Annotated in this window: 114 protein-coding genes, 3 tRNA genes, 1 pseudogene and 1 riboswitch (1 of these 119 only partly in view); of the genes and pseudogenes, 64 read left to right on the top strand and 54 right to left on the bottom strand. The window is 65.9% G+C overall.

Annotation, left to right across the window (positions count from 1 at the left end; all coding sequences use genetic code 11):
- The first annotated feature begins 16 nt into the window (after positions 1 to 16).
- Entirely contained in the window at positions 17 to 415 is a 399-nt protein-coding gene (locus tag ASF09_RS08910) for a hypothetical protein (protein ID WP_060525904.1), read from the top strand.
- 121 nt (positions 416 to 536) lie between these two features.
- On the opposite strand, the gene ASF09_RS20280 is transcribed toward ASF09_RS08910, so the two are convergent.
- Positions 537 to 695, bottom strand: coding sequence for a hypothetical protein (locus tag ASF09_RS20280; RefSeq protein WP_156359296.1), 159 nt, complete (start codon positions 693 to 695; stop codon positions 537 to 539).
- Between the two features lie 133 nt (positions 696 to 828).
- Here ASF09_RS20280 and ASF09_RS08905 point away from each other — a divergent pair, with 133 nt between their 5' ends.
- The 19 genes and pseudogenes from ASF09_RS08905 (at position 829) to ASF09_RS08815 (ending at position 17,651) form a co-directional block, all read left to right on the top strand.
- Entirely contained in the window at positions 829 to 1,386 is a 558-nt protein-coding gene (locus ASF09_RS08905) for a hypothetical protein (protein ID WP_060525903.1), read from the top strand.
- A gap of 206 nt (positions 1,387 to 1,592) precedes the next feature.
- Complete coding sequence (locus ASF09_RS08900) at positions 1,593 to 2,504, top strand: hypothetical protein (protein WP_060525902.1); 912 nt, start codon at positions 1,593 to 1,595, stop codon at positions 2,502 to 2,504.
- Between the two features lie 230 nt (positions 2,505 to 2,734).
- Positions 2,735 to 4,033 (top strand): DNA-packaging protein, encoded by a 1,299-nt coding sequence (locus tag ASF09_RS08895; RefSeq protein ID WP_443025004.1) that lies wholly within the window; start codon positions 2,735 to 2,737, stop codon positions 4,031 to 4,033.
- Positions 4,034 to 4,201: 168 nt separating this feature from the next.
- A complete protein-coding gene (locus ASF09_RS08890; RefSeq protein WP_060525901.1) occupies positions 4,202 to 5,335 on the top strand; it encodes a phage portal protein in 1,134 nt (377 codons plus the stop codon).
- Positions 5,335 to 5,640 carry a DUF6127 family protein gene (locus ASF09_RS08885; RefSeq protein ID WP_183129183.1) on the top strand — a complete coding sequence of 102 codons (306 nt, stop codon included), beginning with the start codon at positions 5,335 to 5,337 and terminating at the stop codon, positions 5,638 to 5,640. Before ASF09_RS08890 ends, ASF09_RS08885 begins: the two co-directional genes overlap by 1 nt.
- Entirely contained in the window at positions 5,628 to 6,092 is a 465-nt protein-coding gene (locus ASF09_RS08880; protein WP_327196563.1) for an HK97 family phage prohead protease, read from the top strand. Before ASF09_RS08885 ends, ASF09_RS08880 begins: the two co-directional genes overlap by 13 nt.
- Before the next feature lie 107 nt (positions 6,093 to 6,199).
- On the top strand, positions 6,200 to 7,201 hold the full coding sequence (locus tag ASF09_RS08875) for a phage major capsid protein (protein ID WP_060526291.1): 1,002 nt from the start codon (positions 6,200 to 6,202) through the stop codon (positions 7,199 to 7,201).
- Positions 7,202 to 7,369: 168 nt separating this feature from the next.
- Entirely contained in the window at positions 7,370 to 7,918 is a 549-nt protein-coding gene (locus ASF09_RS08870; RefSeq protein WP_060525900.1) for a head-tail connector protein, read from the top strand.
- Between the two features lie 29 nt (positions 7,919 to 7,947).
- The gene (gp17, locus tag ASF09_RS08865; protein WP_162237245.1) at positions 7,948 to 8,298 is read left to right on the top strand and encodes a tail completion protein gp17; all 351 of its coding nucleotides are present in this window, start codon (positions 7,948 to 7,950) and stop codon (positions 8,296 to 8,298) included.
- Positions 8,299 to 8,324: 26 nt separating this feature from the next.
- The gene (locus tag ASF09_RS08860) at positions 8,325 to 8,732 is read left to right on the top strand and encodes a phage tail tube protein (RefSeq protein ID WP_056060976.1); all 408 of its coding nucleotides are present in this window, start codon (positions 8,325 to 8,327) and stop codon (positions 8,730 to 8,732) included.
- Positions 8,733 to 8,900: 168 nt separating this feature from the next.
- On the top strand, positions 8,901 to 9,215 hold the full coding sequence (locus tag ASF09_RS08855) for a gene transfer agent family protein (protein ID WP_060525898.1): 315 nt from the start codon (positions 8,901 to 8,903) through the stop codon (positions 9,213 to 9,215).
- Positions 9,212 to 9,403, top strand: coding sequence for a phage tail assembly chaperone (locus ASF09_RS08850; protein WP_060525897.1), 192 nt, complete (start codon positions 9,212 to 9,214; stop codon positions 9,401 to 9,403). The genes ASF09_RS08855 and ASF09_RS08850 overlap by 4 nt, the downstream gene beginning before the upstream one ends.
- Positions 9,393 to 9,941 (top strand): tail tape measure protein, encoded by a 549-nt coding sequence (locus ASF09_RS08845; protein ID WP_082444206.1) that lies wholly within the window; start codon positions 9,393 to 9,395, stop codon positions 9,939 to 9,941. The genes ASF09_RS08850 and ASF09_RS08845 overlap by 11 nt, the downstream gene beginning before the upstream one ends.
- A 162-nt stretch (positions 9,942 to 10,103) precedes the next feature.
- A pseudogene (locus ASF09_RS08840) lies at positions 10,104 to 12,380 on the top strand (DUF2460 domain-containing protein).
- A gap of 173 nt (positions 12,381 to 12,553) precedes the next feature.
- Entirely contained in the window at positions 12,554 to 13,351 is a 798-nt protein-coding gene (locus tag ASF09_RS08835) for a DUF2163 domain-containing protein (RefSeq protein ID WP_060525895.1), read from the top strand.
- Positions 13,348 to 13,722 (top strand): hypothetical protein, encoded by a 375-nt coding sequence (locus tag ASF09_RS08830; RefSeq protein ID WP_060525894.1) that lies wholly within the window; start codon positions 13,348 to 13,350, stop codon positions 13,720 to 13,722. Before ASF09_RS08835 ends, ASF09_RS08830 begins: the two co-directional genes overlap by 4 nt.
- A gap of 1 nt (position 13,723) precedes the next feature.
- Positions 13,724 to 15,871 carry a phage tail protein gene (locus ASF09_RS08825; protein WP_060525893.1) on the top strand — a complete coding sequence of 716 codons (2,148 nt, stop codon included), beginning with the start codon at positions 13,724 to 13,726 and terminating at the stop codon, positions 15,869 to 15,871.
- Positions 15,872 to 15,896: 25 nt separating this feature from the next.
- Complete coding sequence (locus ASF09_RS08820) at positions 15,897 to 16,409, top strand: DUF2793 domain-containing protein (RefSeq protein ID WP_060525892.1); 513 nt, start codon at positions 15,897 to 15,899, stop codon at positions 16,407 to 16,409.
- Positions 16,410 to 16,529: 120 nt separating this feature from the next.
- The gene (locus tag ASF09_RS08815; RefSeq protein WP_060525891.1) at positions 16,530 to 17,651 is read left to right on the top strand and encodes an OmpA family protein; all 1,122 of its coding nucleotides are present in this window, start codon (positions 16,530 to 16,532) and stop codon (positions 17,649 to 17,651) included.
- A gap of 95 nt (positions 17,652 to 17,746) precedes the next feature.
- On the opposite strand, the gene ASF09_RS21070 is transcribed toward ASF09_RS08815, so the two are convergent.
- The gene (locus ASF09_RS21070; protein ID WP_268795621.1) at positions 17,747 to 17,881 is read right to left on the bottom strand and encodes a hypothetical protein; all 135 of its coding nucleotides are present in this window, start codon (positions 17,879 to 17,881) and stop codon (positions 17,747 to 17,749) included.
- 20 nt (positions 17,882 to 17,901) lie between these two features.
- Here ASF09_RS21070 and ASF09_RS08810 point away from each other — a divergent pair, with 20 nt between their 5' ends.
- Positions 17,902 to 18,801: a hypothetical protein gene (locus tag ASF09_RS08810; RefSeq protein ID WP_060525890.1), complete on the top strand. Its 900-nt coding sequence runs from the start codon at positions 17,902 to 17,904 to the stop codon at positions 18,799 to 18,801.
- 21 nt (positions 18,802 to 18,822) lie between these two features.
- On the opposite strand, the gene ygfZ is transcribed toward ASF09_RS08810, so the two are convergent.
- Positions 18,823 to 19,557 (bottom strand): CAF17-like 4Fe-4S cluster assembly/insertion protein YgfZ, encoded by a 735-nt coding sequence (ygfZ, locus tag ASF09_RS08805; protein WP_060525889.1) that lies wholly within the window; start codon positions 19,555 to 19,557, stop codon positions 18,823 to 18,825.
- A 104-nt stretch (positions 19,558 to 19,661) separates the two neighbouring features.
- Here ygfZ and pyrC point away from each other — a divergent pair, with 104 nt between their 5' ends.
- Positions 19,662 to 20,699 carry a dihydroorotase gene (gene pyrC, locus ASF09_RS08800; protein ID WP_060525888.1) on the top strand — a complete coding sequence of 346 codons (1,038 nt, stop codon included), beginning with the start codon at positions 19,662 to 19,664 and terminating at the stop codon, positions 20,697 to 20,699.
- 169 nt (positions 20,700 to 20,868) lie between these two features.
- Here the strand turns inward: pyrC and ASF09_RS08795 are convergent, their stop codons facing one another.
- Positions 20,869 to 21,213 carry a hypothetical protein gene (locus tag ASF09_RS08795; RefSeq protein ID WP_060525887.1) on the bottom strand — a complete coding sequence of 115 codons (345 nt, stop codon included), beginning with the start codon at positions 21,211 to 21,213 and terminating at the stop codon, positions 20,869 to 20,871.
- 244 nt (positions 21,214 to 21,457) lie between these two features.
- Complete coding sequence (locus ASF09_RS08790) at positions 21,458 to 22,252, bottom strand: DUF1134 domain-containing protein (protein WP_060525886.1); 795 nt, start codon at positions 22,250 to 22,252, stop codon at positions 21,458 to 21,460.
- Between the two features lie 270 nt (positions 22,253 to 22,522).
- Here ASF09_RS08790 and ASF09_RS08785 point away from each other — a divergent pair.
- The 3 genes from ASF09_RS08785 to ASF09_RS20275 all read left to right on the top strand — a co-directional run bounded on the left by ASF09_RS08785 (position 22,523) and on the right by ASF09_RS20275 (position 23,903).
- Positions 22,523 to 22,615, top strand: a tRNA-Ser gene (locus tag ASF09_RS08785).
- 408 nt (positions 22,616 to 23,023) lie between these two features.
- Positions 23,024 to 23,272 carry a PaaI family thioesterase gene (locus tag ASF09_RS20945; protein WP_235529763.1) on the top strand — a complete coding sequence of 83 codons (249 nt, stop codon included), beginning with the start codon at positions 23,024 to 23,026 and terminating at the stop codon, positions 23,270 to 23,272.
- A gap of 292 nt (positions 23,273 to 23,564) precedes the next feature.
- Complete coding sequence (locus ASF09_RS20275; protein ID WP_147453186.1) at positions 23,565 to 23,903, top strand: hypothetical protein; 339 nt, start codon at positions 23,565 to 23,567, stop codon at positions 23,901 to 23,903.
- Positions 23,904 to 24,071: 168 nt separating this feature from the next.
- Here ASF09_RS20275 and ASF09_RS08775 read toward each other — a convergent pair whose 3' ends face one another.
- A complete protein-coding gene (locus tag ASF09_RS08775; protein ID WP_060525885.1) occupies positions 24,072 to 25,427 on the bottom strand; it encodes a voltage-gated chloride channel family protein in 1,356 nt (451 codons plus the stop codon).
- 23 nt (positions 25,428 to 25,450) lie between these two features.
- A riboswitch (Fluoride riboswitch) is annotated at positions 25,451 to 25,527 on the bottom strand.
- 127 nt (positions 25,528 to 25,654) lie between these two features.
- On the opposite strand from ASF09_RS08775, the gene ASF09_RS08770 reads away from it, so the two are divergent.
- Complete coding sequence (locus ASF09_RS08770) at positions 25,655 to 26,065, top strand: VOC family protein (protein WP_327196562.1); 411 nt, start codon at positions 25,655 to 25,657, stop codon at positions 26,063 to 26,065.
- Here the strand turns inward: ASF09_RS08770 and ASF09_RS21220 are convergent.
- The 7 genes from ASF09_RS21220 to ASF09_RS08740 all read right to left on the bottom strand — a co-directional run bounded on the left by ASF09_RS21220 (position 25,993) and on the right by ASF09_RS08740 (position 35,413).
- Positions 25,993 to 26,217: a hypothetical protein gene (locus ASF09_RS21220; protein WP_443024978.1), complete on the bottom strand. Its 225-nt coding sequence runs from the start codon at positions 26,215 to 26,217 to the stop codon at positions 25,993 to 25,995. The two genes, ASF09_RS08770 and ASF09_RS21220, sit on opposite strands and share 73 nt — an antisense overlap.
- 51 nt (positions 26,218 to 26,268) lie before the next feature.
- Entirely contained in the window at positions 26,269 to 26,430 is a 162-nt protein-coding gene (locus ASF09_RS21215) for a hypothetical protein (protein ID WP_443024977.1), read from the bottom strand.
- Positions 26,430 to 27,914: an efflux transporter outer membrane subunit gene (locus ASF09_RS08760; protein WP_082444204.1), complete on the bottom strand. Its 1,485-nt coding sequence runs from the start codon at positions 27,912 to 27,914 to the stop codon at positions 26,430 to 26,432. Before ASF09_RS08760 ends, ASF09_RS21215 begins: the two co-directional genes overlap by 1 nt.
- Positions 27,911 to 31,027: an efflux RND transporter permease subunit gene (locus ASF09_RS08755; RefSeq protein ID WP_060525881.1), complete on the bottom strand. Its 3,117-nt coding sequence runs from the start codon at positions 31,025 to 31,027 to the stop codon at positions 27,911 to 27,913. Before ASF09_RS08755 ends, ASF09_RS08760 begins: the two co-directional genes overlap by 4 nt.
- Entirely contained in the window at positions 31,020 to 32,168 is a 1,149-nt protein-coding gene (locus tag ASF09_RS08750; RefSeq protein WP_060525880.1) for an efflux RND transporter periplasmic adaptor subunit, read from the bottom strand. The genes ASF09_RS08755 and ASF09_RS08750 overlap by 8 nt, the downstream gene beginning before the upstream one ends.
- A 226-nt stretch (positions 32,169 to 32,394) precedes the next feature.
- Positions 32,395 to 35,130: a magnesium-translocating P-type ATPase gene (gene mgtA, locus ASF09_RS08745; RefSeq protein ID WP_082444202.1), complete on the bottom strand. Its 2,736-nt coding sequence runs from the start codon at positions 35,128 to 35,130 to the stop codon at positions 32,395 to 32,397.
- A 127-nt stretch (positions 35,131 to 35,257) separates the two neighbouring features.
- Positions 35,258 to 35,413, bottom strand: coding sequence for a hypothetical protein (locus tag ASF09_RS08740; RefSeq protein ID WP_156359295.1), 156 nt, complete (start codon positions 35,411 to 35,413; stop codon positions 35,258 to 35,260).
- Positions 35,414 to 35,989: 576 nt separating this feature from the next.
- Here ASF09_RS08740 and ASF09_RS08735 point away from each other — a divergent pair.
- The 3 genes from ASF09_RS08735 to ASF09_RS08725 all read left to right on the top strand — a co-directional run bounded on the left by ASF09_RS08735 (position 35,990) and on the right by ASF09_RS08725 (position 39,342).
- Positions 35,990 to 37,042: a sensor histidine kinase gene (locus tag ASF09_RS08735; protein WP_060525878.1), complete on the top strand. Its 1,053-nt coding sequence runs from the start codon at positions 35,990 to 35,992 to the stop codon at positions 37,040 to 37,042.
- A gap of 67 nt (positions 37,043 to 37,109) precedes the next feature.
- Positions 37,110 to 37,700: a response regulator transcription factor gene (locus tag ASF09_RS08730; protein WP_235529762.1), complete on the top strand. Its 591-nt coding sequence runs from the start codon at positions 37,110 to 37,112 to the stop codon at positions 37,698 to 37,700.
- Positions 37,701 to 38,088: 388 nt separating this feature from the next.
- Positions 38,089 to 39,342 (top strand): right-handed parallel beta-helix repeat-containing protein, encoded by a 1,254-nt coding sequence (locus ASF09_RS08725; protein WP_060525877.1) that lies wholly within the window; start codon positions 38,089 to 38,091, stop codon positions 39,340 to 39,342.
- Between the two features lie 450 nt (positions 39,343 to 39,792).
- On the opposite strand, the gene ASF09_RS08720 is transcribed toward ASF09_RS08725, so the two are convergent.
- Positions 39,793 to 40,377, bottom strand: coding sequence for a TetR/AcrR family transcriptional regulator (locus ASF09_RS08720; RefSeq protein WP_060525876.1), 585 nt, complete (start codon positions 40,375 to 40,377; stop codon positions 39,793 to 39,795).
- Between the two features lie 58 nt (positions 40,378 to 40,435).
- Here ASF09_RS08720 and ASF09_RS08715 point away from each other — a divergent pair, with 58 nt between their 5' ends.
- The 4 genes from ASF09_RS08715 (at position 40,436) to ASF09_RS08700 (ending at position 43,490) form a co-directional block, all read left to right on the top strand.
- Positions 40,436 to 41,263: an SDR family NAD(P)-dependent oxidoreductase gene (locus ASF09_RS08715; RefSeq protein WP_060525875.1), complete on the top strand. Its 828-nt coding sequence runs from the start codon at positions 40,436 to 40,438 to the stop codon at positions 41,261 to 41,263.
- A gap of 35 nt (positions 41,264 to 41,298) precedes the next feature.
- Positions 41,299 to 41,520 carry a hypothetical protein gene (locus ASF09_RS08710; RefSeq protein ID WP_060525874.1) on the top strand — a complete coding sequence of 74 codons (222 nt, stop codon included), beginning with the start codon at positions 41,299 to 41,301 and terminating at the stop codon, positions 41,518 to 41,520.
- Complete coding sequence (locus ASF09_RS08705) at positions 41,517 to 42,521, top strand: NADP-dependent oxidoreductase (RefSeq protein WP_060525873.1); 1,005 nt, start codon at positions 41,517 to 41,519, stop codon at positions 42,519 to 42,521. Before ASF09_RS08710 ends, ASF09_RS08705 begins: the two co-directional genes overlap by 4 nt.
- 114 nt (positions 42,522 to 42,635) lie before the next feature.
- The gene (locus tag ASF09_RS08700; RefSeq protein ID WP_060525872.1) at positions 42,636 to 43,490 is read left to right on the top strand and encodes an alpha/beta fold hydrolase; all 855 of its coding nucleotides are present in this window, start codon (positions 42,636 to 42,638) and stop codon (positions 43,488 to 43,490) included.
- Positions 43,491 to 43,788: 298 nt separating this feature from the next.
- On the opposite strand, the gene ASF09_RS08695 is transcribed toward ASF09_RS08700, so the two are convergent.
- A complete protein-coding gene (locus tag ASF09_RS08695; RefSeq protein WP_082444200.1) occupies positions 43,789 to 46,353 on the bottom strand; it encodes a PAS domain S-box protein in 2,565 nt (854 codons plus the stop codon).
- 362 nt (positions 46,354 to 46,715) lie between these two features.
- Between ASF09_RS08695 and ASF09_RS08690 the strand changes: the two genes are divergently transcribed.
- The 5 genes from ASF09_RS08690 to ASF09_RS08670 all read left to right on the top strand — a co-directional run bounded on the left by ASF09_RS08690 (position 46,716) and on the right by ASF09_RS08670 (position 49,958).
- Positions 46,716 to 46,979: a hypothetical protein gene (locus ASF09_RS08690; protein WP_056052519.1), complete on the top strand. Its 264-nt coding sequence runs from the start codon at positions 46,716 to 46,718 to the stop codon at positions 46,977 to 46,979.
- 13 nt (positions 46,980 to 46,992) lie between these two features.
- A complete protein-coding gene (locus ASF09_RS08685) occupies positions 46,993 to 47,511 on the top strand; it encodes a methyltransferase domain-containing protein (protein WP_082444199.1) in 519 nt (172 codons plus the stop codon).
- Positions 47,508 to 47,771: a hypothetical protein gene (locus ASF09_RS08680; RefSeq protein WP_060525871.1), complete on the top strand. Its 264-nt coding sequence runs from the start codon at positions 47,508 to 47,510 to the stop codon at positions 47,769 to 47,771. The genes ASF09_RS08685 and ASF09_RS08680 overlap by 4 nt, the downstream gene beginning before the upstream one ends.
- Positions 47,772 to 47,841: 70 nt before the next feature.
- On the top strand, positions 47,842 to 49,074 hold the full coding sequence (gene lysA / locus ASF09_RS08675; RefSeq protein ID WP_060525870.1) for a diaminopimelate decarboxylase: 1,233 nt from the start codon (positions 47,842 to 47,844) through the stop codon (positions 49,072 to 49,074).
- Positions 49,075 to 49,214: 140 nt separating this feature from the next.
- A complete protein-coding gene (locus ASF09_RS08670) occupies positions 49,215 to 49,958 on the top strand; it encodes a dienelactone hydrolase family protein (RefSeq protein ID WP_060525869.1) in 744 nt (247 codons plus the stop codon).
- 148 nt (positions 49,959 to 50,106) lie between these two features.
- Here the strand turns inward: ASF09_RS08670 and ASF09_RS08665 are convergent, their stop codons facing one another.
- Positions 50,107 to 50,622: a MucR family transcriptional regulator gene (locus tag ASF09_RS08665; protein ID WP_056052510.1), complete on the bottom strand. Its 516-nt coding sequence runs from the start codon at positions 50,620 to 50,622 to the stop codon at positions 50,107 to 50,109.
- 376 nt (positions 50,623 to 50,998) lie between these two features.
- On the opposite strand from ASF09_RS08665, the gene ASF09_RS08660 reads away from it, so the two are divergent.
- The 5 genes from ASF09_RS08660 to ASF09_RS08640 all read left to right on the top strand — a co-directional run bounded on the left by ASF09_RS08660 (position 50,999) and on the right by ASF09_RS08640 (position 59,927).
- Positions 50,999 to 53,842, top strand: a complete 2,844-nt coding sequence (locus ASF09_RS08660) for a M16 family metallopeptidase (protein ID WP_060525868.1) — start codon at positions 50,999 to 51,001, stop codon at positions 53,840 to 53,842.
- 45 nt (positions 53,843 to 53,887) lie between these two features.
- Entirely contained in the window at positions 53,888 to 54,187 is a 300-nt protein-coding gene (locus tag ASF09_RS08655) for a hypothetical protein (protein WP_060525867.1), read from the top strand.
- A 90-nt stretch (positions 54,188 to 54,277) separates the two neighbouring features.
- Positions 54,278 to 56,191: a CocE/NonD family hydrolase gene (locus ASF09_RS08650; protein ID WP_235529761.1), complete on the top strand. Its 1,914-nt coding sequence runs from the start codon at positions 54,278 to 54,280 to the stop codon at positions 56,189 to 56,191.
- A 137-nt stretch (positions 56,192 to 56,328) separates the two neighbouring features.
- Positions 56,329 to 58,839 carry a DegT/DnrJ/EryC1/StrS family aminotransferase gene (locus ASF09_RS08645; RefSeq protein ID WP_060525866.1) on the top strand — a complete coding sequence of 837 codons (2,511 nt, stop codon included), beginning with the start codon at positions 56,329 to 56,331 and terminating at the stop codon, positions 58,837 to 58,839.
- Entirely contained in the window at positions 58,836 to 59,927 is a 1,092-nt protein-coding gene (locus ASF09_RS08640; RefSeq protein WP_060525865.1) for a glycosyltransferase family 2 protein, read from the top strand. The genes ASF09_RS08645 and ASF09_RS08640 overlap by 4 nt, the downstream gene beginning before the upstream one ends.
- Before the next feature lie 29 nt (positions 59,928 to 59,956).
- Here ASF09_RS08640 and ASF09_RS08635 read toward each other — a convergent pair whose 3' ends face one another.
- The gene (locus ASF09_RS08635) at positions 59,957 to 60,661 is read right to left on the bottom strand and encodes a murein L,D-transpeptidase catalytic domain family protein (protein ID WP_056052493.1); all 705 of its coding nucleotides are present in this window, start codon (positions 60,659 to 60,661) and stop codon (positions 59,957 to 59,959) included.
- Positions 60,662 to 60,861: 200 nt separating this feature from the next.
- On the opposite strand from ASF09_RS08635, the gene ASF09_RS08630 reads away from it, so the two are divergent.
- Positions 60,862 to 61,467, top strand: a complete 606-nt coding sequence (locus ASF09_RS08630) for a L,D-transpeptidase family protein (RefSeq protein WP_060525864.1) — start codon at positions 60,862 to 60,864, stop codon at positions 61,465 to 61,467.
- Positions 61,468 to 61,550: 83 nt separating this feature from the next.
- Here the strand turns inward: ASF09_RS08630 and ASF09_RS08625 are convergent, their stop codons facing one another.
- Entirely contained in the window at positions 61,551 to 62,177 is a 627-nt protein-coding gene (locus ASF09_RS08625; RefSeq protein ID WP_060526285.1) for an HAD family hydrolase, read from the bottom strand.
- Positions 62,178 to 62,181: 4 nt separating this feature from the next.
- Positions 62,182 to 62,307 carry a type B 50S ribosomal protein L36 gene (gene ykgO / locus ASF09_RS08620; RefSeq protein ID WP_003046794.1) on the bottom strand — a complete coding sequence of 42 codons (126 nt, stop codon included), beginning with the start codon at positions 62,305 to 62,307 and terminating at the stop codon, positions 62,182 to 62,184.
- A gap of 157 nt (positions 62,308 to 62,464) precedes the next feature.
- On the opposite strand from ykgO, the gene ASF09_RS08615 reads away from it, so the two are divergent.
- The 5 genes from ASF09_RS08615 to ASF09_RS08595 all read left to right on the top strand — a co-directional run bounded on the left by ASF09_RS08615 (position 62,465) and on the right by ASF09_RS08595 (position 66,796).
- Complete coding sequence (locus tag ASF09_RS08615) at positions 62,465 to 63,079, top strand: DUF4136 domain-containing protein (protein WP_060525863.1); 615 nt, start codon at positions 62,465 to 62,467, stop codon at positions 63,077 to 63,079.
- The gene (locus ASF09_RS08610; protein ID WP_060525862.1) at positions 63,076 to 64,212 is read left to right on the top strand and encodes a M14 family metallopeptidase; all 1,137 of its coding nucleotides are present in this window, start codon (positions 63,076 to 63,078) and stop codon (positions 64,210 to 64,212) included. The genes ASF09_RS08615 and ASF09_RS08610 overlap by 4 nt, the downstream gene beginning before the upstream one ends.
- A 124-nt stretch (positions 64,213 to 64,336) precedes the next feature.
- A complete protein-coding gene (gpmA, locus tag ASF09_RS08605) occupies positions 64,337 to 65,023 on the top strand; it encodes a 2,3-diphosphoglycerate-dependent phosphoglycerate mutase (protein ID WP_060525861.1) in 687 nt (228 codons plus the stop codon).
- A gap of 238 nt (positions 65,024 to 65,261) precedes the next feature.
- A complete protein-coding gene (purE, locus tag ASF09_RS08600) occupies positions 65,262 to 65,717 on the top strand; it encodes a 5-(carboxyamino)imidazole ribonucleotide mutase (RefSeq protein ID WP_060525860.1) in 456 nt (151 codons plus the stop codon).
- An 11-nt stretch (positions 65,718 to 65,728) separates the two neighbouring features.
- Positions 65,729 to 66,796 carry a 5-(carboxyamino)imidazole ribonucleotide synthase gene (locus tag ASF09_RS08595; RefSeq protein WP_060525859.1) on the top strand — a complete coding sequence of 356 codons (1,068 nt, stop codon included), beginning with the start codon at positions 65,729 to 65,731 and terminating at the stop codon, positions 66,794 to 66,796.
- 184 nt (positions 66,797 to 66,980) lie between these two features.
- On the opposite strand, the gene ASF09_RS08590 is transcribed toward ASF09_RS08595, so the two are convergent.
- The 11 genes from ASF09_RS08590 to hisG all read right to left on the bottom strand — a co-directional run bounded on the left by ASF09_RS08590 (position 66,981) and on the right by hisG (position 76,853).
- Positions 66,981 to 67,056 (bottom strand) — tRNA-Phe (locus tag ASF09_RS08590).
- Positions 67,057 to 67,109: 53 nt separating this feature from the next.
- Positions 67,110 to 67,295 (bottom strand): DNA gyrase inhibitor YacG, encoded by a 186-nt coding sequence (locus ASF09_RS08585; RefSeq protein WP_060525858.1) that lies wholly within the window; start codon positions 67,293 to 67,295, stop codon positions 67,110 to 67,112.
- Positions 67,292 to 68,251, bottom strand: coding sequence for a ribonuclease (locus ASF09_RS08580; protein WP_060525857.1), 960 nt, complete (start codon positions 68,249 to 68,251; stop codon positions 67,292 to 67,294). The genes ASF09_RS08585 and ASF09_RS08580 overlap by 4 nt, the downstream gene beginning before the upstream one ends.
- Positions 68,244 to 68,810: a Maf family protein gene (locus tag ASF09_RS08575; protein ID WP_060525856.1), complete on the bottom strand. Its 567-nt coding sequence runs from the start codon at positions 68,808 to 68,810 to the stop codon at positions 68,244 to 68,246. Before ASF09_RS08575 ends, ASF09_RS08580 begins: the two co-directional genes overlap by 8 nt.
- Before the next feature lie 45 nt (positions 68,811 to 68,855).
- Complete coding sequence (gene infA, locus ASF09_RS08570) at positions 68,856 to 69,074, bottom strand: translation initiation factor IF-1 (protein ID WP_031441079.1); 219 nt, start codon at positions 69,072 to 69,074, stop codon at positions 68,856 to 68,858.
- Between the two features lie 180 nt (positions 69,075 to 69,254).
- Positions 69,255 to 70,730, bottom strand: coding sequence for a DNA methyltransferase (locus tag ASF09_RS08565; RefSeq protein WP_060525855.1), 1,476 nt, complete (start codon positions 70,728 to 70,730; stop codon positions 69,255 to 69,257).
- A 112-nt stretch (positions 70,731 to 70,842) separates the two neighbouring features.
- On the bottom strand, positions 70,843 to 72,999 hold the full coding sequence (locus ASF09_RS08560) for a sodium-translocating pyrophosphatase (protein ID WP_060525854.1): 2,157 nt from the start codon (positions 72,997 to 72,999) through the stop codon (positions 70,843 to 70,845).
- Between the two features lie 91 nt (positions 73,000 to 73,090).
- Positions 73,091 to 73,984 (bottom strand): thiamine-phosphate kinase, encoded by an 894-nt coding sequence (gene thiL / locus ASF09_RS08555; RefSeq protein WP_060525853.1) that lies wholly within the window; start codon positions 73,982 to 73,984, stop codon positions 73,091 to 73,093.
- 113 nt (positions 73,985 to 74,097) lie between these two features.
- The gene (gene nusB, locus ASF09_RS08550; protein ID WP_056488135.1) at positions 74,098 to 74,553 is read right to left on the bottom strand and encodes a transcription antitermination factor NusB; all 456 of its coding nucleotides are present in this window, start codon (positions 74,551 to 74,553) and stop codon (positions 74,098 to 74,100) included.
- Between the two features lie 211 nt (positions 74,554 to 74,764).
- Positions 74,765 to 76,060 carry a histidinol dehydrogenase gene (hisD, locus tag ASF09_RS08545; protein WP_060525852.1) on the bottom strand — a complete coding sequence of 432 codons (1,296 nt, stop codon included), beginning with the start codon at positions 76,058 to 76,060 and terminating at the stop codon, positions 74,765 to 74,767.
- A 124-nt stretch (positions 76,061 to 76,184) separates the two neighbouring features.
- Complete coding sequence (hisG, locus tag ASF09_RS08540) at positions 76,185 to 76,853, bottom strand: ATP phosphoribosyltransferase (protein WP_235529760.1); 669 nt, start codon at positions 76,851 to 76,853, stop codon at positions 76,185 to 76,187.
- Between the two features lie 46 nt (positions 76,854 to 76,899).
- Between hisG and ASF09_RS08535 the strand changes: the two genes are divergently transcribed.
- A complete protein-coding gene (locus tag ASF09_RS08535; protein ID WP_060525851.1) occupies positions 76,900 to 78,000 on the top strand; it encodes a DUF2332 domain-containing protein in 1,101 nt (366 codons plus the stop codon).
- Between the two features lie 139 nt (positions 78,001 to 78,139).
- On the opposite strand, the gene ASF09_RS08530 is transcribed toward ASF09_RS08535, so the two are convergent.
- The 6 genes from ASF09_RS08530 to ASF09_RS08505 all read right to left on the bottom strand — a co-directional run bounded on the left by ASF09_RS08530 (position 78,140) and on the right by ASF09_RS08505 (position 82,431).
- Entirely contained in the window at positions 78,140 to 78,619 is a 480-nt protein-coding gene (locus ASF09_RS08530) for an RcnB family protein (RefSeq protein ID WP_060525850.1), read from the bottom strand.
- Between the two features lie 296 nt (positions 78,620 to 78,915).
- Positions 78,916 to 79,794, bottom strand: a complete 879-nt coding sequence (locus ASF09_RS08525) for an alpha/beta fold hydrolase (protein ID WP_443024976.1) — start codon at positions 79,792 to 79,794, stop codon at positions 78,916 to 78,918.
- Between the two features lie 140 nt (positions 79,795 to 79,934).
- Positions 79,935 to 80,834 carry a pirin family protein gene (locus tag ASF09_RS08520; RefSeq protein WP_060525849.1) on the bottom strand — a complete coding sequence of 300 codons (900 nt, stop codon included), beginning with the start codon at positions 80,832 to 80,834 and terminating at the stop codon, positions 79,935 to 79,937.
- Positions 80,835 to 80,838: 4 nt separating this feature from the next.
- On the bottom strand, positions 80,839 to 81,288 hold the full coding sequence (locus tag ASF09_RS08515) for an NUDIX hydrolase (RefSeq protein ID WP_082444247.1): 450 nt from the start codon (positions 81,286 to 81,288) through the stop codon (positions 80,839 to 80,841).
- 148 nt (positions 81,289 to 81,436) lie between these two features.
- The gene (locus ASF09_RS08510; RefSeq protein WP_060525847.1) at positions 81,437 to 82,144 is read right to left on the bottom strand and encodes a glutathione S-transferase; all 708 of its coding nucleotides are present in this window, start codon (positions 82,142 to 82,144) and stop codon (positions 81,437 to 81,439) included.
- Positions 82,144 to 82,431: a BolA family protein gene (locus ASF09_RS08505; RefSeq protein ID WP_060525846.1), complete on the bottom strand. Its 288-nt coding sequence runs from the start codon at positions 82,429 to 82,431 to the stop codon at positions 82,144 to 82,146. The genes ASF09_RS08510 and ASF09_RS08505 overlap by 1 nt, the downstream gene beginning before the upstream one ends.
- A 123-nt stretch (positions 82,432 to 82,554) precedes the next feature.
- Here ASF09_RS08505 and ASF09_RS08500 point away from each other — a divergent pair, with 123 nt between their 5' ends.
- Positions 82,555 to 83,079, top strand: a complete 525-nt coding sequence (locus tag ASF09_RS08500; RefSeq protein ID WP_082444197.1) for a J domain-containing protein — start codon at positions 82,555 to 82,557, stop codon at positions 83,077 to 83,079.
- Between the two features lie 60 nt (positions 83,080 to 83,139).
- Here ASF09_RS08500 and ASF09_RS08495 read toward each other — a convergent pair whose 3' ends face one another.
- The 3 genes from ASF09_RS08495 to ASF09_RS08485 form a co-directional block, all read right to left on the bottom strand.
- Positions 83,140 to 83,589, bottom strand: coding sequence for an SRPBCC family protein (locus ASF09_RS08495; RefSeq protein ID WP_060525844.1), 450 nt, complete (start codon positions 83,587 to 83,589; stop codon positions 83,140 to 83,142).
- Positions 83,586 to 83,879: a hypothetical protein gene (locus ASF09_RS19760; protein WP_235529759.1), complete on the bottom strand. Its 294-nt coding sequence runs from the start codon at positions 83,877 to 83,879 to the stop codon at positions 83,586 to 83,588. Before ASF09_RS19760 ends, ASF09_RS08495 begins: the two co-directional genes overlap by 4 nt.
- A gap of 152 nt (positions 83,880 to 84,031) precedes the next feature.
- Positions 84,032 to 84,460: a VOC family protein gene (locus ASF09_RS08485; RefSeq protein WP_060525842.1), complete on the bottom strand. Its 429-nt coding sequence runs from the start codon at positions 84,458 to 84,460 to the stop codon at positions 84,032 to 84,034.
- 74 nt (positions 84,461 to 84,534) lie between these two features.
- Here ASF09_RS08485 and ASF09_RS08480 point away from each other — a divergent pair, with 74 nt between their 5' ends.
- From ASF09_RS08480 to ASF09_RS08445, 8 genes are all read left to right on the top strand, one after another.
- Positions 84,535 to 85,224 carry a winged helix-turn-helix transcriptional regulator gene (locus ASF09_RS08480; RefSeq protein WP_060525841.1) on the top strand — a complete coding sequence of 230 codons (690 nt, stop codon included), beginning with the start codon at positions 84,535 to 84,537 and terminating at the stop codon, positions 85,222 to 85,224.
- A 43-nt stretch (positions 85,225 to 85,267) separates the two neighbouring features.
- A complete protein-coding gene (gene cobS, locus ASF09_RS08475) occupies positions 85,268 to 86,272 on the top strand; it encodes a cobaltochelatase subunit CobS (RefSeq protein WP_056052421.1) in 1,005 nt (334 codons plus the stop codon).
- A 4-nt stretch (positions 86,273 to 86,276) separates the two neighbouring features.
- Positions 86,277 to 88,100 carry a cobaltochelatase subunit CobT gene (gene cobT, locus ASF09_RS08470; RefSeq protein ID WP_060525840.1) on the top strand — a complete coding sequence of 608 codons (1,824 nt, stop codon included), beginning with the start codon at positions 86,277 to 86,279 and terminating at the stop codon, positions 88,098 to 88,100.
- Positions 88,101 to 88,116: 16 nt separating this feature from the next.
- Positions 88,117 to 88,359: a ribbon-helix-helix domain-containing protein gene (locus tag ASF09_RS08465; protein WP_060525839.1), complete on the top strand. Its 243-nt coding sequence runs from the start codon at positions 88,117 to 88,119 to the stop codon at positions 88,357 to 88,359.
- Positions 88,360 to 88,460: 101 nt separating this feature from the next.
- Positions 88,461 to 90,920 carry a TonB-dependent receptor gene (locus ASF09_RS08460; protein WP_060525838.1) on the top strand — a complete coding sequence of 820 codons (2,460 nt, stop codon included), beginning with the start codon at positions 88,461 to 88,463 and terminating at the stop codon, positions 90,918 to 90,920.
- A 7-nt stretch (positions 90,921 to 90,927) separates the two neighbouring features.
- Entirely contained in the window at positions 90,928 to 91,674 is a 747-nt protein-coding gene (locus tag ASF09_RS08455) for a tetratricopeptide repeat protein (RefSeq protein ID WP_060525837.1), read from the top strand.
- Positions 91,668 to 92,351: a Fe2+-dependent dioxygenase gene (locus ASF09_RS08450; protein ID WP_060525836.1), complete on the top strand. Its 684-nt coding sequence runs from the start codon at positions 91,668 to 91,670 to the stop codon at positions 92,349 to 92,351. The genes ASF09_RS08455 and ASF09_RS08450 overlap by 7 nt, the downstream gene beginning before the upstream one ends.
- Positions 92,352 to 92,505: 154 nt before the next feature.
- Entirely contained in the window at positions 92,506 to 93,612 is a 1,107-nt protein-coding gene (locus ASF09_RS08445) for a PepSY-associated TM helix domain-containing protein (RefSeq protein WP_060525835.1), read from the top strand.
- A gap of 157 nt (positions 93,613 to 93,769) precedes the next feature.
- Here ASF09_RS08445 and ASF09_RS08440 read toward each other — a convergent pair whose 3' ends face one another.
- Positions 93,770 to 98,386 carry an NAD-glutamate dehydrogenase gene (locus tag ASF09_RS08440; RefSeq protein WP_060525834.1) on the bottom strand — a complete coding sequence of 1,539 codons (4,617 nt, stop codon included), beginning with the start codon at positions 98,384 to 98,386 and terminating at the stop codon, positions 93,770 to 93,772.
- 76 nt (positions 98,387 to 98,462) lie between these two features.
- On the bottom strand, positions 98,463 to 99,581 hold the full coding sequence (locus ASF09_RS08435; protein ID WP_156359294.1) for a PAS domain-containing protein: 1,119 nt from the start codon (positions 99,579 to 99,581) through the stop codon (positions 98,463 to 98,465).
- Between the two features lie 212 nt (positions 99,582 to 99,793).
- Here ASF09_RS08435 and ASF09_RS08430 point away from each other — a divergent pair.
- A tRNA-Thr gene (locus tag ASF09_RS08430) sits at positions 99,794 to 99,869 on the top strand.
- A 21-nt stretch (positions 99,870 to 99,890) separates the two neighbouring features.
- Here ASF09_RS08430 and ASF09_RS08425 read toward each other — a convergent pair.
- The 8 genes from ASF09_RS08425 to ASF09_RS19750 form a co-directional block, all read right to left on the bottom strand.
- The gene (locus ASF09_RS08425) at positions 99,891 to 101,228 is read right to left on the bottom strand and encodes a tyrosine-type recombinase/integrase (protein ID WP_060525832.1); all 1,338 of its coding nucleotides are present in this window, start codon (positions 101,226 to 101,228) and stop codon (positions 99,891 to 99,893) included.
- Positions 101,229 to 101,388: 160 nt separating this feature from the next.
- Complete coding sequence (locus ASF09_RS08420) at positions 101,389 to 101,889, bottom strand: hypothetical protein (protein WP_156359293.1); 501 nt, start codon at positions 101,887 to 101,889, stop codon at positions 101,389 to 101,391.
- A 275-nt stretch (positions 101,890 to 102,164) separates the two neighbouring features.
- Positions 102,165 to 102,353 (bottom strand): hypothetical protein, encoded by a 189-nt coding sequence (locus tag ASF09_RS08415; RefSeq protein ID WP_060525830.1) that lies wholly within the window; start codon positions 102,351 to 102,353, stop codon positions 102,165 to 102,167.
- Positions 102,353 to 102,508 (bottom strand): hypothetical protein, encoded by a 156-nt coding sequence (locus ASF09_RS20265; protein WP_156359292.1) that lies wholly within the window; start codon positions 102,506 to 102,508, stop codon positions 102,353 to 102,355. Before ASF09_RS20265 ends, ASF09_RS08415 begins: the two co-directional genes overlap by 1 nt.
- A complete protein-coding gene (locus ASF09_RS08410) occupies positions 102,505 to 102,936 on the bottom strand; it encodes a hypothetical protein (RefSeq protein ID WP_060525829.1) in 432 nt (143 codons plus the stop codon). Before ASF09_RS08410 ends, ASF09_RS20265 begins: the two co-directional genes overlap by 4 nt.
- Positions 102,937 to 103,035: 99 nt before the next feature.
- Positions 103,036 to 103,356: an ogr/Delta-like zinc finger family protein gene (locus ASF09_RS08405; protein ID WP_060525828.1), complete on the bottom strand. Its 321-nt coding sequence runs from the start codon at positions 103,354 to 103,356 to the stop codon at positions 103,036 to 103,038.
- Positions 103,353 to 103,808, bottom strand: coding sequence for a hypothetical protein (locus ASF09_RS08400; protein ID WP_060525827.1), 456 nt, complete (start codon positions 103,806 to 103,808; stop codon positions 103,353 to 103,355). Before ASF09_RS08400 ends, ASF09_RS08405 begins: the two co-directional genes overlap by 4 nt.
- A gap of 35 nt (positions 103,809 to 103,843) precedes the next feature.
- Positions 103,844 to 104,167 (bottom strand): transcriptional regulator, encoded by a 324-nt coding sequence (locus tag ASF09_RS19750; protein WP_082444195.1) that lies wholly within the window; start codon positions 104,165 to 104,167, stop codon positions 103,844 to 103,846.
- 83 nt (positions 104,168 to 104,250) lie between these two features.
- Between ASF09_RS19750 and ASF09_RS20260 the strand changes: the two genes are divergently transcribed.
- The 4 genes from ASF09_RS20260 to ASF09_RS08380 all read left to right on the top strand — a co-directional run bounded on the left by ASF09_RS20260 (position 104,251) and on the right by ASF09_RS08380 (position 108,030).
- Positions 104,251 to 104,907, top strand: a complete 657-nt coding sequence (locus ASF09_RS20260; RefSeq protein WP_268795620.1) for an XRE family transcriptional regulator — start codon at positions 104,251 to 104,253, stop codon at positions 104,905 to 104,907.
- Between the two features lie 220 nt (positions 104,908 to 105,127).
- Positions 105,128 to 105,658: a hypothetical protein gene (locus tag ASF09_RS08390; RefSeq protein ID WP_060525826.1), complete on the top strand. Its 531-nt coding sequence runs from the start codon at positions 105,128 to 105,130 to the stop codon at positions 105,656 to 105,658.
- A gap of 39 nt (positions 105,659 to 105,697) precedes the next feature.
- Positions 105,698 to 107,071: an ATP-binding protein gene (locus ASF09_RS08385; RefSeq protein ID WP_200912552.1), complete on the top strand. Its 1,374-nt coding sequence runs from the start codon at positions 105,698 to 105,700 to the stop codon at positions 107,069 to 107,071.
- Positions 107,071 to 108,030 (top strand): O-methyltransferase, encoded by a 960-nt coding sequence (locus ASF09_RS08380; RefSeq protein ID WP_060525825.1) that lies wholly within the window; start codon positions 107,071 to 107,073, stop codon positions 108,028 to 108,030. Before ASF09_RS08385 ends, ASF09_RS08380 begins: the two co-directional genes overlap by 1 nt.
- Here the strand turns inward: ASF09_RS08380 and ASF09_RS19745 are convergent.
- The 5 genes from ASF09_RS19745 to ASF09_RS08360 form a co-directional block, all read right to left on the bottom strand.
- Positions 108,024 to 108,413, bottom strand: a complete 390-nt coding sequence (locus tag ASF09_RS19745) for a very short patch repair endonuclease (protein ID WP_235529797.1) — start codon at positions 108,411 to 108,413, stop codon at positions 108,024 to 108,026. The two genes, ASF09_RS08380 and ASF09_RS19745, sit on opposite strands and share 7 nt — an antisense overlap.
- Before the next feature lie 28 nt (positions 108,414 to 108,441).
- Positions 108,442 to 109,701 carry a DNA cytosine methyltransferase gene (locus ASF09_RS08375; protein ID WP_082444194.1) on the bottom strand — a complete coding sequence of 420 codons (1,260 nt, stop codon included), beginning with the start codon at positions 109,699 to 109,701 and terminating at the stop codon, positions 108,442 to 108,444.
- A gap of 113 nt (positions 109,702 to 109,814) precedes the next feature.
- The gene (locus ASF09_RS08370; protein ID WP_060525824.1) at positions 109,815 to 110,846 is read right to left on the bottom strand and encodes a contractile injection system protein, VgrG/Pvc8 family; all 1,032 of its coding nucleotides are present in this window, start codon (positions 110,844 to 110,846) and stop codon (positions 109,815 to 109,817) included.
- Positions 110,843 to 111,235: a phage tail protein gene (locus ASF09_RS08365; protein ID WP_060525823.1), complete on the bottom strand. Its 393-nt coding sequence runs from the start codon at positions 111,233 to 111,235 to the stop codon at positions 110,843 to 110,845. Before ASF09_RS08365 ends, ASF09_RS08370 begins: the two co-directional genes overlap by 4 nt.
- Before the next feature lie 5 nt (positions 111,236 to 111,240).
- A protein-coding gene (locus ASF09_RS08360; protein WP_060525822.1) for a phage tail tape measure protein crosses the window boundary here: on the bottom strand, positions 111,241 to 111,509 show its end. Its footprint extends 2,146 nt past the window's final position; only the last 269 of its 2,415 coding nucleotides appear in the window; its start codon lies beyond the right edge, outside the window; the stop codon is at positions 111,241 to 111,243.

Genomic DNA, 111,509 nt, shown 5'->3' with positions numbered 1-111,509 from the left:
CACGGTGGTGATTGCGATGCTGATGGCGCTGGCTGCGCATGGCGGCTGCACGGTGGGAACCGAGGACATGCCGCCGCTCTGTCCGACTGGTCTGCCCGCGGTTCGGCGTATCGTGATCGAACGCGTCGGCCATCGTGCGTATCGGGAAGACGGGGAACGCGTCGCCTGCGCGACTTTCAAGCCAACGGCGACGCAGGTGAAACGGTTCTTTGCCACTGCCAAGACGGTCGATCAGGGCGCGGCGGATGCCACCCTGGACAGATCGCCGTGCCAAGCCTCCGGTACGATCACGTTCGTCGATGGGAGTAAGGGGCGTTGGACAATCGAGCAGCTGCGCGTCGGTATGCTGACGCGCGGGCGGACGCGCACTCTGCTATTTTGCAAGGCATGTCGCACGCGTCCGTTTATATGGTGACGGGCACGCTGCGCCGTTGCGCGTCGCCGTCATGCCAAACGGGCCCGAGCACAGACGGCAGCAGCGCGACCGCACGATCGAGCCCCTCTGCCGTCTCGGGAACGGCGTGCTGAAAGTATCGCTATAGGCCATAGCGATACTGCAAGTGCATTGGAAACAAACGAAATATATTCGGGTCGATGGAGCCGCCGTATTTGCCCTCATGCGCGGTGACGCGGCGGTTTTCAGCATTGTTCGGATAGTGTTCGACGGTGTCGGATGTCGTCGTGTCTTTTCTCATCTCCGCTCCCTCCCACCCATGACGCAATAGCTTGCTAATGAACTCGCTTTTATACGGGCGGCCCGCGCAGGGCGCGCAGGGAACAGTATAAGGGGAACGCGATATGCGGCCGAACAATAGTAAGTGGTTTGTTTTGACCGGGATTGCCGCCGTCTTCGGCGCGGTGTTCGGGATGACCGGGGCTCGATCCTTGTCGGGCGGCGCTGCGATGATCGTCTTCGTCGTGTTTTTCGTCGGCGTAGTGGCGTTCCTGGTCTGGTCGCTGTCCGCGAACAAGGTCGGCAAGAAGGCCGCGCCGCAGGTGTTGGCGGATGCGCGTGCGATGAAACCCGCCGCGGGAACCGCGCGGATCTATGTCGTGCGACGCGGCTATATGGGCGGCATGGTCGGCATGAGGGTGGACATTCGCGGGGTCGCATCGGGGCAGATCCGGATGAACCAGTTCGTCATGGCCGAGGTGTCGCCCGGCACCTACACGGTCGAGACGGCGATGGCGCGCAACGGAGTCAAACCGTCGAACGCCGAGACCATACTGACCGTCGCGAGCGGCGATGTCGTCGTGATCCTGGCGATGCTGCAGGTGAAATCGCTGCACTCGACCACCACGCAGGAACGGATCCTCGGCGCGGAAGCGCAACGCGCGGTCGCCAAGACCAAGATGATCGAATGGACGAGCCGGACTGGCGGCTAGTTCGCGCGAGATGCCGCACCGTTGACGAACCAAATGGGATAAAGAGCTTGACATCGTCACGCTCGCTTGGTACATAACAGGAACGCTGAAGAATTGCGGGTCGGGTTGTAGGGCTCGGCGGAGGAAGGCCGGGACGGGCGGGGTGGGAGCCTCGATCGTCGCCGGCCTTTTCGCGTTCTGGCGGTCGTTTCGGAAAGGGAGAACCGATGGCGCATACGCAGTCCGTCGCGCTGGCGGAAACACAGGATCCTGCGCCGGCCGATATCGTCGCAGGGCACATCCGGATCGGCGGACACTCGGTCGAAACCGCGGTCGCCGAAACCGCCGTTCCTGAAACCGCCGTTGCTGAAATCGGTGGGGCTGACATCGCGGTCGCTGACACCACGATCGCCGAAACCACGATTGCTGAAACCATGGCCATTGGGAGCCAGCCCGTTGGCGCCGAGATGACAGGCGCGAAGGACAGGGCGACGATCTCGACGGGGACGACGGAGACGGGGACGACGCGGGCGCGGCAGATCAGAGGGGGCAAGAACCGCCTCGTGCAAATCCGCAAACCGCGCGCGAACGAATGGAGCGCGGCGATGCAGATGCGGTTCCTGGGGGCGTTGGCGATGACCGGTAACGTGACGACATCGGTCGCGGCGGTCGGCATGTCGGTCGGCGGTGCGTATAACCGGCGCGCGCGCGATCCGGCGTTCGCTGCGGGATGGCAGGCTGCGCTGGTGCGGGGGTACGAACGCCTGGAAGAACTGTTGCTGGCGACCGCGCTGGAATCGGTCGGCGGCGGCACCGTCGGGGGGGCCGTCGGGGAGACCGTTGCCGGTGGAACGACAGCGGACGACGAGAGCGGGGATGTTGGTGGGGGTGTTGGTGATGGGGGCGGGGCGGCGACGGGGCCGCTTGGACGGGGGCAGGCGGTGCCCGGCGCCGGTCTGATCAAGCTTTCGAGCGTGACCGCTATCCAGTTCGCCCTGTCGATGTTGAACCAGCATCGCGCGGACCAGGCGCGCGGTCGCAGGAAGAACCAGACCCATCGGGCGACATCGATCGACACCGACGCCGCGCTGGGCAAGCTCCTGGATTCGCTGGCACGACGCATGGCGAAAGACTCGTGACGGGGAAGCGGTGCGCGGGTCCCGACGACGCGGACGGTCCGGTCGCCGGGACGGACCCTCGCGAGGGCGGCACCGCGAACGCCGAGCCGGTGTCACGCAAGCGCAAGGGCGTGCCGCGTCCCTGGGTGGAGGCGGCGCGGGTCGCGGAGGCGGTGTCGGCCGCGGGGCCTGCCGCGGGGCCTGCCGCGGTACCCGACCCGGCACCTGACTTGGAGCCGGATCGCGATCTGGTGGCGGAGCTCGCGCGGTTGCCGATCGTCCACCGCGCGGAGATCGTGCGCAAGCTGACGCTGGGCCAGCGCAACGAGTTGCGCGATCGGTGGCGACACTGGGCGCATGCGGGGCAATATCCGCCGGAGGGCGACTGGCGGATCTGGCTGATCCGGGCGGGGCGGGGCTTTGGCAAGACGCGGGCGGGGGCGGAATGGGTGTGGCAGATCGCACGCGCGGACCCCGACGCGCGGATCGCGCTGGTCGGGGCGACGCTCGACGACGTGCGACGGGTGATGATCGAGGGCGAAAGCGGACTGATCGCGGTGGCGCACGACGACGAGGAACCGGCGTGGCGCGGTGCGGTGGGCGAGCTGCACTTTGCGAACGGCGCGAAGGCCTATGCCTATTCGGCGGAAGCACCGGAATCGCTGCGCGGGCCCGAGCATGGCTGGGCGTGGTGCGACGAGCTGGCGAAATGGCGGCACGGCGATGCGACCTGGGACAATCTGATGATGGGATTGCGGCTGGGCGAGACGCCGCGCGCGCTGGTGACGACGACGCCGCGGCCGATCGCGCTGATGCGACGGTTGATGGCGCTGCCCGACCTGGTCGAGACGCACGGGCGGACGCGCGACAATCCGCATCTGCCGGCGAGCTTCGTCGCGGCGGTGACGGCGACCTATGCGGGGACGCGGTTGGGGCGGCAGGAGCTGGATGGCGAGCTGATCGAGGATGTCGCGGGGGCCTTGTGGACGCGGGAACTGGTGGAGTCTCGGCGGGTGGCTTTTGCGCCTGAAGTGAGGCGGGTCGTCGTTGGGGTGGATCCTCCCGCTGGCAGTGTGTCGGGGGGGCCGGGGGATGCCTGCGGGATCGTGGCGGTTGCGCTGGGGGGCGATGGGTTCGGGTATGTGCTGGAGGACGCCAGCGTTTCCGGTGCCAGTCCTGAGGGGTGGGCTCGGGCTGTGGCCGAGTGTGCCGCGCGGCATGGCGCGGACCGGGTGATCGCGGAGGCCAACCAGGGGGGGAAGATGGTGGGGAGCGTCCTTGCCGGGGCTGATCGGGCGATGCCGGTGAAGCTGGTGCATGCTTCGCTGGGGAAGGTGGCGCGGGCCGAGCCGGTGGCGGCTTTGTATGAGTGTGGGCGGGCTTGGCATGTGGGGGCGTTTCCGGACCTGGAGGACGAGCTTTGCGGGCTGATCGCGGGCGGGGGCTATGAGGGGCCGGGGCGGTCGCCGGATCGGGCTGATGCGCTGGTTTGGGCGATGACCGAGGTGATGCTGGGGCCGCGGGCGCGGGTTTCTGTGCGGGTGCTTTAGGTTTGCCCTCTTCCTTTCGGGGAGAGGGAAGGAGGAGCTCTTGCGACGGGAGGGTAAGGGGTGGTTGGGATTTTGGTCCCGAGCCTCACTCCCCTCTCCCTCCCACGCGCAAGGGCGCGCGGGCCCCTCCCTCTCCCCGTAGGGGCGAGGGAATTTCAGGAGAACATCATGAAATTGTTCGGGTGGAAATCCGGGCGCGATGAGTCGCGGCCGGTGTTGTCTCGGTCTGCGGCGGCCGGATTCGGGGGCGCGATCGGGGGCTCTGCGTTTGGCGAGTGGCCGCGGAGTTACGAGGCGCAGGTGCGCGAGGCGTATCTCGATAATCCGATCGCGCAGCGGGCGGTGAAGCTGGTGGTGGAGGGGCTGGGGAGTGCGCCGATCGTTGCGTCGGATCCGGCGTTGCTCGCGCTGGCGACGGTGCGGTCGGGGGGGCAGACGCTGATCGAGACGGTGGCGGCGCACCTGATGCTGCACGGCAATGCGTATGTGCAGGTGCTGCGCGATGTCGAGGGCGGGGCAGCCGAGCTTTATGCGCTGCGACCCGAGCGGGTGACGGTGGAGCCGGATGCCAGTGGGTGGCCGGCTGCTTACCGGTACCGGGTGGGGGAGCGGGTTTCGCGGTTGCAGGCGGATCCGGTGCGGCCGGAGGTGATCCACCTGAAGAGCTTCAATCCGGTGGATGATCATTATGGGCTGGGGTGCCTGGGGGCGGCTTCGGGGGCGGTGGCGATCCACAATGCGGCGGCGCGGTGGAACAAGGCTTTGCTGGATAACGCGGCGCGGCCTTCGGGGGCGTTGATGTACGATCCGAAGGACGGCGCGGTGCTGTCGACCGAGCAGTTCGAGCGGTTGCGGGGCGAACTGGAGGCGTCGTTCTCGGGGGCGGGGAATGCGGGGCGGCCGATGCTGCTGGAGGGGGGGCTCAGGTGGCAGGCGTTGAGCTTGTCGCCGGCGGATATGGATTTCGTGGGCACGAAGGCGGCGGCGGCGCGGGAGATCGCGCTGGCGTTCGGGGTGCCGCCGATGCTGCTCGGGCTGCCGGGGGACAACTCGTACGCGAATTACCGGGAGGCGAACCGCGCGCTGTGGCGGCTGGCGATTTTGCCGCTGGCGACCGCGGTGCTGGGCGGGATCGCGCAGGGGCTGGCCGGGTGGTTCGAGGGGGCGGCGATCTCGGTCGATCTCGACCGGGTGCCGGCGCTGGCGGAGGATCGTGAGCGGCTGTGGGGGATGGTTTCTGCGGCTTCGTTTCTTAGCGATGCTGAGAAGCGGGCGTTGCTCGAGATTCAGGAGGTGGCGTGATGGATGGGGCGGTTTTGGCGCAGTTGATGCGGCAGGGGGCTGAACGCGGTGTCGACCTGGTGACGCTGCGGGCGATCGTGGAGGAGGCGGGGGAATTGGGGGCGGCTCGGGCGCTGGCGCGGGTGGCTTTGAGTGATGAGCGGGCTCGGGAGGACGTGGCGGAGTTGCGCGAGCTGCTGGCGGCTTGGCGGGATGCGAAGCGGTCGGTGTGGAAGGCGGTGGTGGGGTGGATCGCCAGGCTGGCGATGGCGCTGATGCTGGCGGGGCTGGCGGTTAAGCTGGGGTTTGCCGCGTGGTTGAAGTGATCCCTCGATACGCCGTCTCGACAGGCTCGACAGCTACTCGGGACGAACGGGGCGGGGTGGTGGCATTCGCTGGGTATGCGGCGGTGTTCGATGTTGTCGATCGGGCTGGGGACGTGATGCGGCGGGGGGCTTTTTCCGGGGCTGGGGTGGTGCCTTTGTTGTGGCAGCATCGTGGGGGGGCGGTTGGGTCCTTGTCCGTCGTTGCGGAGGATGCGCGGGGGTTGCGGGTCGAGGGGGTGGTTGAGGATCTGGAGCTGGCTCGGTTGGTGCGGGCTGGGGCGGTGGCTGGGTTGTCGGTTGGGTATCGGGCGACTTCGGTGCGACAGGGGGTGCGGCGGGAGTTGCTGGCGGTCGAACTGGTGGAGGTTAGTCTGGTGGCGGTGCCTATGCAGGCTTTGGCTCGGGTTGAGGTGCTCCGTCATCCTGACGAAAGTCAGGACCCAGAGCCGTGAGCGACGGTGTTCGGTACCCTGGGTCCTGACTTTCGTCAGGATGACGGGAGAAATTTCGTGAGGCGTCCTGCGGGGCGCCTTTTTTCGTTTCATGTGAGGAGATGGACATGAGTGTTGTTGACCGGCCGGTTTTGGCGGGGGCTTCCCCCTTGGCGCAGAATGCGGCGTTTGCGGGGTTCGTTCGGACCGGCGCTACGCTGGAGATGAAGGCGTTTACCGGGGTGACCGGCGACGCGGGCGGGTTTGCGGTGCCGCGGGAGATCGATGCTCAGATCGATACGTTGCTGAAGGCGGTGTCGCCGATCCGGGCGATCGCCAATGTCGTGAAGGTGGGGTCGGCGGGGTATCGCAAGCTCGTTACCACGGGTGGTACGCCGTCCGGTTGGGCGGCGGAGAATGCGGCTCGGCCGGAGACCGCTTCGCCGGTGTTCGTCGAGATCGCGCCGCCTACGGGGGAGCTGTATGCCAATCCTTCGGCAAGCCAGGCGATGCTCGATGACGCCGCGTTCGATGTCGAGGAGTGGCTGGCGGGCGAGATCGCTATGGAGTTTGCGAAGGCCGAGGGGGCGGCTTTCGTGTCTGGCTCGGGCGTGTCGCGGCCTAAGGGGTTTTTGACTTCGGCTACTGCTGCGACCGCGGATGGCGTGCGGGCTTTCGGGACTTTGCAGTATCTGGCGAGCGGGACCGCGGGGGACTTTTCGGCGAACCCGCAGGAGCGGTTGATCGATCTGGTTCAGTCGTTGCGCGGGCCTTATCGACAGGGGGCCAGCTTTGTCATGAATGCGGCGACCTTGGCGCGGATACGGAAGTTCAAGACCACCGATGGCGCGTTCGTCTGGGCGCCTTCGCTGGCGGCTGGGGTGCCGGCTACGCTGCTGGGGTATCCGGTGGTGGAGGCCGAGGACATGCCGGATATCGCGGCAAATGCGCTGGCGATCGCGTTCGGGAATTTCCGCGCGGGGTACATCATTGCGGAGCGGACGGAGACGGGGATCCTGCGCGATCCGTATTCGAACAAGCCGTTCGTGAACTTCTACGCGACCAAGCGGGTCGGTGGGTGTGTGACGAACTCCGAGGCTATCAAGTTGCTGAAGTTCTCGGTGGCTTGAGCTGTCCCTCTCCCCGTCGGGGAGAGGGAAGGAGGAGCACTTGCGACGGGAGGGTGAGGGGGAGTTGGGATTCACGTCCCGAGCCTCACTCCCCTCTCCCTCCCACGCGCAAGGGCGCGCGGGTCCCTCCCTCTCCCCGGAGGGGCGAGGGAAAACAGGAGAAGTCTGATGACGGGGTCGGCGATTTCTGCCGGGGTGATCGCTGAGGTGGTCGTCGCGGCTAGGGCTTTGTTGCGGGTGGAGACGGGGGAGGACTTGGTGCTCGCGCGGTTGGCGTCGACGGCGCTGCTGCTGGGGGAGGCTTTTCTGGGGGCGGCGGTGATCGTGCGGCCGTTCGAGGATGTGGTGACCAGTGCGGCGGGGTGGCGGCGGTTGGTGGTTGCGCCGGTTACCGTGATTGCCGGGCTGACCGGGCTGCCTGGCGAGGGGGCGCCGTTCGTGTTGGCGGTCGGGGCCTATGCGGTCGATATCGATGCGGATGGGGTCGGGTGGGTTCGGGTTCTTGCCGCTGGGTCGGCTGGGCGGGTGGCTGTGGCGTATTCGGCGGGGCTGGCCTTGAGTTTCGAGGCGGTACCGGCGCCGATCGCGCAGGGGGTGGCGATGCTGGTCGCGCATCTGTTCGATCACCGGGAGAGCGACGTCGCGCCGCCGGCGGCGGTGGCGGCTTTGTGGCGGCCTTACCGGCGGATGCGGCTTGGTTTGGCGGTGCATTCGTGAGTGGGCGGGTGGTCTTGCAGGCGGCGATCGTGGCTCGGTTGAACGCGGTGCTGGACGTGAGCGTGTTCGATGCACCGCCGGTGCGTGGGGGGCTGCCGTATGCGGTGGTCGACGAGCCGGTGTTGTCGGACTGGAGCACGAAGACCTGGGTCGGGCGCGAGGGGCGCATTCTTTTGACGCTGTTCGATGGGGGGGAGCGGCCGGTTCGGGCGCGCGCTCTGCTGGCAGCGGCGGAGGAGGGGTTGGAGGCGCTTCCGCCCGATCTGGGCGAGGGGTGGCGGGTGGTTCGGTTGGCGCTGGTTCGGTCTCGGGTGCTGCGGGTCGGGGATCGGTGGCGGGGGACGTCGGAGTTTCTGGTGCGGATGTACCGCGAGAGCTGAGTGGCACGGTTTTGGGGGAGACGGACATGGCGGTGGAGAAGGGGAGTGCGTTCCTGCTGAAGGTGGGGAACGGGGCGGTGCCGGTGGTCTATGCGACCGTGGCGGGGCTGCGGACGACGCAGATGTCGGTGAATGGGGAGGCTATCGTTGTTACCACGAAGGACTCTGGCGGGTGGCGGCAGTTGTTGTCTGGGGCTGGGGTTCGGAGTGTGTCCGTTTCGGGGGCTGGGGTTTTTACGGGATCGGTGGCGGAGTTGCGGGTGAAGGCTAGCGCGCTGACTGGGGTGCTCGATGATTATCGGCTGGCGTTCGAGGGGGGGGACACGATGACGGGTAAGTTCTTGGTTTCTCGGTTGGATTACGCCGGGGATTTCAATGGGGAGCGGTCTTATACGCTTAGCCTGGAGAGTTCTGGAGCTGTTGTTGTGGGTTAATCTCCCTCGCCCCTTTGGGGAGAGGGAAGGAGGAGCCGCTTGGCGACGGGAGGGTGAGGGGTTTTGGGATTTAGGTCCTTAGCCTCACGCCCCTCTCCCTCCCACGCGCAAGAGCGCGCGGGCCCCTCCCTCTCCCCGGAGGGGCGAGGGGATTTTTGGAGAATTCTCATGGGTGATTTGGCGAATCCGGTTCGGGGGGAGGGGTCTCTTCGGGTTGGGGGAGAGGTGCTTGTGCTTCGCCCTAGCTTTGCGGCGCTGGTCGCGGCCGAGGGGGAGTTGGGGCCTTTGTTTGCGCTGGTGGAGCGCGCGGCGGAGGGGAAGCTTGGGATCGGGGAGATGGTGGGGCTGTTCTGGCATTGTCTGCGCGAGTGTCCCGAGGGGGTTACGCGCGAGCGGTTGGGGGAGGCTGTCGTCGAGGCGGGGCTGGCGGCGGTGACGCCGGTATTGCGGGTGTTGTTGCGGCAGATCCTGGCGGGGAAGTGACGTTTTCCGACAATGCGGCGCGGTTGGCTGGCTTTGCTGGCGCGGTGCTCGGGTGGGCGCCGGAGGTGTTCTGGCGGGCTACGCCAGCGGAATTGGCGGGCGTGGTGGGGGCTTTGGTGGGCGATGTGACGGCGCCGCCCGATGCTTCGACGATCGCGCGGTTGAGGGAGGCTTTTCCTGATGGATGATCTTGATGCGGCGCTGGTGAGCGTGCGGGCGGATACGACCGGGTTCTCGCGTGATGTGGAGGCGATGCGGGGGGAGTTGGAGGGTGTTCTCGGCGCTGGGGCGGAGCGGGCTTCGCTGCGGGTCGAGGCGGGGCTGTTGCGCGCGGTGCGGTCGGGGAAGCTGGGGTTCGAGGAGCTTAAGGGGGTGGCTCTGTCGGCGCTGGATGCGATTGCTTCGGCGGCTTTGAAGGCTGGGGTGCAGTCGGTTCTTAGCGGGGGCGGGTTGAGTGGGGCGCTTGCGGGGCTGGTTGGTGGGTTGCCTGGGCGGGCGACTGGCGGGCCTGTGTCTCCGGGGCGGGCTTATGTCGTGGGGGAGCGGGGGGCGGAGGTTTTCGTGCCTACTTCCAGCGGTCGGGTTGAGGCTGGCGTGCCGGGGGGCGTGCGCGAGGTGAGGGTGGCTATCACCGTGAATGCTGCCGGGGGGAGTGCGCCTGGGGTTTTGGCGCAGTCGAGCCGGCAGGTGGCGCGCGCGGTGAAGGCGGCTTTGGCTAGCGAATAATCCCTCTCCCCGCCGGGGAGAGGGAAGGAGGAGCCGTAGGCGACGGGAGGGTGAGGGGCTTTGGGATTGGCGTCCCGTGCCTCACGCCCCTCTCCCTCCCACGCGCAAGGGCGCGCGGGCCCCTCCCTCTCCCCGTAGGGGCGAGGGAAAGAGGAGGAATTTATGGCGCATTGGCTTTGCTCCGGGCGGACTGTGCAGGTCGAGGGGCTTGTGTCTCGGTTCGATCCTCGGTTCTGGACGGTGGATTTTCCTCGGCCGATGATGGCTTCCGTTGTGACCACCGGTCCCGCTTCGCTGCGAGTGGATGCGGTGTTTTATAAAGCGGACGATCTCGCAGGGGTGATCTGGGAGGCGGTGGACCGCTTCGATCATCCTTTGCTGAAGTATGAGACTTCGCGGGATTTTCGGGACTGTCGACTGCGGTTTCGGTGGCGGTCTTTCGGGGTGATGGCGTTGGATGCCATCAATGGGCCCACTCTCACGATCGAGGGGCGGGATGCTGCTGGGGCGGCTCGGTCCTAATATGTGCGGTTGTGGAATTATGCGGTGGGGACGCCGGAGGATGCGGTCGTTTCGCTCGATTTCGGGGCGATGGTGGGCGGGTATGAGCTGCCTGAGGATAGCGATCCGGTGTGGGCTGGGGATATCGACCGGATGTTCGTGTCGGTGGTGCCGCCGGACTATACCGAGGTCGATGTTCCGCTGGCCGGGACGCGTGAGGGGTGGGTCGAGTGGACCGATCTCGTCTGCGAGGGGCCGGGGTCGGTGCTGGCGATCGGCGATGCCGTCGTGCCCGAGCACGGGGTTCGGATCGCGGGCGGATATGACGACAGTTATAACCTGACGCCGGCGCGGTTGCTGCGGAATGCGCTGCATCTCGGGTATCGGGGGAGCATCACGCATTATGTCGGGATGAGCCATTATTTCCGGCTCGAGGAGGCAGGCGGCGGGTTTTACGTTTCGGCGACGGGGGGCGTTTTGAACGCGGCTTGTGCAGCGTGGCATCGGGATTTTGCCGGGCGCGCGGGGGCGCTTGGGTTCGATGTCATCTGGTCGCTGAGTTACGAGCTGTTCGATGCGCATTGCTGGAACGACTGGAAGCAGCGGGCTGCCGATGGCGCGCCCGCGCTGACCGGGTGGGAGCCGCCGTCGACGCTGCTGTCGCCGGCGCATGCTGGGGCGATGGGGTATCTTCAGGCGGTCGCTCGGGCTTTTCTGGGTATCGCGGTTGCGGCGGGGTTGGCGCCGAAGTTCCAGGTCGGCGAGCCGTGGTGGTGGGTGATGCCCGATGGGCGGCCTTGCCTGTACGACGCGAGCGCGGTGGCGGCGTTTGCGCCCGTCGCGATGGGGAGCATCCTGGGGCCCAAGACGCCGGCGCGGATCACGACGCTGGATGCGGCCGGGGTGTGTCTGGCGGCGTCTACCGCTGCGCTTGTCGCGGCGGTGCGGGCGGAGGCGCCGGGGTGCGTGACGCATCTGCTGACGTATCTGCCGACCGTGCTGGATGCGGCGGCGCCGGAGGCGAAGCGCGCGAACATGCCGGTGGGATGGGCGAGTCCGGCGTTCGATGTGTTGCAGCTCGAGGATTACGACTGGGTGACGGCGGGGGATTCGGCATCGTCCGCGGAGGGTGTGGCGGTGGCGTTCGCGCGGCTCGGCTATCCGGTCGAGAGGCAGCATTATCTGTCGGGGTTCGTGTTGCGGCCGGACCAGGCGGTGCAGTGGGGGCTGATCGAGGCGGCGGCTGGGGTCGCGCGGGCTCGCGGGGTGGCAGAGACGTTCCTCTGGGCGCTGCCGCAGGTGATGCGGGACGGGTTCGTGCATTTCGATACTGCTGGGGAGGACGAGCCTGTGGATGCGTTCGATGACGTGCTGTTCCCGTTGGAGTTGGGGCGTGAGGCGGAGGTCGCGCCGGGATTCTCGACCGCGATCCTGACGAGTGCGGGCGGGCGGGAGGCGCGCAATGCGAGCTGGGCGGAGGCGCGGACCGCGTACGATGTCGGGCCGGGGCTGCGGAGCGAGGCGGATATCGGTGTGCTGCTCGCGTTCTTTCGTGCGCGGATGGGGGCGGCGCGCGCGTTTCGGTTGCGCGATCCGTTCGACTTCGCAGCGGGCGGCCAGGCGATCGGGACCGGCGACGGCGTCGCGCGGCGGTTCGCGCTGGTGAAATGGTACGAGCGCGCGGCGCGGCGGATCACGCGGCCGGTGGCGGGCAGCGTTTCGGTGAGCGTCGACGGGGTCGGGACGAACGCGTTCGCGGTCGAGGCTGGCGGGTGGGTGGTGCTGGATGTGGCGCCTGCCGTGGGTGTGGCGGTGACTGCCGGGTTCGTCTTCGATGTGCCGGTGCGGTTTGCCGAGGATCGGTTGAGTGTGGCGCGGGCGACGTTCCTGGCGGGAGTCGCCGCGAGCGTGCCGTTGGTCGAGGTGCGCGAGGCCTAATGTCCCTCTCCCGGTCGGGGAGAGGGAAGGAGGAGCCGCTTGGCGACGGGAGGGTGAGGGGCGGTTGGGATTCCGGTTCCGAGCCTCATGCCCCTCTCCCTCCCACGCGCAAGGGCGCGCGGGCCCCTCCCTCTCCCCGGAGGGGCGAGGGTTCTCTTTGGAAGGAGACTTTCATGTTTCTGGATGCGGAGCTGGCGACGATCGCGGTGTGCTGGCGGATCGAGCGGCGGGATGGGGTGGCGATCGGGTTGACCGCGCATGATCGCGATCTGGTGGTCGACGGGCTGGTGCACCGCGCCGCGCCGGGGATGACACCGTCGGCGATCGAGCGCTCCGCGGGGCTGGAGGCGGACACGATGGATGTCGCGGGGGCGCTGAGGAGTGCGGCGATCGACGAGCGCGATCTGCTCGCCGGGCGCTGGGACGGCGCGCGCGTCGCGCTGTTCGCGGTCGACTGGACCGATCCGCGGGCGCGCGCCGATCTGGGGAGCGGGTTGATCGGTGCGGTCGAGCTGGGCGAAACCGGCTTTACCGCGGAACTGCGGGGGAGCAGCGCGGCGCTGGATCGGCCGGTGGTCGAGGAGACGTCGCCCGAATGTCGCGCGGAGCTGGGCGATCGGCGCTGTCGGGTGGCAATGGCGGGGCGGCGAAGGTTCGCGCGCGTGGTGGCGTGCGTCGGGCCGGTGGTGACGCTCGATCTTGCGACGGCCGGGCTCGGCGGCGGGCTGGTGCGCTGGTTCGGTGGCGCGAACGGTGGGCTGGAGAGCGCGATCGCGGCGGCCGACGGCGCGGCGGTGACGCTCCGGGCGGTACCGACTTTCGTGGTCGAGGCGGGCGCGCTAGTCGAAGTGGTCGAGGGGTGCGACAAGAGTCTCGCCACCTGTGCCGCGCGGTTCGGCAACGCGGCGAATTTTCGCGGCGAACCGCATCTGCCGGGGATCGACCTGCTCACGCGGTATCCGGGCGCGTGAGCGTCGTTGCTGAGGCAGCGCTGCGCGCGGTGGGGACGCGGTTCCGGTTGCATGGGCGGGGGGCGGACGGGCTCGATTGCGTCGGGCTGGTGGCGCTGGCGTTGCAGGCGGGGGGCCTCCGGGGGGCGGTGCCGACCGGCTATGCGCTGCGCGGCGGCCACGTGGCGATGCTCGACCGGATGCTGGTGCGGATCGTCGGCGCGGCGGAAAGCGGCGACGTGCTGCTGATGGCGGTCGGGCCGGGGCAGTTTCATCTGGGGATCAGGACGGCGGGCGGATTCGTGCATGCGGACGCGGGGTTGCGGCGCGTGGTGGAGCGGCCGGGAATGCCGCCCTGGCCGTTGATCGGTGTCTGGCGGATGGGGGAATGACATGGCGACCTTGATCCTGACGGCGGTGGGTACCGCGGTGGGCGGACCGATCGGCGGCGCGATCGGCGCGCTGATCGGGCAATCGGTCGATCACGCGCTGTTCGCGCCCAAGCGGCGCGAGGGGCCGCGGCTGGTCGAGCTGGCGGTGCAGACGTCGTCGTACGGGAACCAGATCCCGAAACTGTTCGGGACGCTGCGCGTGGCGGGGACGGTGATCTGGGCGACCGACCTGATCGAGAGCCGGTCGACGTCGCGGGGCGGCAAGGGGCAGCCGAGCACCTCGACCTATTCCTATGCGGCGTCGTTCGCGGTGCTGCTGTCGGCGCGTGCGATCCTGGGGGTGGGGCGGATCTGGGCGGAGGGGAAATTGCTGCGCGGGGCGGGCGGCGATTTCAAGACCGCGACGGGGTTCCGGCTGCATCTCGGCGGCGAGGACCAGGCGGTCGATCCGCTGATCGCGTCGGCGGAAGGGGGCGCGACACCGGCATATAGAGGCGCGGCGTATGCGGTGTTCGAGATGTTGCAGCTGGCGGATTTCGGCAATCGGATCCCGTCGCTGACGTTCGAGGTGATCGCGGATCAGGGCGCGGTGCTGGTGTCGACGATCGCAAGGTCGCTGGCGCCCGAGGTGTCGGGGGCTGCGGCGTTGTCGGTCGGTGGGTTCGCGGCGTCGGGCGGGAGCGTCCGCGCCGTGCTCGACTTGCTCGGGCAGGCGACCGGCGCGTGGTTCGCGCCGGTCGGCGACGGGCTGGCGATGCGCGATGCGGCGGCTGCCGTCGTGCGTGTCGCGGACGAAGGTTTCGCGGTCGGCGACAAGGGCGCGCGGCGGACGCGTGCGGTCGCCGCGATCGAGACGGTGCCGCGGACCGTGACGCTCGGCTATTATGATGCGGCGCGCGATTACCAGACGGGCGTGCAGCGCGCGCGGCGGCCGGGCGCCGGCGTGCGCGACGAGCGGGTCGAGGTGCCGGCGGTGCTCGACGCGGGTGCGGCCAAGACGGTGGCGGAGGCGATTCTGGCGCGGGCCGAGGCGGGGCGCGTGCGGCGGACGGTGACGAGCGGGTTCGCGGCGATGGCGATCGCGCCGGGTGCCTGCGTGACGATCGCGGGCGAGGCGGGCGTCTGGCGGGTGACCGACACCGCGATCGAAGGAATGGTAACCACGCTCGGCCTCGTGCCGGTGACGATCGCGTCGATCCCGGCGACCGCGACCAGCGGCCGGGTGGTCGGCGCGGTCGATGCGGTGGTCGGCGCGACGATCCTCCACGCGTTCGAGATACCGGGGCTCGACGATGCGCCGTTGTCGATGCCGCGGATGACCGTGGTCGCGGCGGGCGCAGGCGCGGGGTGGCGGCAGGCGGCGTTGCTCTACAGCATCGACGACGGGATCAGCTGGACGGCGGCGGGCGCGAGCGCGGCGCCCGGCGTGATCGGTGTGGTCGAGGCGGTGGTGCCGGGCGGGCCGGCGACGATGATCGACCGGCGCGGCGCGTTCGACGTGCGGCTCGCGCATCCTGCCATGATGCTGGCGGATGCCGATGCGGACGCGCTCGACCGGGGCAGCAATCTCGCGCTGCTCGGCGACGAGCTGGTGCAGTTCGGGCGGGCCGAGCCGCTCGGCGGGGGACGATGGCGGCTGCGGACGCTGTTGCGGGGGCGGCGGGGCACCGAGGCGGCGAGTCCGCAAGTCGCGGGCGATCGGTTCGTGCTGTTGGAGACGGATGCCGCGCGGACGATCGACCTGCCGCTGTCGGTGCTCGGCCGCGAAGTGCGGGTGATGGCGTCGGGCGTCGGCGACATGAGCCCGGTCGAGATGCGCTGCGTGCTCCGCGGCGCCTCGGTCGTGCCGCCGTCGCCGGTCCACGTCACCTTCACGCGTGACGGCGACGGCGGCGCGACGGTGCGCTGGGTTCGTCGCAGCCGCGCCGGGTGGCGCTGGATCGATGGGGTGGATGCGCCGCTCGCCGAGGAAAGCGAAGCGTACCGGGTGACGATCGCCGCGGGCGGCGTGACGCGCACCGTCGACACGACCGCGCCGCTCGTCACGCTGACCGACACCGATCTGGCCGGTGGCGCGGTCTCGCTGGCGATATCCCAGCGCGGAATCTTCGGCGAATCGCTGACGGCGCACCTGACGATACCGGCCTGAATTCGAACGACAGGGGGAGTGGACCATGAGCGACACGACATCGCGGCTTTCGCTGCCGCTGCTGCAACCGGGGCAGGCGCAGAAAGAATCGACACACAACGAGGCATTGGCGATCCTCGATATCGCGGTGCAGGCGAGTGTCCTTGCGGTCGGTGCGACGGTGCCGCCGGCCGACCCGGAACAGGGGGCGGCATGGATCCTCGGCGCGGCGCCGACCGGCGACTGGGCCGGACACGCGTTCGCGCTCGCAGCCTGGACGGCCGGCGGCTGGCGATTCGTCGTGCCGCGCGAGGGAATGATGGTGTGGCATGGCGGCGACCGACACATCGTGCGGTTCAGTGCGGGAACCTGGGTAAGCGGCGTGATGTCGGGCACCAACGTGACGATCGGCGGGCAGATCGTGGTCGGCGCACGGCGTCCGGCGATCGCGAATCCGCCTGCGCTGCTCGCCGGCGCCACGCTCGCGGATAGCGACGCGAGAAGCGCAATCGTGGCCATCCTGGACGCATTGCGCGGGCACGGGATGATATCTGCCTGAAACACGGCGAAAACTGTGTCGTTCCTGCCACAGTGGGAACTTTTGTTCGCTTGCGTGGAAACAAGGCCGAGGATAGGGAGTTTGCGATGTCCGTGTGACACTCATGAAAGGGGATTTAGTATGCGGAAGCTTGCCGTCGTTCTGGCACTCGCCTCCACCGCACTCGCCACTCCCGCCCTCGCCCGCGACAAGTCGTGGTACGTTGGCGCTGAAGGCGGTGCGATGATCGTTGAAGACATCAACTATGACATCGGTGCTCTCAAGAGCGCTGGGTCGGTTGATCATAACTATGGCTATGACGTCGATGGCGTCATGGGCTACGATTTCGGTGGTTTCCGTCTGGAAACCGAAGTCGGCTATCGTCGTGCAACCGTTGACGGCTACACGTCGTCCACGACCACGCCGACCTTCACGCAGGCTGGCGTTCGCGGCAATGCCGCAGCTGGCAGCTACGATGGTGCCGGTGGTTCGTCGTCGGCGCTCAGCTTCATGCTGAACGGCCTTCTGGACTTCGGTCCGGACGACGGCATCCAGGGCTTCGTCGGCGGCGGTGTCGGTGTTGCTCGCGTCAAGGCGAAGTACGGCCTCACCAGCGGTGGCGACTTCCTGAACGACTCGGACACCGTGTTCGCGTATCAGGGTCTTGCCGGTATCCGTGCACCGCTCAGCAACCACGTCGACGCAACGTTGAAGTATCGCTTCTTCAATGCCGAGAACGTCAAGCTGGTCGACGTGTCGAACCGCGTGTTCGACGGTCGTTACCGCTCGCACAGCATCCTCGGTGGCCTGACGTACAACTTCGGTTCGCCTGCCGAGCCAGCACCGCCGCCGCCAGCACCGGCACCTGAGCCGGTTGCGCCGCCAGCGCCGCCGCCGCCAGCAGAGGTCGTCTGCTCGCCTGGTCCGTTCATCGTGTTCTTCGAATGGGACAAGTCGGACATCACGCCAGAGGCAGCATCGATCCTCGACAACGCCGTCACGCAGTACCAGTCGTGCGGCAATGCCCAGGTCATGATCGCGGGCTTCACCGACAAGTCGGGTGCAGCATCGTACAACGTCGGTCTCTCGCAGCGTCGTGCAGACGCCGCCAAGGCGTACCTTTCGTCGCATGCCATCCCAGAGGGTGTCATCTCGACGGAAGCGTTCGGCGAGACCCGTCCGCGCGTCGAGACCGCCGATGGCGTTCGCGAAGTGCAGAACCGTCGCGTGGAAGTCACCTACGGTCCGGGTTCGGGCCAGTAAGACTTTCGCCAGTCGACCCTCGGGTCGGCTACGGAACGAAGATCGGGGAGGTCGGCGCAAGCCGGCCTCCCTTTTCTTTTGCGCGCCGGAGGTGTTCAGCATTTCAGGGGTTGGACCAGGCTGATCGAGATGGCTTTGATCGAGATGGCTTTGATCGAGATGGCTTTGATCGAGAGTGGCTTGATCGAGATTGGCGTGGCCTTGCCTGTCGCCGATGCAGCGTCCAGCATAGCGCTTTGCCGCGGGGGACATGACATTGGTCATCGCGCATATCCTGACGATCGGTGCCGCCATTCTCCAGGGGGCGACCGCTCCTCGCGAACCCGGCGTGCCCCAGCAAAACGGGTCGGCATCGGCCGGTTCGGTAACATCGCTGCCCACGCCGAGCAGCCCAACGCCCAGCGGCCCCACTCCGCGCGGGCCGTCCGACGCTCAGCGTATCGCGCAGGCGGCAAGGCTCGGATCGCTGCTCTATACGTTCGATCGGGCGGCGTGGGTCAGTTCGGATGCGTTGACCGCCGCGATCCCGAAAAGCGAACTGCGCGGTCCCGGCGGGTATGTCGTCGAGCAGCCCGACCCGCGGACGTTGCACGTGACCTATTATCGCGGGGCAGGCGTTGCGGCGCAGGCGTTCTTCGTGGCGGACGTGCGCGGCGGGAAGGTCGTGTCGCAGGAGGTCCTCGTGCGACCGGCCGCGCTGACATCCGCGCAGGCTCTTTTGGTGCGCGCCCGCGAGGTGGCGACACAGGCGGCCGTCGCGCGCGGGTACAAGCCCTGCACGCCGTTGTCGTTCAACAGCGTCGTGCTCCCGCCGCAAAAGGACGGGTTGATCGCGGTCTACCTGCTGTCGGCACAGAAGGAGGCGACGACGTTTCCGATGGGCGGCCACTACCGCGTGCTCGTCGATCGCGATGGCAGAGTGGTGGCATCACGCCCCTACACGCTCGGCTGCCTCGCGATGACCGCGCCGAAGCTGCCGCCGGGCGCGACGCCGGTCGGGTTCGTGGTCAATCATCTGCTCGATCCCGTCCCGACCGAGATCCATGTGTTCGCCTCGTACAGCCTGCATATGCCGGTGTTCGTCGCGACGCCGGACAAGCGCGTGTGGCGGGTCAAGGGCAGCGAGATCACGCCGTCGTCGGCGAAGTGACCGCGCGCCGTTGGTCGGTCTTCAGTCCGATGCGGTTTCCGCCAGCGCCGCGGCCAGCCACTCCGGGACGATCGCGTCGCCGAGCGCGTCGATGCGGCGGTGCTCGACCATCAGGCCGAGCTCCGGATAGGCGGCGCGGGTGCGCGGTCCGGTTTCGGTGAGCGGTGCGACGACGAGCCGGCGGTTGACCTTGGCGCGGTGATGCATTCGCGCGGTGTTCTCCTGCCCGACGTAACACCCCTTGGTGAAACTGACGCCGTTCAGTTCGCGGGCGTTGCATTCGAGCCACAAGGTCTCGCCTGCGCCAAGCTCGCCGACGCCCTCGGCGACGCCCAGCGACAGGCGATGCGCGTGCCAATCGCGCGTCGGCTCTGACGCCGGGGCGAGCCAGCGCCGGCCGAGGGCGGCGAGACGCGGGTCGGGGATGCCCTCTCCCGCTGACGACCAATGCACCTTGCGGTCATCGGGCTGGATCGTGATCGCGCGACGCAGTCGGTACATCGACAGGCGTTTCGCGAGCGCCTCGGCCTGTGCTGCCTCGGCATCGATCAGCACCGCATCGCCGTCTGCCCAGAGGATGAAGTCGAACAGCGCCTTGCCCTGCGGCGAGAGCAGCGCGGCCCAGGCGGGGGTGTCGGGCGTGAGCGCCGCGGTATCGGCGGTGACGAGGCCTTGCAGGAAGCCGCGCACGTCGTCGCCGGCGACGCGGATCACGCTGCGGTCGGCGAGCATCGTTGCGGAAGATTGCTGGTCCATAGCCACCACCTAGTGCGCGGACGGCGATTTCCAAGCTGGATCGCACCGCGGGATATCACCACAGGGATATGGCGCCGACGCGCCCGCGCCGATAGGAGGAGCGCATGACCGAGCGCCTCACGATCCGCCGCCCCGACGACTGGCACGTCCACCTGCGCGATGGCGCGATGCTGGACGCGGTCGCGCACCACACCGCGCGGCAGTTCGCGCGCGCGATCATCATGCCGAACCTTACTCCGCCGGTGACGACGATCGACGCCGCGAAGGCGTATCGCGAGCGGATCATGGCGGCGCTTGGCGGAGACGTCGGTTTCACCCCGCTGATGACGTGTTACCTGACCGACGGTACCGATCCGGCGGAGATCGAGCGCGGCTATGCGGAGGGCGTGTTCGCGGCGTGCAAGCTGTACCCCGCGCATGCGACGACCAACTCGGCGCACGGCGTCACCGATATCCGCGCGCTGACCGGGGTGCTGGAGACGTTGCAGCGAATCGGCATGCCGCTGCTGATCCACGGCGAGGTGACCGACAAGTCGATCGACATCTTCGACCGCGAGGCGGTGTTCGTCGAGCGCGTGCTGACGCCGCTGACGCGCGACTATCCCGCGCTTAAGATCGTGCTCGAGCATATCACCACCGCCGAGGCCGCGGCCTTCGTCACCGAGGCGGCGCACCCGATCGCCGCGACGATCACGCCGCAGCATCTGCTGATCAACCGCAACGCGCTGTTCGACGGCGGGCTCAGGCCGCATGCCTATTGCCTGCCGGTGCTGAAGCGCGAGACGCACCGCCTCGCGGTCCGCAAGGCGGCGGTATCGGGATCGCCGCGGTTTTTCCTCGGCACCGACAGCGCGCCGCATGTCGTCGGCGCGAAGGAATCGGGCTGCGGGTGCGCGGGAATCTTCAACGCGCCGTTCGCGCTCGAGGCATATCTGCGCGTGTTCGAGGAAGAGGGTGCGATCGACAAGTTCGAAGCGTTCGCGTCCGAGCATGGCGCGCGGTTCTACGGGCTGCCGCTGAACGACGGCACGGTGACGCTGGTGCGCGATGCGGTCGAGGTGCCGGCGTCGATCGGCGAGGGCGCGACCGCGGTGGTGCCGTTCCTCGCGGGGACGACGGTCGGGTGGCGATTCGAGGTGTGATTCCCAGCCCTTAGCAGCATGCGCGTCCCGCTGGTCCCGTCCTTCCACCTGTCATTCCAGTGACAGCCGGGATATTCTGGGTGACGGACACGACGCGCCCTGAGGGCTTCGACATTCGCTCGGTGGCACTAAGCGAACCGTCGCCGCGATACCCGTCCCACTGTTTGTGCTAGAGCGGTGAAGCTTTCAGTCGGTCCAGCCATAACCGCGCTTCCTTCTGCTCGCCGACCGCGCTGGCGCTGACCGGGCCGCGCGCCGCGAAGAAGTCGTGGTGGAGCGCGAACGGCTCGAGCAGCAGGCGGTCGCGCATTGCGTCGATGTCCGCACCCATGTCGGTGAGCGCGTCGATCGTCGGCGCGATCGCGGCGCGGACGCGGCGGTCGGCGCTGCGGTCGAACAGCCCGAGCGATCCCGACGCGGTCTTCTCCAGCGCGGCGATCAGGGTGTCGCGGTACTCGGTTTCGAGATCCTCGCGCTGGGCGTCGAGACGGGCGAGGCGGTCGGGTTTTGCCATTGGCCTGGGGTAGCGCGTGGGGAGGGGGCGTCAACTCGTCGCCTGGATTTGCCGGGCGTGGGAATGTTGGCGGGCGGTGTGAGCGGCTTGGGCGTGTCGCGTGTGGCGCGCGTCATGGGCAAAGCCCATGCCGTCGGACGGGCTATGCCCGCCGGCCGGGCTTGGCGGAGTCAGCCGGGCGTGGCCGGCTGCCCGCCTGCGCCTTGCCGGAGTCAGCCGTACGTGGCCGGCTGCCCGCCTTCGCTTAAAACGGTAGCCACCGGCTCTTGTGCGTGATGTTCATGTAGCCGACGTTGACGCCCGCGCGCCAGCCGACGCCGAGGCGGATCGGGATCAGGACGACGTTGCCGCGCCGCAGATAGGTCGCGGCGAACCCTCCGACCAGGTACAGACGGCCCTCGACCGCAGGGAAGCGCTTGTAGAGTTCCTCGGTGTCGTAGAGGTTGTAGACCAGCACGAAGACCTTGTTCGCATCGCCGCCGACGTCAAAGCCGACCGACGGCCCGGTCCAGTAGACCGGCTGCTGGCCCTCGACCTTGTGGCTCATGATCCCCGAGCCGTAGCGCACGCCGAGGATGAACGCGCCCGACGCCTCGCGCCCGGCGATGTACGCATTGGGCTGGCCCTGGTCCTTGAGGATCTTCTCGAGGATGCCGCCGAGCCCGGCCGCGCCCTTGCCGAACACGCCTTCACCCGCCGCCAGCAGGTCATCGCGCTGATAGGTGTCGGCGGCCTGCGTCGTCGCTTCCGCGCGGGCGGTCGGCGAGGCCGGGTCCGCCGTTGGAGGCGACGCCGAATTCTGCGGCGGGGGCGAGGAGGGCGTGGGGTCGGACTGGACCTGCGTATCGATATCGGCGGGCCGCGACGGCTGCGTGGTCGTCTGCGCGCGCGACGGCGCGGTATAGGCGCGCGGCGCGAGGTCGCCATCGATCGCCTGATTGGGATCGATCGTGCGCACCTGCGCGGCGGCACCGCCAGTGCCTCCACACATCGCAGCGGCGAAGGCACCCAAGCCGAGCCAGAAGTCACGCATGATCATTGTCCCCAAACCGGCGTCCGCAAACGGGGCACCAAACGATCGACCTTGAAACCATCGACCCCGACATGGTCGATCCGATCGGACCGGTCGACCCGGTCCTTTCGCTCGGCCAGCGTAACCAACCTCGGCCTTGCCGCGCAATGAACGAACCGCCTGGCCGTGTCGAATTTGGGCGAATTCGCGATGAATGACACGAAGAGAGCGAATGACGCGAAGACAGCCGTTGCCCCCCGCGACGACCCTCGCTATAGCCCCGCATCTGCTGCAGCCGGAGACGTGGGTGAGTGGCTGAAACCAGCGGTTTGCTAAACCGCCGTACCGGGTTTACTGGTACCGAGGGTTCGAATCCCTCCGTCTCCGCCATTTTAATGTCCCACAGCATATCACACCATCTCGGAAGCCTAGGATTTATCTCGCTTTTCATAGCGCGGTAGTCTCACGCGGTCCCATAGTTTCCCAGCCAAGCGCATGCTTGTTGGGGTATTTTGGGGGTACGCTGAAGACGTTCTGAGGGTATCAAGTGCTGACCGAATTATGCTGCCGTCAGGCCAAGGCGGCAAACAAGAGCTACAAGTTGTCCGATGCCCGGGGGCTTCGCATGTTCGTGACGACCGCCGGCTTCCGTTCTTGGCGCGGTCCGGCCGACTTATATTAATACGGGTGATCCAGATGATCCACGCGTCAGGATGACTGAGATTACTCCCGGAAGCGTCCGCGTATGAACATCTTGATCGATCACGCCAACTTGATGGCCATGACCAGCTTGCAGCTTTGACGGCAGCCAAGGTTCACCTGCCGATCCACGAGGCGCTGGATATCGTTCTGGTCGAACTCGAGCGTGGCCGTGTGGTGTTCGAGGGTTCGCCGTCGCGCAAGGTCTACAACCCGATCGGATCGGTGCATGGCGGCTATGCGGCGACATTGCTCGACAGCGCCTGCGGCGCCGCGGTCCATTCCAGCCTGCTGGCGGGTCAGGGGTTTACGACATTGGAACTCAAGGTGTCGTATCATCGGCCTTGAGCGAGGCGAGCGGACCAGTGCGTGCCGAGGGCAAGATGATTTCCTTAGGGCGCCGCGCTGCTTTTTCCGAAGCTAGACTGCTGGATGCACAGGGTCGACTATGTGCGTCCGCGACATCGACCCTCCTGATTTCCCGATGACACCTCCCGCTGCGTGAACCAATCGAGCGTGGGCCAGTTGTGCCCGCATTCGACTTTAGCCGGCCTGCCTCATTCGAAAGCAGCCGTTCACGTTCGGGCCATCGTTCGATGACAATGATCGGCAACCAGTCATTCGAGGCGTTGGAAACAGCATGACCATCAAGCCTATCGCGGTCGTCTTCGCCGCAGCTCTGGCACTTTCAATTGCGGCCCCTGCAATGGCCGTGGGCGATCTTCCAGGTAAGCTCAGTCAACGACAGGCGGCAGCGATATACAAAAAAATCCGCCCCCTGCTCGCGGCTGAGGGTGCGACCTGTCCGGCCGGTCAAACGGTGGAGACAGGTATCGTGACAGGCGGTTCAAGCCCTTCCGGTGGTTCTCAGACAACAACGATCATGTTCAATCGTGGCGGGAAGGTCGTTATCAGCCGCACGTGGGATTCAAACGTCGGCAAAAAGCTGACGATATCAACGAAGATTGATTGTTCATGAGCATGGAGCCGAGCAGGCGGCGTTGATGTCCCCATCCCGCGATTCGCTGGATAACCCCTCCGCCACAACCACGCTTTTCTGCGGCTTTCGGCTCGGGCCGCACCCCTATTTCGCGATGCTGGACGGTGAAACGATTGGGCATGGACAGACCTTCGATCGGTGCGGGGATCAAGAGCGCGGGCGACGCGCGGCACGATGCGCCCGCACTTCGCGCAGGGTGGCATTCGGGGTAAGGCCGGTCGCCGTCACCTTCGGCACGGCGACGCGCTGCGACAGGTAGATGCCGTTGTGACCCGAGCAGAAGTAGGCGACGAAGCAGGCCACTGCGATCGGCACCGCATAGGCAGCGCCGAACAGCTCGATCCCCATGAAGGTGCAGGCGAGCGGTGTATTGGCGGCCCCAGCGAACAGCGCGACGAACCCGATCGCTGCGAACACGCCGGTCGGCACGCCGAACATAGGGGCAAGCGCATTGCCGAGCGCCGCGCCGATGAAGAACAGCGGAGTGACCTCGCCGCCCTTGAAGCCGGCACTGAGCGTGATGACGGTGAACAGCAGTTTGAGCGCCCAACTCCACGGATGCGTCTCAGGGCCGAAGAAGCTGGCGAGGGTGAGGCCGTCAGGTGTCGGCGACAGCGTGCCGAGACCGAGATAGTCGCGCGTGCCGAACAGGTGGACGAGCGCGATGACCGCGATCCCGCCAAGGACCGGGCGCAGCGGGCCATAGGGAACGATCCGCTTAAGCCACCCACCCAGCGCATGATTGGCTTCCGCGAAGACGAGACCGACCAACCCGAACGCCACCCCGGCGATGCCGGCTTTGGCGACGAGCAGTGCATCGACCGGCACCAGCGTGGCGATCCGGTACACCCCGTGATGAATGCCCCATGCGAGGCACATCCAGTCACCGACCAGCGCCGCGACGAGGCACGGCACCAGCGCGCGATATTCGACGCGTCCGATTGCCAGCACCTCCAGCGCGAACACTGCGCCCGCGATCGGCGTGCCGAACACCGCGCCGAACCCGGCCGCGATTCCGCCCATCAGCAGGATGCGGGTGCCGTCCGCATCGAGCTTGAGCGCCCGATCAACGCCGCTGGCGAGACTGCCGCCCAACTGGACGGCGGTGCCTTCCCGTCCGGCCGAACCGCCGAACAGATGCGTCACTACCGTGCCAAGGAAGATGAGTGGTGCCATCCGCAACGGCACCCCGCCGCCCGGTTCGTGGATTTGCTCGACGATGAGGTTGTTGCCGCCCTCCACCGAACGACCGGTCAGATGGTACAGCAGCCCTACCACGAAGCCGCCTACCGGCAGCAGGTAGAGCAGCCAGGGCGATGCGAACCGCAGGCGTGTAACCGCGTCGAGGCTCCATAGAAATGCCGCACAGAGCGTGCCAACGAGTGCGGCCATCGGCACCAGAATAAGCGCCCAGCGCATCACCGACACGGCATGGTCGTGACGATCGCGGACAAACGCCGCCACATTCAGGTCGTTATAGAGATTACGAAACGTCGCGTGCACGATTCCTCCTTGCTGCCTTGCGGCGCTTGGTAGGAATCATCGGCCCTTGCGAGGGCGGTTCGGCCGAATAGCCTGGCGGAAATCCATCGCCGTTGCGGCGCCTATGTCGTCTGAGGGCAAACTCGTCAACGGCCGGTTTCGGTCAAGTTGCCGTTTGACCATGCGGGGTGGGAGCGGGCGTTGGCGCGACGTCGATATTGGCGCAGGTTCACTGGATGCCCCAGCGCTTGAACCTGACCGCCCTCCTCGTCGACGAATACGAGACCGCTCTCGCCTTCTTCGTCGGAAAGCTTGGCTTCGAGTTGCGTGAAGATACCGCGCTGACAGATGACAAGCGATGGGTGGTGGTCGCACCGTATGGCGCGGCGAGCGGACTGCTACTAGCGAAGGCTGTCGGCGACCGGCAACGTAGGGCAATCGGCGATCAAAGCGGCGGGCGCGTGTTCCTGTTTCTCGAAACAGAAGACTTCACCCGTGACTACTTCGCCTACACGGAACAGGGTATCCGCTTCGTCGAGGCGCCTCGCCATGAGCCATACGGCACCGTGGCCTTCTTCGAAGACCTCTACGGCAACCGATGGGATCTGATCGAACCTTTCACCCGGCAAGCGATGATCCCTGCGCACCTACCCAGATGAGCGACAATGACGTCCAGTTCGGTAACATGCGCGCTGGTCGGCAAGAGGATCGCACCGCGTTCGACGGAGGCTTCGCCCCCGGCCATCGTCTCGATCTCGCGCATCGGATAGTGTTGCAACTCGCGCTCGTCGTAGAGAATGTCGCGTGCCATCGCGACCTGCTCGACGGGACACACGACGTGTACGCGGTACAGCGCTTCGGTCTAGCCCTGTCCCGCCGTCCGGAGGCCGAGATCGACGAAGGCTGCCGGCCCTAAGGCGACCAGGACGTTGATACGAAGTTCCGCGGTTCGCGTGCCCAGTACGAAGGCCGTCGCGAGAGATGCGAAGGTGACCGTCAGGGCGGGGACATCCAAATCGACCATCACGGGTTCCGTGGGACGACTGATTCACCAGCAGCGGGATGTTGCCAATCGCCCCCCATCGCCTGAAACAGCGCTACGGTATTGCTCAGCCGCCCGGTCTGCGCCTGGATGACGCCGAGCCGGGCCTGGAGATACGTCGCCTGCGCCTGGATCAGGTAGGTGTTGTCGACGTCGCCGAGTGCCGCCCGGCTCTTTGCGATCGTCAGGCTGCCGGCTGCGGAGGTTTCGGCACGCGTCTGCGCCGCCAGAAGATCGCCGTTCGCGCGGATCGCCTCGAGCGTGTCGGCCACGTTCTGGAACGCCGTCAGCACCGCGCTCCTGTATTGCGCGGCAGCCTGATCGCGCAAAGCACGCGCCGCCCGAGCACGTCTCGCCAGCGTGCCGCCATCGAAGATCGGCTGGAGCAGCCCCGCCGTCAGGTTATAGAAGAAACCGCCGGGTCCGGTCAGCGCGGAGAATGTTTCGCCGACCAGGCCGGAATCCGCGCTGAGGGTGAGGCTGGGCAGGCGGGCGGCGATCGCGACGCCGTATTGTGCGTTGAGCGCGCGTATATTTGCCTCGGCGAGCCCGATATCGGGGCGCTGCTCCAGCAACTGCGCGGGCAGGCTTACCGGCAACTCGGTTGGCAAGGCGAACGACGCCAGCGTGAAGATGGCCTCTGGCTGATCCCGGGGTGGACGCCCAAGCAGCACGGCAAGCGCATTGCGCTGCTGTGCGAGTTGCCGACGCAGATCGGGCAACAACGCCTCGGTCTGTGCCAGTGCCGCATCCTGGGCGACGACGTCGCCGCGCGGAATGGATCCGAGTTCGAACTGGCGCTGGATCAGCGCGCGCAGACGGCGTTGCTGGTCCGCCAGATCGAGCGTTACCGCCAGCTGTCCGCGTAATTGCGCCTCCTGAAGCGCCGCGTTCACGACGTTGGCGGCAAGCGTGAGATAGGTCGCCTCCACCGTGAAGCGTTGGGCATCGCGCTGCGCCGCAGCGGATTCGATCGTCCGTCGGACGCCCCCGAACAGGTCGGGGGTGTAACCGACGCTCAACTGCCCGGTGTAGACATTGAAGATCGACGCGCCGGAGCTTTGCGGCGACGCGATCTCGGATGCCACGCGCTGGCGGTTCGCGGTCGCGCCCGCCGTCACGGTCGGCAACAGCGCACCGCGTTCGGCGCGATAGGTCTCCCGCGCCGCTCGCAAGGCCGCTTGGGCCGCCTCGACGTCCGGGTTGGCCGCGAAGGCCTGCGCGACGAGCCGATCGAGGTCCGGCGAACCAAATGCGGTCCACCATTTTGCCTGTGGGCGCGCGCCGATCAGAAAGCGTTGCGCGTCGCCGATCGGGATCGCCGTGGCGGTCGTCTGAACGGGGAGCGGGGCAGACGTATAGCGGTCCGTCCGCGGCAGTTCGGGCCGCACGTAGCGCGGACCGACGGCACAGCCCGAGAGAGTGGCCAGCAGCATGACGGGCAGGGGGAGGGATCGGAGTGTCATAGCGAAGGCTCCAGCACGGGATCGGCGGAAGGACGTGGCGCAGCGGAGGCCTTCGCCTCGACGCGCCGCTCGATCAGGAAGTAGAGCGCCGGGATCAGGAACAGCGTCAGGAAGGTCGTCAGGACGAGCCCTCCGACCACGACCGTACCGATCCCGCGCTGCACGTCGCTGCCGACGCCGGTGGCGAGCGCAGCCGGCAGCATCCCGACGGTTGCCACGGTCGCGGTGGTCAGCACGGGGCGAAGCCGCTCGGCCGCGCCCTCGATCACCGCGTCGATCAGTGCCAACCCGCGGCTTCGCGCCGCGTTCAGGTTCGACACCATAATGATCCCGTTCTGCACCGCGACGCCGAACAGCGCGATGAACCCTACCGCCGATGCGACATTCAGCGTCACCCCTGTCAGATGCAGCGCGATCAGTCCTCCCAATGCCGCGAGCGGTACGAGGCCCAGCACCAGCAGCGCGTAGCGGAACACGCCGAACAGCGAATAGAGCAGGATCAGCATCAGCGCCGCGACGATGCCGAAGATGATGCGCAACCGCGCCTCGGCCCGCCGCTGGTTCTCGAACTGGCCACCGAAGGTCAGCTCGAACCTGCTGTGATCGTATTTTACCTGCGAGGCGATCTTGGACTGGGCCTCGGCAAGGAAGCTGGTCAGGTCACGGTCGCGATAGTCCAGCTTCACGGTGAGATGGCGGCGCGTCAGTTCGCGCGTGATCGTGCTTTCGCCCGCCTGATAGCCGATCGTGGCGACCGAGGAGAGCGGGACATGCGCCCCGCTGGTCGTGGTCAGGACGAGGTCGCCCAGATGCTCCACCGTATCCCGCGCGGCAGCCGGAAAGCGCACCGCCAGGTCGTACACCCGCTCGCCGACGAAGATCTGCGAGAAGCCCTGTCCACCGACCGCGGTCGCCAGCAGGTCGTTCACGTCGGCGATGCTGATGCCGTAGCGGGCCAGGGCGCTGCGATCGACCTTGACGACGACCTGGGGCAGGGGCGGCTCCTGATCGATCGCCACGCCGTAGGAGCCGCGCACCGACTGCAGCACGCTGACGATGTCCTGCGCGATCCGCCGACCTTCCTTCAGGTCCTCGCCGAAGACCTTGACCACGAGTGCGCTGTGCGCACCGGAGATCTTGTCGTTGACGCCATCGATCATCGGTTGGCTGAAACCGATCTGATAGCCGGGCAACCGCGATAGCCGCGCGTTCATCCGTCGAACGAGTTCGTCCTTGCTCTCATGGTCGGGCCAGGTGTCGTACGGTTTCAGGCCGACGCTCGACTCGATATGCGACGGCGTGAAGGGATCCGTGCCGTCGTCGTTACGCCCGGTCTGCGTGACCATGTACGACACTTCGGGGAAGCTCAACACCTCGGCACGCAGGTCGCCCGCCATCCGTTTTGCGGTATCCAGGGAAATCCCCGCGGGCATCGAGACCTGGAGCCAGAGCGACCCTTCGTCGAGTTCGGGCAGATATTCCCGACCGACCGTCGCGCCGAGCCCGACCACCGCAACCGCGGCGACCAACACGGTCGCAACCGCGATCCGCGGGCGCGCGATGAGCGCGGCGAGCGACCGGCGATAGCCCGTCTCGGCGCGCATGAGGACCGGGTTGTGGACGATCCGCCGGGGCTTGCGCAGCATCATATAGGCCAGCGCCGGCACCAGGGTCAGCGACAGGACGAGCGCGCCGAGCAGCGAATAGCCGACCGCATAGGCCATTGGCGAGAACAGCTTGGCCTCGACGCGCTGGAACGCGAACAGCGGGAGATACGCGGCGATGATGATGAGCGTCGCGAAGAAGATCGGCCGCGCGACGGATACTGCGGCCTGGCGGACGTCCTGTTCGCTCAGCACCGCGTCGGGGTCCGCCTCGCGACGGCGCAGGATCGCTTCGGTCATCACGATCGCGCCGTCCACGAGGATACCGAAATCGATCGCGCCGAGTGACAGCAGGTTCGCAGACACGCCGGTCAGGTACATCAGTGCGAACGCGACGAGCATGGCGAACGGTATCACCACCGCGACGATCAGCGCGGCGCGTGCACTTCCGAGGAACAGGATCAGCACGAAGACGACGAGGCCGATTCCCAGGAAGACGGTGTGCGAGACCTTGTGGATCGTCGCGTCGATCAGGTTGCTGCGATCGATATAGGGCACGATCCGCACGTCCTGCGCCTTCAGCGCGGCATTGAGCCGATCGACCTTGGCGTGGAGCGCATCCAGCACCGGCCCGGCATTGGCGCCCTTCAGCAGAAGCGCGATTCCTTCGATCGAGTCGTTGTTGTAGTCCTTGCCGAGGATGCCGTGACGTTCCTGGTTGCCGAGTTTCAGAGTGCCGAGATCCGCGACACGGACGGGCGTACCGTCCTTCGTCTTGACGGTGATCGCGCCGATATCGTCGAGCGTCCGGAGCCGGCCGATACCGCGCACGACATAGCCGAGCTCTCCGCGGTTCACGACGCTGCCGCCCGCGTTCGCGTTGTTGGCACCGATCGCATCGGTGACGTCCTTCAAGGCGATCCCGTAGCGCGACAGCGCAGCTGGATCGATCTCGAGCTGATACTGCGTGGTGATACCGCCGAAATTGTTGACGTTGGCGATGCCATCGATGCCGCGTAGCGCGGGGATGACCGTCCAGCGCTGGATCTCGGACAGCTCGCGCAGCGACTTCGTGTCGCTCTCGAGCGTGTAGCGATAGACCTCGCCGATCGGCGACGTGAAATCATCGAGTCCGGCCTCGACGCCCTCGGGCAGATCGGCCGCGGCGATCCGCTCCTGCAGCCGCTGACGCGCCCAATAGCCTTCGACGCCGTCCTTGAAGACCACCGTGATGAGCGTCAGGCCGAAGGCGGTGCGGGAGCGCATCATCGCGAGGCCGGGCGTGCCGTTCAACGCGCGCTCCAGCGGCACGGTGACCTGCTGCTCCATCTCCTCCGCGGCGAGCCCGGGAGATTGGGCGATCACCTGTGAACTGGTATCGGCGATGTCGGGATAGGCCTCGACCGCGAGCTGGGACCAGGAATAATAGCCGAAGATCGCGATCAGGATCGCCAGCAGCGCCATGATGAAACGCTTCGCGAGCGCGAAGCCGACGAGCCGATCAATCATTGATCAGCACTCCGCCGCGTACGATCACGCGCTCGCCGGCCTTCAGGCCCCTCGATATCGTCGTCCGCGCGCCGAGACTGTACCCAGCCTCGACCGTACGGGGCACGAAGGTCCAGGGTGCGACTTCGACATAGACCTGACTGCCCTCGTCCTTCAGGAACAGCGCGCCGGTCGGAACGGAGACCGCCGGTACCGCTGCTGCCTGGAACGAGACGGTCGCGAACATGCCGGGCTTCAATCGACGACCGCCGTCGGGGAATGCGAGGCGCACTTTCATGCGCCGTGTCTCGGGATCCAGAACATCGCTGACCGAGGCGACTCGGCTCTGTACCGGCGCGTCGGGATATGCGGCAAAGCGCACGCTCGCCGGCTGGCCGACATGAACCGATGCGAGATCCTTCTCGGGGACTTCGACCGTGACGAAGACACGGTTGAGATCGGTGATCGTCATCAGCGACTGGGTCGCGTCGTTCCACACCGCCCCGCGTGCTGCTGCAAGATCGGTGACGCTGCCGCTGCTCGGCGCGACGATGGTCAGGACCTGCGCACCGCCTCGCTGGCGCAGCGGCGCGCCGACGATCCGCAGCTTCGCGGTGGCGCTCCGCAGATCGGCCTGCGCGGTGGCATAGTCGTTCTCGGCCTGAAGCACGTCCTTTTGCGCTCCACCACCGGCATCGAACAACGCGCTTGCTCGCGCCTTGCTGCGGGTCGCGAGCGCCATTGCGGCGGTCGCACGCGCCTCGTCCGCATAGGCCTGCGCCAGATCGGAGGACACCATGGTTGCAAGCGGTTGTCCCGCCCGGACATGGTCGCCGAGCCCGACGCGCAGCGACACGATCCGGCCCGTCAGTGCAGGCGCGACCTTCGACTGAAGCGCAGGATCCGCCTCGACTGACGCCGGCAGGTCGAGCGTGCGGCCTTCGGTCGAAGTGCCTACCGCGGCGACTGCGATCCGCGTGCGAAGCGGCGATCCCGCCGGCACGAAAATCCGGTCGCCCTTGCGTTCGACGATCGGCGCCTGGCGGGCAGGCTCGTGCGACTGCGCGCCGCCACACGCCGACACGGTCAGGATCAGGCAGCCGAGGAGCATCGAGCGCAACGCCAGCGCGCCCGCCGGGAGCTGGGAAACGAAAACAGACATCTGAACAACTCCGGAGAGGCGTGGTGCTATCGGCGGCATGGCGCGCGCGATGCGGATCGGGTGAGGAGCTGGCGGGCGACCAGAAGTCGGCGCGTTCGCTCGTCAGCGGAGGACTGCGGCTCGCGCAGGGCGGCGATTGCCCGGGCGACGGTCGCGGCGTTCGAAAAGCGGCGACCGATGGCGCAAAGTCGGCGCGCGATACCGGTAATGGGCTGCACACGCCGGGTCACAACCATGCCTCGAACCGGGCGATGTACCAGCGCTTCACCCCTTGCGTGAGCACGAGGTAGCCGAGCAACGTGGCGGCCAGAATCGGGAAGTAGCGAAGCGGCAGCGGTACCAGTCCCACTGCGGCGCCGAGCGGAGTGAACGGGATCGCGATCCCGACCGCCATGATCGCACCGGTCAGCAGCAGAACCGGCAGCGCGGCCGTGCTCTGGATGAAGGGAATCTTCCGCGTGCGGATCAGGTGGACGACCAGCGTCTGGGACAGCAGCCCCTCGATGAACCAGCCGGACTGGAACAGCGCCTGTTCGCCGATCGTGTTGGCCGAGAAGACCTTCCACATCACGAAGAACGTCGCGATATCGAAGATCGAACTGATCGGTCCGATGCAGACCATGAACCGCGCGATGTCGCCAGCAAACCATTTGCGCGGCCGCGCGAGATAGTCGGCGTCCATCCGATCCCACGGAATCGAAAGCTGCGACACGTCGTAGCAGAGATTCTGGATCAGCAGCTGGATCGGGAGCATCGGCAGGAACGGCAGGAAGGCGCTTGCGACCAGAACCGAGAACACGTTCCCGAAATTGGAGGATGCGGTCATCTTGATGTACTTGATGATGTTGCCGAACGTCTGACGGCCCATCATCACGCCGTCGCCGAGCACCGTCAGGCTCTTTTCGAGGAGGATGATGTCCGCCGATTCCTTGGCGATGTCGGCGCCGGTATCGACCGAGACTCCCACATCCGCATCACGCAGCGCGGCTGCATCGTTGATACCGTCGCCCAGGAAGCCGACCGTGTGCCCCTTGGCTTGGATCGCCCGCACGATCCGCGCCTTCTGGAGCGGCGAGATCTTGGCGAAGACCATAGTGGCGTCGACCACCGCCCTGAGCTGGTCGTCGCTCATCGCCTCTACCTCATGGCCGAGGACCGGCGTTCCGGCATCGAGCCCGACATCGCCGCAGACCTTGCGCGCGACGGTCGCGTTGTCACCGGTCAGGATCTTGATCGCGACGCCGTGATCGCGCAGCGCGGCGATGGCAGGTCCGGCGCTGTCCTTGGGTGGATCAAGGAAGGCGAGCATCCCCTGAAGCGTCAGGCCGCTTTCATCCGCAACCCGGTACAGGCCGTGTCCTTGTTCGAACGTACGCGTCGCGACCAGCACGACACGCATGCCCTCGACGTTGAGCGCATCGGCGCGGGCGCGTAACTCGCGGCGATGGTCGGTGGAGAGCGGCGTGACGATCTGCCCGATGCGCATCGTCGTGCAGATGGCGAGCATCTCCTCGACCGCCCCCTTGCAGACCATGAGATGCGCGCCGGCCTGATCCTCGACCACCACGGACAGCCGTCGCCGTACGAAATCGAAGGGGATCTCGTCGATCTTGGAATGCTTTGCGATGATCGCCACGGCATCGCCGTGTGCATCGCCATGCTCGACGACCGCGGCGTCCAGCAAGTTCTTGAGGCCGCTCTGGAAATGGCTGTTGAGAAACGCGTAGGTGAATACGCTCTCGTCCCGCTGACCGTCGAGCGACAGATGATATTCGAGGATGACGCGGTCCTGCGTCAGCGTGCCGGTCTTGTCGGTGCACAGAACATCCATCGCCCCGAGATTCTGGATGGCGTTCAGCCGCTTCACGACGACCTTGCGCTTAGCGAGCGCTACCGCACCCTTGGCCAGGTTCGCCGTGACGATCAGCGGCAGCATCTCGGGCGTCAGGCCGACCGCGACCGAGATCGCGAACAACAGAGCCTGAAGCCAGTCGCCCTTCGCCACCCCGTTGATGACGAACACGATGGGCACCATGACCAGCATGAGCCGGATGAGCAGCCAGCTGACGCTGTTGACGCCGCGATCGAAGGCGGTCGGCGGGCGCTTGCCCACGACCGCGCGGGCCAGCGACCCGAAATAGCTGCGCGTGCCGGTCGCGACGACGATCGCGGTCGCCTGTCCACTGACCACGTTGGTGCCCATGAAGCAGCGGTTCGCCGCATCGAGCGCCGATCGCGTGTCATGCCTGGCGTCTGAACCCGAGACTTGCTCCGTGGCCGCGTCGAGCACGTCGTGTTTCTCGACCGGCAGCGACTCCCCTGTCAGGATCGCCTGGCTGACGAAAAGGTCGCGCGACCTGACGAGCCGCAGGTCTGCGGGCACCATGTCCCCCGCCGAAAGATGGACTATGTCGCCCACGACCAGATCGCGCATCGGGATCTCGCGTTGTCGTGGCGCTGACGTGGGATGATCGCGACGCGCGACCGTTGCGGTCGTGCTGACCATCGCCTTCAGTGCCTCGGCCGCACGGCTCGAGCGGAACTCCTGCCAGAAACGCAGCGTCACGCTCAGGCCGACCATCACCGACACGACAATCACAGGCTTCAGATCGGTGCGGTCCGATAGATAGGAGATCGTCGCGAGCGCGAAGAGCACCCAGATGAACGGATTGTTGAAGGCCGTGGCGAGCTGCACGAGCCAATGGGGTGGCCGGTCGTGCGCGACTTCGTTGGGGCCTTCGCTCCGCAGCCGTGTCCGAGCAGCCGCATTGGTCAGCCCGTCCGTGCCGCTGCCAAGAGCGGCGAAGCACTGCGCGATCGTCTGATCGTCATCGGACGTCGACGCATCGTTGTCGGAGTTCGGACGATGCCCGACGCCCGCGCCTATCCTGAGCGCCGACGCATTTCGACCTTTAGGCCAGGCAGCGCCGAGTGCGCGGGGAAGGAACGCGAAGGTCTTCATGATATCACCTGTCGGGTGCGTCGCGAGAGGGGCGCGCCGAGCGGGGGCATGCCGTGTTCGGAACGGAGCTGATGGCGGAGCGCATGCGGGACCGGCTACCTTCGGTCTTGGCAGGCGCTAACGGTGATCACTGCCATTTGCCGCCCCAGAAGCGCCAGGCGTTGAACCCGGCGCGCGACAACCCGCCCGAGATGCGCCGACGTTGAAGCCGCGGGGGGATTACCACCGACACGCGGCAGTGGTTCGAGGCGCACGTGGCGCCAAGAATATTCAAGACGGCCATGACGACCTCCTTCGTTCCGGACATGATTGATCGGGTCCGGAACGAAGCGTTTCAGGACGGTGTCACCGTTCCCGGAAGCCTCTTCCGTACCCGATGCCGGTCGATGTGATCAGAGGAGCACCAGCCCGCCTGTCTCCCTCGCCGGCAATGGGAGTAGATCGTGGTTCGATACGTCACCTGTTGCGGCGTTAATCCAACAAATCATGGTCATCCTAAATCAGGAAGAGCAGGATGTGCTTTGTAAGTTTTGCCGCTATGCTCTGAAAGCGGTGTTTGCAAGCATATAATCGTCAGATTTGTTATTGGTACCTGTAACGATATAGAAAGCATATACTATGGTATATCCTATATATAGCTAAGTATACGAGCGAAGTATCGGCGTATACTTGTAAAGATAGGATTTGGGAGGAGGGGGCCGATGTGGCAATTGCGTTCCATGGAGAACGGTAATCATCAGGGGCGGCGATCCGACATTCGTGAATCGGTTTCCGTGATTGCTCGCGAAAACGAACGGGTGGTGGGTCTCGGTGGAACCGCCCACGCCCGTCCGGTCGCGACCGCCGGGGGACCGTCGTGATGCAGCCGCATCGCACCGGACCGCGGGCCTGGCCGAAAGCCGTCATCGCCGCGACGATCCTGACCGTCTTCGTAAGCGATACGGTGACCGATCTCGAGATCGCGGCAGCGGTCTTCTACGTCGTCCCGATCCTGATGTCGGTCCGACTGCTGAACCGTCGAGATGTGATCCTGCTGGCGGCGACGTGCGTCGCGCTGACGATCTTGAGTTCGGTGCTCACCGCGTCGGGCTCGCGTGAAGCGGGGTTGATCAACCTGGCGATCAGTACGGCTGCGATAATCGTCACGACCTACCTCGGCCTGCGGATGATCGCCTCCGAGGCGGCTTATCATGAAGCGCGCGCCCAACTCCTTCGTCTGTCCAGGATCAGCAACCTGGGCGAACTGGTCACGTCGATCGCCCACGAGGTCAACCAGCCCCTCGCGGCCGTCACGGCCAGTGCCGGCGCGTGTCGCCGCTGGCTCGATGCCGATCCGCCGAACATCGCCAAAGCGCATGAGTCCGCGGGGCGTGTAGTCGATGCCGCGAATCTGGCCAGCGAGGTAATAGCGCGCGTCCGTCGCCTGTCCCGCCGCCACGCGCCATTACGTGAGCCGATCGCGATCAATGCCGTGATCACGGAGTGCGCGGCGTTGGCGCAGGGCGAGGTGGAACGGAGCGGGACGACTTTGATACTGGATCTGAAGTCGAACCTGCCGGTCATCGTTGGGGACCGGGTGCAGATCCAGCAGGTCGTCAGCAACCTCCTGCTCAACGCGCTGGAGGCCTTGGAGACGGTCGATCCGGCAACGAGAACGATCAAGGTTTCGTCGAGACTGCAGGCGGACGGCATGATTGTGATCGCCTGCGCCGACAATGGAAGCGGACTTGGCAAAGAGGCCAGGGAGCGCCTGTGGGAGCCGTTCTGGACAAGCAAGGAAGGTGGCACCGGTCTCGGTCTTACCATCAGCCAGACGATCGTGGAGGACCACAACGGGCAACTCGACTATCTTGACACGCCGGGTGGCGGCACGACGTTCAGAGTGTTGTTACCCGGTTCGAATGGAGAGTGACCTGACTTCCGCTCCGCCTGGCCTAGATGATGTCGAGCCCACCGTAGTCCGCCCGCTGGTTCGGATCGTGGACGACCATGCGCCGATCCGGGCGGCCGTCGACGACTTGCTGACGTCGGTGGGATTCGAATCCGTGTCCTATGCGTCGGCGCGTGATTTCCTGCGCGACGATCCGGTAGAGCGCCCTGGTTGTCTGATCCTCGATGTGCGGATGCCCGAACTCGGCGGGTTCGATCTGCAGACCGAGCTCGGACGGCGCGGCATCAGGCTGCCGATCATATTCGTGACGGGGCACGGCGATATCCGTATGTCCGTTCGTGCCTTGAAGGCGGGAGCCGTCGATTTCCTCGCGAAGCCGTTCGATGATCAGATGCTGATCGATGCTGTGAACGCAGCGATTTTAGAAGATATCGAACACCGTCGCACACGCAATCGTGTCGCGGCTGTGCTCGCGCGCGCGGATCTCCTCGCTCCCGGAGAACGTCTGGTCATGGATATGGTCGTGCAAGGCCATACGAACCGGGAGATTTCTACGGCCCTGAATGTCGCGGAAATTACGGTTAAGGTCCGGCGCGCTACGGTCATGCGAAAGATGCAAGCTGAGACATTGCCTGACCTCGTACGAATGTCTGACGAGCTCCGAGAGGCAGCCATTTGACGATCTGCCGCGTTCAACTCGTATCGCCTGATCCCCATCGCGCCGCGCCGCGCCGCGCCGCACAAGGTGCATCATGAGCCAGACGTCATTCGCTTTGGAACTCTTGAATGTCGAACCGTCCTAGTTGGGCTTCGAGAACGCTCGCGTTTTCCAAGCTCGATCCCTGCCTAGACGGCACTGGCCGCGTCGATCGCCAATCGATTTCGTGATCGCCAATGCCTTCTCGCCCGCCATTCGAGTGGTCGGAATGTCCCGGTGGGAGAGGGCGCAGACCTACAGGCTCCGTGACGGGCTTGTCATTTGCCGACGCTTCGACATGACCTTAGCCTCGAAAGGGAAAGTTTTAAGGCTGCAACGGGTCGGCAGCGACCGCTGAAGGGACTGTGACGTGATCAGAATTTTGCCGGCTATTCTGCTCGTCGCTTCCTTCCCTGCGCACGCGGCGGTCTTCTATGTTGCCCCCGATGGCAACGACCGGGCCTCCGGGGTTTCGCCGGGAACACCGTGGCAAACCGTCCAGCGCGCACAGCAAAGTGCGCAGGCCGGCGATACGGTCTACTTTCGTGGAGGACGCTATGTGCTCACGTCAGGCGTCAACCGCTGCGCCACGCGCACGGACACCGTGAATGCCGTGATACTCGACAAAAGCGGCGGCGAAGGAAAGCCGATCCGCTACTGGGCCTATCCCGGCGAGACACCCGTGTTCGATTTCTCTGCGATGAAGGACGACTGCCGCGTCAAGGGGTTCGACGTCACCGGCAGCTGGCTTCATCTGAAGGGGTTGGAGGTCACTGGCGTCCCGCAGCAACCGGACAATCACCTGAACCACGAGTCATGGGGCGTCTGGAACAGCGGCAGCCACAATATCTACGAACGGCTCAACCTCCACCATAATATGGGACCAGGACTTTTCATTCAGGATGGGGGCTATAACCTGGTGCTGAACACCGACTCGCACCACAATTATGACCCCTACACCTCCAACGGTGCCGGGCAGAGCGCCGACGGCTTCGGCGCCCATATCAAGGCCGGCCACCCGGGCAACGTCTTCCGTGGTGACCGCGCATGGGCCAATTCGGACGACGGCTTCGACCTGATCAACGCCTTTTCACCGGTGACGATCGAGCAGTGCTGGGCGTGGCAGCAAGGCTATCTGCCCGGCACGCGCAGTCCTCTAGCGGCAGGCAACGGCAACGGTATCAAGGCGGGCGGTTATGGCGGGCGATATACCCGGAATGCCGTCAAGCACATCGTCCGCTTCTCGGTCGCCTTCGACAACAAGGCGGCGGGATTCTACGCCAATCACCACCCGCTGGCGTTGGACTTCATCAACAACACCGCCTTCTCCAACGGTGTCCAATACGACATGCTGGGTATATCGGCCGACGGCTCTCCCATTGCGCTCGGCAATCTGCGTAACAACATTGCCTATGGCACTGTCCTGACCTCGCATACTGCCGGGCTGAAGATGCCGCACAACTCCTGGACCTTGCCGACTCGCGTGACGCGCGCAGATTTCCAGGATGTTTCGGACCGTCATTGGGACGCGCCACGGCAGGCCGATGGCAGCCTCCCTGTACTCCATAGCTTCCACCTGCGCGCCGAAAGCCCGCTGAAGGGTTTAGGCGCGTTCAACGACTAATAGCCGGCCGCGCCTGCGAGTATCGTACGCACTCGAAGCGTGGCGGCATCGTAAAGGGCTTGGCCATTCGTTCCACGATGCAACGGCGCCCGTTTGCTCCAAATAGTTCGGCAGAAACGTGTTTCCACCAGTTTGCCGCGGACCCGTGTCCGTCTCGGAAGCCTCCGCCTCGTTAAGCGCTACATTCAAAATGGCGGGCGAAATCGCTGTGCAGGCAACAAGCTGCCGACGGATAAAGGGTTGGAGATCGTACCAGTTTTCTCTTCTACTCGGCTGGGGATCGTATCCAACGAGCGGGCCCCGACTAAGGCAGAGTGTCCGACCGTCTGCGCTTTTGGCCTCCCCGCGAGCAGGCGGGGCCATAGTCACCGAGAGGCGGATTGCGGTTGGTCGCCAGCAATGCCGCCAACTGGTCATGGCCATCGAAATCCGCATGATCGTTCGACACATTCACGTGCGCGCATCCTGTTCGTGATCGGCATGGACGGCGGGCTGCGTCGCTGCGATCCACGCCCGGGTTTCGCGCAACACCTCATCCGACAACGCGGTGTCGTCGACCGCGCGTGACAGCACGACGGCGCCGACCATCGCCGCCCACCGGCCGATCGCGGCCTGGCGGCGTTTGGCATCGCCGTCGCCAGGCAGACCGCGTGCGAAGCGGTCGATGTGCGCGTTCAGCCCGTGCGTCATGGCCGCACGCGCCTCAGGCGTCTGGTGGCGCATCAAGCCGGCGAGACTGGCCATCGGGCATCCCTGGTCGGGGTTCTCCCGGTGCAACGGCGACAGATAGGCGTCGGTCCACGCATCGATATCGGCCATGCCGGCGCTCTCGCCCGCCAGTGTATCCGCGATCGTCGCGGCGATCAGGTCGTCCTTCGAAGCGAAGTGACCGTAGAAGCCGCCATGAGTCTGCCCAGCCGCCTTCATGACATCGGCAACCGTCACCGCCGCAAAGCCGCGATCGCGGAACAGCCGGCTGGCCTCCTGCAGGATGCGGCAACGGTTCTCGACCATCTGCTCGCGACTGATCTTCATCGAAATAATCTCCGGCTCTCTGTTGACGTTTCATGATGGCTATCACATTTAGCTATTCATGACGCCTGTCATTAATATAGCGATCCGTTTCGAAAAGGGCAATCCGATGACCAAGCCAGCCATTCTCATTACCGGCGCCTCCACCGGCATCGGGGCGACCTATGCCGATCGTTTCGCCCGCCGCGGCCATGACCTCGTTCTGGTCGCGCGCGATGCCGCCCGCCTCGATGCCCTGGCCGCGAAGTTGAGCGGCGAGACCGGTGTCGCGGTGGACGTGCTGCCAGCCGACCTGACGAACCTCGAGCAGATGGCCGTCGTGGAGGCGCGGCTGCGCGACGACGACCGCATCGGCATCCTCATCAACAATGCCGGCGCGGGGCTGGGGGGCAGTTTCGTCGATCAGCCGACCGAGGCCGTCGATCGCCTGATCGCGCTGAACACCACTTCTGTCGCGCGGCTCGCGAGCGCAGTGGCACCGCGGCTTGCCGCACGCGGCGATGGCGCGATCATCAATATCGGTTCGGCGGTAGGGCTGGCACCAGAATATGGCATGACCGTCTACGGCGCGACCAAGGCGTTCGTGCTGTTCCTGTCGCAGGGGCTGGCGCTCGAACTGGGGCCGAAGGGCGTCTACGTCCAGGCGGTGCTTCCAGCGGCGACGCGCACCGAGCTTTGGGGCCGCGCCGGTGCCGACGAGGCATCGCTGCCGCCGATGATGGAGGTAGGCGAAATGGTCGACGCGGCGCTCGCCGGCTACGATGCGCGTGAAGCCGTGACGATCCCGCCGCTGCACGATGGCGATCTGTGGGATGCGTTCCAGACTGCGCGACGGGCGATGTTACCGGGCTTCGGGGAGATCCATCCCGCACCGCGCTACGCCGCCTGATCGCCTCGCACGCCCCCACACGAAAGATCCGCACCATGTCGGAATCTAGCCTCTTCTCGTCCTATGATCCGGCATGCGTCAGGCTCGCCAATCGCTTCGTCCAGGCGCCGCAGATCCGCAATCGCGCCGGTGCCAGTCTGGTGTCGACCGACCTAGCGCCTCTTGCGCAGATCGATCCGCTGACGCTCTACGGCCTCGGCGCCAAAGGCTTTACCGATCATCCCGCCGCGGCGGCCACCCGGGAGTGCGCAGCATGAAGGCATATCAGCTCGAACGGTACGGCAAGGGGCAACGGCTGATCCTGGTCGAACGGCCCGATCCGGTACCCGCATCCGACGAGGTGCTGGTCGAGATCCACGCCACCGCGATCAACCAGCTCGACGGCAAGATCCGCGACGGCGCGTTCAAGCCGATCCTGCCCTACAAGCCGCCCATCGTCCTCGGGCATGATCTCGCCGGCATCGTCACGGCGGTCGGGGCGGGCGTGCATCGCTTCAAGGTCGGCGATGTGGTCTATGCCCGTCCGCGCGACGGGCAGATCGGCACCTTTGCCGAGCGCATCGCGATCAACGAAGCGGATCTGGCCACCAAGCCCGCCGGCCTCTCCATGGCGGAGGCGGCGTCCATACCGCTCGTCGGCTTGACCGCATGGCAGGTGCTGATCGAGCGTGCGGGCCTGAAACGCGGCCAGAAGATCCTGATCCACGCGGGCTCGGGTGGCGTCGGCACGATCGCGATCCAGCTCGCCAAGCATCTCGGCGCGACCGTCGCGACGACCGCGAGCGCCGCCAATGCCGATCTGGTTAGGCGCCTCGGCGCGGATATCGTCATCGACTACAAGACGCAGGACTTTTCCGAGCTGCTGTCCGGCTACGACGTCGTCCTCAACAGCCTGGACGCGAAGACGCTCGAAAAGTCGCTCAAAGTGTTGAAACCGGGCGGCAAGCTGATCTCGATATCGGGACCGCCGGACCCGGCATTCGCCAAGGCGCAGGGATTGAACCCGGTCATACGGCTTGTCCTGCGCCTGATGAGTGCGGGGATCCGGCGCAAGGCGAAGCGCCAGGACGTCGCCTATTCGTTCCTGTTCATGCACGCCGATGGCGAGCAGTTGGGCAAGCTTGGCGCGCTGATCGATCAGGGGGCGATCCAGGCCGTCGTCGATCGCACGGTCCCGTTCGAAAACCTCAACGACGCGGTGAACTATGTCGATTCCGGCCGCGCCAAGGGCAAGGTCGTCGTGACGGTGCGCCCGTGACGGCCCGCTCGTGACGGCCCGCTCGTGACGGCCCGCCCGTGACGGCCCGCCCGTGACGGGACGTCGATCCGCACCCAGCCCATGCTCCCGACTAGAAAAACCAAGGACTCCACGATGACCAAGACGCAATCGGCCCGGGGGGCGTGGGCCAGCGTCGCCACGCGAGCGGTTGTGGCCGCGGGCACCCGCTTTGCCTATCGGCAGCTTGGCGGGGGACGCGGGGTTCCCCTCGTGCTGCTCAACCATTGGGGCGCCAACCTCGACAATTTCGATCCTTCGATCGTCGAGGCGCTGGCCGCCGGCCGGCCGGTATTCGCGTTCGATTACCGCGGTGTCGGCGCGTCGGGCGGCGAGGCACCGCTCACGGTCTCGGCCATGGCGGACGACATGCTCGCGGCGATCGACGCGCTCGGGCTCGATACGATCGACCTCATGGGTTTTTCACTGGGCGGCTTCGTCGCGCAGGATATGGTGCTGAAGCGCCCGGCGCGTGCCCGCCGGCTGATCCTCACCGGCACCGGACCGGCGGGTGGCACCGGCATCGATAAGGTCGGCTCGGTATCCTGGCCGCTGATCGTCAAGGGCATGCTGACGTTCCGCGATCCGAAGATGTTCCTGTTCTTCACCGCGAGCAAGCCCAGCCGTCGCGCGGCGCAGGCGTTCCTCGCGCGTCTGAAAGCCCGCAAGGCCGACCGCGATGCCGCCGTCACGCCGAAAGTCTTCCTGCGCCAGCTAAAGGCGATCACGGCCTGGGGAGCGCAGTCCGCGCAGGATCTGGGCGTCATCCGCCACCCGGTACTCGTCGCCAATGGAGACCACGACATCATGGTCCCCAGCGAGAATTCGCGGGATCTCGCGCGCCGCATCCCGGGTGCCGAACTCGTCCTTTACCCCGACGCCGGGCACGGCGGGATCTTCCAGTATCACGAACTGTTCGCCGATCGGGCGATCGCGTTCCTCGACACTTAAGCTTTCTTCGCGACGATCGCGGAGGGCGGAAGCTGCGCAGCCGACCTCCCCGATTCACCATCTTTTTTCGTTTGCAACAGTGTGCAGCTACATCGCCGAAAGCGATGAGGAATTACGAAGGATGAATACGATGCGATCGCGGAAATATAAGAAAGTGAGGGGTTTTAATCCATCCGGAAACAGTAAAGTCAGTGACAAACCAGATTGCTATTAGTTAACTGTAGCCCGCGCCGTATGGCGGTGAATTCTTCCCGCGCCAGTATACGAGCGTCACATTTCAGTCCCACCCCCGCGGCGATCAGTCGGTCCCGATCATGCTGCGGATTCGTTTTTCGAAGTCGGCGATGCTGAACGGTTTGGTGAGGACCTCCATGCCCTCGACCAGGTGGCCCGCGCCGACGGCGGCGTTGGCGGCATAGCCGGTGACGAAGAGGATCTTGAGGTCGGGCCGGACCGCGCGCCCCGCATCGGCGACCTGGCGACCGTTCAATCCGCCCGGCAGGCCCACGTCGGTGACCAGCAGGTCGATCCGTTCATCGGAGCGAAGCAGCTTTACCCCCGCGGGGCCGGTCGGGGCTTGCAGGACGCGGTAACCGGCTTCGGACAGGACCTCGGTGACCAGATCCCGGATCGCAGTTTCGTCCTCGACGACGAGAACCGTTTCACCCGGCAATGCCCGGATGACGCCGCTCTCGTCGGGCGCTCGGTCGGCGATCGCCGCCTCGCCATCGTGGCGGGGGAGATAGAGACACATGATCGTGCCGCGCCCGACCTCCGAGCAGATCCGCACCTGGCCGCCCGACTGGCGGACGAAGCCATAGATCATCGAGAGGCCGAGACCGGTACCTTCGCCGATCGGCTTGGTCGTGAAGAACGGCTCGAAGACGCGTTCGATGGTCTCCGGCGTCATCCCGGTGCCGGTGTCGGTGACGTACAGCGCGACATAGTCGCCTTCGTGGAGCTCCTGATCCGCCGCCGCCTTTGCGTCGAGCCACGTGTTCTGCGTCGCGATCGTCAACCGCCCGCCATGCGGCATCGCGTCGCGCGCATTGATGCACAGGTTGAGAAGCGCGTTCTCCAGCTGCGGCGCATCAACCAGAACCGGCCAGAGACCGGTGGTCGAGACGATCTTCACCTCGATCTCGGGGCCCAGCGTGCGATCGATGATTTCCGCCATCCCGGCGATCAGGCGATCGGCATCGGTCGGCGTCGGTGCCAGCGTCTGCCGGCGCGAAAAGGCGAGCAGCCGCTGCGTCAGCGCCGCGGCTCGGCTCGCACCGGTCTGCGCCATCGCGACGTAGCGATCGAGCTTGTCGTATTGGCCCTTCGCGACGCGTAGCGCGAGCAGTTCCAACCCCCCGGTCACCGCCGTCAGCAGGTTGTTGAAGTCGTGCGCCAAGCCGCCGGTCAACTGGCCGACCGCCTCCATCTTCTGGCTCTGACGCAGCGCTTCCTCGGCGCGCATCAGATCGGCCGTGCGCTCGGATACGCGCTGTTCCAACGTCTCGTTCAAGCGGCGCAGTTCGTTCAGCGCACGGTCTCGTTCCGCGGCGACCTTGCGGCGTTCCTCGACGTCGATGAGGACCCCGGGGAAGCTGGTCGGCGTGCCGTCCGCATCGTGGTCGACGCGACCATTCGCCTCCAGCCAGTGATATTCGCCGTTTGCGCGCCGCGTCCGATATTGATGCGCGTACCCGCCGCCGCGGGCGATCGCGTCGCTGATCGCCTCGGCCAGACCGGCCTGATCGTCGGGGTGAACGGTGGCGACGATCTGCGCGAGGCTCAGGCCCTCGCGGCCCATCGCCGGGTCCAGGCCGAACGCGCGCGCGAAGGGTTCGTCGACGGTGAAGCGGTCGCTCGGCAGATCCCAGACCCAAGTCCCGATGATCGCGCCCGCCGCGAGCGCAAGCTGAACCCGCTGCGCATCGACCAGCGCCGCCGCCTCGCTGTCCCGCAACGCCTGTTCCGCGCGCCGTCGTTCGGTTTCGTCGCGGGCGATCTTGATGAAGCCGCGCGGCTTTCCCTGTGCGTCGTAGGGCAGGGGATGGACCGATCCCGTGAGGAACACGCGCGATCCGTCGCGCCGGACGTGCCAGCGTTCGTCATGCGCCGAATTCTGGCGAGCGGCGCTGCCCAGGGCGGGGAGCTTCGGGCCGCTGACGTCGTCCTCGTTCGCCAGGATGATGGCGGACGGCTGGCCGATCGCCTCGTCGGCCGACCAGCCGAGCACGACCTCGGCGCCTGCAGACCAGGTGGTGATGATGCCGACCGGGTCGGTGGTGAAGATCACATGATCCTTGGCCCCTTCGATCACCAGACGAAGCCGCTCTTCGCTCTGTCTCAGCGCCGCGTCGGCAAGGACGCGCTCGGTGGTCTCGTTGGTGAACACGAACAGGCCCGCGATCGCACCTCGCGCGTCCAGGATGCGCGAGTAGGAGAAACTGAACCAGGTGTCGGCACGCCCGCGATCGGTATCCAGCTTCCACGGGAGATCGACGAACCGCTGGCTCCGCCCCGCGAACGCTTCGTCGATGATCGGCTTGGCCTGCTCCCAGGCATCGGGCCAGACGGTTTTGAACGGCGATCCCATGGCCCAGTCGAGACGCGGCCCCAGCAGCGGAAAATAGGCGTCGTTGAAGAAGAAGATCAGGTCGTCCTCGCCCCACGCCAGGATCATCGATTCCGGCGAGTTGAGGATCGTGCTGAGATTGGACTTCAGAATGTCCGGCCAGCCTTCCGGCGGTCCGAGCGGATGACTCGTCCAGTCGCGACCGAGGATCAGGCGGGCCGCCTCGCCGCCCCCGGCGAGAAACGCCAGTTGGGGCGGTAAGGTATTGGCAGCAGGGCTTACTTCGGCATTCATCGCCGCAATCCGTAGCGATCGTCCAGCCGTTTGGAAATCGGCATTACGGCATTCGACGACACCGCTGATTATCAGGTCGACGGTCGTTTCGGACGAACGCCACGCGTTCGGGGCGGGGGAGCTAGGGGGATGGCGGACTCTCGCCGTCAAGCGCTCCGCCAGCCGGCGATGGTGCGCGACGAACGCCGCGAACACCCGATCGCGCGCGTGATGCGGCGAGGACAACCGAAACCGCGACCGACCGAGCGGACACTATGCCTGCACTATGCGATCGGCGCGGATCGATCTCGAATCCCTATGCCGGGCCTCGTAGATGTTGGGGGCGGGCACGACGCTCGCGTCACGAAAGGCAGCAGGGCGACATGTCGTCTGAACCCATATCGGAGCCCGATCCAACCGGGCTCGTCATCTTCGTCGGGCAGGATCGCGCCGGACACTGGCTCGTCCAGGACAGCAGGCGAACGCTCGAAGGCCGCTTCATCTCCTACGCCGCGGCGATGCACTATGCGCAGGCCGAGCGGGATATCTACCATGCGAGCGTCGAGGTCGCCGCGATGCCGCTCACGCCACTAGTGTCGTTCGCCCCGGTCGGTCGCGACGAGCGCGCGCTGCCCCGTGCGGCATGACGGCGAGAGAGCGATGAACGTTCATGCTCTGCCGGTCCGGTCGCGCACCGCGATCACGACGGTGAAGGGGGCCGCGGCCTCGCACCCCGCGGTGAAGACGACGCACCACGATCCACGCTGGCCGCAGGTCGCCGCCGCATTGTCGGCATTGCGCGCCGCCGGGCGGCATGCGGTCCGTATCGTCGATGCCGAGTGCGGCGCCGGCACGCTGCTGCTGTCCGCGGCGCATCATGCGCGGATGCTCGGCTTTACCGCGATCGAGGCGCGCGGGATTGATCGATCGGCCAGCGCGATCGGTCGCGCGCGGGCTGCCGCGAACCGCGCCGCGGACGCTGCGATCGGCGCGTCTTTCGAGGTGGCGGACATCGTGACCGCGTTGCAGGCCGAGCACGACCTGCCCGCGGACATCGTCCTGTGCCACGGCGGTGCCGCGCACGATCGCCGGCCTCAGGCGGTTGCCGCGCTGCGGGGCGCTGGGCGGGTCGTCATCGACGATCGGGCGGCGTCCTGCGCGCGGAGTGTCGCGGCATGACCAGGCGCGATATCCTCTGGCGGGCGATCGGCGTCGTGCTGACCGTCGGCGCCTGCAGCGTGGCGGCAGTGGCGAACGGTGCGGCGCTGGCGATGCTGGTGTTTCCGATCGCACTGCTCGGACTGACGCTGGCGATCAACGGCAAGCGCGTCGTCGTCGCCCTCCGCGCCGAACGGCATGGCCATTGTCATACCGCCGAAGCGATCCACGCCGTCCGGCTGCGTCGCACGCGCCGGCGGCGCGAACCGCCGCGTGCTTGACCGCGGCGATCCGCCGCATTCCTGACGACGGCGCTGCGCCGTATTCCTGACCGCCGAACTGCGAGACATCATGGGCTATTTCGAACCACGGGACGGCGTGCTGTGCGCCGAGGACGTACCGCTGCCGGCGATCGCCGAGGCGGTCGGCACGCCCGTCCACATCTATTCCGCCGCCGCACTGCGTGATGCCGCAGACCGGTTCAGAACGGCACTGTCGATCCTCCCCCGCGTGCGCGTCGCGTTTGCCGTCAAGGCGAACCCGAACGGCGCGGTGCTGCAATTGCTGTCCGGGTGCGGCTTCGGCGCCGACATCGTCTCGGGCGGCGAGATGCGGCGGGCGCTCGACGCGGGGATCGCGGCGGCGGACATCGTCTTTTCGGGCGTCGGCAAGACCGACCGCGAGCTTGCCGACGCGCTCGCAGTCGGCGTCGGCCAGTTCAACCTCGAGCTGGAGGAGGAGGGCCAGGTGCTCGGGGCGTTGGCTTTTGCGCGGGGGATGCGGGCGACAGCGGTGCTCCGGGTCAATCCCGATGTCGACGGCGGCACGCATGCCAAGATCTCGACGGGGCGGCGCGGGAACAAGTTCGGGGTCGCGATCGCCGATGTGCCCGCGATCTACGACCGGCTGTCGCGCATCGACGGTCTCGACCTGGTCGGGGTCGCGCTCCACATCGGCAGCCAGCTTCGCGATCTCGCGCCGCTCGAGGTCGCGTACGCCCGCATCGGTGCGCTGGTGACGGACCTGCGCGCACGGGGGCACGCGATCGACCGCGTCGATCTCGGCGGTGGTCTCGGCATCCCCTACCGCGCCGACGACATCGTCCCGACGCTCGACGACTATGCGACCATGGTGGCACGCGTCACGCGCGACTGGGACGTCGAGCTGACGTTCGAGCCGGGCCGGGTCGTCGCCGGGCTCGCCGGCGTGCTCATGACGCGGGTGATCTGGGTGAAGCCGGGCGCGGACGAGCCCTTCGTCATCGTCGACGCGGCGATGAACGACCTCGCGCGACCGGCGCTGTACGATGCCTTCCACCGGTTCGAGGCGGTCGTCCCCGATGGCGCGCGGATGGTCGCGACCATCGCCGGCCCGGTCTGCGAAAGCGGCGACGTGTTCGCGGTAGCCCGCGACATCGATCGCGTCGGTCGCGGCGATCTCGCCGTGCTGCACGGCACCGGCGCCTATGGTGCGGCGATGGCGTCGACCTATAATTGTCGCGCGCTGAGCCCCCAGGTGCTGGTCGACGGCGATCGCTACGAGATCGTCGCCGATCGGTATCTGCCCGACGAGTTTGCGGCCTAGCGGATCATGGCGAGCATCGGCGGCTGTATTGCCGGTTCGAACGGTATCGGGCTACGGACGCGGCGCATCCGACCGGTATTCGGGTGCGCGGTCGGATCGCGACCAGGGCGTTTGCCCGGCACCGATATGAGGAAGAACGGATGATCCTGCACGGCGATGAGATCCAGGATGTCGCGATGCCCGGCGGCGGTTCGATGCGGATGCACCTGTTCTGGCCCGCGGGCGATCGACGCTTTCCCGGCATTCTTCTGTATTCCGAGATCTATCAGGTCACCGCGCCGATCCGCCGGCTGGCGGCGATGATCGCCGGCAACGGCTATGTCGTGGCGGTGCCCGAGGTCTATCACGAGTATGAGCCGGCGGGCACGGTGTTGCGCTACGATCCGGCGGGCACCGACCGCGGCAATGCGCTGAAGATCGCCAAGCCGGTTGCCGCGTTCGACGCCGATGCGGCGGCGGGCGTCGCCGCGCTGCTGGCCAATCCGGCGTGCAACGGCAGGATCGGCACGTTCGGGGTCTGCCTCGGCGGGCATCTCGCCTATCGCGCCGCGCTCGATCCGCGCGTGTCGGCGGCGGCGTGCTTCTATCCGACCGACATCCATTCGGGCACGCTGGGCGCGGGGCGCTCGGATGACAGCCTGATGCGCATGGCCGAGTTGAAGGCGCAGACAATGTTCGTGTGGGGGCGGCAGGATCCGCATGTGCCCTTTGCCGGTCGCGAACGGATCCGCGCGCGGCTCGAAGAGGTCGGTGCGACCTATGCGTGGCATGAGTTGAACGCACAACACGCATTTCTGCGGGACGAAGGACCGCGCTACGATCCCGCGCTGTTCCTTCAGGCGATGATGCTGACGCTGGACTTCTACCGCGGCGCCCTGGCGTGATGCGGTGACCTGGCGATAGCGGCCTGTCGACAGAGCAGGCCGCTATCGGACCAAACGAGTGCGGCGTTTAAAATATCGACCCGCGTGGCCGCGCGGCCATCGCCGCCGGCCGACAGACGGGGGAAGACGAGCTTCCCCCGACCGTGCTTCAGCCCTCGTTACCGAGCGTCTTCTTGGCGGCATCGAGTGCTGCCTTGCCGGTCTTGCGAACCGTCGTTGCGGCCGAACCGGCAGCCTTCTCGACGGTCGAACCCGCCTTGCGGCCGAGACCGATCGACTTCGCCATCGCGCGACGCGCTTCCGAATAGGTCGCGGCGACCATCGGATAATCGGGCTTCAGGTTGAAGCGCTCGCGATACTGTTCCGGCGTCAGGCCGTTGGTCGAAAGGTGACGACGCAGCGTCTTGTACTTCTTGCCGTCGAGCATCGAGATGATGTGGTCGGGCGAGGCAAGCGACTTGCGCGCCGATACTGCGGGCTCTGCGGTCGAAACCGGCGCGGCCTCAGGCTCTGCATCACCCGCATCGACGAGCTTGGCGACAGCGGCATGCATCGCAAGCAGAAAAGCTGGAACGTCGTCTGCCGCGGTCCGCGTGTTCGGGTTCGCGAGCCATGCCGCGGTCAGTTCGGCGGCGAGTTCGACGGTATTGAGTGTATCGGTCACGAGATATCCTTGAAGTGATAATGGCCCCTGTGCGGCGCGCCTACAATGTTCATCTATAAATTGGCAATCCTTACAATGCGCAAATGTTGGATAAAGTTTCGATCAGCATGATCGAGTGCTAATCGTCCTGATTTCGGACGGTCGGCCGAAGAATGGCTCGGATCATCGAAAAGCGGTGCCGACCGTAAGATGAAAAATCTATCATGCGGTCTTTAAGTCGAACGGCGTCATACCGGAGGCCGTAGATTCTGTTATGCAGAATGCGGCGATCCCGTCGCGGCGAATTTCGACGTATCGCCGGCCTGTCATTTCTGTTGCTCAAACCCGCGGGGCACTTATGGTGAGGTGACAATTAAGGCGAGGATCACTGACGCATATGGTTTCGAAAAAGACGGTTCTTGCCGGTGTCGCCGCAACAGCGCTTCTGTCGGCCGCGCCAGGTTGGGCACAAGCTCCCGCAGCCCGTGATCTTCCAGATGCAAAGCCGGCGCCGGTCGCCGATCTCGTCAAGTCGGTCGATATCCCTTACCAGCAGTTCACGCTGAAGAACGGCCTGCGCGTCGTCGTCCATACCGACCGCAAGGCGCCGGTGGTGGCAGTCTCAGTCTGGTACAATGTTGGATCGAAGTTCGAGCCCAAGGGCAAGACCGGCTTCGCGCATCTGTTCGAGCATCTGATGTTCAACGGCTCCGAGAACGCGCCCGGCGACTTCTTCGAACCGCTGAAACAGGTCGGCGCTACCGACTTCAACGGCACCACCTATTACGATCGCACCAACTACTTCGAGACGGTGCCGACCGCGGCGCTCGACCGAGCGCTGTTCCTCGAATCCGACCGCATGGGCTATCTGACCGGCGCGATCACGCAGGGCGTGCTCGACGAGCAGCGCGGCGTCGTCCAGAACGAGAAGCGCCAAGGCGACAACCAGCCCTACGGCCTGACCCAGTACAAGACCACCGAGGGGCTGTTCCCCGCGGATCACCCGTACGGCCACACCACGATCGGTTCGATGGCGGATCTCGATGCGGCGTCGCTGCAGACGGTGAAGGACTGGTTCAAGGATCATTACGGCCCGAACAACGCGGTGCTGGTGCTGGCCGGCGACGTCGATGCCGCCACCGCCAAGCGCCTCGCCGAGAAGTATTTCGGCGGCATCCCGAAGGGTCCCCAGAGCATCGTCCCGCCTGCACCGATCCCGACCTTGCCAGCCCCTGTCAGCGAGACGATCAAGGACCGGGTCGCGGCGGTGATGATCAGCCGCAACTGGGTGGTGCCCGGCCTGAACGACAAGGACGGCACCGCGCTGGAGGTTGCGGCGGGCGTGCTCGGTGGCCTCGCCAGCAGCCGGTTCGATACTGCGCTGGTCAAGAAGGAGAAGCTGGTCACGCGGATTTCGGCGAGCAACAGCAGCTTCAGCCAGCTCGGCATGTTCGAGATCGAGGCGATCGTCCGGCAGGGCGTCGACCCTGCGCTGGTGTCGAAGCGGATCGACGAGATCCTCGCGGATTTCTTGAAGAACGGTCCGACCGCGGACGAGGTCAGCCGCGTCGCGACGACGACCGCGGCCCGGACGATGGAAGGGTTGGAGTCAGTCGGCGGATTTGGCGGCAAGGCGGTGACGCTGGCCGAGGGCGCGCTGTATTCGAACGATCCCGGCTATTACAAGAAACAGCTGTTGCAGCTGGCGGCCGAGACGCCGGCCAGCGTAAAGGCTGCGGCGTCGAAGTGGCTGTCGCGCCCCGCCTATTCGCTGACCGTCGTGCCGGGGCCGCGCGATGCCTATGCCAACGCGGTCGTGCCGCCCAAGGCCAACGTCGTCCCTGCACCCGAGGCGCCGCCGAAGGGGACGCGGGGGCCGTTGCCGGGCGTCGGCACGGTCGCCGGCCTGAGCTTCCCGACCGTCGAGCGGACCCGGCTCGCGAACGGTATCGAGGTCGTCTACGCGCAGCGCACCGCGGTGCCGGTGACGCAGGCGGTGTTGAGCTTCGATGCGGGCACCGCGGCGGACGTCGCGGGCAAGCTCGGCACGCAGCAACTGACGCTGGCGATGATGGACGAGGGCACGGCGACGCGCGATTCGGTCGCGCTGGCCGAGGCCAAGGAGCGGCTGGGGGCAGATATTGGTTCGGGCGCGTCGAGCGATCGGACCTTCCTGTCGTTGCAGGTGCCGAGCGCGAACCTCGCGCCGGCGATCGACCTGTTCGCGGACATCGCGCGGAATCCGGCCTTCGCCGATGCCGAGGTCGCGCGCGTCAAGAACCAGCAGCTCGCGCAGATCGCGCAGGAGCTGACCAGCCCGGGCGGGATCTATGCCCGCGTCATGCCGCCGCTGATCCAGGGGCCGACGTCGCCCTATGCCAAGGCGATCGGCAGCGGCGATCCGAAGGCGGTCGCGGCGCTGACCCGATCGGACCTGATCGCGTTCCAGCACGCATGGCTGCGGCCCGACAAGGCGAAGATCTTCGTCGTCAGCGATCGTCCGCTCGCCGAGGTGAAGGCGGCGCTCGACGGTTGGTTCGGCACGTGGAGGCCGACCGGCGCAGCTGGCGCCAAGGTCTTTCCGGCGACGGTCACGCCGTCGGGGCCGAAGATCGTGCTGGTCGATCGGCCGGACAGCCCGCAATCGGCGATCTTCGCCGGTATCCCGACCGGCCTCAAGGGCACGCAGGACCTGTTGCCGATCGTGACCGCCAACGATGCGCTCGGCGGTAGCTTCCTCGGTCGCGTCAACATGGATCTGCGCGAGAGCAAGCATTGGTCCTACGGTGTGTCGGGGCGGTTCCAGCAGGTCGAACACGCCGCGCCCTACATCCTGTCGGCACCGGTGCAGGCGGACCAGACCGGCCCGTCGATCGCCGCGCTGCGCAGCGATATCGGCGCGTTCCTCGGCAAGGAGCCGATGACGCAGGCCGAGTTCGATCGTGCGATCAACGGTGCGATCCGTTCGCTGTCGGGCAATTTCGAGACGTCCGACGCGGTGTTGAGCGCGATGCAGCAGAACGACCTGCTCAAGCGGCCCGACGATTACTACGCGACGATCACGCAGCGCTATCAGGGACTTAACCTGCCGCAACTCAACACCGCGATCCAGCAGTCGCTAAATCCGAAGAAGACGATCTGGGTCGTGGTCGGCGATGCGAAGACGGTGCGCCCGCAGCTTGACAGCATCGGCTTGCCGGTCGAGGTCATCTCCGCGGCGTCGGTTGCCGGCGCCAATTAATTGCAGAGCCCAGGCGTGCTGGGTGGTGCTTCAGGAGAGAGTGCAATGGCAAACGTCGATGGCAGCTGGGATTGCGTGGTCAAATCGCCGCTGGGCGACCAGAAGATGACGCTGACCGTCAACAGCGCCGGCAGCACTTTCACCGGTGCGGTGTCGGGTGCGATGGGTGGCATGGACGTGACGGGTGACGTCGATGGCGACACGATCACCTGGAAGCAGAGCATGACCGTGCCGATGCCGATGACGCTCGACTGCAAGGCGACCGTCGAGGACGACGTCCTCAAGGGCAGCGTCGCCGCCGGCGCGTTCGGCAGCTTCCCGCTGACCGGTACGCGGACGGCCTGATCGTTTAGAATATTACGAGAGGAGGCTCGTCTTTCCATAACGGGGAGGCGGGCCTTTTTCTTTTTCGGTCCGGGAGGGAAGGAAGAAGACATGATATCGATGCCCCGTCTGCTTACCGCGTGTGCGCTGGCTGCGCTCGCCACCGCTACGACCGCCCCCGCGACCGCGCAGAATTACGACGAACGCCCTGCCAAGATGGCGCCGCGCGACGTCGGCTACGACTATGTGCGCAAGGTCGTCGAGATTCCGATGCGCGACGGGGTCAAGCTGCACACCGTCATCATCGTGCCCAAGGGCGCAAAGGACGCGGGCATCCTGATGACGCGGACGCCCTATGACGCGGACGCGCAGACCAAGGTCGACAGCGGCACCTATGCGGGCATCCTCGAGCATGGCGACGGGGCGGGCGACGTAATCGCCGCGGCGCGCTACATCCGCGTGATCCAGGACGTCCGCGGCATGCACGGATCGCAGGGCATCTACATGATGAACCCCGCGCGCGCCGGTACGCCGCAGAACCCGACCAAGACTGACGATTCGACCGACACCTACGACACGATCGACTGGCTGGTGAAGCACGTCCCCGAATCGAACGGACGCGTCGGGATCAGCGGGATCAGCTATGACGGCTTCCTGCCGCTGATGGCGCTGATCAATCCGCATCCGGCGCTGAAGGTCTCGGTGCCGATGAACCCGATGGTCGATGGCTGGCGCGGCGACGACTGGTTCCACAACGGCGCGTTCCGCGAGGGTATGATGCCGTACGTCCTCGGCCAGGAAGCGACCAAGGATGCCGGCACGCCCTGGATCACCGACACCGCCGACGATTACGACTATTACCTCAAGGGTGGCTCGGCGGGGGCGATCGGCAAGGCGCAGGGGCTCGAACAGCTCGGCTTCTGGCGCAAGATCACGCAGCATCCGGCGTATGATTCGTTCTGGTCGAGCCAGGCGATGGACACCGTGCTCGCCGGCCAGCCGCTCAAGGTGCCGACGCTGATCGTCGGCGGCCTGTGGGATCAGGAGGATATCTACGGCGCGCCTGCGGTCTACCGCGCGCTGGAGCCCAAGGACACCGCCAACGACATGGTCTATCTGTCGATGGGCCCGTGGTATCACGGCCAGGAGGTGCGCGACGGCAGCGCGCTGGGTGCGATTAAATGGGATGCCGACACCGCCAAATGGTGGCGCTGGCACGTCCTCGCGCCGTTTCTCGCGCATTATCTGAAGAGCGATCAGCCGGCGATGGACGTCGCGCCGGTGACGATGTTCCAATCGGGACGCAACGAGTGGCAGCGGCTCGACAAATGGCCGACCGCGCAAACCGCGGGCACGCCGCTCTACCTCAAGCCCGGCGGTGCGCTCGGTTTCCAGGCTGCGGGCGGCGCGGCGGCGACGGCGGACTATATCTCCGACCCGGCAACACCCGTCAGCTACCGCGTGCGCCCGACAGTTCCGACCTATGCGACCGGATCGACGTGGAAACAGTGGCTGGTCGACGACCAGCGTGCCGTCTCGGGCCGTCCGGACGTGCTGACCTTCACCACCGACGCGTTGACCACGCCGACGACGATCGCGGGCGTGCCCGAAGTGAACCTGACGGCGGCGACCAGCGGCACCGACAGCGACTGGGTGGTGAAGCTGATCGACGTGTATCCCGACGTGACTCCGGGCGACAAGGCGATGGCGGGGTATCAATTGTCGGTGGCGATGGACATTTTCCGCGGGCGGTATCGCGAGGATCTCGCGGTGGCCAAGCCGATCGCCGCCAACGTGCCGCTCAAATACAAATTCGCGCTGCCGACCACCAACCATGTGTTCCTGCCGGGGCACAAGATCATGGTGCAGGTCCAGTCGAGCTGGTTCCCGCTCTATGATCGCAACCCGCAGACGTTCGTCCCGAACATCTTCTTCGCGCAACCAAAGGATTACGTGAAGGCAACGCAGAAGATCACCGTCGCGGGTGCCGACGAAAGCTATATCAGCCTGCCGCTGGTGCGCTGAAACTGCTGCACCACCCCGGACGCGATCCGGGGTGGTGTAAGGAAAGAACTGTGTTGCCTCTCTTGGCGTTTGCTCGCGTAACTGGTTCTTAGGAGCCGATGGGTCATAGACCTGTCGCACAACAGACCGGACCGCCGATGAAACGCCTCCCCCTGATCGCGCCGAATCCGCCGCGGCTGAGTGACCATCTCGATGCGCTGCGCCGCGTCGAGGCGTCGGGCGTGTTCAGCAACAACGGTCCGGAGGTGCGCGCGTTCGAGGCTGGCGTGACCGACACGCTGTTCGGCGGCCACGGCGCGTGCCTTGCGGTCGGCAACGCGACACTGGGGCTCATGCTCGCGATCCGCCACGCGTCGGGGATGCGGACGGGCGGGCTGAACCCCAAGCAGGGTACGCTGGCGCTGATGCCGGCGCTCACCTTCGCCGCGACCGCACAGGCAGCAGCATGGGCGGGGCTGACGCCGCTGATCTGCGATATCGATCCCGACGATTGGGGTGCGTGCGCGATCGAGGAGGAGCGGTTGCTCCAGCGACACGGCGAGCGGATCGGCGTGATGGTGCCCTATGCGACGTTCGGCAACGCGATCGACCTCGACCGCTACGTCCATTTCCAGCGGCGCTACGGCGTCGGGGTGGTGATCGATGCGGCATCGTCGCTGGGGACGCTCGACGAGGCCGGGCTCGGCTTCGGTGCGCGCGCGCCGTTCGCGGTCGTGCATTCGATGCACGCGACCAAGACATTCGCGGTGGGCGAGGGCGGGCTGATCCATAGCGGCGACGTCGACCTGATCGCGACGTTGCGGTCGATGGGGAATTTCGGGTTCGAGGGCAGCCGCAGCGCGACGCTGCCGGGGATCAACGCCAAGCTGCCCGAGATCACCGCGATCATCGCGCAGGCCAAGCTCGCCGAGATCGACGCGATCGCCGACCACCGTGCGGTGCTTGACGAAACCTACCGCGCGACGCTGCCCGATTTCCAGTTCCAGGCGGTGACGGGCCGGCGTCGTTCGATGCAGTTCATGCCGGTGCTGCTTCCCGAGCATATCGCGCATCACCGCGACGCGATCGTCGAGGCGATCGAGGCGGACGGGGTCGGCTGCGGCCGCTATTTCAGCCCGCATCTCGGCGAGCAGCCCTGGTTCCAGGCGACCGCGATGATCGAGCCGACCCCGGTCGCGGACAGGATCGCCGGGCGGATGCTGTCGCTGCCGATCACCGACGCGATGTCGGTTGCAGACGCGCGACGCGCCGGCGAAGCGCTTGCGAACGCCTGCGCTGCGATCGTCCGACCGCGCGACCGGCGTGTCTCAGTGCGCGGCGCTGCCGGCGCGATCGCCTCGGTGATCGTGATCGGTGGCGGCCCCGCGGGGACGGCGATGCTGACCTCTGCAACCAAGCGCGGGCTGCTCCCCGATCTCGCGGCCTCCGGGCTGATGGTGATCGAGCGCGGCAATGCGATCGGCGGCGGGCGGCTCGGGCGCTATGCGATCACGTCGGATTCGACCGCGCAGACGTTCCTGACCGCGGTGCGCGACAATGTGCATCCCGAACTCGCGCGGCTGGTCGATCATCCCGCCGGCCGCGCGGTCGCGGCGCACGAGGGCGCGCTCGGCGTGCCGCTGACCGAGGTCGGGCCGCTGTTGCGCGCGACCGGCGACCGGCTCACCGATATCGTCCGCGGGCACGGCGGCACGGTTCTGACCGGGCACGAGGCGCTGGGCGCGAAACGGGTCGGCGATGGCCTGTGGAGCGTCGAGCTTCGCCGGCTGGCCGACGGCCATGTCTTCGAACAGCTCGCGCGCAATGTCGTCGTCGCGACCGGCGGTCATCAGCCGCTCGAACGGCTCGCTTCGCAGAGCGTGGCCGGCGCGCCGTTGATCGAACTCGCGGCCGGGCGGCTGCTCCAGTCCGACGACGTCCTGACGATCGGCGGGTTCGAGAAGGTCGCCGACCTGCTGACCGGACGGCGCAATCCGAAGATCGCGGTGATCGGCGGCTCGACCAGCGCGCTGACGACGATCGCGCTGCTGCTGAAAAGCCAGCCCGCGCTGCCGTTCGGCGCGGGCGCGATCACGCTGCTCAACCGCCGGCCGCTGCGCCCCTTCTATCATTCGGTCGAGGCGGCGCATGCCGAGGGGTTCACCGATTTCGGGGCGGAGGATATCTGCCCGGTGTCGGGGTTCGTCTATCGGCTGGCGGGGTTCCGGCTCGAAGCGCGCGATCTGGTCCTGCGGATGCTGGAGATTGATGGTCGCAAACCCGATCCGCGCGTCGCACTGCACCGGATCACGGGCGACGACGACGCGGCGGCGCGCGCGCATATCGAAGATGCGGACCTGGTGATCGCGGCGCTCGGCTATCGCCCCATCGGCATGCCGATCGTCGGACAGGACGGCGCGGCGATCGCGTTGGCGGCGGACGACGGCAAGCCGATGGTCGATCGCCATTGCCGGATCGTCGATGCGGAGGGCGCGCCAATCGCCGGGCTCTACGGGCTCGGGCTGGCCGCAGGGTTCGTGCCGTGGGGCCCGCTCGGCGGCGAATCGAGCTTCTCGGGGCAGGCGAACGGGCTCTGGCTCTGGCAGAACGATGTCGGACTGATGATCGTCGAGCAGGTCCTGCCGTCCAGGGCCCGGGCGGCGGCGTGACTGCGGCCGATGCCGCTCCGCTGGTGAGCGTGGTCGTGGCGGCCTATAACGGCGCCGCGCTGATCGAGGAGACGCTGGCCAGCGTCACGGCGCAGACCCTGACCGATTTCGAGCTGATCGTGGTCGACGATTGTTCGACCGACGATACGCGCGCGGTGGTGAGCGCTTGGCCCGATCCGCGCGTGCGGCTGGTGACGATGGCGAAGAACGGTGGCCCGGTAAGGACGCGCAATCGCGGTTTCGCCGAGGCCCGCGGACGCTACATCGCCGCGCTCGACCATGACGACATCTGCCGCCCCGATCGCTTCGCGCGGCAGGTCGCCTATTTCGAGGCGCATCCCGACACCGTGCTGCTGGGAACGTCCGCCGAGATCCTGTGCGAGGGGAAGGTCACGCCGTCGCGCTATGCACCGACGACGACGCCGGCATTGGTCGCGTGGCTGACCTGTATCGAGAACCCGCTGGTCTGGTCGTCGACGATGATGCGGACCGATGTCGCGCGCCGGCTCGATCCGATCACCCGACCCGACCTGCTGTTTGCCGAGGATTTCGACCTGTATCAGCGGATCGGCCATTTTGGCGCGATCGCCCGGCTCGATGCGCCGCTGGTGCTGTACCGGGTCCATCCGGGCGGCGTATCGAAGCGGTTCGAGGATACCATGGAGGCGTCGGCGGTCCGCGCGCTGACCGAGCGCTATGCCCGGTTGTTCGACGATCGTGCCGAGACGATCGCGCGGCTGATGGTGTCGCACAATATGGCCAAGCGACCGGTGGCGGATCGCGCGACCCTCGCGATCCTGGGCAGCGCGCTGAGCGTGATCCAGGCCGACTTCCTGGCGACGCATCGGTGCGATTCGCACGACATCAGCCTGATCCGCTGGGAAACCGCGCGGCGGTGGGGCGATATCGGTCGGGTGGGGCTGCGCGCGGGGACGATCCGGCTGGCCGATGTGCTCGCCGTGCGGCCCGACCATCTCGGCCTCGGCTATGCCAGCCTGGAGGCGTTGCTGTGGTCGGGGCTGATCGGCGGCGCGCGTCGTGCGCGCCATCGGATGGAGCAGAGCCGGATGGTCCAGACCGCCGTCTAGACGCCCGGTATCAGACCAGGCGCCCGGTATCAGACCTTGGCGGCGTAGATCATCCGGCCGGCACCGAGGCGTGCGAACACCTGGTCGAGGTCACGTTCGCCGACCGCGAAACAGCCCTGGCTGCGACCGAGCATGCCGTGCGTCTCGATCATATCCTTGTTCGCATACCAGGCCGAGTGCACGACGATCGCACGATCGAGCGCGTTGTCGTTGGTCGGATCAAGACCGATCAGGCGCTGCGAGCGGCCATGCTTGCCGACGTAATAGTCGTCGGTCACGAACGCGCCCTCGGACGAGGCGTTCGAGCCGAAGCGGTTCGAGAAGCGCTCGAGATAGCCGGTATGCGCCGGATCGGAACCGCTGCCGTGCGCGACCAGCAACGACGTGCTGCGCCCGCTGGCCAGATCGATGAAATGGAACCGCGGCTTGCCCGACGGCGCCGCGAAATCGGCGATCGCGATGCGGTCGTGATGCTGGATGCGGCTGCCGTGACGGCTCAGCGACGCCATCGCCTGCCGCAGCAGATCGGGCCGCACCACCTTCGGCGAGGTCAGCGCGACCGTGGTGCGCGGCAGCGGTGGCTGCATCATCGGTTTCAGATCGCGCGCGGTGAGCGGGCGTCCGAGACGTGTCGTCGCGGAGACGGCACCCGGCACCGCCAGAGCCCCCGCCAATACCAGACCATTCTTCAGAAGCGCGCGTCGCTCGCGCACAGGACCTTGCTCGTCGTGCATCGATTTTCCCGAAATTGCCCCGTTTCTTGGACCATCGTATAGCCGATTTTCAGTGAATATTCTGCAACCATTTCCACTGGTTGTGGGTCCGTTCCCTCTGACTACCCCGGCTTGGGGTCGGTTCGTCGACTCCCTCGTCTCGCGGCACGATTCGAAGAATCGCGCGTTGAGCGGGATATCGGGATTCGAGAACGGGTGTGATGATGATCGGGATGATGCGGCCAGTGACGGCAATCGGGCTGGCCTTCGCGCTGTTCGCGGGCGCAAGTCCGGCGCTGGCGGCGTCGGCCGGCGCACTCGCCGCGATGCCGATCGAGCAGGCCGCGACCGAACTGTCGCCGAACCAGTTCGTCTGGAAGGACAACGGCGCGAGCGGGCCCGTCAGCATCGTCATCAGCCTGCTGGAGCAGCGCGCGTTCGTTTATCGCGGATCGTCGATGATCGCGGCGACGACCATCTCCAGCGGCAAGGACGGCAAGGATACCCCGCTCGGGACTTATCCCATCCTGCAGAAGAACGCGGTCCATAAATCGAGCCTGTACGACGATGCGTCGATGCCGTTCATGCAGCGGCTGACCTGGGACGGCATCGCGATCCATGCGGGCCGCAACCCGGGCTTCCCCGCGTCGCACGGCTGCATCCGCGTGCCGCTCGGCTTTGCGAAACAGCTGTTCGGGGTGACGACGCTGGGGACGACCGTGACGGTGACGGACGATTTCGAGGGCGGCGCAATGCCGGACGCGCCCGTCGTGGATCAGGAGACGGCGGTGGCCAACCTGCGCCAGTCGGTCTCGCTAGAGCAGTAAGCTGCGCTACCCCGTCATCCTGACGAAAGTCAGGATCCAGAGTAACGGACGCTGGCACTAATGGCTCTGGATCCTGACTTTCGTCAGGATGACGGGTGCTGGGCGATCGGGAGCCCAAGCTCGACCAGTCGCGCGCGGAAATCCGCTGCGTTCGTAAACAGCACCGATTCGATCCCCAGCGCCTGCGCGCCCGCCACGTTCGCCGCATTGTCGTCGACGAACACAGCCTCCTCCGCCGCCAGCCCGAATCGGTCGAGCGACAGCCGATAGATCGCCGCATCCGGCTTCACCATCTTCTCCTCGCCCGACACGACGACATCGCGGAACCGGTCGAACAGCTGCGCTTCACGCGTGCGGAAGGGTGGCCAGAACTCGTGGCTGAAGTTCGTGATCGCGAACAGCGGTACGCCGGCTGCGTCCAGCTCCTCGACGATCTCCTGCATGCCGGCGATTCGCGCGCCGATGCTCTCGTTGAATCGCGGCCCCCAAGCAGCGATCAGGTCGGCATGCTGCGGATACAGCGCGGCCAGCTCCGCCGAGGTGTCGGCGAAGTCGCGGCCAGCATCGTGCTGGAAGTGCCAGTCGATCGTCACGACGTCGCGCAGGAACGCGTCGAGCGCCCGATCGTCGTCGATCAGGCGCTCGTACAGGATCCTCGGATCCCAGTCGTAAAGAACGCGACCGACGTCGAAAATGACGGCGGTCTTCAGGGGTTTAGCCCTGGCGTGCCTTGAAGCGACGGTTGGTCTTGTTGATGACGTAGGTACGGCCACGACGACGGATCACGCGGTTATCGCGGTGACGATCCTTGAGCGACTTCAGGGAATTGCGGATCTTCATGATCGATTCGCTTCTTTTCAATTCTAGGTGTGCGGAAAGACGGGATCGCCTAATGGCGGGGTGTGTCCAAGTCAAGCAACGGACACACTCCTACCATCCGGGAACCCACTCGGCTGGTCGGAGCGTTACTATAGCGCAACATTCTAAGGAAGTCCCGATGGCGGTTCGTTCGATCCTGGTCCTGGCGCTGGCAAGCGCATCCCTCACCGCGTGTGCGACCGGCCCGTCGCTGCCGCCGACCGAGGTTTTGCGCTATCACCTCGGCGAGCCGATCGACCGCGGGACGATCGCGGTCCAGCCGCTCACCGGCGGCGGACCCGCCAGCCTCGAGTTCAAGACCTACGCGGCTGCCGTACAGGGCGAACTGCTGAAGGCCGGCTATAGTGTGCCGGCACCGGGCGCGAAGCCGTTGCTGGTCGCGACCGTGGGCTTCACCCGCACCACGCAGGCGGGGCCGCCCAAGCCCGCGCCGTTCAGCATCGGTCTCGGCGGCGGAGGCTTCAGCGGCGGTCGTGGCGGTGGCGGTGTCGGGCTCGGCGGCGGTGTCGGCTTCCCGATCGGTGGCGGTGGGCGTACTGCGATCCTGGTCTCCGAACTGTCGGTGACGATCAAGCGCAGCGCCGACCAGTCGCCCGTCTGGGAAGGCCGCGCGCAGACCTTCGCCGATGCCCGCAAGGCCGATGCAACGACCGATATCCAGGCCGGGAAGCTCGCTCGCGCCTTGTTCATGGGGTTCCCCGGTGAGTCCGGTCGCACTATTCAGGTGAAATGACCGTACAGACCATGAGCCCCGTCACCGTCAACGCAGCCTTCGATGGCGGCAACATTCGTGTTGTCGCCATCGAGGGAGACCGAATCGACCTGGAGATCGTCACCGATTTCCAATCGGACTTCTTCCAGTGGTTCTATTTCCGCGTGGCGGGGGCGGCCGGCCGCACGCTGACCTACCGCATCCTCAACGCGGGCAAGTCGGCCTATCCGTTCGGCTGGCCGGGCTACAAGACGCGCGCCAGCACCGATCGGCAGGCGTGGCGGATGATCGAGACAAGCTATGACAATGGCGTGCTCGAATTTGACTTCACCTCCGATACCGATCTCGTCTGGTTCGCCTATTTCGCGCCGTACACGATGGAAATGCACGAGGCGCTGGTGGCGCGCACGGCGTTGCTGCCGAGCGTCGCGCACCGCGAGCTCGGCCAGTCGCTCGACGGTCAGGCGATCGATTGCTTTACGATCGGCTCGGGGCCGAAGCAGGTCTGGATCTACGGCCGCCAGCATCCCGGCGAATCGATGACCGAATGGTGGATGGAAGGCGCGCTGGAGCGGCTGACCGATTCGGCCGACCCGATCACGTCGGACCTGCTGGCGAAGGCGACTTTCAACGTCGTCCCCAACATGAACCCGGACGGGACGCGCCGGGGCCATCTGCGCACCAATGCCGTGGGCGTGAACCTCAACCGCGAATGGCACACGCCGACGCCGGAGAAGAGCCCCGAAGTCCTGTGCGTGCGCAACGCGATGGACCTGACCGGCGTCGACGTCGCGATGGACATCCACGGCGACGAGGCAATCCCCGCGAACTTCATCGCCGGTTTCGAGGGCATCCCGTCCTGGACGGACGCGCATGGCGAGAAATTCTACGACTATGGCCGGCGGCTCGCGGCGCACACCCCCGATTTCCAGACCGAGAAGGGCTATCCCAAGTCCGCGCCGGGCTCGGCGAACCTGTCGATGTCGACCAACCAGCTCGCCGAGCGCTTCGGTGCGGTGTCGATGACGTTGGAGATGCCGTTCAAGGATCACGACGCCAATGCCGATCCCGAGTTCGGCTGGTCGCCCGAGCGGTCGAAACAGCTCGCGCATGCGATGCTCGAGACGCTCGCCGGCATGATCGACGAAATCTGACCTGATAACAACGACTTGGCACGGTTTTGCGGCCTGGGTTCAAAGAGCCGCGGATCGTGCCTGGGTGTAACCTTATCCTAACCTTTGAACCCTTCCGTTCAGTCCCGCCATCCCAGGAGCCCGAATGCCGACCCTAGTCCTGATCCGCCACGGCCAGTCCACCTGGAACCTCGAGAACCGCTTCACCGGCTGGTGGGACGTCGACATGACCGCCAAGGGCGAGGCCGAGGCCAAGGCCGCAGGCGAGCTGATGGCCGCCAAGGGCCTCGACTTCGACCAGACCTTCGTCAGCCTCCAGACGCGGGCGATCAAGACGCTCAACATCGCGCTGGAGGCGATGGGTCGTCTCTGGCTCCCGGTCGAGAAGGACTGGCGCCTCAACGAGCGCCACTACGGTGGCCTAACCGGCCTCGACAAGGCCGAGACCGCGGCCAAGCACGGCGATGCACAGGTCCATATCTGGCGCCGCAGCTTCGACGTCCCGCCGCCCGTGCTCGACGACGGCAGCGAGTTCGACCTGTCCAAGGACCGGCGTTACGACGGCATCGCGATCCCCAAGACCGAGAGCCTCAAGGACACCATCGCCCGCGTCCTCCCCTATTGGGACGAGCGGATCGCCCCCGCGCTCAAGGACGGCCAGCGCATCCTGATCTCCGCCCACGGCAACTCGCTCCGCGCGCTGGTCAAGCACCTCTCCAACATTCCCGACGACGAGATCACGGGGCTGGAGATCCCGACCGGCCAGCCGATCGTCTACGAACTCGACGCCGACCTGAACGCGACGGACCGCTACTACCTCAGCGAGCGCTGACACCGCCCCGGAAGCGACACCACCCCGGCGAAGGCCGGGGCCCAATTGTAAAGGTGGCAGTAACGGAGCGCAGCCACCGGTTAGCTCCGTTTCCCAATTGGACCCCGGCCTCCGCCGGGGTGGTGCAATTTCGCGCGGCCCACCTCCCCCCACCAACAACATTGCCCAATCCCCCCCACGTCGCTAGGCACGGCGCTCCTTGAATCAGGGGGCGATCGTGGCTCTAGTCGGCATCATCATGGGCAGCACCTCCGATTGGGAGACGATGCGCCACGCCGCCGAGACGCTCGACGCGCTCGACGTCGCCTACGAGACCAAGGTCGTCTCCGCGCATCGCACCCCGCAACGCCTCTACGACTATGCGACCACCGCCGCCGACCGCGGCCTCAAGGTCGTGATCGCCGGTGCAGGCGGCGCGGCACATCTCCCCGGCATGGCCGCGTCGATGACGCATCTCCCGGTGCTCGGCGTCCCCGTCGAATCGAAGGCGCTGAAGGGCATGGATAGCCTGCTCTCGATCGTTCAGATGCCTGGCGGCATCCCGGTCGGCACGCTCGCGATCGGCAAGCCCGGTGCGATCAATGCCGGCCTTCTGGCGGCCGCGATCCTCGCGACGTCCGACGACGCGCTCGCCGAGCGCTTGAAGGCATGGCGCGCGGCACAGACCGACTCCGTCGCCACCGACCCCGCCTGAAAGATGCTGACATGACGCCGCTCCCCCCCGGATCGACCATCGGCATCCTCGGTGGAGGCCAGCTCGGCCGCATGCTCGCCACCGCCGCAGCGCAGCTCGGCTATCACACGCACGTCCTCGCGCCCGACCAGGAGAGCGTCGCCGCGCAGTCCGCCTCGACCATGACGCGCGCCGACTATCATAATCGCATCGTGCTCGCCGACTTCGCCGACGCCTGCGACGTGATCACGTACGAGTTCGAGAATATCGCAGTCGAGCCCGTGGAATGGCTCGCAGACCGCGTCCCCGTCCACCCGAGCCCCCGCGCGCTCCGCGTCGCACAGGAGCGGATCGGCGAAAAACGCTTCGTGGAGAGCGTCGGCGGACGTCCGGCATCCTGGGCGGCAGTCGACAGTCTCGAAAGCCTGCAGGCGGGTCTGAAAGCGATCGGCACGCCCGCCATCCTCAAGACCGCCCGCTTCGGTTATGACGGCAAGGGCCAGGTCAAGATCGACACGCCCGACGGCGCGCAAGTCGCCTGGGACACGATCGGCGGGCCCGCAGTGCTCGAAGCCTTCGTACCCTTCGAGCACGAGTTCTCGATCCTGATCGCCCGCGGTCTCGACGGCAGCGTCGCGCGCTACGATCCACCACTCAACGTCCACCGCGACGCGATCCTCCGCCACTCCACTGTCCCCGCACCCGCCGCCGTGCTGGCCCAGGCCTACGAGGCCGCCGCGCTGGCCGAACGGATCGCCGCCGAACTCGACTATGTCGGCGTACTGGCGTGCGAGTTCTTCGTTGGCGCCGATGGTCCTGTGTTCAACGAGATGGCGCCCCGCGTGCACAATTCGGGGCACTGGACGATCGAAGGCGCCGAATGCTCGCAGTTCGAAAACCACATCCGAGCGATCTGTGGCCTGCCACTGGGCGCGACGACGCTGACGGGGCGCGAAGCGACGATGGAGAACCTGATCGGCGACGACGCGGATCGTTGGGTGGAGTTGCTCGCCGAGCCCAGCGCGCACCTGCACTTGTATGGCAAGGGTACCGCACGGCCGGGGCGGAAGATGGGTCACGTCACCCGGATCCGCCGCTAAAGGCTCGCCATCAGGGGGATACCCCCCCAATTCCGTTAGAGACTCCCTCCGTTCGCCCTGAGCGAAGTCGAAGGGTGTGCCCCAAGCGAAGGTGCTTCGACTTCGCTCAGCACCAACGGGTTTTGGGAAGCATTGTGCGTTCCTCAGAGAGTAGGACGGCAGTGCTGATCACAAGGTGAGAAAATGGTGCCCGGAGACGGGGTCGAACCGCCGACACTGCGATTTTCAGTCGCATGCTCTACCAACTGAGCTATCCGGGCACGTCCGGTCTGGGACCGGAGAAGCGTCCGATCTTGCGATCGGAAGGGCGCGTTTAGTCGGGGTCTTCGGCGCTGTCCAGCCCCGTTTGCGCAATTGATCGGCCGGGAATGCGATAGCCTTCGCCGAGCCACTGCAGCAGGTCGCGGTCGCGGTGGCGGCTCGAGCAGAACGGCTTGTATTCGGCAACCGCGGGCTGGTCGCAGATCGGGCATTTGACGGTGGGGGCGGTGGGCGTCATCGGGCACTCTCCAGTTCGTGGACGACGCCCGTACGGCGCGTGAGTTCCGCGAGCCAATCCGGGCGCGTCATCAGACGTGCATGGACGGCTGCAGGCAGGGTGTGGCGGCGCGAGGCGGTCGGCGGCGTACGTTCGAGCGCGCGGAGCGCCGCGCGGATCGCTGCACCGACCGGATCGGCGCGGAGGATCTCGGGGATCGACGCGCGTGGACGCGGCCGGACGATCTGGAGGAAACCAAACCCGTTCATGGCGGTGCGCTCGAACGGTTGCGGCAGCGATTCGTCGATCGCGGCGGCGACGGCGTTGCGCTGCGCCTTGCCGGCGATCGTCGGGAAATCGATCCCGATCGAGCCGCCGATACCGTGTCGGCGGATCGCCCGCCCCACGGCATGCGCGGCGGCGACTGCAAGAGTATCCAGCGGCGGTGCGCCGTCGACGTCAAACAGCGTCATCGCCGGCGTCGGCGAAAGGCGGAGCGCGCCGAGCGGGAACACGATCTCGCCGCTAACAGCCTCGTCGAGGAGTTCGGACCAGCCCACCGCCTCCAGCACATCGGGTTCGTGGGCGCGCGGGCTGCGGACGGGCAGTCCGGTCGCCATGAGGCGCTCGTACAGTGTCGGGGCGGGGCAGGGCGGCAGGTCGCTGGGGACGGCCTTGGCGAGCTTCGCACGGCCCGCTTCGGGGAGGGCTTCGCGGACGATCTCGACGGTGAGGCTGGCGCCCTGCGTGATGCCGGGGGGGAGGTGGTTGATCAGCGCCTCGCGGCCGTCAAGCATGACGCGACCGCGGCGGCCCGGCAGCAGCTCGACGAGCCGCGCACGGGCGACGAGGCCGACCTTCAATGCCTCGGTGTCGAGTTCGATCGCAGCTTCGATAATCTCGTCGTTGTCCACCAAAGCGCCGCGCACTTCGCCGATACCGGCCTCGTAGAGCCATGCAGGCCCTGTATCACGCAAGCGCGACGCCTGCGGTCTTCAACAGCGCGCGCGTTTCGAACAGGGGCAGGCCGACGACGCCCGAATGGCTGCCCGACAGGAAACGGACGAACGCCTCGGCGCGGCCCTGGATCGCGTAGCCGCCGGCCTTGCCGAGGCCTTCGCCGCACGCGAGATAATCGTCGATCTCGGCGGGGGAGAGCGGCTTGAACGCGACGATCGTGTCGGCGATCCGCGTCCGCACCTTGCCGGTCGCGTCGATCACGCAGACCGCGGACAGGCAATGGTGGCGTCGGCCCGACAGCTTGCCGAGCAGGTCGCGCTGGATTTCGAGCGTGTCGGCGGGGGGCAGGATGCGGCTGCCGAGCGCAATCGTCGTGTCGCCGGCGAGGACGATCTCGCCCTCCGCACGTGCGACAGCGCTGGCCTTCTCGACTGCGAGGCGAAGAGCATAGGCACGGGGCGGTTCGGCCTTGCGCGGGCTTTCGTCGATGTCGGGGGATTCCACGCGCGACGGCACGACGCCGAGCCGCGCGAGCAGGTCGCGGCGGCGGGGCGAGGAAGAGGCCAGGACCAGCATTGGTGCCTCGTTATAGAAGCGGCAGGCGCCTAGGCGCCCACGGGCTTATTTGAAGCGGTAGGTGATGCGACCCTTGGTCAGATCGTACGGGGTGAGTTCGCACAGCACCTCGTCGCCGACCAGCACGCGGATGCGGTTCTTGCGCATCTTGCCGGCGGTGTGACCGAGAATCTCGTGGTCGTTTTCGAGCTGAACCCGGAACATCGCATTGGGGAGGAGTTCCACCACGCGGCCGCGCATCTCGAGCAGTTCTTCCTTGGCCAAATATAATCTCTGAATTGGGGGAATTTCGGGACGAGCGCCCTTACCGCAGGTTCGCGAAAAAGGAAAGCACGGCCGAAGGCGGATACGGGCGTGATGCCCGAACCCGCTTGCTTGATCCCTATATCGGCCATCGAGCGTCGTTGAACAAGAGCACCGGTCGAGGACGACGGACGCGGAATGTCACAGCAGGCTCGGCTGAAACGCGTTGGCCTCGCGTGCTGCGCGCCGGAACGCGGCGCGGTCGACGTTGGGGATGCGCGGGCGCTTGCCCTGGAACAGATCGGCGAGCGTCAGGATCTGGAGTTTGGGAAACGTCTCGTCGACGCCGGCACGGTAGATGCCGACCGCGGCGGCACGGCGCTCCATCTCGCGCGTTGGCTTGGCGTTCATGATGAGGATGCCGATCGGTGCCTTCTCGCGCGCGATCGTCGCGGCGAGCGTCTCGACCATCGCGGTGTCCGGATTGAGCCCACCCTTGACCGATACGATCGCGCGGTGCGTCACCATCTTGCCCGATGCCGGGTCGTGATCGTTGAAATAGATCAGTCCGTCGATGCCACCGTCCGCACCCTTTTTCCTGCCGCCGAACGGCAGCGCATCGACCATCGACACCGCCCACCACTGGAACTGGTATTTGTCGCGTAGCGCGAGATTGCAGGCGGAGGCGAGGTCCTTCGGTGTGCCTTCGACGGTGAAGGTGACGGCGGGAAACGCATCCTTCATCCGCTTCTCGATCAGCGAGATGGCAAGATGCGTGACGTCGATGCCGATCCATTGCCGCTTGAGCTTTTCCGCGGCATGCACCGCGGTGCCGCAGCCGCAGAACGGATCGAGCACGACGTCGCCTTCGTTCGACGAGGCAGCGATGATCCGCTCCAGTAGGGCTACCGGCTTCTGCGTCGGGTAGCCGAGCCGTTCCTTCGAGACGGGGGCGATGATCGGTATTTCCCAGACGTCGTTCATGGCGACACCCAGCGATGTGCCCGATTCCCGGGTCGGGTTGCGCATGCCCTCGGCCGTGAACGTGACCTTCTGCATCGATCCCTTCCACCGTTTCAGCGAACTTGCCGACGGCGGCACGGTGAGCGTGTTGAACAGATTGCCGCTTTCGCTCTTGGTGTAGAACAGCAGGCAATCGTGCATCCGCTGGAACCGGTGCGAGACCGATGGCCAACGGCGATAGCTCCAGACGATCTCGTTCTGGAAATGCCGCTTGCCGAAGATCGCGTCTAGCAGCAGCTTCAGGTAATGACTCGCGGTCGGATCGCAGTGGAGATACAGGCTGCCGGTCGGCTTCAAGACGCGGTGCAGTTCGAGCAGGCGGACCGCCATCATCGCCAGATACGCCATCATGTCGTTGTCGCCGAGAAACCCGCGCATCGCGTTCAACAGGTCGAACGCCTTGGTATTGCCGCTGCGGGCAACCTGGTCGAAGGCGTCCTCCGCGGTCTCGTTCCAATGCCAGGTATCCTCGAACGCCTCGATCTGCGCGTTGGAGGATTTGCCGTCGGGCTCCTTGAACAGGATGCCGTAGTTCGCGTTCGAATTGAACGGTGGGTCGAGATAGATCAGGTCGACGCTTTCGTCGGCGATCTCCTTGCGCAGGACGGCGAGGTTGTCGCCATAGAATAGGTGGTTTTCAGGGCGGTTCCGCATCGGCCGAGGATGAGGGGGTAAAGCCACGCTCGTCCAAGCGAGACGCATCCAACGGCGCGGGAAAGGCTCCATTTCGGAGGCTTCCCTGCACTGGCGCGCGGGCGTCCGTTCTTTACCCCACCCCGCCGCCGGCCAGAGCTGCAAGCAGCAGCAGCGCGACGATGTTGGTGATCTTGATCATCGGGTTGACCGCGGGGCCTGCGGTGTCCTTGTACGGGTCGCCCACGGTGTCGCCGGTGATCGCGGCCTTGTGCGCTTCGGACCCCTTGCCGCCGTGGTGGCCGTCCTCGATGTATTTCTTGGCGTTGTCCCAGGCGCCGCCGCCGCTTGTCATCGAGATCGCGACGAACAGCCCGGAGACGATCACGCCCAGCAGCATCGCGCCGAGCGAGGCGAAGCCCGCAGCCTGGCCTGCGACCGTGGTGATGATGAAATACACCGCGAGGGGGCTCAGGACGGGGAGAAGCGAGGGGATGATCATCTCGCGGATCGCCGCCTTGGTAACGAGGTCGACCGTCCGTGCGTAGTCGGGCCGGCTGGTGCCGAGCATGATGCCGGGGTTGTTGCGAAACTGCTCGCGGACTTCCTCGACGACGGCGCCGGCTGCGCGACCGACGGCGGTCATGCCGAACGCGCCGAACAGATACGGGAGCAGCGCGCCGAGCAGCAGACCGACGATGACGTACGGGTTGCTGAGGCTGAAATCGACCGTGACGTCGGGGAAGTAGGTCGCGAGGTCGGTCGTGTACGCCCCGAACAGGACGAGCGCGGCGAGGCCGGCCGAGCCGATCGCATAGCCCTTGGTGACTGCCTTCGTGGTGTTGCCGACCGCGTCGAGCGCATCGGTCCGTTGGCGGACGTCATCGGGGAGGCCGGCCATCTCGGCGATTCCGCCTGCGTTGTCGGTGACGGGTCCGTAGGCGTCGAGCGCAACCACCATGCCGGCTTGGGCGAGCATGGCGGTCGCCGCGAAGGCGATGCCGATGATCCCGGCGAGCTGATACGCGACGATCACCGCGACGACGATCACCAGCGTCGGCAGCGCGGTCGATTCGAGACTGATCGCGAGGCCCTGGATGACGTTGGTGCCGTGGCCGGTCTCCGATGCCTTGGCGATCGACTGGACCGGGCGGTGGTTGGTGCCGGTATAATATTCGGTGATCCACACGATCAGCCCGGTGACGACGAGCCCGATCATCATCGACCAGAACAGGTCCATGCCGGTGAAGCTCTGCGTCAGCGAAGGTGCGGCCTGCGTGGTGAGATCGTCGCTGGCGGGATCGAGGAAGCCCGCGCCGCCGATGACGCGGTGGAGGTCGCCGAGCACGTACTGCGTGGCAAGGTAGATCGCCGGGATCGACAGGATCGTCGAGGTGAAGAAGCCCTTGTAGAGCGCGCCCATGATGCTGCCGCCGCCGAGCCGGACCATGTATGTGCCGATGATCGAGGTGACGATGCACACCCCGCCGACGAGCAGCGGGAGAGTCATCAGCCGCATCAGCTCGGCGCCGCTCGCCTGGATCAGCAGCGCGATCGAGATCATCGTGACGCCCAAGGTGACGACGTAGGTCTCGAACAGATCGGCGGCCATGCCGGCGCAGTCGCCGACGTTGTCGCCGACATTGTCCGCGATCACCGCGGGATTGCGGGGGTCGTCCTCGGGAATGCCGGCCTCGACCTTGCCGACCAGATCCGCGCCGACGTCCGCCGCCTTGGTGAAGATGCCGCCGCCCAATCGCGCGAAGATCGAGATCAGCGAGGCGCCGAACGCGAGTGCTGTGAGCGCTTCGACGATGATCCGGTCGTTGGGCGCATGGCCCGCGGGTCCGGTGAGGTACCAGAAGAACGCGCTGATCGCGAGCAGGCCGAGACCCGCCACGAGCATGCCGGTCACGGCGCCCGATCGGAACGCCAGCGTCAGGCCGGCCTGCAGCGACGTCCGCGCGGCCTCGGCGGTGCGGACGTTGGCGCGGACCGAGATGTTCATGCCGACATAGCCCGCGACGCCCGAGAGCACCGCGCCGATGACGAAGCCGACCGTCGAGATACGCCCGAGCGTAAACAGCAGGATCGCCGCGACGATGACGCCGACGATCGCGATCGTGGTGTATTGGCGGCCGAGATAGGCCTTGGCGCCTTCCTGAATGGCGGCGGCGATGTCTTGCATCTTTGCGTTGCCGGGGGAGGCGGCGAGCACCTGTCGACTGGTGACGAAACCATATAGGACGGCGATGACGCCGCAGATCATGGCCAAATAGACGGTCGTCATACGGCACTATCCCTCTTGTCAGGTCCTCTCCGGTCTCGACTTTGCCGAGTCCCGATACAGGGAACCTATCAGTGCGGGGGTATTGCGCAAGTTATCCTCGGGGGCGGTGCTCGTAGCCTAGACTTGGCGGGAGCGGGACGGGTTTGCCGGAGTCGTGAAGGGTAAGCCCCGAGCCGGCTGAGAACGCGCCGATCAGAGTGGCGTCGGTGGCGAAATCTTGCGGTGCAGCAAAAAGGAGTTGGTAGTCGTCGCCGGCGGTCGCGGCGGCGAGGCTGTCGCCGGAGAAGGCGCGGTAGGCGGCCGACAAGGGTATGCGCGAGAGGTCGACGCTGACGGCGAGGTCGCTGGCTAACGCCATGCGGGATGCGTCTATGAGTAGGCCGTCGGATACGTCCATCATCGCATGGACCTGCGGGGCAAGTATGCGACCCTCGGCGAGCCGTGGCTGCGGGCGCCGGTATGCGGCGAGGAGTTCGGCTGGGCCTTGCGCGCCGAGTGCGATGGCTAGCCCCGCGCCCGCGTCGCCGATCGTGCCGGTGACGTAGAGCGCGTCGCCTTCGCGTGCGCCGCTACGGGCGGGCGCGGCGGCATTGCTGCCGAACGCGGTGACGGTCAGGACTCGCGCCGCGTTCCGGGGAAGGGTCACGGTGTCGCCGCCGATGATCTTCGTGTCGAACGCCGTCAGGACCTCGGCGAGCCCTTCGAGAAACGCGCGGTCCCACGCGTCGTCGCTGAGCGGATAGTTGAGGAGGACCCCCTCGGGTCTGGCCCCCTTTGCCGCAAGATCGGAAAGGTTGGTCGCGACGAGCTTCCAGGCGACGTCCTGTGCGGGGTCGGTCGGGAGGAAGTGGATGCCTTCGACCAGCGTGTCGGTCGTGACGACGAGCGGGCCTGCGTCGAGCAGCGCGGTATCGTCGTTGAGGCCACGCGCCGCCGGGTGCAGCGGAAGCCGGCGGAGAGCGGCAATAAACTCGGCTTCATTCACTCTCTGCTCCCTCTCCCCTCCGGGGAGAGGGCTGGGGTGAGGGGCCGTTCCAGGCGCCGCACTGCTTGGCAGCCCCTCACCCCGACCCTCTCCCAGGGGGGAGAGGGAGTTCGTCAGGCCCGCACTTCCTTGGCGATACCGTCGAGCAGCCCGTTCACGAAGCCGGACTCGCGCTTGTCGTAGAACGCATGCGCGACGTCTACATATTCGCTGATCACCGCGGCGACCGGCACGTCCTTGCGCGCCAGCAGCTCGTACGTGCCAACGCGGATGATCGCCTTCATCGGCTTGTCGAGCCGCGCGAGCGTCCAGCCCTTGGCCAGCTTGCCCTCGATCAGCACGTCGATCTCGCCGGCGCGCGCGTTGGCGCCGGTCACCAGGTCGTCGAAGAAGTCGACATCGGCCTCGGCATATTCGACGTCTTCGATCGTCGCGCCGAGCCGGTGCTGGTGGAATTCGTTGAGCAGGACGGGCATCGCGGTGCCCTCCATCTCGTGCTGGTAAGTCGCCTGAACGGCGGCGAGGCGAGCGGCGGCACGCGCCTTGGTGCGGGGGGCGGTTCGAGTCATAAGCGGTTGCCTGTAGGCGCGGGGGGCGTGTGTGTCAGCCCTTTGCGTTTCGCGCGCTGGGTCGAAGAAGAATGGTTCGCGCAGAGGCGCAGAGGCGCAGAGGTGTCGACCTAGCCGCACAGCGGCCCTTCAATCACCCGCCAATGAGTAGATCGAAGCGGCTACGCCGCACGCAGCATCTCTGCGCCTCTGCGCCTCTGCGCGAACAAAATCAGCTGTTGAGGCGAAGCCGCAACGCCACTGATTTTGCGTGCGCCGGTAGGCCCTCGGCGCTGGCCAGAGCGACGGTCGCGGGCCCAAGTTCGCGCAATGCCGCTTCGTCGAGCGCGAGGAAGCTGGTGCGCTTCATGAAGTCGAGCACGGACAGCCCCGACGCAAACCGCGCACGGCGGCCGGTGGGGAGGACGTGGTTCGGCCCGGCGACGTAATCGCCGATCGCCTCTGGCGTGTAGCGGCCGAGGAAGACCGAGCCAGCATGGCGGATGCGGTCGAAGAAGCCTTGTGGGTCGGGGATCGCCAGCTGGAGATGCTCGGCGGCGAGGCGATCAACCAGCGGGATCGCGTCCGCCAGCGTATCGACGACGACGATAGCGCCGTTGGTATTCCAAGCGACGCGCGCGACGGCTTCGGTGGCGAGGTCGCGCAACTGGCGGTCGACCGCGTCCGCCACTTTGTCAGCGAACGCGGCATCGTCGGTGAACAGGATCGACTGCGTGGTGACGTCGTGCTCGGCCTGGCTGAGCAGGTCGGCTGCAGTCCATTCGGGGTCGTTGAGCGCGTCCGCGACGACGACGATTTCCGAGGGGCCCGCGACCATGTCGATGCCGACGACGCCGTAGACCTGGCGCTTGGCCTCGGCGACCCAGGCGTTGCCGGGGCCGGTGATGACGTCGACCGGTTCGATGCGGCCTGCACCGTAGGCGAGCGCCGCGACCGCTTGTGCGCCACCGACGCGCCACACTTCGTCGACGCCCGCGAGATGTGCGGCGGCGAGGACCAGCGGGTTGATCTGGCCATCCGGTGTCGGCGTGACCATCGCGAGACGGCCGACGCCCGCGACCTTGGCGGGGATCGCGTTCATCAGCAGCGACGAGGGGTAGGCGGCGCGTCCACCGGGGACGTAGATCCCGGCGGCATCGACAGGCAGCCATCGCGCGCCGAGCCTCACGCCTGCCGAGTCGACCGAGTCGCTGTCGAGCGGCCGCTGTTTCTCGTGATACGCGCGGATGCGAGTCGCGGCGAGTTCGAGCGCGGTGCGTAGGTCCGGATCGAGTGCCTCGAACGCGGCCTTGCAGTCGGCGGCGTCGATTTGCCAGCCCGTGGCTTCGAGGTCGTGGCGATCGTGCTTCTGCGTGAGGTCGCGGAGTGCGGTCTCACCGTCGCGGCGGACTGCGGCGATGATTGTGGCAACGTCCTGCGTGACGCCCGCGTCGGATTCGCGGCGATCCTCGACGAGCGCAGTGAAGCGAGTCGCGAAGTCCGCGTCCGAGGTGGAGAGGCGGATCACATTCCCCTCCCGCTTGCGGGGGGGGTCAGGGGAGGGGATGACATAGCCTCGCACGCTACGATCGGGGCGGGCATGCCCTCCACCGACCCCTCCCGCAGGCGGGAGGGGAGCAGAAGGTTGGCGCTCATGCTGCGATTTCCTGTGCTTCGACCGCGCGGCGGAATGCTTCGACCAATGGGACGACCCGTGCGCGGGTCTTCATCGCGGCGCGGTTGACGACTAGGCGGCTGGTGACTTCCATGATCGTCTCGACCTCGACAAGGCCGTTCTCCAGCAGCGTGCGGCCGGACGATACGAGGTCGACGATGCGCGGCGCGAGGCCGAGCGTCGGCGCCAGTTCCATTGCACCGTTGAGCTTCACGCACTCCGCCTGCACGCCCCGCGAGGCGAAATGCGCGGCGGTCACATGCGGGTATTTGGTCGCGACGCGGACGTGGCTCCAGCCGCGCGGATCGTCCTGCGCGGCCATCTCGGCGGGCTCGGCGACCGACAACCGGCAATGCCCGATGCCCAGGTCGACCGGTGCGTAAAGCTCCGAATAGCCGAACTCGGCGATCACGTCCGACCCGACGATGCCCAACTGCGCAGCACCGTGCGCAACGAAGGTGGCGACGTCGAACGCGCGCACGCGGATCAGCGAGATCGTCGGATCGTTGGTCGCGAACCGGAGCGCGCGGCTGTTCTCATCCGAGAAGGAAGCTTCGGGATGCACCCCGGCGCGCGCGAGCAGCGGCAGGGCCTCGGCGAGGATGCGTCCCTTGGGGACGGCGATGATGATCTGGGAGTCAGGCACGCGCTGGGCTTTACGGGGGGGGCTTGGCGGGTGCAACAACCTGCACATGGCAAATGAACTGACTAACCGTGCGGCGTTCGACATCCAGGCGGGCTATTGCGCCGCGATGGACGCGCCGATTACCGCGCGGGTCTGCACTGCGCTGGCGACCGCAGTGGATCGTGAAAGCGAGACGGGGCGGCGGGTGCTCGACTGGATGGGCGAGCCTGTCGCGGATGCGCTGGCGTTGCGGCTGGTCGGCGGATTGCATGCGCTGCACCGCGCGGGCGTCGATCCGGTGCTTTCTGCCGTGTTCGCCGGGGCGGAGACCGACCCGGTACGCGTGGCGGCCGCTTTGCAGGCGGCGCTGGTCGCGCAGGATGCGGCGTTGCTGCCGTGGCTCGATGGGCCGCCACAGACCAACGAGGCGGCGCGGTCCGCGGGGATGATGACCGGGATCCTCCTTTTGGCCGAGCGATACGGTCCGCAGTTCGAGGTGCTGGAAATCGGATCGAGTGCCGGGTTGAATCTGCTGATCGATCGCTATCGGTTCGATCTCGGCGGCGTGAATGTTGGGCCGGATACATCGCCGGTGACGATCCGTCCCGAATGGCGGGGGCCGCCGCCGCCGAACGCGCCCGTCGAGATCGGGTCGACCCGCGGCGTCGATATCCACCCGGTGGACGTCGCCGATCCGGCCGCAGCAGCGCGGCTCGAGGCGTATGTCTGGGTCGATGCGGTCGAGCGACAGGCGCGGCTCGCGGCGGCGATCGCGATGGTGCGGGACGGCGGCGTCGATCTGGTCGAAGGCGATGCGGCCGACTGGGTTGAGGCACGATTGGCCGAGCCGCAGCCCGAGGGCGTCACGCGCGTGCTGATGCATTCGGTGGTGTGGCAGTATCTGCCGGCGACCTCCCGCGAGCGGATCCGGGTCGCAATGGATGCGGCGGGTGCGTGCGCGACGGTGGAACGACCGCTTGGCTGGGTGATGATGGAGCCGAATCGCGACCTGCACCGGCATGAGGTGCGCGTCCGCGGCTGGCCGGGGGAGCGGGCGATGGAACTGGTCGCGCTGACGCATGCGCATGGCGCCTGGGTCGAGGGTCTCTCCGCCCCGTACGAGACGCGCGACTACGTCATGCGGCGTGGCGCGTACGAGAAGGATTGAGGTCCCCAGTCACGCCGGACCCTTCGACAAGCTCAGGAGAGCCTCGTTCCGGCATCCACCGTTCCGCGCATCGATTGCTTCGAGTTTGCGGACCGGTGGACCCCGGAACAAGTCCGGGGTGACGGAGGGGACGTCCGGCTCAGTAGAAGAAGCCGTTGTTGACCTGAACCACTTGTCCCGAGCGCGTGTCGACCAAGACGACGTCGCGGCCGTAGCGGACCCAGCGCTGATAGCCGTAGGCCGGGCGCGACAGGCGATAGGTCTGATAGTCGTTGATCCAGTAGTTGCGACCGTAATATTCCGGCGCGAACCGGTAGCCGACGTTGACCGGGCGATAGCGATAGCCGCGCGGGCCGGCATAGGCCGGACGGCGGTAGAGGTCGCCGTGCGTGCGGCGATAGTCGCGCCAGTCCTCGCGCGCCTCGCGGCGGTCTTCGCGCAGTTCCTGGCGGGCTTCGCGGACATCGTGACGGTCGCCGTAGCGGCGCGCGCGCTGGAGGTCGCGCTGGCTTTCGCGGACCTCGCGCTGGTCGCGGCGGACTTCGCCGTAGCTCTGCGCGGTGGCGACGGTTGGGACGAGGGTGGCGGCGGCGACGGCCGCGAGGATCATCTTGCGCATGATTGCTCTCCTGTGTTCGACGCCGAATCGACGGCATGGACAGCGTTTTGCGCCCGTCGCGCTGAACGATCGCCGAATGCGGTCGTCAGGATTCAGACAGGTGGCGCATGTCCGATCCTGTGTTTCCTGCCCTATTAACCGTCAAACCACCCCGGCGAAGGCCGGGGTCCAATTGGAGAGGTTGCAGTAACGTAGCGCCGTTCCAAATTTCGGTCGTTACCCGATTGGGCCCCGGCCTTCGCCGGGGTGGTTTCAACGTAGGCCAGCGGTACGTACAATGCTGACTGGTGGTCGTGTCAGATTCCCCAGCGGCGCATCGCGGCGATCACTGCGTCGGGCTTTTGCCAGGGCACGAAATGGCCTGCGTCGATCTTCTCGATCGTGAGGGCCGGCACGTACTCAGTAAGATCGAGCTGGCTCGGCAGCAACGCGCTGTCCTGCATTCCCCAGATCACCAGCACCGGCATCGCGGTCGGCGGGAACGGTGCGTCGAGAAAGGCCGGGCGGAGCGGAGTCTCGTCCATCGCGGGAACGACGATCGCGCTCGCGCGGTACCAGTTGAGCATGCCGGTGATCGCGCCGGGCTGGCCCCATTCGTCGAGATAGGCGGCCTTGTCCTCGGCCATCGCGGCGAGATCGGCATGTTTCGAGAAACTGGTGTCGAAGAAGGTTTCGAGGCCGATCGCGGCGATGTGCATTTCGAGATCGGGGTTGCGGAAGGCGCGGATATACTGGCTGGCCGCGCGCTGGTCGAGGTCGTCGAACATGGTGCGCTGGAAGACGAGCGGGTGGGGGGCGTTGATGATGACGAGCTTCGCGATGCGCTCGGGGTGGCGCAGCGCGGCCATCCAGGACACCGCGCCGCCCCAGTCGTGGCCGATCAGCGTGAAGCGGTCGATCTTGAGATGGTCGGCGAGCGCGATCAGGTCGGCGACGATCTTGTCGGGGGTGTAGCTGTCGACGCCCTCCGGCTTGGACGAGCGTGCGAAGCCGCGCTGGTCGGGGGCGATCACGTAATGGTCGCGGGCAAGATCCGGGGCGATGTCGCGCCAGGTGCGGTGCGATTCGGGGAAGCCGTGGAGGAGGATGACGGGCGGGTTCGCGGGGGCGCCGCTGATCGCGACGTCGAGTTCGATTCCGGTGGATAACGCGATGCGTTGCAGGTCCGACATCATTCCCCTCCCGCTGGCGGGAGGGGTTAGGGGAGGGCCTACCCGTCGCGCTGCCCTTGGATCATGCCCTCCCCCGGCCCCTCCCGCAAGCGGGAGGGGAGATTACGTCTTCTGCTCCCCTCCCGCTTGCGGGAGGGGAGGAGTCACGGATAGCTGACCGTCTTCGGGATCGCAGGGATTTCGATCCATTCCTTCTCGTCGCCGGGCACTTTCGGGAAGTTGCCCGCATTCCAGTCGCGCTTTGCCTGTTCGATGCGGTCGCGACTGGAACTCACGAAGTTCCACCAGACGTGGCGCGGCGTCGTGAACGCATCGCCACCGCAGAGCATCGCCCGGCCGCCGTGTGCGGACCGTAGCGTCGCCGAGATGCCGGGGCGGAGCACGTACAGCACCTGCGGCTCCAGCTTCACGCCCTCCAGCGTCGCCTCGCCCATCGCAAGATAGATCGCGCGCTCTTCCGCCGCGGCATCGATCGGCACGCTGGCGCCCGGATCGAGTGCGATGTCGGCGTAGATCGTCCCCGAATAGGTCGTGGTCGGCGCGGTCTGGCCCCACAGGCTCCCCATGATGATCCGCGAGCGTGCGCCGTGCGCCTCGATCGTCGGCAGCTGCGCCTTGGTGACGTGCTCGAACGCCGGGTCGATCTCCTCGACCGCCTCGGGCATCGCCAGCCAGGTCTGGATACCCGACAGGTTCGGCCCCTCGGCCCGCTCGTCGCCCGGTGAGCGTTCGGAATGGACGATGCCGTGACCCGCGGTCATCAGGTTGACCGCGCCGGGCTCGATCCGCGCCTGCGTGCCGAGCGAATCGCGATGGTCGATCGCGCCGTCGAACAGGTACGTAACCGTCGACAGGTTAATGTGCGGGTGCGGGCGCACGTCGATGCCTTGGCCCACCTCGAGATGCGCCGGGCCCATCTGGTCGAAGAACAGGAACGGGCCGACCATAGTCCGCGCCTTGTTCGGCAGCGTGCGGTGGACCTTGAAGCCGCCGAGATCGTGCGTTGACGGCAGGATGGTTTGGAGGACGAAATCATCGAGCATGGCGTTATCCCTTGGCAGGTTCCGTGGCGTCGAGGAGTTCGACCAGGTCTGCTGGATAGAGCGTTTCGTGGAAGCCCGCGATGTCGTTTCGGGAAAACCAGCGGTGACCGACGAGCAGTTGCTTCTCCTGTTCGGTGAGATTGCCGGCTTTCACGTCGCAGTTGTCGACATCGATCCGGAAATAGCGTTCGTCCGCGGTGACCTCTGTGCCTTCGAAGGTGCGGAAGTCGACGACGCGGCGCGCGACTTCGGGGCCGCAGTCGATGTCGAGGCCGACCTCCTCCCAGAGTTCGCGGCGAGCGGCGGCGGCGTAGCTCTCGCCCGGATCGACTGCGCCGCCCGGCGTGCACCAGAGTGCCGGGCGGTCGGCGGGGGTGAAGCGGAACATCAGCACGCGGTCCTGGCCGTCGACCAGCAGTATCCTGGCGGCCGGGCGCGGGGTCCTCACAACCAGCACCTTTCCGGCGAAGGCCGGGGTCCAGTTGGAAAGGTCGATATGGCGATGGGCTGCCCATCGTTACGCCGCTCTCCCAACTGGACCCCGGCCTTCGCCGGGGAGGTGTTGGCCGGCGAAGTGCCGATCGTGAGAAGGTTTCCAAGACTCATTCGGCATCAAGCTCGGGATAGGCGCGGAAAATGCCGTCGGTGTTGAAAGCGAGGCGGCGGTCGCTTTTCAGATAGGCCTTGATCCCCGGGAGTTCGGCGACCTGATCGTGGATGCGGACCAGGTTCGGATAGTCGGGTTCCAGCGTCTTCATCCGCTGCGGGAACATATACCGCAGCCCCTCGATCACTTGGAACAGCGACGTATCGGCATAGCTCCATTTGTGATCGATCAGCCAGTCGCCGGTATTCGCCTGCGCCGCATCCTCGAAATGACCGAGGAACTTCGGCAGGCGCTCCTCGCGGAACTGCTTTGCTGCCCGCGCGGCCTCGGGTTTCTGGTCGTCGTAATAGTCCATCATCGCGACCGGATGATGGACGTTGTGGACCTCCGCGACGAGGTCAGCGATCGTCAGCTGGAGTTGGTTGAGCCACAGCCGGTCCGCCATGTTCGACGGCGCGAGGCCGTGCCGCTCGCCGAGATACATCAAGATGTTGGCGACCTGCGCGATCACCAGGCCGTCGAGCTCCAGATAGGGCGGCGCGAACGGTGTGCGGCCGGTGCGGTCGTTCAGATCGGCGAGCAAACCTTCTTCGCCGACCTTCCGCGCGCAGTCCTCATACGCGATCTCCGCACCTTCCAGTGCGAGCCGGACAAACTCGCCGCGCCCCTGCAGCGACGGCCAGTACCAGAGCTTGTAGGACATCAGCTTTCCCCGGGTGCGCGGGCCTTGATGGCGAGCGCGTGAATCTTCGTGCTCAACAGTTCGGCGAGCGCCTGGTTCACGAGCCGCTGGCGCGCGACGCGATTAAGGCCTTCGAACTTCGGGGTTTCCACCTCCACCCGGAAATGCGTCTCGCCGGTGCCGTCGTCGCCCATGTGGCCGGCATGGAGTCCGCTTTCGTTGACGACGGTCAGCTGTGTGGGCGTGAGCGCCGCGGTGAGGCGGGCGGTGATCTGGTCCTGTACGGAGCCGGTGGCGAGGTCTGTCATCGAACCTATATAGCCCGTTTCGGAAAGCGCGGGGAGCCAGTGAGCGAAGACGGTCAGAACAATCGCAAGGAGCGCCCCAGTCCACGGTTTCACGGCCGCGTGGAAGGGACGGGTCGCGTCTGCATGTGGCGCGATTGCGAGGAGCCAGGCGAATTTCGCGCGCCACCGCTGGAGGGGCCGAGCGACGGCGGGCCGCCACAGTTCCGCTGGTTCTGCCTTGAGCATGTCCGCGCGTTCAACTCCGGCTATAACTTCTTCGACGGGATGACCGCGGACGAGATCCATTATGCGCAGCGACCGATGGCGGGCTGGGAACGCGAGACGCGGGCGTTCGCGCATGGGGGCGGCGACACCCCGCCGAAATGGGCGGACTTCGCCGATCCGATCGACGCGATCGGTGCGCGGTTCGGCGAGCGGATGGCGGCGGCGCGCAAGGACGGTCGCGTGCTGTCCGATGGCGAGCGGCGCTCGTTGCGCGTATTGGGGCTCGGCACGGACACTGACCGTACGGCGCTGCGCAAACGCTACGGCGAACTCGTCCGGCGCTATCACCCCGATCGAAACGGCGGTGACCGCGCGCATGAGTCGGAGTTGCAGAAGGTGATCGCCGCGTATCAGCACCTGAAGGGCGCCGCAGCGTTCGCATGATACGCCGGCACCTCGTTCGCCGTCCGCATAGGCTGCCCGCCGGGCGATGATGCTACTTCCTTATATTCGCCGGACAACCTCTTCGAGTTGATCGGCTGCCGCGTTCCAGCCCGTTTCGAAGCCCATCGCCGCATGGCTGTCGCGCGCGTCGGCGGTCCAGTGGCGGGCGGTGGCGGAGTAGCGGGTCTTGCCGTCTTCCTCGAAGAACTCGTCGACGCGCGTCATGAACGGGGTTTGGGGCACCCAGCCCGCTGTGAACGCGTCGGTGGAGACGATGCGGCAGCACGGCGTCACGTCGAGATACACGCCTTCGAGCGCGTTTTCCTCGGCGTTCGGCCCGCGGAGGATCAGCGCGCAACGGCCGCCGGCGCGGAGGTCGAGTTCGACGATCTCGGTCGTCCAGGGGCGCGGGCAGAACCAGTCGGCGAGATGTTCGGTCCAGGCACGCCACACCGTCTCGACGGGGGCGTCGATCAGGCGGGTGATCGACAGGTCGTACGCGTCGGTCATTCAGTCTCTCCCTGTGCCGCCAGCCATGCGGCGAACGCCGGCGGCGGTGCGCCGGTGAACCCGACCATCTGATCGGCGAGTGCCCTTGCGAAGGCCGGACGCGCTTCGACTCGCGCGACATACTCGGTCAGTGTCGGATGCGCGTCGAGCAACGGCGTGCCGCCGAGCATGCGCAATACCGCCACCATCATCAGGTCGCCCGCCTGGTACGTGGGCACCCTGCCCGAAGGGTTGACGATCGCGGTGCGGCGGCTGTTTTTGCTCGCCCTGCCGGAGATACAGCGCGTCATAGGTCTGGCCGACCTCCTCGAGCCCCCAGCGGACGCGCAGGTCCCGCACCTGGCCCTTCGCGAAATCGGGAACCCAGTCATAGGCCGTGATGATCGGTCGCATCGTTTCCCTTTCCGGATGTCACGAGGTCGGCGCAGTCTCCCCGGCTGGATCAGGCGGGCTGGGTCTCGCCCATCGCGTGCGCCGCCGCGGCCATGTCCATGAAGAACGGTCCCCAGCCATGCCCGTCGAGGTCCTCGAAGGCGCGACTGTACATGAAGCCCATGTCCTCGGGATCGTGCAACTCACGCCCCCCCTCCGCCAGAGCGGCTTCCGTGATCGCGTCGACGTCGGCCGGGCTGTCGAACGACAGCGCCAGCAGCACGCCACTGGTCGTCTTCGCATCGATGATCTGCTTGGCCGTGAAGGTCGCATAAAAGGCGCGATCGAGCAGCATCACCATGATCGTGTCCGACCACGCCATCGCCGATCCCCGATCGTTCGAGAACATCGCGTCCCGTTCGAACCCGATCGCCGCGTAGAACGCCGTCGCGGCCACCACGTCGGCGACCGGCAGATTCACGAAGATGGCTTTGCTCATGGCTGCTCTCCTGATTCGACTCGGTTTCACACCGTATTTGCATTGCATGCTCGCAATGGTTACCTAAAACAACTATGAAGTTAGAAAATATAACCGAAGACTCGTCGAAGCGGTGGTATGACGATGCATGCGGCACGGCGATGGCGCTCGAACTGGTGGGAGAGCGCTGGTCGTTGCTGGTCGTGCGCGAACTGATGTTCGGCCCGCGGCGGTTCGGCGAATTGAAGGCCGATCTCGGCGGGATCAGTGCGAACGTCCTGACGCAGCGGCTGGAGGGGCTAGCGCGTGCCGGCATCCTGATCCGGCGCATGTTGCCGTCGCCCGCCAGCGTACAGGTCTACGAACTGACGCGCTGGGGGTATGAGAGCGAGACCGCGATTCGCGAACTCGGTCGATGGGCGGCGCGGTCGCCTGCGCATGATCCCAGCCTGCCGCTGAGCGCAGCCTCGCTGATGCTGTCGTTCCGGACGATGTTCTCGCGGCAGCGCGCCGATGGCTGGACCGCGGTCGTCGGTTTTCGGCTGGGCGGCGATGGGTTCGTCGGCAGAATTGATGGCGACTCGATCCATGTCGTGCGCACCGACCCCTCGGTCGCGGACGTCACGTTCGATGGCGATCCGATGACGATCGCATCGCTCGTCTATGGCGCAAGGCCCTTTCGCGACGCCGAAGCCGCGGGCACATTGCAGATCACCGGGAACCGTGCGCTTGCCGAGCGGTTCGTCACACTCTTCCCGCTTCCGGACAAGGTCGCGGTTGAGTAACGCCCCTCGCTTGTCCTAGAGCGGTGGGGAACACGAGGCCAACATGACCGATATCCCGAATACCCAGCCCGACAGCCGCGAGACCACGATCCTCGACGCACCCGACCGCATGGTAAAGGTGCGCGAGATGTTCGGGATCGATTCCGACATGGAAGTGCCGGCCTTCTCCGAAGCCGATGAGCGCGTTCCCGATCTCGATCCGGCGTACGTCTTCGATGCCGACACTACGCTCGCCGTCCTTGCCGGCTTCGCGCATAACCGTCGCGTGATGGTCCAGGGCTATCACGGCACCGGCAAGTCGACGCATATCGAGCAGGTCGCGGCGCGCCTCAAATGGCCGTGCATCCGCATCAACCTCGACGCGCATATCAGCCGTATCGACCTGATCGGCCGCGACGCGATCGTGCTGAAGGACGGCCAGCAGATCACCGAATTCCGCGAAGGCCTGCTCCCTTGGGCGCTGCAGACCCCGACCGCGCTTGTGTTCGACGAGTACGACGCCGGCCGCCCGGACGTGATGTTCGTGATCCAGCGCGTGCTGGAGACCGAGGGCAAGCTGACGCTGCTCGACCAGAACCGCGTGATCCGCCCGAACCCGTGGTTCCGTCTGTTCGCTACCGCCAACACGGTCGGCCTCGGCGATACGAGCGGGCTGTATCATGGCACGCAGCAGATCAACCAGGGTCAGATGGACCGCTGGAACATCGTCGTCACGCTCAACTACCTTCCGGCCAAGGTCGAAGCGCAGATCGTGCTCGCCAAGTCCGGCGAATACGACAAGCCCGAGGGCAAGAAGACCGTCGAGAACATGGTCCGGGTCGCCGACATGACGCGCAAGGGCTTCGTCAACGGCGACATCTCGACCGTGATGAGCCCGCGTACGGTGATCACCTGGGCGCAGAACGCGCTGATCTTTGGCGACGTCGGCTTCGCGTTCCGGTTGAGCTTCCTCAACAAGTGCGACGAGGCGGAGCGGCCGCTGGTCGCCGAATATTACCAGCGCGTGTTCGGCAAGGATCTTCCCGAGAGCGTGGTGGGCAAGGCCTAGACCTTTGGCCAACGAAACCCCTCTCGATCGCTTCAAAGCGGTTCTAGCCGGTACCGCGCGTGCGATCTCGGAGGAGCCGGAGGTCGAACTCGCCTTTACTGCCGATGCACCTACGCAAAGCGGCAAGCACATCAAGGTGCCGATGCCCGCGCGTGCCCTGCCGCTCGAGCAGGTCGCCGAGGCGCGGGGGTTTGCCGACGGCTTTGCGCTGCGGTTGAAGCATCACGACATCGCGCTGCATAGTCGCGCGGCGCCGATTGAGGCGGTGGCGCGCGCGGTCTTCGATTCGGTGGAGAACGCGCGTGTCGAGGCGCTCGGCGGGCGTGGCTATCTGGGTATTTCCGACAATCTAAACAGCGCGCTCGACGTACGTCTTCGCGCCGATCCGATCACGCGCGCGCGCAATCGCGACGAGGTACCCTTGTCGACCGCGCTCGGCCTGATGGTGCGCGAGCGGCTGACCGGGCAGGAATCACCCGCTATCGCCGCGCCGGGGCTCGCGCTGGTTCGCGAGTGGATCGAGAGCAAGACCGATCTCGACGCGCTGGCCTATGCGCTCGACGACCAGAAGGCGTTTCAGGGGCTTGCGCGGAAGATGCTGCAGGAGCTGGAACTGGTCGAGGGCGATCAGGTCCCCGAGGAGAGCGACGAGGGCGGCTCCGAGGACGAGGGCACCGACGAGCAGCAGCAGGACGAGGGCGACGAAGGCGACGATCAGGGCGAGGACGGCCAGGGCGAAGTCGAGGCGCGCGGCGAACAGTCCGAGCAGCAGAACGAGGAAAGCGACGGCCAGGAGCAGAGCGACGAGTCGATGGACGACATCGACGGCGAGCCGGGCGACGACGGCGAGGAAGGCATGCAGCCGGTCCGCCCGAACCGTCCCTTCGCGGACATGGGCGGCGCGTTCGACTACAAGCCGTGGACGACGCAGTTCGACGAGGTGATCGCCGCCACCGAGCTGTGCGACGCCGACGAACTCGCCCGCCTGCGCGGCTATCTCGACCAGCAGCTCGTGCATCTGCAGTCGACCGTGTCGAAGCTCGCGAACCGGCTCCAGCGCCGTTTGATGGCGCAGCAGTCGCGGTCGTGGGATTTCGACCAGGAGGAGGGCATCCTCGACGCGGCGCGCCTCGCACGCGTGATCGTCAACCCGACGCTGTCGCTCAGCTACAAGGCCGAACGCGAGACCGATTTCCGCGACACCGTGGTGACGTTGTTGATCGACAACTCCGGCTCGATGCGCGGTCGCCCGATCTCGATCGCGGCTATCAGCGCGGACATTCTCGCCCGCACGCTGGAGCGGTGCGGGGTGAAGACCGAGATCCTCGGCTTCACCACGCGCGCCTGGAAGGGCGGGCAGTCGCGCGAAACCTGGCTGGCCGCAGGACGTCCGCCGCAGCCGGGCCGGCTCAACGACATCCGCCACATCGTCTACAAGCGCGCCGACGAGCCGTGGCGCCGCGCGCGCAACTCGCTGGGCCTGATGATGCGCGAGGGGTTGCTGAAGGAGAATATCGACGGCGAGGCGCTGATGTGGGCGCATGCGCGTCTGGTCGCGCGGCCCGAGGAACGCCGTATCCTGATGGTGATCAGCGACGGCGCGCCGGTCGACGATTCGACGCTCAGCGTGAACTCCGGCTCGTATCTCGAACGGCACCTCCGCCAAGTGATTGGCTGGATCGAGAGCAAGTCGCCGGTCGAGCTGGTCGCGATCGGCATCGGCCACGACGTCACCCGCTATTACGCGCGCGCCGTGACGATCATGGACGTCGAGCAGCTTGGCGGGACGATCATCGAACAGCTGGCTTCGCTGTTCGATACCGAGTGATCCTCAGGCGGGCGGCGTGATCGCTGCGCCAGCCGGCGGATTCCATGGCCCCGTCAAGCGCTCGATCACGATCGCCGGCCATCAGACCTCGATCAGCCTCGAGCCCGTCTTCTGGCAGGCGCTCGAGGCCACAGCCGGTCGTCTCGGTTTGCCGTTGTCCGCGCTCGTCGCCGAAATCGACGCGATCCGCATCGTCGCGGACGATCCACCGAACCTAGCTAGCGCGTTAAGAACATGGCTGTTTGACGATATAAGTTGAGAACAACTCGCATTAGCGTTGACAGTGCGAACGACTCTCAATAGCGAGCCCTGCAAGAGCAAAGGGGTTTGTCTATGTCGCTACCATCGCCGCGTGCATCCATGCCGCGTTCGTCCACCGTGCCAGCGTTTCTCGCTCTGTCGTGCGTCGGCGCGTTCGCCACCGCGCCGGCCTATGCCGCGGATGCCGACAAGCCCGCGGCACCGCTGACCGATGCGCAGCAACGCGATGAAATCCTCGTCAACGGTCAGCGCGAGCGCGACTCCGGCCCCAAGCAGGTCGCGCCACTGGTCGACACGCCGCGCTCGGTGATCGTCCTGCCGAAGGAAGTGATCGAACAGACCGGATCGAACAGCCTCGCCGATGCGCTGCGGACCGTTCCCGGCATCACCTTCGGCGCGGCCGAGGGTGGCAACCCGATCGGCGACCGCCCCTTCATCCGCGGCTTCGACAGCCAGGGCAGCATCTATGTCGACGGCGTCCGAGATCTCGCCGCACAGACGCGCGAAGTGTTCGCGGTCGACTCGGTGCAGATCGTCCGCGGCTCGGATTCGACGCTCGGCGGACGTGGCTCGGCCGGCGGCACGATCAACATCCTGTCGCGCCTGCCGCAGCTCGAGAACTTTGGATCGCTCAGCGGCAGCTACGGCGAGGCGGACTACAAGCGCATCACCGGCGACGTGAACCTCAAGATTTCCGACACCGCCGCGTTCCGCATCGAAGGCATGTGGCACGATCAGGATGTCGCCGGGCGCGATGCGATCTGGTCGAAGCGCTGGGGTATCGCACCGTCGTTCGCGGTCGGGCTCGGCACCCCGACCCGGCTGACCGCCAGCTTCTATCACATGGAGAGCAGCGAACTGCCCGACAGCGGCATCCCGTATCTCTACACGATCGCCAACCACCCCGGCACAGGCAACATCTCGACCCAGCCTGCGCTCGGTACCGTGATGACCGCCGGCGGCCAGACCGGCTACGTCTCGCGCAAGAACTTCTACGGCTTGGCCAATCGCGATTTCCGCGATGCCAACACCAACCAAGCGACGATCCGCGTCGAGCATGATTTCGGCGGCATCACCCTGCGCAACACCGCGCGCTACACGCACAGCGACCAGAGCTATATCTTCACGCTGCCCGACGACAGCCAGGGCAATGTCTACGGTACCACCGCGACCAACACCGGCGCGAACGTGACCAATGGCGGCTATGTCTGGACCCGCGGCAACACGCGGTACGGCTATAGCGAGAGCATCGTCGACCAGACCGACCTGTACGGCAAGTTCAATACAGGGAGCATCGAGCACAGCTTCTCGCTGGGCACCGAGATCTCGTGGGAGAAGACGCGGCGCGGCGCGTTCGTGTCGGCGAACGGATCGACGATCTCGCCACGTTGCAATACCGCGACGATCGCGCGGTCCTATTGCGTGAGCCTGTTCAACCCGAACCCGAACGCACCGTGGGTCAACTACACGAGCGACACGTCGACCACGCCGACGCCGGTCGTGAAGGGCGCGACCTCGACCGAGACGCAGAACGACGCAAACACGAAGGCAGTCTATGCGTTCGATTCGATCACGCTGATGCCGGCGCTGATCCTGAACCTCGGCGCACGCTACGATCGGTTCCAATCGACCGTCATCCTTCCGGGTGCCCAGCAGACGCGGATCAAGCGCGTCGACAACCTGTTCAACTGGCAGGCGGGCCTCGTGTTCAAGCCGACGCCGGAGACCAGCCTGTACGCAAGCTACGCGACCGCCGCGACGCCGCCCAACAGCCTGCTCGGCGAAGGCCGCGAGGACAATTCGATCACGGCAGCAACGCTCAATTTGCTGAAGCCGCAAAAGACGAAGTCGTATGAGGTCGGCGCCAAGGCCAGCCTGTTCGGTGAAAAGCTCCAGCTCGGGGCGGCTGTGTTCCAGACCGACATCGCCAATGCCCGCGTGCTCGACGACAACAACACCGCGTCGTTCATCGGCGAGACGCGGATCCGTGGCGTCGAGTTCAACGTCAGCGGGACGATCCTGCCCGGCTGGACCGTGTTCGGCGGGTTCACGCATCTCGATCCGAAGATCATCGACGGTGGCTCGACGATCCTGACCGCGCCGGCGATCACGCGCACCGCGAACGGCGTCACCACCGTCATCCAGCCGGCCCGGACGATCGGCGTCGTGTCGGTCAACACCGGCAAGCAGGTCCCGCAGACCGCGAAGAACAGCTTCACCGCGACGACGAACGTCACCGTGACCAAGCGGCTCCAGATCGGCGGTACGGCTCTGTACATGGACGAGCAGATCGGCGGCTATGCGGACAATCGCACCGCGACGCAGACTGCCGCGGGCGTCGTGTTGGTCAACCCGGCGACCAAGGTCCTGACGCGCAGCACCCCCGACTACTGGCGCTTCGATGCACGCGCGAGCTACAAGCTGACCGACAATGTCGACCTCAGCGTCAACGCGCAGAATTTGACGAACAAGACCTATTTCTCGCAGACCTATGCCAGCCACTACGCCACGCTCGCGGCCGGCCGCACGATCTTCGGCACGGTGAACCTGCGGTTCTGAGGATGATATGACGGCGATCGATACCCTCACGCCCGACGCCATCGCCGCGCGCCTCTCCGGAAGTCCGGAGGAGCGTGCGGCGTTCGTGCGCGAGGCGGCAGACGCGGGCGTGGCGGAGGCTCAGGCGGTGTACGGCCAGATGCTGCTGGACGGCACCGGCGTCGTGGCCGATCCGGTAGCGGCGCTTGGGTGGTTTACCAAGGCGGCGGCGCAGCATCACGTGATGGCGCTCAACATGGTCGGGCGCTGCTACGATCTCGGCTGGGGCACGGCCGTCGACAAGGCGCGCGCGTCGCAATGCTACCGGATCGCCGCCGAGCGCGGGCTCGATTGGGCGATGTATAATTACGCGACGCTGCTCGCGCTGGGGGAGGGTGTCGGCGAAGACAAGCCGGCGGCATTGGCCTTGCTGGAGACGGTCGCGGCGATGGATTCGGGGCTCGCCAGTGCGAAGGCGATCAACTTCGTCGGCAGTTTTGCGGAAGACGGCTGGGCGTGCGAGCGCGATCTGGTGCGGGCCGCTGAATGCTATGCACGGGCAGCGGAGGGCGGCGATTTCCGCGGATGCTTCAATCACGCGCGGATGCTGGGCGCGGCGGGGGATGTCGACGCGGCGCTGGTCTGGTTGAAACGAGCCGGCGCGCGGGGCAACGCGGCGTTTCTGGGCAAGGCCGTAGCATGGCTGGCGGCTAGCGATATTCCCGCGTTCCGCACTGCTGGCGTGGCCGCATTGCGTGAAGGTGCGGCATGCTGATCGCCGTTCCCGATGTGCTCGATCCGGCGGAAGTGGCGCGGGTTCGGCGCATTATCGATGCCGCCGAATGGATCGACGGCAACGCGACGTCTGGTCAGCAATCGGCGCTCGCCAAGCGCAACGAGCAACTGCCGGAGGATTCCGCTGCCGCGCGCGAGGCTGGCGGTATCATCCTCGATGCGCTCGGACGGTCGGCGTTGTTCGTCGCCGCTGCGCTGCCGCTGAAAGTTTTTCCGCCGCTGTTCAACCGCTACGCCGGCGGCCAGGATTTCGGACTGCACGTCGACACTGCGATCCGGATCAAGCGCGGCTCCGACTTCCGCATTCGCAGCGACCTGTCGGCGACGCTCTTTCTCGCCGACCCCGAGAGCTACGATGGCGGCGAACTCGTGATCGAGGATCAGTTCGGCCCGCAATCGGTCAAGCTGCCGGCGGGGCACATGGTGGTGTACCCCGCCTCCAGCCTCCACCGCGTCGCGCCGGTCACGCGCGGCGTGCGGGTGGCATCGTTCTTCTGGTTGCAGTCGATGGTTCGCGACGACGGCGCGCGGCGGATCCTGTTCGATCTCGACCAAGGCGTGCAGGCGGTCGCGGCCGCGCAGGGGCAGGGCGATCCGGCGACGGTGCGGCTGACGGGGGTGTATCATAATCTGCTGCGCCGCTGGGCGGATGTCTGAGCACGGTCCGTCATCCTGACGAAAGTCAGGACCCAGGATCACGGGCCTTACGCTGCTTGGCTCTGGGTCCTGACTTTCGTCAGGATGACGGGGAGGGGAAGGATGGACTTGCGTACGCCTGCCATGCCACGCTCCACGAACGGGGGAATATTCGATGAGTAAATTGGCGATGCGACGGGCCTGGTTTCAGGTCCATAAGTGGATCGGGCTGATCCTCGCGATCCTGATCATCCCGCTCTCGCTGAGCGGCGCGGCGCTGGTGTGGCATGATGCGCTCGACCGGATCGTCGATCCGAGCCGTTATGCGGTGTCGGGAACGACGGTCCTCGGCCCGGACGCCTATGTTGCGGCAGCGGCGACCCGGCTGACTCACGGCGAGCGGATCGCGCAGCTGACGATGCCCGACGATGGCGGGCCGGTCGTCATTGCCGCCGCCGCCGGGACCGCGCCCAAGCGACCGGGACCGCCGCAGCGGACGATGGTCTATCTCGATCCGCCGACCGCGCGCGTGCTGGAGGTGTCGCCGTCGAACGGTGGGCTCGTGCGGTTTCTCCACGTGCTGCATGGCAGCCTGCAACTGCCCGGCGTAGGGCGCTCGATTGTCGGCTGGATCGGCGTGGCGATGATGGTGTCGTGCTTCACCGGGCTCTGGCTGTGGTGGCCGACGGTCGGCAAATGGTCGCGCGGGCTGCGGTTCCGGCGACATCGTAATGTCGATACCAACCTGCATCATCTGTTCGGGTTCTGGATCGCGCTGCCGCTGTTCGTGCTGTCGCTGACCGGCGCGTGGATCTCGTTCCCGCAATTCTTCGGCAAGATCACCGGGGAGGCGTCGCGGCCGAGAGGCGGGCCCGATCGCGGCGCGATGATGCGCGCGAAACCGCTGGCCAAGCCGGCGCAACCGCTTGCCGTGGCGATCGGCAAGGCGCGCGCGCTGGCGGGTGGCGCGCCGCTCCGCAGTGTCGCATGGCCGACCGATCTCAGCGCCGACTGGACCGTGACGTTCGCGCGCGGGACGACGCCGGTCGGGGTGAAGATCGCCGATGACACCGGCGGCGCGACCGCTGCCCCCGCGCGGCCGCAGGGCGGGGTGGCGCGATGGATGCGGCGGATCCACGACGGCACTGACATGGGTGCTCTGTGGCAGGTGATCATCTTTATCGGCGGAATTTTGCCGGCGGTGCTGGCGGTGACCGGCGTGATCATGTGGTGGCGTGCACGGGGGTGGAAGGCGGAACTCGCGGCCAAGCGGGCGGCGTAAGCTTTCCCTCGCCCATTCGAGGAGAGGGAAGGAGGAGCCTCTTGGCGACGGGAGGGTGAGGGGTTTGGGACTAGCGTCCCGAGCCTCTTGCCCCTCACCCTCCCACGCGCAAGAGCACGCGGGCCGCTCCCTCTCCCCGCAGGGGAGAGGGCTTAAGTTAGCGTCCCAACAGCACCCGCGCCTGACCGGCGATCTGCGCGAGCATCGCCGCGTTCGGCACGGCCGCGTGGCGAGCGCGGTCGATCACCGCCTTGAACTGCGCCACACGTGTTGCGTTCGCGGTTAGCCATTGGTCTACCGCACCCTGCGGATCCTGCGCGCCGCGGCGTGCGAGGAACTCCAGCCGTAGCTGCTGGAAATCGCGCGCTAACCCCGCGATCAGCAGGCGCTCCCACGGATCGGTCGGGCTGATCCGCGCGGCGTTTGCCTGCGCCCAGTCGAGCCCGAGTGCCTGACCCAGATGCGTGAACGCGCGCGTGAGGACCGCTTCGTCGAGCGTCATCCGCTCGCCGAGATCGGCCAGCCCGACCGCACCGTCCATCTCGAACAGGCGGACGACCTTGCGCACCAGATCGCCTGGCGCACCGACCGCTTCGAGCTGTGCCGCGATGCGGCTGCTCTGCGCGCTCGCCTCTTCGAGCAGCAACGCCGCGGTCTGGCTGTCGAGCTGCGTAATCCCCTTCGCCAGCCGCGCGAGGACGTCGCCCGGCACGGCGCCCGGTGCAGACACGCGCAACAGGTCGGCGATCTGCGAGCGGGTCGCGACGGCCACCTCGTCGAACAACGCGATCCGTGCCGCCTCGGGCATCACCGCGGTCTCGATCTCCGCCCACAATGCCGGCAGGTCGAACAGGCGCTCGGCGACGACGAACATCGCCGCGATATCGCCCATCGCCGCGCCTTCCTCTTCGGCCAGCTCGAACGGGTAGAGTATGCCAAGGCGGTTGACGATCCGGTTGGCGAGCTTGGTCGCGACGATCTCGGGTCGCAGCCGGTGTTCGTCGATCGCCGGCGCAAAGCGCGCGCGCATAGCCGCGGGGAAGGCAGCATGCAAATCCGGCTTCAAAGCGTCGTCCTTGGCGATATCGCCATGCTCGATCGCATCCTGCAACCCGAGCTTGGCGGTCGCCAGCAGCACCGCCAGCTCAGGCCGTGTAAGCCCCAGACCATCCTGGCCGCGTCGCAGCAGAATGTCGTTCGACGCCAGCCCCTCGACCGCACGATCGAGCCGCCCGGTGCCCTCGAAGATCTCGATCACCCGGACATAGCTCGGCATCGCGACCGCACCGTCCGCCTCGGCGATCGACAGCGCGAGCGTCTGGAGGCGGTTGTCCTCCAGCACCAGATGCGCGACGTCGTCGGTCATGCTGGCGAGCAGCGTGTTGCGGTCCTCATAGTCGAGCCGGCCCTCGATCATCTCGCGGTTGAGCGCGATCTTGATGTTGACCTCGTTATCCGAGCAGTCGACGCCCGCCGAATTGTCGATGAAGTCGGTATTGATCCGCCCGCCGCGTGCGGAAAACGCGATACGCGCCGCCTGCGTGACGCCCAGGTTCGCGCCTTCGCCGATCGCGATCACGCGCAGATCCTCGGCGTTGACGCGCAACCGGTCGTTGGCCGGATCGCCCACGGCGACATTCGCCTCGGACGCCGCCTTCACATAGGTGCCGATGCCGCCGAACCAGAGCAAGTCGGCTGGCGCCTTGAGGATCGCCGAGATCAGCGCGCCCGGCTCCATTTCGCTTGCCGTCACGCCGAGCGCAGCCTGCACCTGTGGCGACAGCTTGATGACCTTGGCGGTGCGCGCGAACACGCCGCCGCCCTTCGAGATCAGGCTCGCGTCGTAGTCCGCCCAGCTCGACCGCGGCAGCGCGAACATCCGGTTGCGCTCGTCCCAGCTGGTCGCGGGATCGGGATCGGGATCGAGGAAGATGTGACGGTGATCGAACGCCGCGATGACCTTCAACGTCTTCGACAGCAGCATGCCGTTGCCGAACACGTCGCCCGACATGTCGCCGCAGCCGACCACGGTGATGCTCTCGCTCTGCACGTCGAGCCCGCGCTCGGCGAAGTGCCGCTGGACGCTCAGCCAAGCGCCCTTGGCGGTAATCCCCATCGCCTTGTGATCGTAGCCGACCGAGCCACCGGAGGCGAACGCGTCGCCGAGCCAATAGCCGCGTTCGAGCGCCAGCGCGTTGGCCACGTCGCTGAACGTCGCGGTGCCCTTGTCGGCGGCGACGACGAAATACGGGTCCTCGCCGTCGAGGATCGTCACGCCGTCCGGGTGCACGACCTTGCCCTCGACGATGTTGTCGGTGATCGACAGCAGCGTGCGGATGAAGATCCGATAGCTCTCGGTGCCCTCTGCCAGCCACGCGTCGCGGTTAGACGGGGCGGGGAGTTGCTTGGGATAAAAGCCGCCCTTCGCGCCGGTCGGCACGATCACCGCGTTCTTGACGCGCTGCGCCTTCATCAATCCGAGGATCTCGGTGCGGAAATCGTCGCGACGGTCGGACCAGCGCAGGCCACCACGTGCGACCGGGCCGGCACGGAGGTGGATGCCTTCGACGCGAGGCGAGTAGACCCACACTTCGCGCCACGGCACGGGGGCGGGGAGGCCGGGGATCAGATGGCTGTCGAGCTTGAACGCGAGCGCCTCGGATGCGGCCGACGTGAACGCGTTGGTCCGCAGAGTCGCCGCGATCAGGTTGCGATACGCGCGCAGGATGCGGTCGTCGTCGATCGCCGTGACCGCGTCTAGCCCGGCTTCGATCGCCTGATCCGCCTCGATCGCGTTACCCGGGTGCTCCGGATGGTGGACCGCAGTGAACCGCGCGATCAGAGCCGCCGCAACTTTCGGCGCACGCCGCAACGCGTCGACGACGGTGGTCAGGCCATACGGAAGCCCCGCCTGGCGCAGATAGCGGAACCACGCACGGAACAGCACGATCGCCTCGGGACGCATACCGAGTTCGACGATCAGCCGGTTGAACGCATCGTTCTCGGCCGCGCCTTCCAGCACCGCCGCGATCGCGCCTTCGAGTACCGGCGCGTCGCTCTGCTGCGCGGCGTCGTTCGCTTCCAGCACGAAGTCATGCACGAACGGCACGCTGTCGTCGCGCAACCGCGTCGGCAGCTCGCCGATCACGCGGAAGCCGAAATTCTCCAGCACCGGCACCGCGTCGGACAACGGCAACGCGCCGCCGAGCTTGTAGATCTTCAACTGCGGATCGGCGCCGGCTTCACCCGGTACGAGACGCACGCCACGCGCATCCGCATCGCCGAGCGCGGCGATGCGCTGGATATCCTCGGCGGCCTCGGCGGGCGTGCTGAGGTTGCGGTAGTTCTGCGGGAACGCCGCCGCCCATTTGAGCGCCAGACGTGCGGCACGCGGCGGCGGCAACGTCTCTACCAGCGCGGCCTCGACGTCCGACACCCAGCCGCGCACCATCCGCTGCAATCGCAGCGCAAGCGGCGCGACGTCGGGCATCCGCCCATCGCCGCGCAGGTCGAGCGTGTAGCGGATCATCGCGACCTCGCCGTCCTCCAGCGCGATCGACCAGTTGAGCACGCTCGCATTCGCCGCTTCGGCCAGCATGTCGCCGATCGCGACGCGGCGGCTGGTGGTGACGTCGTCGCGCGGCAGCCAGACGAACCCGAACAAGTGACGGCCAAGCGCCGATTCGACGAGCACGAGCGCCGGCCGCGGCCGATCGGCGATACTCATCGCCGTCAGCGCGAGATCCTCCAGCGCATCGGGTGCGAACGCGATCACCAAGTCGTGAGGGAGCGCGGTGAACGCGTGGGTCAACGCCTTGCCGGCATGACCGCGCGGATCGAACCCGAACTTCGCCTTCATCGCGGCAAGTCGCGTGCGCAATACCGGCACGTCGCGCGGCATCGCGGCGAGCGCAGCACTCGTCCACAGGCCGCTGTAGATCGACAGCCCGGCGACCGTCGCGCCTTCCATCACCGGCACGACGACGAGGTCGAGCGGCACGGCGCGGTGGACGGTCGAAATCAAGTTCGACTTCAGCAACAACGGCGCGTCGTTGCCTGCCTCGAACCATTCGATCGCCAGTGCGCGCGACGCTTCGGCGAGGATCGGCACCCGGTGTTCGTTGCGCGCGATACCCAGCGCGGCACGGCCGCTGCCGTCGCGGTGCCAGATCTGATGCCCGAGCAGTGTCAGATGCCCGTTTAGGAACCACTGCAACAGCGCCGCGCCTTCGCCCTCGGGCAGCTTGGCGATATCGTCGTCGAGCGCGGCTTGCATCGCACGCCAGTCGGTCACCGCCGCACGGACGTCGGCCAATACGGCGGTCAGATCCTCGATCAGTCCGCGACGGTCGCGCGCATCGGCACGCTCCATCTCGAGATAGATCATCGATTCGGGGCGACCCGCGCCTTGGCCGTCGGCGTCGATTGCGTGCAGCGTGCCGTCGGGTGCGCGCGTCGTACGGACGACGGGGTGGATGATCCGATCGACCGCGATGTCCTGCGCGCCGATCGCCGCGGCGATCGAATCGACCAGGAACGGCATGTCGTCGTTGACGATCGCGAGGCGCATCCGCCGCCGCGTGTCGTCCGCGCTGATCGGCTCGATCGCGATCGCCGGCGCACCGTCGTCGCGGTGCGCGGCGGTCGCGGCGACGAACGCCGCGGCCTGCGCGACCTCGCTTGCCCCGAAGTCCCTCAGTTCGCCCGGAAGGGCCCGTTCGGTCAGCCGGCCCGCGAGGGTTTCGGTGAGCGTGTTCAACGATTGGTTCGCCATAGATCAGGGCCTATGCGCCCGCAATTCGCCTATCTCAACCCTTGTGGCGGGTGCGAAGGAGAATGCTGCGGCGCACCTAAGATGCGGCGTGTTCGGCGGCTGCGATCGCGACCAGATCGCCCTCAAAACCGCCGAGAAAGCTTGCAAAACCTCCTGCGGGCACCTGATGCCGTTGCGCGTGGCGCAGCACCGCCGCGAACGTCGCCAACCGAGTCGCCTCGAAATTGGCGCCGAAGACCAGCGTGACGATCTGCATCATGACGTCCGTCTGGCCGGGCAGGCAGGCGGCGGCGAACAGCGTGGCGAAATCGCCCTCGTCGTGCTCGGTCGACACCGCGAGATCATGCGCCCGACCCAGCGTCCGGTGCAGCGCCGCACGACTGCGCGCTTCGGCAGCCCGCACCTGTGCCGCACTCTCGCGCGCCATCGCCAGTTGCTCGCCGAGCGGACCGGCCAGCACATACTCGGCCGGCAAGGGATCATCCAGGACAAGCGCCGGCACGGGCGTCGGCTCGGCCGGCATGATATCGAACCCGCCGCTCGGACCATCGGCCCAGACCTGCGCGGCCGCACCCGAGATCCGTGGCGTGCCCTGAACCGCCGCATCCAGTTCGGCCGACAGCGCTGCCTGCAGATCGGCGTCCGCGAGTTCCTTCCAATTGATCACGCCGTAGATAAAGTCGATCGTCACGCCGCCCGATGCGAACGGCATCAGGATGCCGCGGTACAGCGTCGTCCGCCCCCGGCTGCTGACGAATTCCGCCTCGAAACCGATCGGCGCGCGATTGGCGATGATCTGGAGATAATGATCGGTCAGCCGCGACAGCAGCGAGCGGCTCGGCACGTCCGCGATTGTCGCGATCGGCCCCTCGAGTCCACATTCTTCGCGCAAGGCACGCCCGAGATACGCGATCCGGGGGTCGCCCATGCCGCGACTGAAATCGAGCAGCACGCTGTGCGGGCCGAAATCGGTGATCGTCTCTGGCTCGAGATCCGCGATCGACGGGTAGGGACGGTCCTTCAGCAGCGACACCCAGTGGTTGTACGCGCGCACGTGCATCCGCCGCTCGTCGCCGCCGAGATCGAACATCACGTCGTTGACGCCGGCATCGGTCGAGTGACGCGCATCGCCGGGCGTCGCGCGGTCCGTGCCGTCGAAACCCGAATTTCCGAAATCGGAACTCCCCGAACTCACTGCATCATATCCTCCGCGAGCGACCGGACCATCTGGACCGTCGCTGCGTTCGTTGTCCAGGCCGCGTACCGTATCCATGCCCAAGGGCCCCCGTTTTCCAGCCACGCTCTTGCACGCCGTTTGGTAAACGCCCGGTAAAGACGCAAACCGCTTGTCAGCCCGCAAATCCCTTGGTATTCGCCGCGACCTCGACCGGATACGTCCGTCGTCGGGCCGCTTTAGCTCAGCTGGTAGAGCATCGCATTCGTAATGCGGGGGTCACAGGTTCGAGTCCTGTAAGCGGCACCATCGACAACATGTTGAAAAACCTCACATTTTTCGATCTCCCGTCGACTTTTCGGCAATGCCGGTTCCGGTAGCGTTCCGGTGCGTCGAGCCCGGAGCAAGCTTCTCGATCTTGGCGATGATGCCGTTCAGGGCGCGCACGACGGTCGGGAATTCGCCGATCGCGTAGACTTCGGTTTGGCTTCCGGCGCGGTGGCCCATGAAGCCTTCAAGATCCCACTTCTCCGCGCCGGTGTTACGGACGAGCGTCGCGAGGCTGTGGCGCAGCAGGTATGGACGCCATTCGCGACCGGCGGGCATGTCGAGGTTCGTGAGCATCGTATCCCACGCGCGATCAACATCCTGAATGGCGCGGCCGTGATAGTTCACGAGCCAGCCCCGACCGGCGCGATCGGTTACCTTCAGCGCCATGTACGTCTCATATTCTTCGCGCAGCCAGCGATCGAGCAGCGGCAGCACCGGCAGAACGGCGCGGTGCTTCTTGTTCTGAGTGCGACCTTGAGGATTGAGATCGATCGTCGGCGCACCCGGCCACCACTGCTCGCGATCCGGCGCGACGTTGATGTCGACGACGGCACCGGGCCGCGCGATCGTGCAGACCGAAGCGACGAGGAACGCGTGGAGCGAACCGCGCTGACGATCCGGCTCGGCCGCATAGGCGAACATCTTCGCCAGTTCCTCGACACCGATTCGCGTGCGGCGCTGGCGTTGCACCTGGCGGGCCGGGAGCGGTTTGTAGATCGGCCGCTTATCGGAGCGCGCCGGCTCCGCGTTCGCGGCATGATTCAAGACGGCGATCAGCTGCGCGATCGACGCCTCGGTCGCGGCCGGCGAGCGCGGCCGCGACACGGTCACTTCGCCCTTGCCGTTGCGCCACTCAACCGGCTGTAAGCGGGACCAGGCGCGGAAGGCGTTGACGAAGACCGTGCCGCACGCAGTGGCGCAGCTCGTGGAGTGACCGAAGCGGCCTTCCGCACCAAGAGCTTGCTCCGCATCAAGGAACGCGACTGCATGTGCCAGCCGGCCCGAGATCGTATCGGCCGAGGCGCGCGTGTTGCCCCACTCGATTTTATAGTCGGCGATGGCGTCGGTCAGCAGATACGCCTGCGCTTGCGCAAGCGGCTGTCCGCATGCGTGGCAGAAAGCCGGTGCTTCGTCCTTGTCGGCGAGGTAGACCTTGTCGAGCGCCAGGATGCCCGCCGCTACGTCGCTTGTAGACGTCGACGTGCTGCGCTCGCGTCGCGTTCCGCTATCGTACCACCAGATGTAGAGATTGGGGGTCCGAAGGGTTCCGTCCGACCGTTCGTCATGGGCGAGCCAATATTTCCCTCTTTGGTAAAGCGGCGGAGCGCGTCGCGGCATTGTGTCTGTTCTTTCAAGTAGTCGGCTACGGCGCGATTGATGATGTCGAAGAGCCCAAGACTTCCGAGTAGGTCGAGGTCGGGTGACTCGATCCGGACGCCTTTCCCGACGTCGGCCGCTCGCATCAGTTTGCGCGAGAGTTTGATGAGTGACGGAGCGTTCACTGGATGGTCTTGGGCAAGATCGCCTGCACGAGCTTCCTTGCCGCCGCTGCGAGCATGTGAGGTGACGCATCGAGCCCGTTGCCCTGGCGCTCATAGGCGAAGCGCTCGACGTGGTCGCAGTGAGCGAGAACGATGCTCGCCTGTCCCAACGGTGCGGCGGTCACGGTATCGGCCGCGGCGGGTGCGATCACGGCCCTCAACTTTTGCGCGTGCGCGAGAAACCGCTCGGCTCGCTCTTCGAGGCCGCGGGCCGCTGCGACTACGTCTGCATCGGATACGCCGCGCCCGGCGTCGATCTTGTAGTTGAGGGCGCGAACCGTGATGCAGAGTTCGTCAGCAAGCCGGCCCTTGCCGAGAAGCTGGGCTGCGGTGTCCAACCCCATGATCCTGACCATTTCGACCGGCATGCCGCGCTGTTCCCGCTTTTGGGAACAGTTCGTGTCTTGTGACGATGGGTGAGACTGGCGAGCTTCGAGGGGAGCGGCGCTGATCATCATAGGGTTCCTGTCAGTGAGAGACAATCCGGCACGGCCGCCAGCCGCCGGTCCTGTAGAGAGCGTCTCAACAAGACCTGGGCGCTTGTCAGAACATGGGCGGGGGGCGGCGTCGGACAGGGAGCAGATCCTTCGCGAGGCAGAGGACGGCTTGCCCGTCGTCGAAGCGGATCGACGCGTGGTCTCGGCGAACGGCGAGGACGTCGCACTGTTTGCCGGTTCGGCCGAGCCCTCGGTAAAGAGCACGATCACCGCCACAGACTGTGACGTCGCCCACGTCACGAGCGAGCCGCTTTGGCGAACGGCGTCGCAGGCAAGGGTTTGAATGCAGGCTCGACGTTGCCGAGTGCCAGCCGGCAGATTCGGCTCCACTGCGGCGCTAGGGACGCACGCATCACGCCGATCGCCGTCGCGCCTGCGCCGCCGAATACGGTCAGCGCCAAGCCTGTGAGGACATCGTGCAGCATCAGCCGCGCCGATCCGAAACGCGAGCCGCGAGCATGACTATCGCGATCGGAACCCAGATCACCGCGGAAGCGACCAGGAAGACGATCTTGACGGCGCGGCGCTGACGCATGCGGCGTTCGGCGTTCGGACGCCGGGTTGCGACGGCGCCGATCACTGATGCACCGGAACGGCAGGCTCGCCAACGCAGCGGGTGCAGGTCGCCAGGCCATGCCAGCTGCAGGTGTGCGTGCCGTCGCCCGCGACGCAGGGATCCCATTCGCTACAACCGCATCCGCGACAGATCCGGGGATGCTGATCGGCAGGCGCGTCACGCAGTTGCATGTAGACGTCGGCGTCGATCGGGAAGGCATCGGCAAACGCGTTGATCGTCTCGCGATAGCGCGCCTTCGTGCCCTCGGTTTCCAGCAGGCAGACCAGTGCCTTGGCCTCGGCCTGGTTTTTCGCGGAGATCCGGCGAGCGACGGTATCGATCGACAGGCCAGCGGCCTTGCGGCGAAGCTTCAGATAGCCGGCAGGACTCAGCGTGGAGAGCAGCGACGGTGCCGAGCGGCATCGTTCAGTGGGCAACGCGAAATGGATCATTGAACAATCCTTTAAGACAAGGGAGCGGCGTTTCCGGAAGCGGGGGCTTTCGGTTCGGGTCGGTCTTGGTCGTGACGGGTGCGGCCGAGGCCGCGGGGATCAGGTGGGCATGGTCGCAGCGATCGCGGCGGCTAAGCCGTGATCGTCGTTGGCCGGGTTGGGATGATCGTCATTGGCCGGGCGCTTCAACCACGCCCCGAAAGGGAGGCGGACGCCCTCCCGGGCCATGTCGCTGGGGCGGATCGTGCGGATGACGCTGAGCTGCGCCACGAACGTATGCCCGCAGTCGTCGTTGGTGCAGCTGAGCCGCAGCTCGCGCACCATCGGCGTGATCTCGGTGCTGTCGCGTACGATAGCCTTCGCTTCGCAATGCGGGCAGGCGATTGCGGGCAGTCTGGTAAGTGTTCTCTTGGTCGTCATTGTAAGCCCCCGGTTTCCCGTGCGACCGGCAACACGCCGGCCGTATGGAAAGGCACCAAGCGTCGCGCCAGCCGGTTGGCGGCAGCGAGCAACTGGCCGACCTCGGCGGACGCACGAAGCGTCGACAGCGGCGAGGCGTTGGATTGGGTAATTTCGATCGATGCGGCGAGCGCATCGCCGCTCTCGCGAGCGACCTCAGCGATGGCCTCCGCCAAGGCGCGACGGCAGGCGTCCTGACCCGTCATCACTTCCTTGAACTGGAACACGTACGCGTCGCGGAATGGGGCACCTTCGCCACCAGCCTTTTGAAACGCGACGTCGAACGCGAGAGCGGTAGCAATTGGCGGGGTGGCGGAGCAGCTATCTTGCCCCCAGTATTGTACATTGCGGACGGTCTTCCCCGCGATCGCGGCGCAAGCGGGCCAATCGATAAGATCCGCAACCTGCTTCATAGCTGCAGCGAAACCATGAGGGACACGAACCTCCGTCATGCCCCAGCCCGCTTCAAAATGGTGGCCCGATCGAAATCGACGGTCGGGCTACCAGAGCCTACGGATCCGGATGCATCGTCAACAGGGAGAGAGATCGACGATAGATCCGCAGGATAGATGTCAGGGCGCAGCAAATGCTTCGAAACACCGGTTTCGCGCTCGACGGTAAGGCAATGCTCTGCCGGTAACCGCTTGCTGCTCTGCAACCACTTCCAGACGGCCGGTTGCGATACCCCGCACATGCGGCCCAGCTCCGCCTGTGAACCGGCAATATCGGCCGCTTTCTTCAAGGCTTCGTATGGAGTGGTCGGTTGCGTCATAACTGGCGTTATAACTGCAGTGATACAGGAGTCAATTCCCGTATTTTGCTCGCGGATAATAACTCAAGCTATACTTTCATCGCGTGACACTCGGGGAACGGATCAGCGCGCGACTTGAATCGCTCGGGATGACTCAGTCCGAGCTTGCTCGCCAAGCAGGCCTTACGCAGCCCGCCATCCATGCCTTAATCAATCGGAATAAGACGGGTTCGAAAAGTCTCCCGGCGATCGCCCGCGGCCTTCAAACGTCCACGGCCTATCTGCAAGGCGAGACCGATGATCCCAGCGAAGGCGCTGTTCCACCCCCCACCGGCAAAGACATTGCCGAGCATCTCGACCTGGTCGAGATCGCGATGGTCGACATGGCCTACGGCATGGGCGCGACGTTCGCCGACGATCGGATCGGCGTCGACCTCATTCATTTCCCGAAGATCTGGGTCGATCAGCTCACGCACAGCGCGCCCGCCAGCCTCGCCTGGGCGCGGGGCAAGGGCGACTCGATGGCGCCGACGATCAGCGACGGAGACATGGTGCTGATCGACCGATCGGAACGCCGGGTCGAAGACCAGGATCTGATCTGGGCCTTCACGATCGGCGACATGGCGATGATCAAGCGCCTGCGCATCCGCGGCGACAAGGTGACGATCCTCTCCGACAACAGTGAGGTGCCGCCCGACACGGCCCACCCCGACGAAATCAATATAATCGGTCGCATCACTCGCGTGGTTAAGCCGGTTTGACGGGGCGAGACGTCGATCATTTCCGATCGATTTCCGGGACGCATTTGCAGGACCAATGCTATCAGCATCGCAATGAGCGGGATTGCACAATGACGCAGAGTTACAGCGAGTTGCTCAACAACTCGATCGGGCTACCCGATATCGAATTGACCACAGCTCGGGCGGGCACGACCGACCCGCGGGGAGTGGGGGCGTTGGAGAGCAGTGCGGTGCGACGCAAATGATGCCCAGTTTAGTCGCTAGAAGCTGGCAGATTCTCACCGAGATCGACTGGAAAACCGCCGCGATCAGCGCTGTTACTGGAATGGCTATCTTGGGAATGCGGCTTGTTATGCGCGAGCCGATTAAAGCCGCTACCAACAATGCGCGAACTATACGCCTGATCTGGTTCCTGTCACCACAGAAGCCATTCGGTGGCAAATGGGAGGTTTCCTGGAAGGTGAGCAGTACTCGGTACCGCCCGAATAACGTCGACACTGTTCAGATCCGGCGACTCTTTTCGAACGTGACATTCACGACGTGCACAACCCTGGTCGACGGTAGCCGCCAAAAATGTACGTTCTTGGGCAAGCTCAAGAACCTTACGGTAACAGGCCGATGGTACAATCCGGACGGCGATGATCGGGGATATGATGGTGTTTTTCAATTGCGTCTGCACGCGGGGCTCGGCGATGGCATCGGGGCTTGGGCAGGTTGGACAAACGACGGCCGTGTAGAGACAGACGATATGTCTATACGCAAGGTCGGATGACCGACCTCTATCGCCTAATAAAGTTCCGGGGAGAATAGCGTGGCAAAGCTAAAGAAGGGTGCGAACGGCAACCCGACGAAGAGCTTTTTCGTGCGTATGATCACGCGCGATATCACACTTGAAGACTGCATTCTCGACCTCATCGACAACAGCATCGATGGCGCTTGGAAGGCAGAAGGAGGCCGTCCAGCGAGCTTGGACGAAGAGGCCGATCTTTCCGCCTACAAAATAGATCTGGTCGTTAAGCCGAACGAATTTTCGGTGACAGACAATTGTGGTGGCATTCCACTGTCGGAAGCGCAGGAATATGCCTTCACGTTTGGTCGGCGTGATGTCGACGAGGGTGATGATTTCAGCATTGGCGTTTATGGAATCGGCATGAAACGCGCGGTGTTCAAGATGGGTCGCGACATTGCCATCACCAGTACCTATTTCGACGAAGACCAAGATGCATTGGATGCGTATCGCGTTCCTATCGATGTCACCGAATGGCTAAAACCCCAGAACGAGGCAGATTGGGATTTCCCGATTTACGAGGCTAAGGCAGGCGCGGTCGCTGGGGTTCACCTTGTAGTTAAAAATCTCACCTCAGAAACTTCTGCGGAGTTTGGAAGCCCCAACTTTTTACGCGAACTTAAGAAGATTCTTGGGCGAGACTACACGCTTCACTTGCATTACGGACTCAAAATCACGCTCAATGGCGCTGCCGTTACAGGCGCCTCTTTGTTACTTCGTAGTGGCGGAGACTATCAGCCGATCCGAACGAAACGCTCAATCGATGTAGGCGATGGTAAAGTCCAGATAGAGATCATCGCGGGAATGGGCGCACCGCCCCCGGAAACAAATGCCGCGGACGAGGCGAACGGCGACGAACGCTGGGGATGGTATGTCATATGCAACGGCCGCGTTGTACTCGCAGGCGATAAAACTGCCGCCGCCGGTTGGGGCACGGAAGGTTGGCCGCAATGGCATGGTCAGTACAACGGCTTCATCGGGATCGTGCTGTTTAGTTCGGCCGATGCCGAATTGCTCCCGCTCACGACCACCAAACGAAGTATCGATACTACCTCAACTGTTTTTCGATCGGCGCGGCCGAATATGCGCGACATAGCAAAGCAGTGGACTCAATATACCAATGTTCGTAAACCAGTCGTTGTAGAAGCTAAAAAGCTGGAAGACGCGACTATTGCTATTCCATTCTACCAAATACCTATGCGTGCCAAGATGAGCATGGCCCAAATGGCAGACATACCTGTCAAGCCAAAGCAGGCCGTTGCAAATATTAGTTATACCGTTTCGGTTGAGAGGTATCAGGCGTTGGCGGCAGCGATGGGCGACGCGTCCATGGCCTATCGCGAGATTGGAACGCGTACTTTCGAATACGCGTACCTTGACTATGTTGGCCGCGACTGATGTCCAGCGATACGAAGGCATCGTTTGACAAAGTCAACTACAGCTTACGCCCTAGTAAGAGCATCGAGCGAGCGCTGGCTTTCGACGGTCTGAAGAGACTGCAGAATGCCATGGATACTTTTGATCAAGTTTACTTGGGGTTTGGATCAGTTTGGTTCAGCGACTTTCAAATTGCGCATAAGAACTTGGGTATCAAGGATATGGTATCGATGGAGTCAAACGATATCGGATTTGCTCGCGCAAAGTTCAACCTTCCGTATCGCACGGTGCGAATAGTCAACAAAAAATCTAACGATGCCCTTCCTGATCTTTACCTTGACGCGTCTATTTGTGACAGGCCTTGGATAGTTTGGCTGGATTACGACTGCGCATTCAACTCGGACATCGTCGATGATATCCGTTCGGTCGTAGAGAACGCTCCCCCCAACAGCATTTTGTTGATAACGTTCGATGCGTCCGATGATCGAAAGAGTTATGCGCTACCGAAAGATCGGAGGGCCATACTGGAACGGCTATTTAGCAAATCGCTACCCGAGTTGACGCGCGACGACGTCGACCAAGGCCTTCCGGAAACTATCGCGCGACTTACGACCGAACTGATGATCTCCGCTGCGGTCGAGTCCGGTCGCCCTGGCGGCTTCATTCCCGCATTCAATATGATCTACCAGGATACGGCGACCATGGTCACGATCGGCGGCGTACTTCCCAAACCAGGCGCGTCATCTTCGGCTCGCGCTGCTATATCCTCTCCCGGTTGGCCAGCCGCGCCCGAAATGCGAATCGTCGCGCCTCATCTTACCGTACGCGAAGCTGCAGTCTTGCAGTCCCAGTTGCCGCGCCCTAAAAAGTTAACCCGGGCTGCGGTAAGGAAGCTAGGATTCGATCTTCAGGAAGATCAGCTATCTTCCTTCGAGCGATATTATCTTCATTATCCATCGTTTGCGCAAGTTTCTTACTGAGGTTTAACTGATTTACCGTTTATTAGCGCTGCTAGCAGCGAGTTTAATTGCACGGGACATTTCGTCTCGCACTCCCAAACCGTAACGACGCGCCAACCCGCGCTTTGCAGTTCAGTGGTAACTCGCGCATCTCGCGCCACGTTCGCATCGAACTTGGCGCTCCAAAATTCGATACGCGATTTTGGCATCGATGCTTTGCTACATTCTGAGTGCCGGTGCCAGAAGCACCCGTGGACGAATAGCGCGACGCGGTGCTTGGCGAACACAAGATCGGGTTTCCCCGGCAGATCCTTTCGATGCAGTCTGAAGCGCAGACCGGAAGCGTGGGCAGCGCGGCGCACCCGCATCTCTGGCGAGGTGTCTTTGCCTCGCACCTGCGACATCAACCACGACCGCCGTTCCGGTGTGAGTCTATCGACCAGCGCTCTTCCTTCGCCGGGCCGCAAGCTTACTCGTTTTCATAGCGGGACTGCGGAATCTGCCAAGAACGACGACCCCCGCTCGGTGCCGCGTAGCCTCGGCTGCCTGAACCAACTCAGGCGTGGGCTCAGGTTCGAACTCCACTTCTCGTGTCGGTTCCGGCAGGTACGCATGTCCGTCCTCACGAAGACGCAGGCCAAGTCGTTCGCGAATGGCTTCGAAGACGACGCGCGCCATGATCGGCGAAACGCTGTTCCCGATCATTCGAAAGCTGTGCCAGATCGTCGGATGAAAGACGTGCGCATCCGGGAAACCTTGCAGCCGTGCGGCCTCCCTAACAGTGATGACGCGGTCGAGCGTCGGATGGATCGGCCGTACAGACTGGAACGATCCCTTTTCCACGCCAGTACCGGCACGCAGCGTAGGGCACTGACCCGCCGGATCGAGACGCGGGTGGCGCCCGATCTTATCGTACTCGCCCGGTTTTACTGCGGCGAAACGCTCGAGGACGGAGGCAGTGTGGGTGGTTGGCAGATGTCCGGTGAAGATGCCGTCCTTAGACCGAAGACGCTTGGCGTAGTCCGACGCCTCGGCTTTCGGATCCAAACGCCAGCGATCGATCGACAACGACTTCTTGAGGGGCTTCACGCCAACGGCCCCGACGATATCGCCGATAGCGTCGGCTACCGTAGCCGGCGCGGCAAGATACGGCGTCATATGATCGAGGGTTAGCGGCGTTCCGCGCTCCTTGCGGATACCGATCACGAACATGCGGTGGCGCTTGGTAGCGGCGCCGAACTTCGACGCATCCCATACAACGGGGCCGAGAAGGTCGTAATCGTCCTCGACGGTCTTCAAAGCCAAGTCGAGCACGGGCCTGGCCCCCGGATACGCTAGGCCGCGCACGTTCTCCATGACGAAAAACGCGGGTTTGAGTTCTGCGACGATCCGGAAAAAATGCCCGAGCAGTTCACGGCGCGGATCGTTCGGGTTCCGCTTGCCGATCTCGCTAAAGCCCTGACAGGGTGGCCCGCCGAACACGCCGAACACCTTGCCGCCGGCGTGGAGCTCGATTTCCCTGCCTGTCAGCTTTCCGACGTCCCGCTTTCGGAGCTTGGTATCCGGAAAGTTAGTGCGGTACGACGACGTGAGGATGGGGTCGATATCGTATGCGACGGCGACCTCGAATCCCGCAGCATGCGCGCCGCGGGAGAATCCTCCGCTGCCGCAAAACAGTTCGATAAGTTTCATTTACGTCACGACCCCGACACGTGGCGACCGCCATCATAGCGCGCGTTTACCGTTCTGACGATCGTCAATCGGATTATATTTGGACATAAATTGGGCCGCCTAAGAAATCGTGTCTAGCCAGCGGCTTCCAGCTTAAGCTTGGTCGTATAGCCTCGGTCGCCAAGGCTGTGCGATACCTCGCCGACGATCCACGCGACCGCGTCGATTTCGGGTTTGTAGCCGAGGACCATCATCTTCTGTTCGGGCGAAATGTCCGGTCGGCCGAGCGCGAGGCTCAGATCCAGTGAGACCGGTTCGCGCTGTGCGCGGCTGTGCGCCGCATTCGCAGCGGCGCTGGCATCGGCCTCGGTGCCGTAGACCTGCGATAGCTTCTTGGCGCCGTCGACCTTGCCTGCGGTGATGGTTTCGCGCTTGCCACCCTTGCGATCGTGCCAGGTGGCGGACACGCCGGGGACGTCGTCGCGCTTTTGGCGGCTGAAGTTGTGCGTGTCGCCGTCGTGCCGGTTGATCGTCAATGCCGGCAGCGCGCGCCCGGCCGGGGTCGTCGCTTTCCCGATCGGGGAAAGGATCAGCCGCCCGCGCTTGATCGTGGCAACGGCATCGTGTTCGCGCCCTAGGCGGCGCAGGAAGGCGAGATCGCTCTCCCGGCTCTGTGCCTTGCTCTTGACTACAAACGACGCCAGCGCGGGCGCGCAGCTCGGTTTCAGCCCGTGATGCTTCGCTACCTCCTCAACGATCGCGCCGAGCGTCGTGCTATGCCAGCTCTTCTCGCGCCTCGTCTTCAGGTCGCTGGTGAAGTCGACCGACCGCGCGCGAATCGTGACGACATCGGGCGGGCCGGAATGCGCGACCTCGTCCACCTTGAAGCTGCCCTTGTCGACCAGGCCGATCTTGACGTCGCTGCCCTGTTTCCAGCCAAGGTGCACGGTCAACACCGCGCCGGTCTTGGGCAGCGCCAAGCGCCCGTCCGCGTCGGACAGAACGATATCGAGCTGGTCGGCCGCTTCGCCGCGTTTTTCGGAGATCGACAGGGAGATCAGCCGCTTGCGGATCCTGCCGTCGACTGCAGCGACGTCCTGCTGCAGCGTGCCGGTCAGATCCTTGCCGTCGAGCGTGACGCGGACGTCGGGAATGTTGGCGATCATGACGCGTTCGCCTGGTCGTCCACGCGGAGAAGGTCGATGCTGAATTCGATTTTGCGCGGTCGACCGTCTGGGCCGAGTTCCTTCAGCCCCTCGTCGATCCCTTCGATCACGAACGCGCCGTAGACCTGCCCCGCGCCGTCGACGACCGACCAGGCGGTGCCGGTATTGGCCATGTCGCGCAGCTCGTCGAGCGACGCGCGACCGTCGCTCAACTCGGCATGCGCAACGCCGCGCAGAGAGATCGTCTCAGTTCCGACGCCGACGAACTGTGTCGCATCCCGCGCGCCGATCCGCGGCGAGGTCGCGTGGATCCACGACGATCGCCTCTGCAGCTCGTCATGGACGATCGTGGGGATCGAGAAGGCGAACATTCCAATAGCCAAAAGCATTCCCGTCACTCCCAGTCCGGTTTGTCGGCGAAGGCGGAACGGCCGTTCGCTGCCTGCTCACGCTGGTGTTCGGCGAGCGCGTCCCGAACGGCCTTCGCGATGTCTTCGGCGCTCTGCCCGGGTGCGCCGTAGACTTTGATGGTGATCGGGGCCGGGGCGGCGAGCGGTGCGCTCGCACGCAAGCCGTTCGACGGCCCGCCCGCCGGCACGCCCGTCGCCATGGCCGGCACGGCGGTGCCGACTGCGATAGCCGCGGTCATGCGGCGCGACAGGC

The sequence above is a fragment of the Sphingomonas sp. Leaf242 genome (assembly GCF_001422045.1).
Taxonomy (GTDB): domain Bacteria; phylum Pseudomonadota; class Alphaproteobacteria; order Sphingomonadales; family Sphingomonadaceae; genus Sphingomonas.
Note: the sequence above shows the minus strand (reverse complement) of the source record. Positions and strands in the feature narration are given on the sequence as shown.

Excerpts from the sequence above, each read along its gene's own strand:
- ASF09_RS08910 (WP_060525904.1), top strand. The coding sequence starts at position 17 with ATGCTGATGGCGCTGGCTGCGCATGGCGGCTGCACGGTGGGAACCGAG.
- ASF09_RS20280 (WP_156359296.1), bottom strand. The coding sequence starts at position 695 with ATGAGAAAAGACACGACGACATCCGACACCGTCGAACACTATCCGAAC.
- ASF09_RS08900 (WP_060525902.1), top strand. The coding sequence starts at position 1,593 with ATGGCGCATACGCAGTCCGTCGCGCTGGCGGAAACACAGGATCCTGCG.
- ASF09_RS08890 (WP_060525901.1), top strand. The coding sequence starts at position 4,202 with ATGAAATTGTTCGGGTGGAAATCCGGGCGCGATGAGTCGCGGCCGGTG.
- ASF09_RS08885 (WP_183129183.1), top strand. The coding sequence starts at position 5,335 with ATGGATGGGGCGGTTTTGGCGCAGTTGATGCGGCAGGGGGCTGAACGC.
- ASF09_RS08875 (WP_060526291.1), top strand. The coding sequence starts at position 6,200 with ATGAGTGTTGTTGACCGGCCGGTTTTGGCGGGGGCTTCCCCCTTGGCG.
- ASF09_RS08870 (WP_060525900.1), top strand. The coding sequence starts at position 7,370 with ATGACGGGGTCGGCGATTTCTGCCGGGGTGATCGCTGAGGTGGTCGTC.
- ASF09_RS08860 (WP_056060976.1), top strand. The coding sequence starts at position 8,325 with ATGGCGGTGGAGAAGGGGAGTGCGTTCCTGCTGAAGGTGGGGAACGGG.
- ASF09_RS08855 (WP_060525898.1), top strand. The coding sequence starts at position 8,901 with ATGGGTGATTTGGCGAATCCGGTTCGGGGGGAGGGGTCTCTTCGGGTT.
- ASF09_RS08835 (WP_060525895.1), top strand. The coding sequence starts at position 12,554 with ATGTTTCTGGATGCGGAGCTGGCGACGATCGCGGTGTGCTGGCGGATC.
- ASF09_RS08825 (WP_060525893.1), top strand. The coding sequence starts at position 13,724 with ATGGCGACCTTGATCCTGACGGCGGTGGGTACCGCGGTGGGCGGACCG.
- ASF09_RS08820 (WP_060525892.1), top strand. The coding sequence starts at position 15,897 with ATGAGCGACACGACATCGCGGCTTTCGCTGCCGCTGCTGCAACCGGGG.
- ASF09_RS08815 (WP_060525891.1), top strand. The coding sequence starts at position 16,530 with ATGCGGAAGCTTGCCGTCGTTCTGGCACTCGCCTCCACCGCACTCGCC.
- ASF09_RS21070 (WP_268795621.1), bottom strand. The coding sequence starts at position 17,881 with ATGCTGGACGCTGCATCGGCGACAGGCAAGGCCACGCCAATCTCGATC.
- ASF09_RS08810 (WP_060525890.1), top strand. The coding sequence starts at position 17,902 with ATGACATTGGTCATCGCGCATATCCTGACGATCGGTGCCGCCATTCTC.
- ygfZ (WP_060525889.1), bottom strand. The coding sequence starts at position 19,557 with ATGGACCAGCAATCTTCCGCAACGATGCTCGCCGACCGCAGCGTGATC.
- pyrC (WP_060525888.1), top strand. The coding sequence starts at position 19,662 with ATGACCGAGCGCCTCACGATCCGCCGCCCCGACGACTGGCACGTCCAC.
- ASF09_RS08795 (WP_060525887.1), bottom strand. The coding sequence starts at position 21,213 with ATGGCAAAACCCGACCGCCTCGCCCGTCTCGACGCCCAGCGCGAGGAT.
- ASF09_RS08790 (WP_060525886.1), bottom strand. The coding sequence starts at position 22,252 with ATGATCATGCGTGACTTCTGGCTCGGCTTGGGTGCCTTCGCCGCTGCG.
- ASF09_RS20275 (WP_147453186.1), top strand. The coding sequence starts at position 23,565 with ATGACCATCAAGCCTATCGCGGTCGTCTTCGCCGCAGCTCTGGCACTT.
- ASF09_RS21220 (WP_443024978.1), bottom strand. The coding sequence starts at position 26,217 with ATGGCACGCGACATTCTCTACGACGAGCGCGAGTTGCAACACTATCCG.
- ASF09_RS21215 (WP_443024977.1), bottom strand. The coding sequence starts at position 26,430 with ATGGTCGATTTGGATGTCCCCGCCCTGACGGTCACCTTCGCATCTCTC.
- ASF09_RS08760 (WP_082444204.1), bottom strand. The coding sequence starts at position 27,914 with ATGACACTCCGATCCCTCCCCCTGCCCGTCATGCTGCTGGCCACTCTC.
- ASF09_RS08755 (WP_060525881.1), bottom strand. The coding sequence starts at position 31,027 with ATGATTGATCGGCTCGTCGGCTTCGCGCTCGCGAAGCGTTTCATCATG.
- ASF09_RS08750 (WP_060525880.1), bottom strand. The coding sequence starts at position 32,168 with ATGTCTGTTTTCGTTTCCCAGCTCCCGGCGGGCGCGCTGGCGTTGCGC.
- mgtA (WP_082444202.1), bottom strand. The coding sequence starts at position 35,130 with ATGAAGACCTTCGCGTTCCTTCCCCGCGCACTCGGCGCTGCCTGGCCT.
- ASF09_RS08740 (WP_156359295.1), bottom strand. The coding sequence starts at position 35,413 with ATGGCCGTCTTGAATATTCTTGGCGCCACGTGCGCCTCGAACCACTGC.
- ASF09_RS08735 (WP_060525878.1), top strand. The coding sequence starts at position 35,990 with ATGCAGCCGCATCGCACCGGACCGCGGGCCTGGCCGAAAGCCGTCATC.
- ASF09_RS08720 (WP_060525876.1), bottom strand. The coding sequence starts at position 40,377 with ATGAAGATCAGTCGCGAGCAGATGGTCGAGAACCGTTGCCGCATCCTG.
- ASF09_RS08715 (WP_060525875.1), top strand. The coding sequence starts at position 40,436 with ATGACGCCTGTCATTAATATAGCGATCCGTTTCGAAAAGGGCAATCCG.
- ASF09_RS08710 (WP_060525874.1), top strand. The coding sequence starts at position 41,299 with ATGTCGGAATCTAGCCTCTTCTCGTCCTATGATCCGGCATGCGTCAGG.
- ASF09_RS08705 (WP_060525873.1), top strand. The coding sequence starts at position 41,517 with ATGAAGGCATATCAGCTCGAACGGTACGGCAAGGGGCAACGGCTGATC.
- ASF09_RS08700 (WP_060525872.1), top strand. The coding sequence starts at position 42,636 with ATGACCAAGACGCAATCGGCCCGGGGGGCGTGGGCCAGCGTCGCCACG.
- ASF09_RS08695 (WP_082444200.1), bottom strand. The coding sequence starts at position 46,353 with ATGAATGCCGAAGTAAGCCCTGCTGCCAATACCTTACCGCCCCAACTG.
- ASF09_RS08690 (WP_056052519.1), top strand. The coding sequence starts at position 46,716 with ATGTCGTCTGAACCCATATCGGAGCCCGATCCAACCGGGCTCGTCATC.
- ASF09_RS08685 (WP_082444199.1), top strand. The coding sequence starts at position 46,993 with ATGAACGTTCATGCTCTGCCGGTCCGGTCGCGCACCGCGATCACGACG.
- ASF09_RS08680 (WP_060525871.1), top strand. The coding sequence starts at position 47,508 with ATGACCAGGCGCGATATCCTCTGGCGGGCGATCGGCGTCGTGCTGACC.
- lysA (WP_060525870.1), top strand. The coding sequence starts at position 47,842 with ATGGGCTATTTCGAACCACGGGACGGCGTGCTGTGCGCCGAGGACGTA.
- ASF09_RS08670 (WP_060525869.1), top strand. The coding sequence starts at position 49,215 with ATGATCCTGCACGGCGATGAGATCCAGGATGTCGCGATGCCCGGCGGC.
- ASF09_RS08660 (WP_060525868.1), top strand. The coding sequence starts at position 50,999 with ATGGTTTCGAAAAAGACGGTTCTTGCCGGTGTCGCCGCAACAGCGCTT.
- ASF09_RS08655 (WP_060525867.1), top strand. The coding sequence starts at position 53,888 with ATGGCAAACGTCGATGGCAGCTGGGATTGCGTGGTCAAATCGCCGCTG.
- ASF09_RS08650 (WP_235529761.1), top strand. The coding sequence starts at position 54,278 with ATGATATCGATGCCCCGTCTGCTTACCGCGTGTGCGCTGGCTGCGCTC.
- ASF09_RS08645 (WP_060525866.1), top strand. The coding sequence starts at position 56,329 with ATGAAACGCCTCCCCCTGATCGCGCCGAATCCGCCGCGGCTGAGTGAC.
- ASF09_RS08635 (WP_056052493.1), bottom strand. The coding sequence starts at position 60,661 with ATGCACGACGAGCAAGGTCCTGTGCGCGAGCGACGCGCGCTTCTGAAG.
- ASF09_RS08630 (WP_060525864.1), top strand. The coding sequence starts at position 60,862 with ATGATGATCGGGATGATGCGGCCAGTGACGGCAATCGGGCTGGCCTTC.
- ykgO (WP_003046794.1), bottom strand. The coding sequence starts at position 62,307 with ATGAAGATCCGCAATTCCCTGAAGTCGCTCAAGGATCGTCACCGCGAT.
- ASF09_RS08615 (WP_060525863.1), top strand. The coding sequence starts at position 62,465 with ATGGCGGTTCGTTCGATCCTGGTCCTGGCGCTGGCAAGCGCATCCCTC.
- ASF09_RS08610 (WP_060525862.1), top strand. The coding sequence starts at position 63,076 with ATGACCGTACAGACCATGAGCCCCGTCACCGTCAACGCAGCCTTCGAT.
- gpmA (WP_060525861.1), top strand. The coding sequence starts at position 64,337 with ATGCCGACCCTAGTCCTGATCCGCCACGGCCAGTCCACCTGGAACCTC.
- purE (WP_060525860.1), top strand. The coding sequence starts at position 65,262 with ATGGGCAGCACCTCCGATTGGGAGACGATGCGCCACGCCGCCGAGACG.
- ASF09_RS08595 (WP_060525859.1), top strand. The coding sequence starts at position 65,729 with ATGACGCCGCTCCCCCCCGGATCGACCATCGGCATCCTCGGTGGAGGC.
- ASF09_RS08585 (WP_060525858.1), bottom strand. The coding sequence starts at position 67,295 with ATGACGCCCACCGCCCCCACCGTCAAATGCCCGATCTGCGACCAGCCC.
- ASF09_RS08575 (WP_060525856.1), bottom strand. The coding sequence starts at position 68,810 with ATGCTGGTCCTGGCCTCTTCCTCGCCCCGCCGCCGCGACCTGCTCGCG.
- ASF09_RS08565 (WP_060525855.1), bottom strand. The coding sequence starts at position 70,730 with ATGCGGAACCGCCCTGAAAACCACCTATTCTATGGCGACAACCTCGCC.
- ASF09_RS08560 (WP_060525854.1), bottom strand. The coding sequence starts at position 72,999 with ATGACGACCGTCTATTTGGCCATGATCTGCGGCGTCATCGCCGTCCTA.
- nusB (WP_056488135.1), bottom strand. The coding sequence starts at position 74,553 with ATGACTCGAACCGCCCCCCGCACCAAGGCGCGTGCCGCCGCTCGCCTC.
- ASF09_RS08535 (WP_060525851.1), top strand. The coding sequence starts at position 76,900 with ATGGCAAATGAACTGACTAACCGTGCGGCGTTCGACATCCAGGCGGGC.
- ASF09_RS08530 (WP_060525850.1), bottom strand. The coding sequence starts at position 78,619 with ATGCGCAAGATGATCCTCGCGGCCGTCGCCGCCGCCACCCTCGTCCCA.
- ASF09_RS08525 (WP_443024976.1), bottom strand. The coding sequence starts at position 79,794 with ATGATGTCGGACCTGCAACGCATCGCGTTATCCACCGGAATCGAACTC.
- ASF09_RS08520 (WP_060525849.1), bottom strand. The coding sequence starts at position 80,834 with ATGCTCGATGATTTCGTCCTCCAAACCATCCTGCCGTCAACGCACGAT.
- ASF09_RS08510 (WP_060525847.1), bottom strand. The coding sequence starts at position 82,144 with ATGTCCTACAAGCTCTGGTACTGGCCGTCGCTGCAGGGGCGCGGCGAG.
- ASF09_RS08505 (WP_060525846.1), bottom strand. The coding sequence starts at position 82,431 with ATGACAGACCTCGCCACCGGCTCCGTACAGGACCAGATCACCGCCCGC.
- ASF09_RS08500 (WP_082444197.1), top strand. The coding sequence starts at position 82,555 with ATGTGGCGCGATTGCGAGGAGCCAGGCGAATTTCGCGCGCCACCGCTG.
- ASF09_RS08495 (WP_060525844.1), bottom strand. The coding sequence starts at position 83,589 with ATGACCGACGCGTACGACCTGTCGATCACCCGCCTGATCGACGCCCCC.
- ASF09_RS19760 (WP_235529759.1), bottom strand. The coding sequence starts at position 83,879 with ATGACGCGCTGTATCTCCGGCAGGGCGAGCAAAAACAGCCGCCGCACC.
- ASF09_RS08485 (WP_060525842.1), bottom strand. The coding sequence starts at position 84,460 with ATGAGCAAAGCCATCTTCGTGAATCTGCCGGTCGCCGACGTGGTGGCC.
- ASF09_RS08480 (WP_060525841.1), top strand. The coding sequence starts at position 84,535 with ATGAAGTTAGAAAATATAACCGAAGACTCGTCGAAGCGGTGGTATGAC.
- cobS (WP_056052421.1), top strand. The coding sequence starts at position 85,268 with ATGACCGATATCCCGAATACCCAGCCCGACAGCCGCGAGACCACGATC.
- ASF09_RS08460 (WP_060525838.1), top strand. The coding sequence starts at position 88,461 with ATGCCGCGTTCGTCCACCGTGCCAGCGTTTCTCGCTCTGTCGTGCGTC.
- ASF09_RS08455 (WP_060525837.1), top strand. The coding sequence starts at position 90,928 with ATGACGGCGATCGATACCCTCACGCCCGACGCCATCGCCGCGCGCCTC.
- ASF09_RS08450 (WP_060525836.1), top strand. The coding sequence starts at position 91,668 with ATGCTGATCGCCGTTCCCGATGTGCTCGATCCGGCGGAAGTGGCGCGG.
- ASF09_RS08445 (WP_060525835.1), top strand. The coding sequence starts at position 92,506 with ATGAGTAAATTGGCGATGCGACGGGCCTGGTTTCAGGTCCATAAGTGG.
- ASF09_RS08440 (WP_060525834.1), bottom strand. The coding sequence starts at position 98,386 with ATGGCGAACCAATCGTTGAACACGCTCACCGAAACCCTCGCGGGCCGG.
- ASF09_RS08425 (WP_060525832.1), bottom strand. The coding sequence starts at position 101,228 with ATGCCGCGACGCGCTCCGCCGCTTTACCAAAGAGGGAAATATTGGCTC.
- ASF09_RS08420 (WP_156359293.1), bottom strand. The coding sequence starts at position 101,889 with ATGATGATCAGCGCCGCTCCCCTCGAAGCTCGCCAGTCTCACCCATCG.
- ASF09_RS08415 (WP_060525830.1), bottom strand. The coding sequence starts at position 102,353 with ATGCTGCACGATGTCCTCACAGGCTTGGCGCTGACCGTATTCGGCGGC.
- ASF09_RS08410 (WP_060525829.1), bottom strand. The coding sequence starts at position 102,936 with ATGATCCATTTCGCGTTGCCCACTGAACGATGCCGCTCGGCACCGTCG.
- ASF09_RS08405 (WP_060525828.1), bottom strand. The coding sequence starts at position 103,356 with ATGACGACCAAGAGAACACTTACCAGACTGCCCGCAATCGCCTGCCCG.
- ASF09_RS08400 (WP_060525827.1), bottom strand. The coding sequence starts at position 103,808 with ATGAAGCAGGTTGCGGATCTTATCGATTGGCCCGCTTGCGCCGCGATC.
- ASF09_RS19750 (WP_082444195.1), bottom strand. The coding sequence starts at position 104,167 with ATGACGCAACCGACCACTCCATACGAAGCCTTGAAGAAAGCGGCCGAT.
- ASF09_RS08390 (WP_060525826.1), top strand. The coding sequence starts at position 105,128 with ATGATGCCCAGTTTAGTCGCTAGAAGCTGGCAGATTCTCACCGAGATC.
- ASF09_RS08380 (WP_060525825.1), top strand. The coding sequence starts at position 107,071 with ATGTCCAGCGATACGAAGGCATCGTTTGACAAAGTCAACTACAGCTTA.
- ASF09_RS19745 (WP_235529797.1), bottom strand. The coding sequence starts at position 108,413 with ATGTCGCAGGTGCGAGGCAAAGACACCTCGCCAGAGATGCGGGTGCGC.
- ASF09_RS08375 (WP_082444194.1), bottom strand. The coding sequence starts at position 109,701 with ATGAAACTTATCGAACTGTTTTGCGGCAGCGGAGGATTCTCCCGCGGC.
- ASF09_RS08370 (WP_060525824.1), bottom strand. The coding sequence starts at position 110,846 with ATGATCGCCAACATTCCCGACGTCCGCGTCACGCTCGACGGCAAGGAT.
- ASF09_RS08365 (WP_060525823.1), bottom strand. The coding sequence starts at position 111,235 with ATGCTTTTGGCTATTGGAATGTTCGCCTTCTCGATCCCCACGATCGTC.